Annotated in this window: 103 protein-coding genes and 1 pseudogene (1 of these 104 cut by a window edge); 41 read left to right on the top strand and 63 right to left on the bottom strand. The window is 62.8% G+C overall.

Annotated elements, in window-relative coordinates; genetic code table 11:
- The first annotated feature begins 103 nt into the window (after positions 1–103).
- Positions 104–1,117 carry a 23S rRNA pseudouridine(2604) synthase RluF gene (gene rluF, locus HB860_RS12085; protein WP_247626808.1) on the top strand — a complete coding sequence of 338 codons (1,014 nt, stop codon included), beginning with the start codon at positions 104–106 and terminating at the stop codon, positions 1,115–1,117.
- A 43-nt stretch (positions 1,118–1,160) separates the two neighbouring features.
- Here rluF and HB860_RS12080 read toward each other — a convergent pair whose 3' ends face one another.
- The gene (locus tag HB860_RS12080; RefSeq protein WP_247626807.1) at positions 1,161–2,414 is read right to left on the bottom strand and encodes a cyanate transporter; all 1,254 of its coding nucleotides are present in this window, start codon (positions 2,412–2,414) and stop codon (positions 1,161–1,163) included.
- Positions 2,407–2,910, bottom strand: a complete 504-nt coding sequence (locus tag HB860_RS12075) for a nucleoside deaminase (RefSeq protein WP_247626806.1) — start codon at positions 2,908–2,910, stop codon at positions 2,407–2,409. Before HB860_RS12075 ends, HB860_RS12080 begins: the two co-directional genes overlap by 8 nt.
- Before the next feature lie 124 nt (positions 2,911–3,034).
- On the opposite strand from HB860_RS12075, the gene HB860_RS12070 reads away from it, so the two are divergent.
- Positions 3,035–3,892: a LysR family transcriptional regulator gene (locus tag HB860_RS12070; protein WP_247626940.1), complete on the top strand. Its 858-nt coding sequence runs from the start codon at positions 3,035–3,037 to the stop codon at positions 3,890–3,892.
- 72 nt (positions 3,893–3,964) lie between these two features.
- On the opposite strand, the gene HB860_RS12065 is transcribed toward HB860_RS12070, so the two are convergent.
- The 4 genes from HB860_RS12065 to HB860_RS12050 all read right to left on the bottom strand — a co-directional run bounded on the left by HB860_RS12065 (position 3,965) and on the right by HB860_RS12050 (position 5,531).
- A complete protein-coding gene (locus HB860_RS12065; protein ID WP_247626805.1) occupies positions 3,965–4,432 on the bottom strand; it encodes a GyrI-like domain-containing protein in 468 nt (155 codons plus the stop codon).
- Positions 4,433–4,501: 69 nt separating this feature from the next.
- A complete protein-coding gene (rsmS, locus tag HB860_RS12060; RefSeq protein ID WP_139435937.1) occupies positions 4,502–4,657 on the bottom strand; it encodes a pleiotropic regulatory protein RsmS in 156 nt (51 codons plus the stop codon).
- An 86-nt stretch (positions 4,658–4,743) separates the two neighbouring features.
- Positions 4,744–5,214, bottom strand: a complete 471-nt coding sequence (locus HB860_RS12055; RefSeq protein WP_247626804.1) for an acyl-CoA thioesterase — start codon at positions 5,212–5,214, stop codon at positions 4,744–4,746.
- Between the two features lie 14 nt (positions 5,215–5,228).
- On the bottom strand, positions 5,229–5,531 hold the full coding sequence (locus HB860_RS12050) for a hypothetical protein (protein WP_247626803.1): 303 nt from the start codon (positions 5,529–5,531) through the stop codon (positions 5,229–5,231).
- A 216-nt stretch (positions 5,532–5,747) separates the two neighbouring features.
- Here HB860_RS12050 and HB860_RS12045 point away from each other — a divergent pair, with 216 nt between their 5' ends.
- Together HB860_RS12045 and HB860_RS12040 are read left to right on the top strand one after the other, a co-directional pair.
- The gene (locus tag HB860_RS12045; protein WP_247626802.1) at positions 5,748–6,401 is read left to right on the top strand and encodes a tellurite resistance TerB family protein; all 654 of its coding nucleotides are present in this window, start codon (positions 5,748–5,750) and stop codon (positions 6,399–6,401) included.
- Between the two features lie 183 nt (positions 6,402–6,584).
- Positions 6,585–7,043 carry a GNAT family N-acetyltransferase gene (locus HB860_RS12040; RefSeq protein WP_247626801.1) on the top strand — a complete coding sequence of 153 codons (459 nt, stop codon included), beginning with the start codon at positions 6,585–6,587 and terminating at the stop codon, positions 7,041–7,043.
- Between the two features lie 38 nt (positions 7,044–7,081).
- On the opposite strand, the gene HB860_RS12035 is transcribed toward HB860_RS12040, so the two are convergent.
- The gene (locus HB860_RS12035) at positions 7,082–8,524 is read right to left on the bottom strand and encodes a PLP-dependent aminotransferase family protein (protein ID WP_247626800.1); all 1,443 of its coding nucleotides are present in this window, start codon (positions 8,522–8,524) and stop codon (positions 7,082–7,084) included.
- Positions 8,525–8,644: 120 nt separating this feature from the next.
- Here HB860_RS12035 and HB860_RS12030 point away from each other — a divergent pair, with 120 nt between their 5' ends.
- From HB860_RS12030 to cydX, 3 genes are read left to right on the top strand one after another with little or no spacing between them, the layout of a single operon-like run.
- Complete coding sequence (locus HB860_RS12030) at positions 8,645–10,216, top strand: cytochrome ubiquinol oxidase subunit I (protein WP_247626799.1); 1,572 nt, start codon at positions 8,645–8,647, stop codon at positions 10,214–10,216.
- Entirely contained in the window at positions 10,216–11,343 is a 1,128-nt protein-coding gene (cydB, locus tag HB860_RS12025; protein ID WP_247626798.1) for a cytochrome d ubiquinol oxidase subunit II, read from the top strand. The genes HB860_RS12030 and cydB overlap by 1 nt, the downstream gene beginning before the upstream one ends.
- 24 nt (positions 11,344–11,367) lie before the next feature.
- Positions 11,368–11,481: a cytochrome bd-I oxidase subunit CydX gene (gene cydX / locus HB860_RS12020; RefSeq protein WP_005310033.1), complete on the top strand. Its 114-nt coding sequence runs from the start codon at positions 11,368–11,370 to the stop codon at positions 11,479–11,481.
- Positions 11,482–11,544: 63 nt separating this feature from the next.
- On the opposite strand, the gene HB860_RS12015 is transcribed toward cydX, so the two are convergent.
- The 5 genes from HB860_RS12015 to HB860_RS11995 form a co-directional block, all read right to left on the bottom strand.
- Positions 11,545–12,717, bottom strand: a complete 1,173-nt coding sequence (locus HB860_RS12015; RefSeq protein WP_247626797.1) for an MFS transporter — start codon at positions 12,715–12,717, stop codon at positions 11,545–11,547.
- A 451-nt stretch (positions 12,718–13,168) separates the two neighbouring features.
- Positions 13,169–13,972, bottom strand: coding sequence for a 2,5-didehydrogluconate reductase DkgB (gene dkgB, locus HB860_RS12010; protein WP_247626796.1), 804 nt, complete (start codon positions 13,970–13,972; stop codon positions 13,169–13,171).
- Between the two features lie 88 nt (positions 13,973–14,060).
- Entirely contained in the window at positions 14,061–14,351 is a 291-nt protein-coding gene (locus tag HB860_RS12005; RefSeq protein ID WP_247626795.1) for a putative quinol monooxygenase, read from the bottom strand.
- A gap of 171 nt (positions 14,352–14,522) precedes the next feature.
- Entirely contained in the window at positions 14,523–14,885 is a 363-nt protein-coding gene (locus HB860_RS12000) for a VOC family protein (protein WP_247626794.1), read from the bottom strand.
- 26 nt (positions 14,886–14,911) lie between these two features.
- Entirely contained in the window at positions 14,912–15,298 is a 387-nt protein-coding gene (locus HB860_RS11995) for a DUF6404 family protein (protein WP_247626793.1), read from the bottom strand.
- A gap of 169 nt (positions 15,299–15,467) precedes the next feature.
- Here HB860_RS11995 and HB860_RS11990 point away from each other — a divergent pair, with 169 nt between their 5' ends.
- Positions 15,468–16,370 carry a LysR substrate-binding domain-containing protein gene (locus HB860_RS11990; protein ID WP_247626792.1) on the top strand — a complete coding sequence of 301 codons (903 nt, stop codon included), beginning with the start codon at positions 15,468–15,470 and terminating at the stop codon, positions 16,368–16,370.
- Between the two features lie 179 nt (positions 16,371–16,549).
- Here HB860_RS11990 and glpK read toward each other — a convergent pair whose 3' ends face one another.
- Entirely contained in the window at positions 16,550–18,052 is a 1,503-nt protein-coding gene (glpK, locus tag HB860_RS11985) for a glycerol kinase GlpK (protein ID WP_139435909.1), read from the bottom strand.
- Between the two features lie 41 nt (positions 18,053–18,093).
- Positions 18,094–18,942, bottom strand: coding sequence for an MIP/aquaporin family protein (locus tag HB860_RS11980; RefSeq protein ID WP_005327692.1), 849 nt, complete (start codon positions 18,940–18,942; stop codon positions 18,094–18,096).
- A 488-nt stretch (positions 18,943–19,430) separates the two neighbouring features.
- On the opposite strand from HB860_RS11980, the gene glpT reads away from it, so the two are divergent.
- The 6 genes from glpT (at position 19,431) to tyrA (ending at position 27,442) form a co-directional block, all read left to right on the top strand.
- Positions 19,431–20,789 carry a glycerol-3-phosphate transporter gene (gene glpT / locus HB860_RS11975; RefSeq protein WP_139435903.1) on the top strand — a complete coding sequence of 453 codons (1,359 nt, stop codon included), beginning with the start codon at positions 19,431–19,433 and terminating at the stop codon, positions 20,787–20,789.
- Between the two features lie 100 nt (positions 20,790–20,889).
- Complete coding sequence (locus HB860_RS11970) at positions 20,890–21,648, top strand: DeoR/GlpR family transcriptional regulator (protein WP_005328190.1); 759 nt, start codon at positions 20,890–20,892, stop codon at positions 21,646–21,648.
- Between the two features lie 464 nt (positions 21,649–22,112).
- Positions 22,113–23,600, top strand: a complete 1,488-nt coding sequence (gene glpD / locus HB860_RS11965) for a glycerol-3-phosphate dehydrogenase (RefSeq protein WP_247626791.1) — start codon at positions 22,113–22,115, stop codon at positions 23,598–23,600.
- A 100-nt stretch (positions 23,601–23,700) separates the two neighbouring features.
- Entirely contained in the window at positions 23,701–24,780 is a 1,080-nt protein-coding gene (gene glpQ, locus HB860_RS11960) for a glycerophosphodiester phosphodiesterase (protein ID WP_247626790.1), read from the top strand.
- Between the two features lie 330 nt (positions 24,781–25,110).
- Positions 25,111–26,184, top strand: coding sequence for a 3-deoxy-7-phosphoheptulonate synthase (locus tag HB860_RS11955; protein ID WP_202046246.1), 1,074 nt, complete (start codon positions 25,111–25,113; stop codon positions 26,182–26,184).
- 118 nt (positions 26,185–26,302) lie between these two features.
- Positions 26,303–27,442, top strand: a complete 1,140-nt coding sequence (gene tyrA / locus HB860_RS11950) for a bifunctional chorismate mutase/prephenate dehydrogenase (protein WP_247626789.1) — start codon at positions 26,303–26,305, stop codon at positions 27,440–27,442.
- A gap of 66 nt (positions 27,443–27,508) precedes the next feature.
- On the opposite strand, the gene hdfR is transcribed toward tyrA, so the two are convergent.
- The 10 genes from hdfR to HB860_RS11900 form a co-directional block, all read right to left on the bottom strand.
- Complete coding sequence (gene hdfR, locus HB860_RS11945; RefSeq protein ID WP_025326467.1) at positions 27,509–28,384, bottom strand: HTH-type transcriptional regulator HdfR; 876 nt, start codon at positions 28,382–28,384, stop codon at positions 27,509–27,511.
- Positions 28,384–28,743: a DUF413 domain-containing protein gene (gene maoP, locus HB860_RS11940; RefSeq protein WP_005328181.1), complete on the bottom strand. Its 360-nt coding sequence runs from the start codon at positions 28,741–28,743 to the stop codon at positions 28,384–28,386. The genes hdfR and maoP overlap by 1 nt, the downstream gene beginning before the upstream one ends.
- Positions 28,744–29,033: 290 nt before the next feature.
- Positions 29,034–29,516, bottom strand: a complete 483-nt coding sequence (gene eco / locus HB860_RS11935) for a serine protease inhibitor ecotin (RefSeq protein ID WP_005328180.1) — start codon at positions 29,514–29,516, stop codon at positions 29,034–29,036.
- A gap of 187 nt (positions 29,517–29,703) precedes the next feature.
- Positions 29,704–30,261, bottom strand: a complete 558-nt coding sequence (locus tag HB860_RS11930) for a DUF1566 domain-containing protein (RefSeq protein ID WP_247626788.1) — start codon at positions 30,259–30,261, stop codon at positions 29,704–29,706.
- Positions 30,258–31,616 carry a DUF1566 domain-containing protein gene (locus HB860_RS11925; RefSeq protein ID WP_348773034.1) on the bottom strand — a complete coding sequence of 453 codons (1,359 nt, stop codon included), beginning with the start codon at positions 31,614–31,616 and terminating at the stop codon, positions 30,258–30,260. Before HB860_RS11925 ends, HB860_RS11930 begins: the two co-directional genes overlap by 4 nt.
- A gap of 62 nt (positions 31,617–31,678) precedes the next feature.
- Positions 31,679–34,093: a proprotein convertase P-domain-containing protein gene (locus HB860_RS11920; RefSeq protein WP_247626786.1), complete on the bottom strand. Its 2,415-nt coding sequence runs from the start codon at positions 34,091–34,093 to the stop codon at positions 31,679–31,681.
- A gap of 35 nt (positions 34,094–34,128) precedes the next feature.
- On the bottom strand, positions 34,129–36,171 hold the full coding sequence (locus HB860_RS11915) for a prolyl oligopeptidase family serine peptidase (protein WP_247626785.1): 2,043 nt from the start codon (positions 36,169–36,171) through the stop codon (positions 34,129–34,131).
- Positions 36,171–38,321 carry a TonB-dependent hemoglobin/transferrin/lactoferrin family receptor gene (locus HB860_RS11910; RefSeq protein ID WP_247626784.1) on the bottom strand — a complete coding sequence of 717 codons (2,151 nt, stop codon included), beginning with the start codon at positions 38,319–38,321 and terminating at the stop codon, positions 36,171–36,173. Before HB860_RS11910 ends, HB860_RS11915 begins: the two co-directional genes overlap by 1 nt.
- Before the next feature lie 260 nt (positions 38,322–38,581).
- The gene (locus tag HB860_RS11905) at positions 38,582–40,429 is read right to left on the bottom strand and encodes a DUF3413 domain-containing protein (RefSeq protein WP_247626783.1); all 1,848 of its coding nucleotides are present in this window, start codon (positions 40,427–40,429) and stop codon (positions 38,582–38,584) included.
- Positions 40,430–40,472: 43 nt separating this feature from the next.
- Positions 40,473–40,700 (bottom strand): DUF1414 domain-containing protein, encoded by a 228-nt coding sequence (locus HB860_RS11900; RefSeq protein WP_011705556.1) that lies wholly within the window; start codon positions 40,698–40,700, stop codon positions 40,473–40,475.
- A 73-nt stretch (positions 40,701–40,773) separates the two neighbouring features.
- On the opposite strand from HB860_RS11900, the gene yejK reads away from it, so the two are divergent.
- The 5 genes from yejK to HB860_RS11875 all read left to right on the top strand — a co-directional run bounded on the left by yejK (position 40,774) and on the right by HB860_RS11875 (position 47,234).
- Positions 40,774–41,823 carry a nucleoid-associated protein YejK gene (gene yejK, locus HB860_RS11895; RefSeq protein WP_247626782.1) on the top strand — a complete coding sequence of 350 codons (1,050 nt, stop codon included), beginning with the start codon at positions 40,774–40,776 and terminating at the stop codon, positions 41,821–41,823.
- A gap of 396 nt (positions 41,824–42,219) precedes the next feature.
- The gene (malE, locus tag HB860_RS11890; RefSeq protein WP_025326475.1) at positions 42,220–43,401 is read left to right on the top strand and encodes a maltose/maltodextrin ABC transporter substrate-binding protein MalE; all 1,182 of its coding nucleotides are present in this window, start codon (positions 42,220–42,222) and stop codon (positions 43,399–43,401) included.
- 71 nt (positions 43,402–43,472) lie between these two features.
- On the top strand, positions 43,473–45,125 hold the full coding sequence (gene malF / locus HB860_RS11885; RefSeq protein ID WP_247626781.1) for a maltose ABC transporter permease MalF: 1,653 nt from the start codon (positions 43,473–43,475) through the stop codon (positions 45,123–45,125).
- Positions 45,126–45,137: 12 nt separating this feature from the next.
- The gene (gene malG / locus HB860_RS11880; protein WP_025326477.1) at positions 45,138–46,028 is read left to right on the top strand and encodes a maltose ABC transporter permease MalG; all 891 of its coding nucleotides are present in this window, start codon (positions 45,138–45,140) and stop codon (positions 46,026–46,028) included.
- Between the two features lie 69 nt (positions 46,029–46,097).
- Positions 46,098–47,234: an ABC transporter ATP-binding protein gene (locus HB860_RS11875; protein WP_247626780.1), complete on the top strand. Its 1,137-nt coding sequence runs from the start codon at positions 46,098–46,100 to the stop codon at positions 47,232–47,234.
- A 108-nt stretch (positions 47,235–47,342) separates the two neighbouring features.
- Here HB860_RS11875 and ppk2 read toward each other — a convergent pair whose 3' ends face one another.
- A complete protein-coding gene (gene ppk2 / locus HB860_RS11870) occupies positions 47,343–48,158 on the bottom strand; it encodes a polyphosphate kinase 2 (protein WP_202046237.1) in 816 nt (271 codons plus the stop codon).
- 248 nt (positions 48,159–48,406) lie between these two features.
- On the opposite strand from ppk2, the gene HB860_RS11865 reads away from it, so the two are divergent.
- Positions 48,407–49,207 carry an alpha/beta fold hydrolase gene (locus tag HB860_RS11865; protein ID WP_247626779.1) on the top strand — a complete coding sequence of 267 codons (801 nt, stop codon included), beginning with the start codon at positions 48,407–48,409 and terminating at the stop codon, positions 49,205–49,207.
- 76 nt (positions 49,208–49,283) lie between these two features.
- Here the strand turns inward: HB860_RS11865 and HB860_RS11860 are convergent, their stop codons facing one another.
- From HB860_RS11860 to HB860_RS11850, 3 genes are all read right to left on the bottom strand, one after another.
- Positions 49,284–50,093 carry a MipA/OmpV family protein gene (locus tag HB860_RS11860; RefSeq protein ID WP_247626778.1) on the bottom strand — a complete coding sequence of 270 codons (810 nt, stop codon included), beginning with the start codon at positions 50,091–50,093 and terminating at the stop codon, positions 49,284–49,286.
- A gap of 185 nt (positions 50,094–50,278) precedes the next feature.
- Complete coding sequence (locus HB860_RS11855) at positions 50,279–51,349, bottom strand: AI-2E family transporter (RefSeq protein ID WP_139435855.1); 1,071 nt, start codon at positions 51,347–51,349, stop codon at positions 50,279–50,281.
- A gap of 63 nt (positions 51,350–51,412) precedes the next feature.
- Positions 51,413–51,643 carry a sulfurtransferase TusA family protein gene (locus HB860_RS11850; protein ID WP_106887269.1) on the bottom strand — a complete coding sequence of 77 codons (231 nt, stop codon included), beginning with the start codon at positions 51,641–51,643 and terminating at the stop codon, positions 51,413–51,415.
- 121 nt (positions 51,644–51,764) lie between these two features.
- Here HB860_RS11850 and HB860_RS11845 point away from each other — a divergent pair, with 121 nt between their 5' ends.
- The gene (locus HB860_RS11845) at positions 51,765–53,219 is read left to right on the top strand and encodes a beta-barrel assembly-enhancing protease (RefSeq protein ID WP_348773032.1); all 1,455 of its coding nucleotides are present in this window, start codon (positions 51,765–51,767) and stop codon (positions 53,217–53,219) included.
- Between the two features lie 69 nt (positions 53,220–53,288).
- Here the strand turns inward: HB860_RS11845 and HB860_RS11840 are convergent, their stop codons facing one another.
- Positions 53,289–53,783 carry a TlpA disulfide reductase family protein gene (locus HB860_RS11840; RefSeq protein WP_247626777.1) on the bottom strand — a complete coding sequence of 165 codons (495 nt, stop codon included), beginning with the start codon at positions 53,781–53,783 and terminating at the stop codon, positions 53,289–53,291.
- Between the two features lie 58 nt (positions 53,784–53,841).
- Here HB860_RS11840 and arsC point away from each other — a divergent pair, with 58 nt between their 5' ends.
- Positions 53,842–54,192, top strand: coding sequence for an arsenate reductase (glutaredoxin) (gene arsC / locus HB860_RS11835; RefSeq protein ID WP_247626776.1), 351 nt, complete (start codon positions 53,842–53,844; stop codon positions 54,190–54,192).
- Complete coding sequence (locus HB860_RS11830; RefSeq protein WP_139435845.1) at positions 54,189–54,572, top strand: DUF2069 domain-containing protein; 384 nt, start codon at positions 54,189–54,191, stop codon at positions 54,570–54,572. The genes arsC and HB860_RS11830 overlap by 4 nt, the downstream gene beginning before the upstream one ends.
- A gap of 34 nt (positions 54,573–54,606) precedes the next feature.
- Here the strand turns inward: HB860_RS11830 and HB860_RS11825 are convergent, their stop codons facing one another.
- Complete coding sequence (locus HB860_RS11825; RefSeq protein WP_247626775.1) at positions 54,607–55,227, bottom strand: ACP phosphodiesterase; 621 nt, start codon at positions 55,225–55,227, stop codon at positions 54,607–54,609.
- A 418-nt stretch (positions 55,228–55,645) separates the two neighbouring features.
- Here HB860_RS11825 and HB860_RS11820 point away from each other — a divergent pair, with 418 nt between their 5' ends.
- Together HB860_RS11820 and iadA are read left to right on the top strand one after the other, a co-directional pair.
- Positions 55,646–56,428 (top strand): ABC transporter substrate-binding protein, encoded by a 783-nt coding sequence (locus HB860_RS11820; RefSeq protein WP_247626774.1) that lies wholly within the window; start codon positions 55,646–55,648, stop codon positions 56,426–56,428.
- Positions 56,429–56,494: 66 nt separating this feature from the next.
- Entirely contained in the window at positions 56,495–57,625 is a 1,131-nt protein-coding gene (gene iadA, locus HB860_RS11815; protein WP_247626773.1) for a beta-aspartyl-peptidase, read from the top strand.
- Between the two features lie 78 nt (positions 57,626–57,703).
- Here iadA and HB860_RS11810 read toward each other — a convergent pair whose 3' ends face one another.
- Positions 57,704–58,606 carry a lysine exporter LysO family protein gene (locus HB860_RS11810; protein ID WP_139434168.1) on the bottom strand — a complete coding sequence of 301 codons (903 nt, stop codon included), beginning with the start codon at positions 58,604–58,606 and terminating at the stop codon, positions 57,704–57,706.
- 531 nt (positions 58,607–59,137) lie between these two features.
- Between HB860_RS11810 and HB860_RS11805 the strand changes: the two genes are divergently transcribed.
- The 4 genes from HB860_RS11805 to HB860_RS11790 all read left to right on the top strand — a co-directional run bounded on the left by HB860_RS11805 (position 59,138) and on the right by HB860_RS11790 (position 62,477).
- On the top strand, positions 59,138–59,908 hold the full coding sequence (locus tag HB860_RS11805) for an ABC transporter ATP-binding protein (RefSeq protein ID WP_025326493.1): 771 nt from the start codon (positions 59,138–59,140) through the stop codon (positions 59,906–59,908).
- Positions 59,909–59,973: 65 nt separating this feature from the next.
- Positions 59,974–60,747 (top strand): ABC transporter substrate-binding protein, encoded by a 774-nt coding sequence (locus tag HB860_RS11800; protein WP_139434167.1) that lies wholly within the window; start codon positions 59,974–59,976, stop codon positions 60,745–60,747.
- A gap of 203 nt (positions 60,748–60,950) precedes the next feature.
- Positions 60,951–61,691 carry an ABC transporter permease gene (locus HB860_RS11795; RefSeq protein WP_247626772.1) on the top strand — a complete coding sequence of 247 codons (741 nt, stop codon included), beginning with the start codon at positions 60,951–60,953 and terminating at the stop codon, positions 61,689–61,691.
- 93 nt (positions 61,692–61,784) lie between these two features.
- Positions 61,785–62,477 (top strand): ABC transporter permease, encoded by a 693-nt coding sequence (locus HB860_RS11790; RefSeq protein WP_139434165.1) that lies wholly within the window; start codon positions 61,785–61,787, stop codon positions 62,475–62,477.
- A 66-nt stretch (positions 62,478–62,543) separates the two neighbouring features.
- Here the strand turns inward: HB860_RS11790 and HB860_RS11785 are convergent, their stop codons facing one another.
- The 3 genes from HB860_RS11785 to HB860_RS11775 form a co-directional block, all read right to left on the bottom strand.
- Positions 62,544–63,185, bottom strand: coding sequence for an energy-coupling factor ABC transporter permease (locus HB860_RS11785; RefSeq protein WP_247626771.1), 642 nt, complete (start codon positions 63,183–63,185; stop codon positions 62,544–62,546).
- A gap of 93 nt (positions 63,186–63,278) precedes the next feature.
- Positions 63,279–64,121: a pyruvate formate lyase 1-activating protein gene (gene pflA, locus HB860_RS11780; protein ID WP_139434163.1), complete on the bottom strand. Its 843-nt coding sequence runs from the start codon at positions 64,119–64,121 to the stop codon at positions 63,279–63,281.
- A gap of 75 nt (positions 64,122–64,196) precedes the next feature.
- On the bottom strand, positions 64,197–67,136 hold the full coding sequence (locus tag HB860_RS11775; RefSeq protein WP_247626770.1) for a sensor domain-containing phosphodiesterase: 2,940 nt from the start codon (positions 67,134–67,136) through the stop codon (positions 64,197–64,199).
- 134 nt (positions 67,137–67,270) lie between these two features.
- On the opposite strand from HB860_RS11775, the gene HB860_RS11770 reads away from it, so the two are divergent.
- Complete coding sequence (locus HB860_RS11770) at positions 67,271–68,959, top strand: FAD-dependent oxidoreductase (RefSeq protein WP_247626769.1); 1,689 nt, start codon at positions 67,271–67,273, stop codon at positions 68,957–68,959.
- Between the two features lie 93 nt (positions 68,960–69,052).
- On the opposite strand, the gene HB860_RS11765 is transcribed toward HB860_RS11770, so the two are convergent.
- The 5 genes from HB860_RS11765 to HB860_RS11745 are packed head-to-tail and all read right to left on the bottom strand — an operon-like array spanning position 69,053 to position 74,215.
- Entirely contained in the window at positions 69,053–69,481 is a 429-nt protein-coding gene (locus tag HB860_RS11765) for an ion channel (protein ID WP_247626768.1), read from the bottom strand.
- 1 nt (position 69,482) lies between these two features.
- Positions 69,483–70,511, bottom strand: coding sequence for a hypothetical protein (locus tag HB860_RS11760; protein WP_247626767.1), 1,029 nt, complete (start codon positions 70,509–70,511; stop codon positions 69,483–69,485).
- An 8-nt stretch (positions 70,512–70,519) separates the two neighbouring features.
- On the bottom strand, positions 70,520–71,614 hold the full coding sequence (locus HB860_RS11755; RefSeq protein ID WP_139434158.1) for an HlyD family secretion protein: 1,095 nt from the start codon (positions 71,612–71,614) through the stop codon (positions 70,520–70,522).
- Positions 71,611–73,173 carry an efflux transporter outer membrane subunit gene (locus tag HB860_RS11750; protein ID WP_247626766.1) on the bottom strand — a complete coding sequence of 521 codons (1,563 nt, stop codon included), beginning with the start codon at positions 73,171–73,173 and terminating at the stop codon, positions 71,611–71,613. Before HB860_RS11750 ends, HB860_RS11755 begins: the two co-directional genes overlap by 4 nt.
- 4 nt (positions 73,174–73,177) lie before the next feature.
- Complete coding sequence (locus HB860_RS11745; protein WP_241672722.1) at positions 73,178–74,215, bottom strand: AI-2E family transporter; 1,038 nt, start codon at positions 74,213–74,215, stop codon at positions 73,178–73,180.
- Between the two features lie 561 nt (positions 74,216–74,776).
- Between HB860_RS11745 and HB860_RS11740 the strand changes: the two genes are divergently transcribed.
- Positions 74,777–79,630, top strand: coding sequence for an alpha-2-macroglobulin family protein (locus tag HB860_RS11740; RefSeq protein WP_247626765.1), 4,854 nt, complete (start codon positions 74,777–74,779; stop codon positions 79,628–79,630).
- Between the two features lie 52 nt (positions 79,631–79,682).
- A complete protein-coding gene (gene pbpC / locus HB860_RS11735) occupies positions 79,683–82,004 on the top strand; it encodes a penicillin-binding protein 1C (protein ID WP_247626939.1) in 2,322 nt (773 codons plus the stop codon).
- 72 nt (positions 82,005–82,076) lie between these two features.
- Here pbpC and HB860_RS11730 read toward each other — a convergent pair whose 3' ends face one another.
- Positions 82,077–83,036, bottom strand: coding sequence for a hypothetical protein (locus HB860_RS11730; RefSeq protein WP_247626764.1), 960 nt, complete (start codon positions 83,034–83,036; stop codon positions 82,077–82,079).
- A 175-nt stretch (positions 83,037–83,211) separates the two neighbouring features.
- Between HB860_RS11730 and thiI the strand changes: the two genes are divergently transcribed.
- Positions 83,212–84,660: a tRNA uracil 4-sulfurtransferase ThiI gene (gene thiI / locus HB860_RS11725; RefSeq protein WP_139434152.1), complete on the top strand. Its 1,449-nt coding sequence runs from the start codon at positions 83,212–83,214 to the stop codon at positions 84,658–84,660.
- A 74-nt stretch (positions 84,661–84,734) separates the two neighbouring features.
- Here the strand turns inward: thiI and HB860_RS11720 are convergent, their stop codons facing one another.
- Positions 84,735–85,127, bottom strand: coding sequence for a hypothetical protein (locus tag HB860_RS11720; protein ID WP_139434151.1), 393 nt, complete (start codon positions 85,125–85,127; stop codon positions 84,735–84,737).
- 101 nt (positions 85,128–85,228) lie between these two features.
- Positions 85,229–85,861, bottom strand: coding sequence for a trimeric intracellular cation channel family protein (locus tag HB860_RS11715; protein WP_168234748.1), 633 nt, complete (start codon positions 85,859–85,861; stop codon positions 85,229–85,231).
- 389 nt (positions 85,862–86,250) lie between these two features.
- On the opposite strand from HB860_RS11715, the gene HB860_RS11710 reads away from it, so the two are divergent.
- From HB860_RS11710 to HB860_RS11680, 7 genes are all read left to right on the top strand, one after another.
- Positions 86,251–87,180 (top strand): flagellin, encoded by a 930-nt coding sequence (locus HB860_RS11710; protein WP_247626763.1) that lies wholly within the window; start codon positions 86,251–86,253, stop codon positions 87,178–87,180.
- A gap of 626 nt (positions 87,181–87,806) precedes the next feature.
- On the top strand, positions 87,807–88,733 hold the full coding sequence (locus tag HB860_RS11705; RefSeq protein WP_247626762.1) for a flagellin: 927 nt from the start codon (positions 87,807–87,809) through the stop codon (positions 88,731–88,733).
- 41 nt (positions 88,734–88,774) lie between these two features.
- On the top strand, positions 88,775–89,233 hold the full coding sequence (locus tag HB860_RS11700; protein WP_247626761.1) for a flagellar protein FlaG: 459 nt from the start codon (positions 88,775–88,777) through the stop codon (positions 89,231–89,233).
- 31 nt (positions 89,234–89,264) lie between these two features.
- Positions 89,265–90,662: a flagellar filament capping protein FliD gene (fliD, locus tag HB860_RS11695; protein ID WP_247626760.1), complete on the top strand. Its 1,398-nt coding sequence runs from the start codon at positions 89,265–89,267 to the stop codon at positions 90,660–90,662.
- A 20-nt stretch (positions 90,663–90,682) separates the two neighbouring features.
- Positions 90,683–91,105, top strand: coding sequence for a flagellar export chaperone FliS (gene fliS / locus HB860_RS11690; protein WP_247626759.1), 423 nt, complete (start codon positions 90,683–90,685; stop codon positions 91,103–91,105).
- The gene (locus HB860_RS11685; RefSeq protein ID WP_247626758.1) at positions 91,102–91,428 is read left to right on the top strand and encodes a hypothetical protein; all 327 of its coding nucleotides are present in this window, start codon (positions 91,102–91,104) and stop codon (positions 91,426–91,428) included. The genes fliS and HB860_RS11685 overlap by 4 nt, the downstream gene beginning before the upstream one ends.
- Positions 91,428–93,515, top strand: a complete 2,088-nt coding sequence (locus HB860_RS11680; RefSeq protein ID WP_247626757.1) for a motility associated factor glycosyltransferase family protein — start codon at positions 91,428–91,430, stop codon at positions 93,513–93,515. The genes HB860_RS11685 and HB860_RS11680 overlap by 1 nt, the downstream gene beginning before the upstream one ends.
- Before the next feature lie 44 nt (positions 93,516–93,559).
- Here the strand turns inward: HB860_RS11680 and HB860_RS11675 are convergent, their stop codons facing one another.
- The 15 genes and pseudogenes from HB860_RS11675 to HB860_RS11610 all read right to left on the bottom strand — a co-directional run bounded on the left by HB860_RS11675 (position 93,560) and on the right by HB860_RS11610 (position 106,322).
- Entirely contained in the window at positions 93,560–94,117 is a 558-nt protein-coding gene (locus HB860_RS11675; protein ID WP_247626756.1) for a GNAT family N-acetyltransferase, read from the bottom strand.
- 39 nt (positions 94,118–94,156) lie between these two features.
- On the bottom strand, positions 94,157–95,197 hold the full coding sequence (gene pseI / locus HB860_RS11670; protein ID WP_247626755.1) for a pseudaminic acid synthase: 1,041 nt from the start codon (positions 95,195–95,197) through the stop codon (positions 94,157–94,159).
- Complete coding sequence (gene pseH, locus HB860_RS11665; RefSeq protein ID WP_247626754.1) at positions 95,194–95,757, bottom strand: UDP-4-amino-4,6-dideoxy-N-acetyl-beta-L-altrosamine N-acetyltransferase; 564 nt, start codon at positions 95,755–95,757, stop codon at positions 95,194–95,196. The genes pseI and pseH overlap by 4 nt, the downstream gene beginning before the upstream one ends.
- Positions 95,739–96,683 carry a hypothetical protein gene (locus tag HB860_RS11660; RefSeq protein WP_247626753.1) on the bottom strand — a complete coding sequence of 315 codons (945 nt, stop codon included), beginning with the start codon at positions 96,681–96,683 and terminating at the stop codon, positions 95,739–95,741. The genes pseH and HB860_RS11660 overlap by 19 nt, the downstream gene beginning before the upstream one ends.
- On the bottom strand, positions 96,684–97,973 hold the full coding sequence (locus tag HB860_RS11655) for an aminotransferase class III-fold pyridoxal phosphate-dependent enzyme (RefSeq protein WP_247626752.1): 1,290 nt from the start codon (positions 97,971–97,973) through the stop codon (positions 96,684–96,686).
- Positions 97,970–98,725, bottom strand: coding sequence for a cytidylyltransferase domain-containing protein (locus tag HB860_RS11650; protein WP_247626751.1), 756 nt, complete (start codon positions 98,723–98,725; stop codon positions 97,970–97,972). The genes HB860_RS11655 and HB860_RS11650 overlap by 4 nt, the downstream gene beginning before the upstream one ends.
- On the bottom strand, positions 98,722–99,567 hold the full coding sequence (locus HB860_RS11645) for an aldo/keto reductase (RefSeq protein WP_247626750.1): 846 nt from the start codon (positions 99,565–99,567) through the stop codon (positions 98,722–98,724). The genes HB860_RS11650 and HB860_RS11645 overlap by 4 nt, the downstream gene beginning before the upstream one ends.
- Positions 99,558–100,700, bottom strand: a complete 1,143-nt coding sequence (pseC, locus tag HB860_RS11640; protein WP_247626749.1) for a UDP-4-amino-4,6-dideoxy-N-acetyl-beta-L-altrosamine transaminase — start codon at positions 100,698–100,700, stop codon at positions 99,558–99,560. Before pseC ends, HB860_RS11645 begins: the two co-directional genes overlap by 10 nt.
- Positions 100,697–101,701, bottom strand: a complete 1,005-nt coding sequence (gene pseB / locus HB860_RS11635) for a UDP-N-acetylglucosamine 4,6-dehydratase (inverting) (RefSeq protein WP_247626748.1) — start codon at positions 101,699–101,701, stop codon at positions 100,697–100,699. Before pseB ends, pseC begins: the two co-directional genes overlap by 4 nt.
- A gap of 105 nt (positions 101,702–101,806) precedes the next feature.
- The gene (locus HB860_RS11630) at positions 101,807–102,646 is read right to left on the bottom strand and encodes a cobalamin-binding protein (protein WP_247626747.1); all 840 of its coding nucleotides are present in this window, start codon (positions 102,644–102,646) and stop codon (positions 101,807–101,809) included.
- A complete protein-coding gene (locus tag HB860_RS11625) occupies positions 102,639–103,571 on the bottom strand; it encodes a cobalamin biosynthesis protein CobD/CbiB (RefSeq protein WP_247626938.1) in 933 nt (310 codons plus the stop codon). Before HB860_RS11625 ends, HB860_RS11630 begins: the two co-directional genes overlap by 8 nt.
- Before the next feature lie 26 nt (positions 103,572–103,597).
- Positions 103,598–104,290, bottom strand: a complete 693-nt coding sequence (mtnN, locus tag HB860_RS11620; protein WP_171274041.1) for a 5'-methylthioadenosine/S-adenosylhomocysteine nucleosidase — start codon at positions 104,288–104,290, stop codon at positions 103,598–103,600.
- 109 nt (positions 104,291–104,399) lie between these two features.
- Entirely contained in the window at positions 104,400–105,158 is a 759-nt protein-coding gene (locus HB860_RS11615; RefSeq protein ID WP_247626746.1) for a substrate-binding periplasmic protein, read from the bottom strand.
- A gap of 94 nt (positions 105,159–105,252) precedes the next feature.
- A pseudogene (locus tag HB860_RS22360) lies at positions 105,253–105,353 on the bottom strand (ZIP family metal transporter); the annotation flags it as partial.
- Between the two features lie 39 nt (positions 105,354–105,392).
- On the bottom strand, positions 105,393–106,322 hold the full coding sequence (locus HB860_RS11610) for a ZIP family metal transporter (RefSeq protein ID WP_247626745.1): 930 nt from the start codon (positions 106,320–106,322) through the stop codon (positions 105,393–105,395).
- Positions 106,323–106,658: 336 nt separating this feature from the next.
- On the opposite strand from HB860_RS11610, the gene HB860_RS11605 reads away from it, so the two are divergent.
- The gene (locus HB860_RS11605; RefSeq protein ID WP_247626744.1) at positions 106,659–108,290 is read left to right on the top strand and encodes a methyl-accepting chemotaxis protein; all 1,632 of its coding nucleotides are present in this window, start codon (positions 106,659–106,661) and stop codon (positions 108,288–108,290) included.
- Between the two features lie 81 nt (positions 108,291–108,371).
- Here HB860_RS11605 and gloA read toward each other — a convergent pair whose 3' ends face one another.
- From gloA to rsxC, 6 genes are all read right to left on the bottom strand, one after another.
- A complete protein-coding gene (gene gloA / locus HB860_RS11600; RefSeq protein WP_025326535.1) occupies positions 108,372–108,779 on the bottom strand; it encodes a lactoylglutathione lyase in 408 nt (135 codons plus the stop codon).
- 193 nt (positions 108,780–108,972) lie between these two features.
- Entirely contained in the window at positions 108,973–109,614 is a 642-nt protein-coding gene (nth, locus tag HB860_RS11595) for an endonuclease III (RefSeq protein ID WP_247626743.1), read from the bottom strand.
- A gap of 30 nt (positions 109,615–109,644) precedes the next feature.
- Positions 109,645–110,403, bottom strand: a complete 759-nt coding sequence (locus tag HB860_RS11590; protein ID WP_162519109.1) for an electron transport complex subunit E — start codon at positions 110,401–110,403, stop codon at positions 109,645–109,647.
- A gap of 38 nt (positions 110,404–110,441) precedes the next feature.
- On the bottom strand, positions 110,442–111,074 hold the full coding sequence (gene rsxG, locus HB860_RS11585; RefSeq protein WP_247626742.1) for an electron transport complex subunit RsxG: 633 nt from the start codon (positions 111,072–111,074) through the stop codon (positions 110,442–110,444).
- 106 nt (positions 111,075–111,180) lie between these two features.
- A complete protein-coding gene (rsxD, locus tag HB860_RS11580; protein WP_042648615.1) occupies positions 111,181–112,233 on the bottom strand; it encodes an electron transport complex subunit RsxD in 1,053 nt (350 codons plus the stop codon).
- 3 nt (positions 112,234–112,236) lie between these two features.
- Positions 112,237–113,743 carry the 3' portion of an electron transport complex subunit RsxC gene (gene rsxC / locus HB860_RS11575; protein ID WP_247626741.1) on the bottom strand. The gene runs 1,229 nt beyond the window's last position, so only the last 1,507 of its 2,736 coding nucleotides appear in the window; its start codon lies off the right edge, out of view; its stop codon occupies positions 112,237–112,239.

Below are 113,743 nucleotides of genomic sequence, written 5' to 3'. Positions count from 1 at the left end.
TAGATTCTTTTTTGTTGATGGAACTGTATGCAGACCAACCCGACCATGACCCGGCTGACTGAGCCGACACTTCTTTTGAACTCCACTATCTGGCAGGTGACCCATGCTGGCCGATGAATCCATGCGCCTGAACAAATACATCAGCGAGAGCGGCATCTGCTCCCGTCGCGAGGCTGATCGCTTCATCGAGCAGGGCCATGTCTACATCAACGGCAAGCGGGCCGGGATCGGCGATCAGGTGTTTGCCGGGGATCTGGTCAAGGTCAACGGTCAGGTGATAGAGGCGCGGGAGGCGGACAGCCTGGTCTTCATCGTGCTGAACAAGCCGGTGGGCATCGTCTCCACCACGGAGGCGGGGGAGAAGGACAACATAGTCGACTTCGTCAACCACAGCACCCGCATCTTCCCCATAGGGCGCCTCGACAAGGACTCCCAGGGGCTCATCTTCCTCACCAACCACGGGGATCTGGTGAACAAGATACTGCGGGCGGGCAACGATCACGAGAAAGAGTACCTGGTGACCGTCGACAAGCCGGTGACCGACGAGTTTATCCGGGGCATGGGGGCCGGGGTGCCCATCCTCGGCGCCGTCACCAAGAAGTGCAAGGTGAAGAAAGAGGCGCCCTTCGTGTTTCGCATCACCCTGGTGCAGGGGCTCAATCGCCAGATCCGCCGCATGTGCGAGCACTTCGGCTTCGAGGTGACCAAGCTCGAGCGCATCCGCATCATGAACGTCAGCCTCAAGGGGCTGCCGGTGGGGGAGTGGCGCGATCTCACCGACGACGAGCTGATCGAGCTGTTCAAGCTCATTGAAGACTCCTCCTCCGAGGTGAAACCGGCCAAGGGGGAGAAACCCAAGACCCCGGCGGCGCAAACCGCCAAACCAGCCCAGGGCAAGAAGCCGCGCCGGGACGACGACCACGAGATTGGCGGGCGCCCCAATGTGCCGGGCCCGGAGGCCTTCGAGAAGAAGAGCCCCGCAGGCAAGGGCGGCGTGGGCAAGGGAGCCGCTGCTAAAGGCGCTGCTGGCAAGGGGGCCCCGGCCAAGGGGGGCAAGCCTGCCACCGCGGGCAAACCGCGCACCAACCAGGGGGGACGGCAGAAGAAGGGGCGCTAAGGCGCCCCGTCACTCGCTTTTCAACCTGCTCGATACACCGGCCCTAGGCCGGTGTATTGCTTTGTGCCGTCCGGGGCCCTTGGGTGAGGGGCGGGGCGGACTGCCCCATCACCTTGATCCCCATCGCCCGGGCGTAGTGGCGCGGATCCAGGCGCAGCACCAGCAGGCTCATCAGCGCCAGCCCCCCCAGTTGCCACTGCCAGGCGCTGGCGAAGTCGCCGCTCAGGTGATGGAGGCGGGCCGCCACCCAGGGGCCGGTGGCCGCCAGGATGAAGCCGACCCCCTGCATCAGGGCGCTGAGACTACCGGCGCGCCTGGGGTCTGGCAGGTGATCCAGCGCAATCACCATGATGAGGGAGAAGCTGCCGCCAAGGCCGGCGCCGCACAGCAGGCACCAGAGGATGGGGGCGACTTCTGGGGCGAGCCAGAGGCCGCCAAAGCCCGCCACCTGCATCACAATGGCCAGCCCCATCCAGGGGCGCCGGTCCTCCTTGCGCGCCGCCAGCAGCGGCAGACCCAGGCCGCTGGCGGTCTGGGCCAGGGCCAGCCAGGCCACCAGCTCGCCCCCCTGCTGGGGGCTCCACCCCAGCGCCAGGTAGGCGGGGGCCAGCCAGGCCACGACGATGCCGTAGCCGCTGTTGATGATGCCAAAGCAGACGATCAGCAGCCAGGCTCGGGGCAGCGCGATCAACCGCTGCTCCCCTGATAGGGGGGCGTGAGGCGCGGCGGCGGGCAGGCGCACCCGCCAGCCGAGCCAGACCAGGGCCAGCAGCACCGGCAGGCTCCACAGGGCCAGCGCCCGGGACCAGTCGAGGTGCGTGGCGAGCCTGGGGGTGAGCACGGCCCCGAGCGCCCCGCCCCCCATCATGCAGGCCGAGAAGATCCCCATCACCAGGGGCACCTTGCCCGCGAACGTCCCCTTGATGAGGCCGGGCAGTGTCCCCTGCACCAGGGCCGACCCCAGCCCGCACAGGGCGGCGCTGACGATAAGCAGGGTACCGCTCGCGAGATCGAGGCGCAGGGCGCTGCCCAGCATCAGCAGCAACAGGGCCGCACCGAGCAGGGGGCGCGGCCCGGCCTTGTCGAGCAGGGCCGGGGTGAGCAGGACGCCGACCCCAATGAGCAGCAGCGGCAGCAGGGTGACCCAGGCCAGCCTCTCCATGCCGAGACCCAGCTGGGCGTCTATCTGCCCCGCCAGGGGGCCGATGGCGGTGAGGAAGGGGCGCAGGTTGATGCCAATGAGCACCACCAGCACCAGCAGGGCGCCACTGCCGGAGGGGAGCGGGCGCTTAACCATGGGACTGGGGGCCGTAGAGGGCAGCGGCCGGGATGGGGCTCGGCAGCTTGACGAGGGGCAGAGGCGGCGGGTTGAGGGGCAGTCGCAGCCTGTGGTAACTGGCGCTGCTGTCAAAGCCGAAGGGGGCCGCGTCTTCATTGTCGAAGGCGTAGTAGACGGCGCTGATGCCGTTCATCACCAGGGCGCACAGGCACATGGGGCAGGGGTGGCCGCTGGCGTAGACCACGGCGCCCGCAAGGGGGCCCTGGCGGCTCCCCTCCCGCAGCGCCTCCAGCTCGGCATGGCGGGTGGGATCCCCCGCCTCCAGCATGCGGTTGACGGCGCTCGCCACCAGCTGGTTGTCTCGCACCAGCAGGGCTGCGAAGGGGCGGCCCCCCTGCTGGCGGTGGGTCAGGGCCAGCTGCAGGGTCTGCTCCAGCCACCCCTGATGGCTGGGGGCGGAGACGGCACTGAGGGCGTTCACTGGGCGGGCGCCGGAGTGGGGAGGCTGTGACATGGGTTCATCCTGGGAGAAGAGGGGGGTGACGGCAGCCTAACGAGCCCGCAAGTCATTTGGAAATTAAATGATAAAATGACTTTCAGTGATTTTATAAATGGAGAATCCCCCCATGGAGCGACCCTTGCTGGATCCCCACCTGCTGCAGAGCTTTGTCGCCATCGTCGAGACCGGCAGTTTCACCCGTGCCGGCGAGCGGATGCACCTGACCCAGTCCACCATCAGCCAGCAGATGCGCCGCCTCGAGCAGCAGCTCGGTTGTCCGCTGCTCGACCGATCCGGCCGCCAGGTGGTGACCACGGCCCAGGGGGAGACACTGCTGGGGCTGGCGCGCCGCATCCTGGGGCTGCTGGCCCGGGCGGGGGAGCGGGTGGGGGAGGCCAGCCATCCCCTGCGCCTCGGGGTGCCTGAGGATTTCGCCGCCGGCGCCATGACCCCTGTGCTGGCGGCCTTCGCCCGGCAATACCCCGAGGTGAGGCTGGAGGTGCAAAGCGGGCTGAGTCACGAGATCTGGCAGGCGTTCGAAGGGGGAGAGCTGGATCTGGCGCTGATCAAGCAGGGGCGCGGGCAGGGGGAGCCCATCGCCCGCTGGCGCGAGCCGCTCGCCTGGGTCGACAGCCGCGACTGGCCAGCCAGCGAGCGGGATCCTGTTCCCCTGGTGGTGTTTCCGAGCGAAGGCCTCTATCGGCGCCAGATGACCGACACCCTGGATGCCAGGGGCATTGCCTGGCGCATCGCCTACGTGAGTGCCAGCCTCGCCAGCCTGCAGGGGGCGGTGAGCGCGGGCATAGGGGTGAGCCTGCTGCCCGCCCGCTTGCTGCAGCCGGAGCAGGTGGAGCTGACACACTGGCCCGCGGTGCGTCCGGTGGAGCTGGCCCTGCACCTGGGGACGGGGGGCTCTGAGCCCCTCAGCCGGCTGTGCGAGGCCCTGATCGCGCTCTGCGACGAGGTGATGGGGGAGGAGGCAATCGTAGCGCGCTGAGAGGGACAACACGGCACCGAAGCAGTGCCGTGTTGAGACGTGCTCTGTGAAGGCCGCCCTCGTCTTGGCCCCTCAGGCCAGGGCTTGTCTGGGCACCACGGCGAGCCAGAGCTCCACCTCGCCGCTGCCGCGATCCGGGTCGAAGGCGTCGCCGTAGCGCTCAAAGTCCGGCCTGTGGGCAGAGTCGTAATCGGATTGCGCGAGCCACGCCAGCGCCTGCTGCCAGGTGTGCGGCAGGGCATCCACATGGCCCAGATGGCGAAAGACCGCATAGGTCTGGGGGCTGATGCGCATCCGGCCCAGGGTCGGAGGCAGCACTTCCAGGGCGCTCACTTCAACTGCACACATATATTCGCAGCCGCTCTCGTCGGCGCCGCAGATGACGCCGTAGGCGTGCTCCCCCAGCTGACCCGGCAGGGGGCCAAGGGCGCTGAAGTCACGCCACTGGCCACCGAAGTCGCCGTGCTGGAAGCTGTGATGGCGGCGCAGGCCGCCAAGCAGCATGGCCTTGCCGGTTTCGAAGCGAACGGGGTCTGACATGGTGCCTCCCGGGTTGTAGGAGAAGGGTTGAAGGGAAAGGGGTGAAGGGACAGCGCCGAGGTGAGCGCGTCAGTGCGCCCGGCCTTCCTCGAGCTTGCGCTCATAGTCCTGGCGGACGATGGCGAGCGCCGCCAGGGCGAGCTCCGGGGCAATCTGGTTGGTTTCCAGCAGTTCTATCAGATCCACCGCGAGTTTGACCTCGGGCGGTGCAGTTTCCAGTGACATCTTGGTTTCTCGTGGGGCAGCGGGTGCGCCATTATAGCGCCCCGGGCGGTGAAGACACGCCCCGGTTGCCCGGGGGTTGACGGGTTTCACATGTGCTGGCGCATCTCCTTGTCGAGCTCCTCGCGCAGGGCCATCAGTTTCTTGGCGTACTGCTGCAGGCTCAGCTCCTGCTCGCTCACCGGCTGCCACTGGGGCACCGGGCTCGGCTTGCCGTGCTCGTCCATGGCCACGAAGATGATGATGCAGTGGGTGGTCTTGTGGCGCTGGGGATCAGTGGGGTGGCGGCTGTAGACGTCCACCGCCAGGTGCATGCTGGTGGTGCCCGTGTGGATCACCCTGGCGTGCACCTCCACCAGCTGGCCTATCTGGATGGGGCGCAGGAAGCGGATGCCTCCCACATAGACGGTGACGGCATAGCCGCCACACCAGCCGGCGGCGCAGGCGTAGCCGGCCTGATCGATCCACTTCATCACCATGCCGCCATGGACCTTGCCACCGAAGTTGACGTCGGCGGGTTCGGCGAGAAATTGCAGGGTCAGCTCATGGGGTGGGGTCATATTGTCTCCTCGGTTCATTGCCGGTCACTCTTGCGGTAGGCCTCGGCCTGCTGGCAGGGAGGCAGGGATGACACATAGGGGCGTTCATTGCCGGTACGCTGGCCGAGGCTGGCGTACTGCTGCTGGCAGCGGGTCGTCTTGCCGCCCGCCCTGACGCAGGCGTCGATGCGCTGCTGCCTGTCTTGAATCGTCTGTTGTTGCCGGGCGTTGGCACAGGCCCGATCCAGCCCGGCCTGATGGGTGTTCCTGTCAGGGGTTGCGGCGAGCAGGCCGCCCCAGAGGGTGCCACCGAGCAGCAGTATGACCAGCTTCATCATGGGTTGTCTCCTTGCGAAGGGCGCCTCGCCATGCCCGGGGCTATGCCCCCACAATGGCCAGTGATGACAATAACAACCGCAGCGACCAGGACTCATCCAACCAGATGAACCCGCCACGAGCAGGAGCCGTCGCAACAGCCGGGGCTGGAACATCCATTCACCTTGAGTTCAGCGGCGGCGGCCCAGCATGGCATCTCATGCAAATGAGGAGGCCCCATGAAACAGATGCTGGAGCAATTGATGGGAGCTGGCAAGGGCTGGCTCAACGATGGCGGCGACACGCGCAAGGCCCAGATGAAGGGCATGGCCCAGGGGGGGCTGGCCGCCGGGGCCATGGCGCTGCTGCTTGGCAACAAGAAGATGCGCAAGTACGGCACCAAGGTGGCGGCGGTGGGCGGGGCGGCGGCCCTCGGCGGGCTGGCCTACAAGCTCTATCAGGACTGGCAGCAGAACCAGAGTGCGCCTGCTACCGGCACGCCCCATCCCCTCAACGAGCTGGCGGGCGCCGAACTGGATGCCCGCGCCAGCCTGCTGGTGCGCGCCATGGTGGCGGCGGCCCGGGCCGACGGCCACATCGACGCCGCCGAGCGCCAGAAGATCCAGGCGTACCTGACCGAGCAGGGCCAACCCGATGCCGCCCGCTGGATTGACGCCGAGCTGGCCCGTCCGCTGGATCCGCAAGCCCTGGCCCGGGAAGTGACCGACATGGAGCAGGCCACCGAGGTCTATCTCACCTCCCTGCTCGCCGTCGAGGTGGATCACTTCATGGAGCGCGGCTATCTCGACGAACTGGCCCGAGCCCTGAAACTCGATGACAACCTGAAAGCCAGCATAGAACGCCAGGTGGCCCAGCTGGGCGCACCGGGTTGAGCCCGTGCTGCCATCAGGATTGTTCACAAGGCCCCGTCATGGGGCCTTGTCGTTGGTGCCCCCGGTGAACCCCTGCCATGAAGGGATACATTCGGCGCTTCATCTTGGGGCCGACTCCTCCTATGATGGTTTTTTCCCCAGGCCGCTGGGGTGAGGTCATCAACCACAGGCAAGGAGCACCCATTGGAAATACGCAAGGCAACCGAGCAGGATCTCGACGCCATCGTCGAACTGGATCGGCAGATAGGGCAGATCCACTTCGAGCAGGCTCCCGAGGTGTTCTGCCCTCCCTCTTCCCGGCAGCGGGCGTTTCTGCTGGACGCCATCCAGAGCGAGGGGCGGCTGTTTTGTGTCGCCCTGGTGGAGGGATTGGTGGTGGGTTTTTTGAGCGCCAGGATCGACATCAATGAAACCGTCCCGTTTCTCACCACGCTGCCCGTCTGCCGCATCACGACTGTGGTGGTGGATGAACACCACAGATCCCGTGGCATAGGCAAGGCGCTGATCGCCCATTGTGATGGTTGGGCCAAGGCCCATGATGCCAGCCAGATCAAGCTGGAAGTCATGTCATTCAATGCGCGGGCCAGATCGCTCTACGAGTCTCTTGGCTTCAAGCGCCAGTCCGAGACTTACGCCAGATAAGGCTCCCCTACTGCGGCGAGCCAGTCCACAAGGCTTCGTCATGATGAGGCCTTGTCGTTGGCCTGCCGATGGGGGGCGAGCTGCTGGTGAACCAGGGCCGCCAGCCGGGTGAGGGCGGCCTCCAGCGCCGGGCTCCAGGGATGGGCGCTGTTGAGGCGCAGGCAGTGGTTGTGCTGGCCCTGGCTCGAGAACAGGGCGCCGGGGGCCAACGAGAAGCCGCTGGCCAGCGCCTGGGCATAGAGGGCCCGGCTGTCGAGGCGCGCGTCGAATGTCAGCCAGAGGAAGTAGCCGCCGTCCGGGGTCGAGATATGCACCTCGTCCTGGAAGAGGCGCAGCAGAGCCGCCCGCATCTGCTGCTGGCGCTGGGCCAGGGTGTGGCGTAGGCGGCGAAAATGGGCATCCACCCCGCCCTGGCGCAGCATGTCGGCGAGCGCCAGCTGGCTCGGCACATTGGTGGACAGCGTCGACATCAGTTGCAGCCGCTGGATGCGCTCGGCATGGGATCCGGCCACCACCCAGCCGACCCGAAAGCCCGGCGCCAGGCACTTGGTCCAGGAGCCGCACAGCAGGCTGTCGCCCCGGGCGTCCCAGCGCTTGATGGGGCTGGGGCGCTCGCGGCCAAAGTAGAGCTCGGCGTAGACGTCGTCCTCCACCAGAGGCACCTCATGGGCGTTGAGCAGCGCCATCAGTGCCTGCTTGTGGCCATCCGGCATGGTGTGACCGAGGGGATGCTGCACGTTGCCCATCAGCCAGCACGCCTTGATGGGGCGCTGGGCGAGGGCCTCGGTGAGCAGGGCGAGATCGATGCCCACCCCGGAGATCACGGGGATCTCCACCACGTTGAGCTTGAGCCGCTCTATGGCCTGCAGGGCGCCGTAGAAGGTGGGGGACTCCACCACCACCCAGTCCCCAGGCTCGGTCAGCACCTGCAGGCTTAAGGAGAGCGCCTCCATGGCGCCTGTGGTGATGATGATCTCCTGGGGGTCCACCGCCAGGCCGTCGCTGGCGTAACGCTGGGCGATGGCGCGGCGCAGCGCCTCGTTGCCGGGAGGCAGATCTGCCACCGTGCTGAAGGGATCGAGGCGGCGCATGCAGCTCGCCAGCGCCCGGCCGAGCTGGGGGTGGGGGAAGAGGGCGGGATCCGCCACCGCGAGCCCCAGCGGCACCAGCTCCCGGGATTTGCTCGCCTGCAACACCTCGAACACCAGATCGTTGATGTCCACCGAGCCGCTGTAGCGGGCCTGCTGGGCCGTGCCGGCGGGCAGCGGTGAGGTGGCGGCCTTGACGTAGTAGCCGGACTGGGGCCGCGCCAGGATGAGGCCGCGGCTCTCGAGCAGCTGATAGGCCTGCAGCACCGTCATGGGGCTCAAGTGATGGGTCTTGCAGCTCTGGCGGATGGAGGGGATGCGCTCCCCCGGCTGCCAGAGACCGCTCTCTATCTGCTGCTGCAACAAGGCAGCCAGCTGACCGTAACGGGACATGGTGCGCCCTAACTGTTATAGGTAGATTTCACTATAACTGCATCTGTTATAGGTGTCATGGCACGTGTTGTACTTAACGGGCGAAAACCTGCCTGTTAAATGCAACATAGAGAGTCATGCATGATAAGCCTGGATGATGTGGTCAGCCTCTCCCGAATACAGTTCGGCGCGACGGCGATGTTCCACTTTCTGTTTGTGCCCCTCACCCTGGGGCTGTCCTGGATCCTGGTGATCGCCGAGTCCGCCTACGTGATGACCGGCAAGGTGATCTACAAGGACATCACCCGCTTCTGGGGCAAGCTGTTCGGTATCAACTTCGTCATGGGGGTCACCACCGGCATCACCCTGGAGTTCCAGTTTGGCACCAACTGGGCCTACTACTCCCACTATGTCGGCGACATCTTCGGCACCCCGCTGGCGGTGGAGGGGCTGATGGCCTTCTTCCTGGAGTCCACCCTGGTGGGCCTCTTCTTCTTCGGCTGGGACAAGCTCTCCCGGGGTCAGCACCTGCTGGTGACCATGCTGGTGGCGCTTGGCTCCAACCTCTCCGCGCTCTGGATCCTCATTGCCAACGGCTGGATGCAGAACCCGGTGGGGGCCGAGTTCAACCCCATGACGATGCGCATGGAGCTGGTGGACGTGGCGGCGGTGATCTTCAACCCGGTGGCCCAGGTCAAGTTCGTCCACACGGTGGCGGCGGGCTATGTGGCCGCCTCCCTGTTCGTGATGGGGGTGAGCAGCTGGTATCTGCTGCGTCGCATGGAGGTGCGCTTCGCCCTGCGCTCCTTCGCCATCGCCTCGGGCTTTGGTCTGGCGGCCATCCTCTCTGTCATCGTGCTGGGGGACGAGTCGGGCTATCGCACCGGCGAGGTGCAGAAGGTGAAGCTCGCCGCCATCGAGGCGGAGTGGCACACAGAGCCGGCGCCCGCCTCCTTCACCCTGTTCGGCCTGCCGGATCAGAGCGCCGAGACCACTCACGCCGCGGTCAAGATACCCTATCTGATGGGCATCATCGCCACCCGCTCCCTGGATGAGCAGGTGACGGGTTTGAAAGATCTGAAGGCGCAGCACGAGGTGCGCATTCGCAGCGGCATGCTTGCCCACGACGCCCTGGAGGCGCTGCGCTCAGACGGTAGCAATGCCGCTGCCCGCGCCACCTTCGAGCGCCACCGCGCGGATCTCGGCTACGGCCTGCTGCTGACCCCCTACGCCGCCGATATCGGCAAGGCGGACGAGGCGGCCATCGCCCGGGCGGTCGACGACTCCATCCCCCAGGTGGCGCCGCTCTTCTGGAGCTTCCGGCTGATGGTGGGGATAGGTGTGGTGCTGCTCGGGCTCTTTGCCGCCGCCTTCCTGCAACTGTGCCGGGGCAAGCTGGTGCAATCCCCGCGCCTGCTCAAGGCGCTGTTCTGGAGCATACCGCTGCCCTGGATTGCCATCGAGGCGGGCTGGTTTGTGGCGGAGTTCGGCCGCCAGCCCTGGACCATCAGCGACGTGCTGCCGGTGTCGGCCTCCGTCTCCTTGCTGCAACCTGGGCAACTCTGGTTCAGCCTCGTCTCCATCTTCCTCATCTACAGCAGCCTGCTGGTGGTGGAGCTGTTCTTGTTGCGTCACGTGATCCGCAAAGGGCCCGCCAGCCTGCAGACGGGTCGTTATCAAGGTGAAGTATTGAAAAACGGGAGTCCCGTCTGATGGATTACGAAACCCTGAAACTCATCTGGTGGGGGCTGGTGCTCTTCCTGCTCATCGGCTTCGTGGTGATGGATGGCTTCGATCTCGGGGTCGGCATGCTGCTCCCCGTGGTGGCCAAAACCGATGAGGAGCGGCGAGTGCTGCTCAACAGCGTGGGGCCGGTGTGGGAGGGCAACCAGGTGTGGCTCATCGCCGGTGCCGGTACCCTGTTCGCCGCCTGGCCCCTGGTCTATGCCGCCTCCTTCTCGGCGCTCTACGTGCCCTTCATGTTCCTGCTGTTCGGCCTCTTCCTGCGCCCGGTGGGGTTTGACTATCGCAGCAAGCTGCCGGATCCCCTGTGGCGCCGCTGGTGGGACCGGGCCCTGGTGATGGGGGCCTTGCTGCCGACCCTGGTGTTTGGCGCGACCCTGGGCTTCTTGCTGCAAGGCTTGCCGTTTCGCTTCGACTCGGCCCTTCGCATCCACTACGGCGCCTTCGATTTCAACTGGCCGCTGCTGTTGACCTGCATGGGCACGGGGCTGGCCCTGCTGATGCTCCATGGCTGTAGCTTCCTGCAGTGCAAGACCCAGGGGGTGATAGCAGCGCGCTGCGCCCGCCAGAGCCGCTGGCTCGGCCCATTGGCGAGTATGCTCTTTGCCCTCGGTGGTTTCTGGCTCAGCCAGATGCGCGGTTACCGGATAGCGGAGATAGGGGATCTCAACAGCGCCCTGACCCCCCTGATGAAGCAGGTGACGACGGCGCCGGATGGCTGGTTTGGCAACTTCGTGGCATACCCTGTGCTCTGGGCAGTGCCTGCCCTGGGCCTCGCGCTGCCGCTCTTGAGCACGCTGGCAAGTGCCCTTGGCCGGGGGCGGCTCGCCATCCTCGCCAGTGGCGGTGCTTGCGCCGCCATGATGCTGACCGTGGCCATCGCGCTCTTCCCCTTCGTGCTGCCCTCCTCTCTGGATCCGTCGAGCAGCCTGACCCTGTGGGATGGCACCTCCAGCGAGCGGACGCTGCTTATCATGCTGGGCATAGTCGCCGTGCTGATGCCCATCAACATCGGCTATACCCTCTGGGTCTACTGGGTGGCGCGGGGCAAGATGAGTACCGAGCAGGTGCGCCAGCAGGGCCATAGCCTTTACTGACACGGGAATTGAGGAGTCTTCGATATGTGGTATTTCACCTGGATTTTGGGGCTGGGGTTTGCGCTGCTGTGCGGCCTGGTCAATCTGCTCTGGCTGGAGGCGCGCTGGGCCGCCGACGAGGATCTCAAGGAGTCTTGAGCCGCGCCATCTTGCCAATGAAAGAGGCCGACACCGGGTGTCGGCCTTGTCGTCTGTGGGAGGTTAAACCGCCAGCGCCAACTTGGCCTCGCGCCTCTCGCTGACGTGGGTCAGGCCATAGGCCAGCAGCACGATGAGGGCCCCGATCCAGGGGGTGTGCATCAGACCCAGGTGATCCACCACTAAACCACCCACCACGGATCCCAGCGCTATGCCGACGTTGAAGGCGGCGATGTTGAGTCCGGAGGCCACATCCACGGCATTGGGGGTGTGGATTTCGGCCTGTTTCACCACCAGTACCTGCAGTCCCGGCACGTTGCCGAACGCGAAGGCACCCCACACCAGCACGGTGAGCACCGCCAGCACCGGATGGGGCGCGGTGAAGGTGAGCATCAGCAGGATGAGCGCCAGACCGCCAAACATCAGCTTCAAGGCGGGCAGCGGGCCCATCTTGTCCGCGAGCTTGCCGCCCCAGATATTGCCGACGGCCACCGACACCCCGTACACCAGCAGGATCAGGCTCACCGCATTGGCACCGAAGCCGCTCACCTGCTGCAGTATGGGGGCGAGGAAGGTAAAGGCGGTGAAGGCGCCGCCGTAACCCAGGGCCGTCTTGGCATAGACCATCAGCAGGGGCTTGTGGGTCAGCACAGAAAGCTGCTCACGAATACTGGAGGCCGCGCCTTTTGGCAGGTTGCCGGGGATGAGCAGCAGGCTGCCCGCCATGGCGATGACCCCGAGTGCGCTCACCACCAGGAAGGTCTCGCGCCAGCCGAACTGCTGACCAATCCAGGTGCCGAGCGGCACGCCGGTCACCAGGGCGACCGTGAGGCCGCTGAACATGATGGCGATGGCGCTCGCCGCCTTCTCCTTGGCCACCAGCCCGGTGGCGATGGTGCTGCCCACCGAGAAGAAGACCCCGTGGGCCAGGCCGGTGAGCACGCGGGCGACGATCAGGCTCTCGTAGCCCGGTGCCTGCCAGGCCAGCAGGTTGCCGGCGGTGAAGAGCGCCATCAGGCCCACCAGCAGCCACTTGCGCGGCAGCTTGCCGGTGAGCGCCGTTAAGATCGGGGCGCCTATGGCCACCCCCAGGGCATAGAGGCTGACCAGCAGGCCCGCCGAGGGGAGCGAGACATTGAGCTGCTCGGCTATGGTGGGGATCAGCCCCACGATCACAAACTCGGTGGTGCCGATCGCAAAGGCACTCAGGGTGAGGGCAAATAACGCCAGTGGCATACAAACTCCTTGGATAGTGGCTCCCGACGGGAGAATGGCGCCAGTATGCCGATGAGCTTTGTTGGCAAAAATGACGGCAACATCAAATTACTTTTGCAAAATAAGCAGCAATGGTGCCGTGGAAGGAGGAGTGGCTGAGGCAGCAAGAGCGGCTATGCAGAGTAGCGGAAGGCAGAGACAAAGCGCGCAGCAGCAACGCGTACAGAGCGAGCCGGGAGCACAGAAGCAAGGGACAAAGGGGCAAGGGAAGGCTCTGGGGGAGCAGCACGGGCGGCAGTATGGCCGCGCAGGGCTGGATGGCGTCCAGCGCCAGATGCCTGGTGAGGGTGGGGGAGGGGAAGACGAGAAGAAGCGGGAGGCATGATGCCTCCCGCTGGGGGTCACAGACAGATCCCGGACTGCTGTTTGCTCCCTTCTCCCCTGGCGGGAGAAGGGCTGGGGATGAGGGGGATCAATCCCAGGCCGGTGCGAAGTCCGGGTTGGCGCAGCGCTCACCTCGATCCAGGGTGGCAATCTGAGCCATCTCCTCGGGGCTGAGTTTGACCTTCAGCGCAGCCAGGTTGGCGGCGAGATTCTCCCGTTTGGTGGAGCTCGGGATCACCGTCATGCCCTGGGCCAGCAGCCAGGCCAGCGATACCTGGGCCGCCGAGACGCCGTGGCGCTTGCCGATCTCCATCAGGAGCGGCTCGGCGAGCACCTTGCCATAGGCGAGCGGCATATAGGCGGTGATGGCGATGCCGTGCTCCTGGCAGAACTCAACCACCTTGCGGTTTTGCAGCAGGGGGTGGATCTCCACCTGCTGGTGGGCGATGGCACCCGGCCCCAGGATCTCGATAGCCTGCTTGAGCTGGGCCACGGTGAAGTTGGAAACCCCGATCTCCCGGGTCAGGCCCCGGGCCTTGGCCTCGGCAAGCTGCTCCAGATAGACCGCCATCGGCACCTCATCCTGGGGGGAGGGCCAGTGAATAAGCGCCAGATCCAGGTAGTCGGTGCGCAGTTTCTCCAGGCTCAGCTCCAGGCTCGGGATCACCTTGCCCGGGCCGAACTCGCTGATCCACACCTTGGTGGTCAGGTAGATATCCTGGCGGGGCACGCCGCTTTCGCTCATCAAGCGGCCCACTTCGGCCTCGTTGTCATAGATCTGGGCGGTATCGATATGGCGATAGCCGAGATCCAGACCCTGCAGCAGGGAGTCGCGCAGGGGCTGATCCTTCAGGCGAAAGGTACCAAGACCCAGGTTGGGCATCTTCATCATTATATTCCTCAAGTTATTGTTTCTACGCTCAATATTGTGTCGGCCCGTCCCCGCATCCAGGGCGGGCAGGGGCAGGCCGCAGCTGGATTCAGGCTAGTTGATAGCGGCGAACGCTGGTGCTGGCAAACCAGCCCCGGGTGCTGGCCACGAAGGCCAGAAAATGGGGCTGCTGCTGGTGGGCGCTGAGCGCCGCCTCGCTCTCCCACGCCTCGTGGATCATCCAGCCGTGGGGGCTCTCCAGGCTCTGGTGCAACTGGTAGCAAAGGCACCCGGGCTCTTGCAGGGTAGCCGCTATCAAGGGGCCCAAGGCGGCACGACACTCGGCGGCAAATTCAGGCTTGGCCTCAAGCTCGGCAATCACTGTGATGGGGGATGACATCTGCACCTCTTTGCTAATACGACGGTCAGTATGCCCCCGGCAGACTGGGGGAAACAGGGCAGCAGTCGCAAAACACTATTGAGATAAGAGCAGCAATAAATGGGCTGGGCGAGGTGTCGGCGAGGAGGCCAGGGAGGGAAAGCAACAGGGGGCGCCGGGACGCCCTCGCCATCAGGCCGCCGGTTCGGACCAGACCGCAAACTCGTTGCCGCTGGGTTCGACAAAGTGGAAGCGCCGGCCGCCGGGGAAGTCGAACAGCGGGCGGTTGATGATGCCGCCATGGTGCTGCACCTTGGCCTGGGTTGCCGCAATGTCGGCGCTGTAGAACACCAGCAGGGCGCCCCCCTGATGGCTGTGACAGCACATATCTGCGCGGTAGAAGCCGCCATCCAGCCCTTCCCCTTCGAAGGCGCAATAATCGGGACCGTAGTCGGCAAATTGCCAGCCAAAGGCGGCGGTGAAGAAGGCCTTGGTCGCGGCGAGATCCCTTGCCGCAAATTCCACATAGTTCAGTTTTTCATGGGCCTTGGTCATAAGGGTCTCCTTGTCCATGTCGGTGGTTATTTCGGTTGCCAGCGCTGTTGCGTGCGGATAGTGGAGTGGGGCAAGGCGTCCCAGGGGGTCAGCTTGAGCTGCTTGCGCCGAAACCAGAGCCAGGTCGCCATCAGCAGGCCGAACCCTATGCCGAACAGGGCGCTCTGGCGCAGGGCGAAGGCCGGGCTCACCTCATGCTGCCAGCCGAGGTACCACATCAACACCCCCCAGATGGCACCTGTTGGCAGACCAAAAGGAAGCAGGTTGACCAGAAAGCGCTCATGGTGGGGCGGTCTGAGTCGCAGGCCCAGTCTGCGCAGCAGTCTGCACAGGGGCGGATTGTAGTTGAGTTCCTGCACGCCCATGTCGGCCAGCTCCCGATGGGCTGCGGCCAGCCTGTTGTCGAATGTCATAAGATCGTCCCTGTCATGATGTGGCGCCATACGGTGCCATCTGGCGGCATTGTACTGGCAAGGGCGGAGATAAAACAGGCGGTGCGTCACGATACGAAGCGACACCTGCCTTGCCAACCTCCGGCCATTGCGCCTATAAAGCCCCATGACTCTTGCCAGGATGACAACAATGAAGACCCATTCCGATGAACTGACCCTGTTTGTGGCCGTGGTGGAGGCGGGCAGCTTTCGCCAGGCGGCGGAGAACCTCGGCATGGACAACTCGGTGGTGAGCCGCGGCATCAAGCGCCTCGAAGAGAAGCTCGCCACAGTGCTGCTCAACCGCACCACGAGGCGGGTCAGCCTGACCGAGGAGGGGAGCTGGTTCTATCAGCGGGCGGTGAAGGTGCTGACCGAGATGAGCGAGGCGGAGAGCCATCTGCTGATGCGCCGGGAACAACCCGAAGGGGTGCTGAGGGTCGATGCCGCCACCCCCTTCATCCTGCACCGGCTGGTGCCCATCATCGGCGAGTTTCGCCGCCGCTATCCCGGCATAGAGCTGCAACTGCACAGCTCAGAGGGCTTTATCAATCTGATGGAGCGGCGGGTGGACATGGCCATTCGCATCGGCGAGCTGACGGACTCCTCCCTGCGGGCCCTGCCGCTCGGGCGATCCAAGCTGCGGCTGCTCGCCTCCCCCGACTATCTTGCGAAGCGCGGCACCCCGCGCCAGCCAGCTGACTTGCTGGCGGGCCACGAGCTGCTCGGATTTTTGCACCCCGATCACCTCAACCACTGGCCCCTGCTGAGCGCCGAGCAGGGGGACAGGTTCGCCATCACCCCGACCCTGCGGGCCAGCAGTGGCGAGACCCTGCGCCAGCTGGCGCTCAGAGGGCAGGGGATCGTCTGCCTGTCGGACTTCATGACGGGGGAGGACAGGGCGAGCGGCGCCCTGGTGGAGGTGCTGGCCCGCAGCAACAGCGGCGCCTCGCGTCCCATCAACGGGGTCTTCTACTCCGATGCCCAGCGGGACATCCGGCTGCGGGTCTGGCTCGATTTCCTCAAAGAGCAGCTCGGCGCCGAGGCGTTGTAGAGGGCATGCCGACAGTGCCAAACCCCCTCCCGGCCTCCCCCTCCACGAGGGGGAGGGGTCATGTTCTCCCATCTCTCAAGGGGAGGGGGCCGAGGGGGTTTGCAGTGCCAATAAAAAGAGGCCGACATCGCTGTCGGCCTCTTTGCTTTTTTCATCTCAAGGAGGTGTCGGTTACCCGATCACTCCTCTTCGGCCCAGCGGCGTGAGCGTTCGACCGCCTTCTGCCAGCCGCTGTAACGTTTGGCGCGATCTGCCTTGTCCATCTGGGGGATGAACTCGCGATCGACGCTGAACTTGTCTTCCAGCTCGTCGGAGCTCTTCCAGAAGCCGACGGCCAGACCTGCCAGGAAGGCGGCGCCCATGGCGGTGGTCTCGATGCGGGTCGGACGCACCACAGGGGTGTGCATCATGTCGGCCTGGAACTGCATCAGGAAGTCGTTGGCCACGGCGCCACCGTCCACCTTCAGGGCTGCCAGCTTGATGCCGGAGTCCTGCTGCATGGCATCCAGCACGTCGCGGCTCTGGTAGGCGATGGATTCCAGGGCGGCGCGGATGATGTGGTTGCGGTTCGCGCCACGGGTCAGGCCGACCATGGTGCCACGAGCGTACGGATCCCAGTAGGGGGCGCCCAGACCCACGAAGGCCGGCACCAGATAGACGCCGTTGGTGTCCCCCACCTTGCTCGCGAAGTAGTCGGTATCGCGGGCATCGTGGATGATTTTGAGCTCGTCACGCAGCCACTGGATGGTGGCGCCGCCCATGAACACCGCACCCTCGAGGGCATAGTTCACTTCCCCTTTCGGGCCGATGGCGACCGTGGTCAGCAGGCCGTTGCTGGAGCGAACCGGCTCGGTGCCTGTGTTCATCAGCAGGAAGCAGCCGGTGCCATAGGTGTTCTTGGCCATGCCTTTCTCGAAGCAGAGCTGGCCGAACAGGGCGGACTGCTGGTCACCGGCGATGCCGGCGATGGGGATGCGGGAGCCGCCGCCACGGGTGGTGTAGCCATAGACCTCGGAGGAGGGCTTGACCTCGGGCAGCATGGAGGCGGGGATGCCCAGCTCGTCCAGCATCCGCTCGTCCCACTTCAGATCGCGGATGTTGTAGAGCATGGTGCGCGATGCGTTGGTCGGGTCGGTGACGTGCACCTCGCCGTTGGTCATCTTCCACACCAGCCAGGTGTCTATGGTGCCGAACAGCAGCTCGCCGTTCATCGCCTTCTCGCGGGCCCCTTCCACGTTGTCCAGGATCCACTTCACCTTGGTGCCGGAGAAGTAGGCGTCCAGCACCAGGCCGGTGTTTTCCCGCACGTACTCTTCCAGGCCGCGGGCCTTGAGTTCTTCACAGATGGCCGCGGTGCGGCGGCACTGCCAGACGATGGCGTTGTAGACGGGTTTGCCGGTGGCTTTCTCCCACACCACTGTCGTTTCACGCTGGTTGGTGATGCCGATGGCGGCGATCTGCTCGCTGTGCAGGCCGCTCTTGGCCAGCACCTCGGTGAAGACGGAGGACTGGGTCGCCCAGATCTCCATGGGGTCGTGCTCGACCCAGCCCGCTTTCGGGTAGTGCTGGGTGAATTCGCGCTGTGAGGTCGCGACTATGTTGGCGTCCTGATCGAACACGATGGCACGGGAGGAGGTGGTACCTTGATCCAGCGCGACGACAAATTTCTTTTCAGCAGACATGATGTTCTCCACGTTCTTATTTTCCACGTAAGGGACCGCTCTTAGGCGGCGGCCTCTTCTTTATTGGACAGCTTGGCGGCTTCTTCGGTCACGACACGGTTGCCCGGGACGCAGGGAGCCAGCACTTTCACATACAGGGCGGTACCCAGCTGGGCGCCGACGATGGGGCCGAGAATGGGGACCCAGAAGTAGGGGTTGTCGCGACCGCCGGTCAGGGCCACATCGCCCCAGCCTGCAAAGAAGGCGAACAGTTTGGGACCAAAGTCACGGGCCGGGTTCATGGCAAAACCGGTCAGGGGGCCGAGGGAGGCGCCGATCACCGCGATCAATATGCCGATCAGCAGGGCGGCGGCGAAGCCTTTGGGGGCGCCGTTGTTGTTGTCACCCAGCGCCATGATGCCCAGCATCAGGACGGCGGTGATCACCAGCTCGACCGCGAACGCCTGCATGTTGGAGAGCAGGGCATTGGGGTAGGTGGAGAAGATGCCGGCGGTGCCGAGGCTCTCTACGCTGCCACGCACCACGTTGTGGGTCAGTTCCCACTGGGTGAAGAGGTTGCCATAGAGGAAGTAGACCAGGGCGGCGGAGGCGAAGGCACCCGCTATCTGGGCGATGATGAAGGGCACCACCTTGCGCTTGTCGAAGCCGCAGAAGGTCATCAGCGCCAGGGTCACCGCCGGGTTCAGGTGGGCGCCAGAGATGCCGCCGGTCACATAGATGGCGATGGCGACCCCCAGGCCCCAGGTAATGGAGATTTCCCATTGCCCGAAGTTGGCGCCAGCCAGCACCAGGGCGGCCACGCAACCGACGCCGAAGAAGATCAGCAGGCCGGTGCCGATAAACTCGGCGAGGCACTCGCCGAGCAGGGTATTGGGTCTTTGTATGCTCATAGTTGTTATTCCTTATATCCACCCAGAGTAGGTTTGATGTTCCGTTTCGTTATCTTGCATTCCCATTTTTTGCGTCCGAAAACGTTTCTTCTTGTTATTTGAGCTGACGCAAACGTTATGCTCGTTTGCGCTCGTTCTTGGACGAGAGAGAAAATAAACCTTCTGTGCCAATTCACCAGACCCCCGCCACCGGAAATGTGGACAAGATCCCATTCATTGCTAAGAAAATGTGACGAAAAGCAACTGTTAGCGGTGGCATTACTCCTTAGTGGGTAGCCGCATTCCTTGCCCTGCAAGGGCTGGAGGCCGATGAGCGATCACTCATCGGGTGACATTTTTTGTAATAAAACTGCAATAATTCAGCCTTCATCACAGATTGAATGTTCACAAATGAGCACAATAGGCTCGCTTGCGAATAAGGACTCATCTGGTCGCAGGCACGATCGGGGCACCCTCAACCGCCCATAACAACAATAAGGACGCAGAACATGCTTAGTCTCTTCAGGCCTGCACCCCACATAGAGCGGCTACCGGCCGACAAGGTGGATCCCTTCTACAAACGCATGCGCTGGCAGGTGTTTTTCGGGATCTTCTTCGGGTATGCCGGCTACTACCTGGTGCGCAAGAACTTCAGTCTGGCGATGCCCTACCTCATCGAGCAGGGCTTCTCCCGCGGTGATCTGGGCCTGGCCCTGTCCGGCGTCTCCATCGCCTACGGTCTCTCCAAATTCCTGATGGGGAACGTGTCGGATCGCTCCAATGCGCGCTACTTCCTCTCCGCCGGCCTGCTGCTCTCGGCCGGCATCATGTTCATGATGGGGACAGTGCACTGGGCTACCTCCAGCATCGCCATCATGTTCGTGCTGCTGTTCCTCAACGGCTGGGTTCAGGGCATGGGCTGGCCGCCCTGCGGTCGCACCATGGTGCACTGGTGGTCACAGAAGGAGCGGGGCGAAGTGGTCGCGGTCTGGAACGTGGCCCACAACGTGGGTGGCGGCATGATAGGTCCGCTGTTCATCCTGGGGATGGGCTGGTTCAATGACTGGCGCAGTGCCTTCTATGTACCGGCTGCTGCTGCCGCCGCCATTGCGGTGATCGCCTTCTTCGTGATGCGTGATACCCCGCAATCCGTTGGTCTGCCCCCCATCGAGGAGTACAAGGACGACTACCCCAAGGATTACAACGAGAGTCACGAGCAGGAGTTTTCCGCCAAGGAGATTTTCGTCAAGTACGTGCTGCACAACAAGCTCTTGTGGTACATCGCCATTGCCAACGCCTTCGTTTATCTCATTCGTTACGGTGTGCTGGACTGGGCGCCGACCTACCTGAAAGAAGCCAAAGACTTCAGCGTGGATCACTCCTCCTGGGCCTACTTCCTCTATGAGTGGGCGGGCATCCCGGGCACCCTGCTGTGCGGCTGGATCTCGGACAAGCTGTTCCAGGGCCGCCGCGCCCCGGCCGGTATCCTGTTCATGGTGCTGGTGACCCTGGCGGTGCTGGTCTACTGGCTCAACCCGGCGGGCAACCCCACCGTCGACATGCTGGCACTGGTCGCCATCGGCTTCCTGATCTATGGCCCCGTCATGCTGATAGGTCTCTATGCGCTGGAGCTGGCGCCGAAGAAGGCGGCCGGTACCGCGGCGGGCTTCACCGGTCTGTTCGGTTATCTGGGTGGCGCCGTGGCGGCCAACGCCATGCTGGGCTACACCGTTGACCACTTCGGCTGGGACGGCGGTTTCATGGTGCTGACCGCATCTTGCGTGCTCTCCATCGTGCTGCTGGCAATGACCCTCAAGCACGAGAACATCGCCGTCGCTGCCAAGAAGGCCGCTGCCGACAAGGCATAAAACGTGATCCTGCCCTTATCAGTCCGAAAAGGGATAGGGTACACTGCCAAAGGCCCCGCAATGCCGGGGCCTTTTTTCGTCTCTCAAGCGGAGTGCAAGCGTGAAGCAAACCCAACGACATCTGGAGATCCTGGACGTTCTGACAAGGCAGGGCTTTGTCTCGACCGACGATCTGGTGACCCATTTTGACGTCAGCCCCCAGACCATTCGCCGGGATCTGAACGATCTCGCCGAGCAGAACAAGATCAGGCGCCATCACGGCGGGGCCTCATTGCATTCGAGTACCGTCAATACCGCCTACAGCGCCCGCAAGGTGATGCAGCTCAAGGAGAAGGAGCGCATCGCCCGCGAGGTGGCCGCCAACATTCCGGACGGCTCATCGCTCTTTATCGACATCGGCACTACCACCGAAGCCATCGCCCGTGCCCTGCTGGACCACAGGGAGCTGCGCGTGGTCACCAACAACCTCAACGTCGCCAGCATACTCACCGCCAAGGATGACTTCACCGTCATCATCGCCGGTGGCGAGATCCGCAACCGGGACGGCGGCATCGTCGGGGAGGCGACCCGTGACTTCATCGGCCAGTTCCGCATGGACTATGGCGTCATCGGCATCTCCGGCATCGACAACGACGGCTCCTTGCTCGATTTCGACTACCACGAGGTGAAGATAGCCCAGGCCATCATCGCCCACTCCCGCCAGGTGTTCCTGGCCGCCGACCACACCAAGTTCGGCCGCAATGCCATGGTCAACCTCGGCAACCTCAACCAGATCCACGCCCTGTTCACGGATCAGGAGCCGCCGGAGAAGCTGATGCGACTGATGTCCCAGCATCAGATCGCCTGCCACATCTGTTGAGTCTCCCCACGCCGCACTAGCATCAGGCCGCCATCAGGCGGCCGCTTTCTTGCTGCTCTCTCACGGGGCCTTCCCCATGCGGGGCGCCTTGCCCCTGCAACCTCTCTCCTTCTGTCCCTGTGGCGCCGTCTCGGCTGGTCGCTGCCTGCTTGAGCTAAAAACAACGGCTCTCCTCTCGACCCAGGTGGTTTGCCTCTGGGCAATCTCAGCTTCAGGGCCGGGCTCCTTCGGCCTCGGCCAGTCGCGCCCGCATCCGTTGCGGCAGCTTCGCCCCGGGCAGTAGGGGCTATGGCGAGGGCTTGGGGTGGCATCTTGTCACCGACCGGCAGCATTTTTAGCATTGTCAGAACAATCGCGATCACATTTCTCTCACGAAATGTTCGTTTATTGGTTTTTCATGTTCTAATATGAGCGAAATCAAACATTGCCGGCATGGCGAACACAAAATAAGAAAGTAGGTGAACATGAGCGAACATTATGATCTGGTCGTCGTCGGCGGCGGCATCAACGGGGTCGGCATTGCGGCGGATGCGGCGGGGCGGGGGCTGAAGGTGGCGCTGTTCGAGGCACAGGATCTCGCCTCGGCCACCTCGTCCAACTCCAGCAAGCTGATCCACGGCGGCTTGCGCTATCTCGAACATTACGAATTCAGGCTGGTGAAAGAGGCGCTGGCGGAGCGGGAGGTGCTGCTCGGCATGGCGCCGCACATCGCCCGTCCCATGCGCTTCCGGCTGCCGCACCGCCCGCACCTGCGCCCGGCCTGGATGATCCGTGCCGGCCTCTTCCTCTACGACAACCTGGCCAAGCGCGACAAGCTCAAGGGGAGCTGCGGCCTGCGCTTCCTGCCGCAAGATGGCCTCAATAGCGGCATCAACAAGGGGTTCGAGTACTCGGATGCCTGGGTCGACGACGCCCGCCTGGTGGTGCTCAACGCCATGATGGCCCGGGACAAGGGCGCCGATGTGCAGACCCGCACCCGCTGCGTCAAGGCGGTGCGCGGATCCAAGCACTGGACCCTGACCCTGGAGCGGGAAGGGGGCGAGCAGTTCAACGTCACCTGCCGTGGCCTGGTCAATGCGGCCGGCCCCTGGGTCAAGACCTTCTATGACGAGAGCCTGCACGAGAAATCCCCCCGTGGCATTCGTCTCATCAAGGGCAGCCACATAATCGTGCCGCGCATCCATGAGCGCGAAGAGGCCTATATCCTGCAAAACGAGGACAACCGCATCGTCTTCGTCATTCCCTACCAGCAGGACTACTCCCTCATCGGCACCACGGACGTGGAGCACCATGGCAGCCCGCGGGAGGCGAAGATCAGCGAGGCCGAAATCAGCTACCTGTGCAAGGTGGTCAACGCCCACTTCACCCGCCAGATTGCCCCCTCCGAGGTCATCTGGACCTATGCCGGGGTGCGGCCCCTGTGCGATGACGAGTCCGACTCTCCCCAGGCGGTGACCCGCGACTACACCCTTGAGCTCTCCGGCGAATCCGATGGGGCGCCGCTCTTGTCGGTGTTTGGCGGCAAGCTCACCACCTATCGCAAGCTGGCCCAGGCCGCCTGCAACAAGCTCAAACCCTGGTTCAGCCAGATGGGGGAGGACTGGACCGCCACCAGCCGTCTGCCCGGCGGCGAGTTCGACTGCTCCACCACAGAGCTGGCCCGCGCCTACATGCTCGAATTCGACTGGCTGGACGAGCGCAGCGCCCGCCGCATCGCCGAGGCCTATGGCAGTCATGCCCGTCTCTGGTTGCACGAGGAGCGCGGCCAGCACTTTGGTGCCGGACTGTATGAGTCGGAAGTGCGCTATCTGATCAGCCGCGAGTGGGCCCATTCGATGGAAGATATACTGTGGCGCCGCAGCAAGCTGGGGCTGCGCCTCTGTGATGCCGAGCAGCAGCAACTGCACGCCTGGCTGGAGCAACACCATCACGCCCTGCCCAAGGCAAGCTGATGAAGAAGCGGGCGGCCCTTGCCGCCCGCCGTTAAACTGCAATAAACCTCTGCTATAACAACTACCTACATCCAATAAACAATAACAAAGAGCCGTTCTTATGAAACAACCTCACCTCTCCCTGGTGGCCCTTGGCCTCGGGGTTGCCCTCGCATTGCCCGCCCTGGCCGCAGATGACGGCAAGATAGTGATCGCCCACCGCGGCGCCTCCGGCTACCTGCCCGAGCACACCCTGGAGTCCAAGGCGCTGGCCTATGGCATGGGGGCCGACTATCTGGAGCAGGATCTGGTGATGACCAGGGATGACCAGCTGGTGGTGATGCATGATCACTTCCTCGACGGCATCACGGATGTGGCGACGCGCTTCCCCGGCCGTGCCCGCCCGGACGGCCGCTACTATGTGGTGGACTTCACCCTGGCCGAGGTGCGCTCCCTGCGCATGACGGAGCCGTTCCAGCTGGTGGAGGGCAAGCAGGTGCCCGTCTATCCGGCCCGCTTCCCGCTGTGGAAGTCCGACTTCAAGATCCACACCTTCCAGGAAGAGATAGAGATGATCCAGGGGCTCAACAAGAGCACCGGCAAAGAGATCGGCATCTATCCGGAGATCAAGGCCCCCTGGCTGTTCCGCCACGAGGGCAAGGACATCTCCAAGGCGGTGCTGACCGTGCTCAAGGAGTACAGCTACACCGGCAAGAGCGACAAGGTCTATCTGCAGAGCTTCGACGTGGATGAGCTCAAACGCATCGACACCGAGCTGATGCCGGCCCTCGGCATGGACTTGAAGCTGGTGCAGCTGATGGCCGAGACCGACTGGAACGAGACCATGGTCTACGACGCCAAGGGCAAGGCGACCCCCTACGACTATGGCTGGATGTTCAAGCCGGGTGCCATGAAGACCATAGCCGGCTACGCCGACGGCATAGGCCCCTGGAAGCCGATGATAGTCACCGAGCCGGGCACCCCGGGCAAGCCGGTGTTCACCAATATGGTGAAGGAGGCCCACGCCGCCGGTCTCAAGGTACATCCCTATACCTTCCGCCAGGATGAGGGGCAGATCCCGGCCTATGCGAAAGACTTCACCGACTTGCTCAACATCTTCCTCTATCAGGCGGATGTGGACGGGGTGTTCAGCGACTTCCCCGACAAGGCGGTGGCTGTCATCAAGGCCCACGGCAAATAATAAAAGAAGAGCAACACGGGAACGCAAGCGGGGTCAGGTGCCCCGCTTTTTTATGGCGGCAGGCTGGCCAGGGCGTGATGAGGGTTGGGGTGTAATTATTTGTTTACGACTTTCGTGGTGCAGGGGGCCTCTCACACGCTACTTTCTGGCTGTTTTGGTCACGGTAGTGGTCATTAATCCATCTATTGATGCACTGAACCGCTAGTTTCACTTGATTGTTTGTTTTTCCTTGGTAAGGTGAGGGCGGTTGCGTAACAAAGCGCTGACTTGTGTAAATAAATAAATACACCTTGGCGCAATTGGCTTAAATACAGTAGAGAGAATGAGAAAATGCAAAGAGACCCCCTGAACAACATCCATATCCAGTCCGAACAAGTGATGATCACGCCTGCCCAGCTCAAGGAGAAGCTGCCCATCTCCGACAAGGCGCTGGCATTCGTGCAAGGGGCCCGCAATACCATAGCCGACATCATCCACCGCCGGGATCACCGCCTGCTGGTGATCTGTGGACCCTGCTCCATCCACGACATGGACGCCGCCAAAGAGTACGCAACCAGACTCAAAGCGCTGCATGATGCCTACCAGGACTCTCTCTACATTGTCATGCGGGTCTACTTTGAGAAGCCACGCACCACGGTCGGCTGGAAGGGCTTTATCAACGATCCGAACCTCGACGGCACCTTCGACGTGGAGCTGGGACTGCACCGCGCCCGGGAGCTGCTCTGCTGGCTCGCCGAGCTGGAGTTGCCGCTGGCGACCGAGGCGCTGGACCCCATCAGCCCCCAATACCTGGCGGAGCTCTTCTCCTGGTCGGCCATCGGCGCCCGTACCACAGAATCCCAGACCCACAGGGAGATGGCGTCCGGCCTCTCCATGCCGGTCGGCTTCAAGAACGGCACCGACGGCAATCTGGGTACCGCCATCAACGCGCTGCAGGCGGCCTCCAGCCCCCACGCCTTCATGGGGATCAACCAGCAGGGCCAGGTCGCCTTGTTGCAGACCCAGGGCAACCCGGATGGCCACGTGATCCTGCGCGGCGGCAAGCACCCGAACTACGATTCTGTCAATGTGTCGCTGGCGGAAGAGGCGCTGGAGAAGGCGGGCCTTCTGCCCGGCCTGGTGGTGGATTGCAGCCACGGCAACTCCAGCAAGGATCACCGTCTGCAGCCCAAGGTGGCGGACAACGTCATCCACCAGATCCAGGAGGGCAACCGCTCCATCATAGGGGTGATGCTCGAATCCAACCTGTTCGAGGGCAACCAGTCCAGCGAGCAGCCCAAGTGCGAGATGCGCTACGGCGTCTCCATCACAGATGCCTGCATCGACTGGGAGACCACGGATGCGCTGCTGGCCCGCTGCCACAGCCAGCTGGCGGCGCCGCTCAAGGGCAGAACCGCGCTGTAAGTCGTGGTATCTTGTCGTAACTGATTGAACCATAGAGGTATCACTGCCCACGCAGTGATACCTTGTTGCCTCTTGAATCACAGGGCGCCGCCGCCTGCGGCGCCGGCAGGGACTGGATATGGCTGAAGAGTTGAATGCCCTCAGGGACAAGATAGATGCGGTGGACAGGCAGCTGATTGATCTGCTGGCCGCCCGTCTGGCCCTGGTGGGGGAAGTGGGTGAAGTGAAGAGCCGCCACGGCCTGCCCATCTATGCACCGGACAGGGAGGCGAGCATGCTGGCCCGCCGCCGGGCCGAGGCCGAACTGCTGGGGGTGCCCGGGGATCTCATCGAGGATGTGCTGCGCCGGGTGATGCGCGAATCCTATATTCTGGAATCCGCCAGCGAAAAGGAGAACCACTTCAAGTGCATGAAGCCGGAGCTTGGCAAGGTGGTCATCATCGGCGGTCAGGGCCAGCTTGGCCGCCTGTTCGGCCAGATGTTCGGCCTCTCCGGCTACCGGGTCGAGACCCTGGAGCAGGGTGACTGGCCGCGCGCCGACGAGATCCTCGCCGATGCGGGGCTGGTGATGGTGGCGGTGCCCATCGACATCACCTGCCAGATCATCGACCGGCTCGGCAAGCTGCCTGCGGATTGCCTGCTGGTGGACGTCACCAGCGTGAAGGCGGCGCCGCTCGAGCACATGCTGGCGGTGCACCAGGGGCCTGTGCTGGGGCTGCACCCCATGTTCGGGCCGGATGTGGCGAGCCTCGCCAAGCAGGTGATCGTCTGCTGCCAGGGCCGCGACCCCGCCGCCAGCCAGTGGCTGCTGGATCAGATGACCATCTGGGGCGCGCGGCTGCAACAGGTGGAGGCCAAGGCTCACGACGAGGCCATGACCCTCATTCAGGCGCTGCGCCACTTCGCCACCTTCGCCTACGGCTGGCACCTCTCCCGGGAGCAGGCCAACATCGACCGCCTGCTTGCCTTGAGCTCCCCCATCTACCGGCTGGAGCTCGCCATGGTGGGGCGGCTGTTTGCCCAGGATCCCCACCTCTATGCCGACATCATCCTCTCGTCACCGCAGAACCTCGCGATGATCCGCCGCTACTACCAGAACTTCGGCGAGGCGCTGGGGCTGCTTGAGCGGGGGGACAGGGAGGGCTTCATCGAGGCCTTCTCGCAAGTTTCCAGCTTCTTCGGCGAACATGCCGACGAGTTCCTGCGCGAGAGTCGCACCCTGCTGGCCCAGGCCAACGACCGTCGTCACCATGGTTGACGGCACGCATCCATAACAAAGGGGCCGCTTGGCCCCTTTTTTCATGCTGATCAGGCTGAGGCCCGGCTACTCGGCCGATGGCAGCCGCAGATCGGCGCCATCCCACCCCAGCGGCAGGGTGAGCAGCTGATCGATGAGCTCCCGGCGATCGGATTTCTCCAGATAGGCGAGGTAGAGCGGGCGGCTCAGCGCCTGTCCCCCTTCCACCAGGTGCAGTTGTCCCTGCTCCAGGAAGGGGCTCACCATGCGCCGCGGCAGATAGGCGGCGCCCCCGTTGGCCAGCACGAACTGCAGCGCCATGCTGGCCGAGCTCGAGTGCAGCACCGGGGTCTTCTGCAGGCTCTGCAACCGGCTCGAGGGCGGCTCGAAACTGGTGCCCCAGTCGAGGTGAATATGGGGCATCTGCATCAGGCTGTCCGCATTGGCGGCCGGCTCCCGGCTCACCAGCTCGAACACCAGCTCGCCTATGGGGTGCAGGGCTATCTCGTCTATCTTGGTCGGCTCGGAGAGCAGGGCGAGATCGAGGGAGCGCTCCAGCAACTGGCGGCACAGGTGCTCGCGAGACGCCGTCTCGAGCCGCACCGCGAGACCGGGGGCCAGGGCATAGACGTGGTTGAGCCAGTCATTGAAGTCGAGCTCCCAGAACACCGCGGGTGCACCTATGGCGAGCTGCTGACTGAAACCGGGGGAGAGGGCCACGTCCTGCTTGGCGCGGCCCAGGGTATGCAAGATGGCGTCTGCGTAAGGCAGCAGACGCTCACCGGAGGCGGTCAGACGGATGTTGTTGCGATGGCGGGCAAACAGGCTGACCCCGAGTTGTTGCTCGAGCTGGCGGATCCGAAAGCTGACCGCCGACTGGGTCAGGTAGAGATTCTCGGCAGCCCGGCCAAAGTGCCGGGTCTTGCTGACCTCGATGAAGGTCCGAAGCAGCTCGGTATCCATTAATCGAGGGACTCGTCGCTGCCACCGCCGCCACCGCCCTCAAAGCTGCCGCCCGCATCCTCATTGGCGCCACCCGCGACTGTGCACAGACGGTGCACCCGCTTGGGACCAATCACCTTCAGGTACTTGAACCATACCTTGGCATGGGGGTTGCTGCCGGCTGCGCCAGACTTGACCTGCTCGATGAAGGCGCTTTCTACGTCATCGCGGGGGGCCAGGTTGCCCTGATAGAGCGCCAGCATCACTGTGCCGTACTTTTCCAGACTGTCCGCTTCGGCCACGGTGAATTCGCCACTGCGACGCAGGCCACGGGGAAAATGTTTGAAGTCGTTGAAACGCTTGTCTGATTCGAAGCTCATAGTGCTCTTGTTCTGGTTAGTTTGACCTTTGCGGGCAAGTATCATCAGGCCGTCGCAGAGTGCAAAATCAATTTTCTTACTATGTTAATAAATATCTTTTATCGAACAGCCTTTGTCTCATCCCGAGGGAGGATTTTGCGGTCCACAGCACAAAAAGCCTGAAAAATAGTGGAGTTATGTCAGGTTTTGTACAGCTGTACCCGGTCTCGGCGGGGTGAAAACAATAAAATAAAGGCGCCATACGGCGCCTCTATTTGTTCATGGATTGGCTGAACCTGAGCGTCGGGCACTCATTCAATCATGGCTGGCTGCGCCAGGTTGTCGGCACGCCACAGACGGTAGCGCACTTCATACTCCTGCGGCACATAGATGACGAACGGCAGCTTGGAGTTGTAGTTCACGAAGAAGCCCTGACCATAGATCTGGACGAAGCTCTCTTTCTTCTGGCCATCCGGGCAGGCCATCAGGGTGCTGACAGGACCCGAGACCTGGCCCAGGGTCAGGTAGTTGTAGCCCCAGCCCTTGACGCTGTGCTGTTCCAGGTTGCCGGCGAAGCGGGGCAGGTTGCAGTCCACCAGCATCTTCTTGCCCACTTGCAGCTCGACCATCATGTCGGCTTCGTTTTCGACTTCCGGCAGGCGGATCACGACACGTTCCTGGTTCACTTCGGCGGCAGGGAACATGCTGATATCAAATTTTTTCGGTTCGGCGGCGAAGGCATGGCCGCCCAGTAACAAGGCGCCCAGCAGGCTAAAACGCAATACGGTTTTCATCTGTACCTCATGGGATTGGTTCAACGCCGCTAGACTAACCGCTCTGCCCGTTTCACGCCAGCGCTCCGGCGCGCAAAACCAGCCTGAACCGGCACAGGGTGACGTAATTTGATGCTTTTTTGACGCCTTCCACCCCAAAGGGGCCATTCGGGGGAAAACCGGGCAGGGGAGTCCCCGCCCGGACTGCTCACCTTACCAGCAGCACCTGCTTTGCCCAGGAGCCGGGGGCCCGTATGCCGATGGCGCCACTGGTGATGTCCAGATAGGCGACGCCCTTGCTGGCGGGCACCGGGGTGGAGGACCAGAGGTAGACATAGCCGTCGTTCACCTCCTTGCTGTCCCCGGCCATGGCGCGGGGGAAGAGGGTCTCGTTCAATGCCGGCTTGTAGCAGGCGGACTCCAGTATGCTGATGAGCTCCTTGATGGTGGGCAGGCGCCAATCGGTGTGGCCGCCGAAACCGTGGAGGGCATGGCTCGGCTCGGTGCGGATCCGCTCTGCGGTCAGCAGGGCCTGCTGCCAGTAGAGCCGGGTCGGCTCGCCGCTGCAGCTTCCATTCTGCCAGCTTTGGCCGAGCTGGCAGCGCATCCAGGTGAGGCCGGAAGCCCGGTCGGTGACGGTGCCGTTGCCGCGATCCAGGAAGCGGGAGCTTGGGCTGGTGCGCGGCAGGCTGTCGTCGCAGATGGCGATGGCCAGTGCCAGCGGGCTGCACAGGGTGAGCAGCAGGGTCAGAAGATACTTGTTCATCGGGTTACCTCGGCCACAAGGCGCAGTTGCAGACCGTTGGCATCATCGCTGTTTTGAACTGTGGTGGCGTAGTCGGTGCCGGCGTCATCGCCGAGGAAGATATGGGCGATGGCGCTCAGGGGGGCGCTCTCGAGGCGCCGGGACGGAGTCAGGGTCTGGCTCCAGTAGTAGCCGCTGAAATCCTTGGTCGTGGTGCCGACATCGGGGAAGTAGCGCACATCCAGGCTGACCCGCTGGCCATCCTGGCGGGCGAGGGAGCCGTAGTGCTGCAGGCTCATCAACTCGCGGGAGTGGGGCAGACGCCAGCCCTGGATGCCGCACAGCTGCTGCGCATCGAGCCATTGGCGATACTGCTCGGTGGTGCAGATGGCCTCCCCCTCGGGGCAGGCGTAGTCCAGCTCCTCCTGGGTGGGCACATAATCGCCGAGGGCCCAGGCGAAGGTGCGGTGCTTGTCTCGCGGACTGTCCGGATCATCGAGCTTCTTCTCCCAGACGAGGCCGGTGTTGAGATCCTCCACGCATTCCCACTCGTCGGCATTGTCCGCCAGGGGCTGCCCCTTGCCGTCCAGCTTGCGATAGCGCAGGGGCGCCTGGCCCAGGCTCGCCTCCTGGCCCGGGTGATCCGCAGGCTCCTGGGTCAGCAGGTAATCCACCCCGTCCATGTAGGTGGTGACGCCGCCGGCGGTCACCAACGCCCGGGGTTGCTGCTGCATCAGCACGGCGGCGAGTCTGGCCTGCTGGCTCAGGAGCTCGGGGCTGGCGGCAAAGTGCCGGGCGAGCTCGGGCAGCAGGGTGACCAGCCCCTGCCAGATCTGGCGTTGGCGCTCGCCGGTGGCGAGACCGGGCAGGCTGGCGGCGTCATCCCGTGTCGCCAGGGCGAGCGCCTCCAGAGCCCTGTTGAACTCCTCCAGCTGCACCAGGGCCGCGAGTCCCTGATCCGGTTGCAGGGGCGCAAGGGCGAGCAGCAGATCGGCCAGGGCCTGGGCAGGCGGTATCCCGTCCGCGACCCGGGTCTGCAGCAGCGTGCTCAAGGGGGTGGGGGTGAGGTGCTGATCGTCCAGGCGCGCCGCCGGGTGGGTCAGGGTCAGGGCGTCCGGCTCCCGGGGGAGGAACAGCAAGGGGCTGGTGAGCAGGCCGGGGGCGCTGGCGCTCAACTGGCGCGCGCCAGCCTCGCCACTGACCACGGGCTCGCCTGGCTCGCAGTTGTCGTTCTGGTTCTGGTTGACGCACAGGGTGCCCGCTGCGGGCAGGTTGACCGTCAGACGGTAGTCCGGCGCGGTCAGGGGCGCCTCGTCGGATCCGCCACCACCACAGGCGCTGAGCAGGGGGGCCAGCAGACAGGCCAGCGGGGTCATTCTCATCTTCATTTCTTGTCCTTGGAGGGGCCTTGGCCCCTCTTTGCTTTTATGGGGATGGATCAGCCGCGACGGCAGAGGCGGCGCCAGAGGGTGAGCGGCAGCAGCCAGAGCAGGTTGACAGTGCCGCCCCCGCTGCTGTCCGCGGTGTCGAAGTGGATGATGCCGTCATCCGGCGGGGCGACGGGCTCACCACACTGGGCGCCGGTGCGCTGGCTGATGCTCCAGCCGTTGATGCGCCCCTGATGGCCCGGCTTGCTGTCCACCACCTCCAGGGTCCAGCGACCGGCCAGCGGCTCTCCCACCAGGGAGGTGAAGGGCTGCAGGGGCAGCAGCTCGGTGGGGAAGACCCCCTTGAGCCGTGGCAACGGGCTGTATCCCTTGTCCCAGATCTGGATGCGGGTGCCGGAGGGGGAGTTGAGCCAGATCTCCAGCTCATCCAGAGCCTGGTGTTGCAAGTCCAGGTTCAGCTGCAGGCGATCGCTCACCCGGGCGTCGCTCTTCTCCAGCACCAGGCTGGTTTCGCTGATGCCGCGCACCTCCTCGCTCTGGGCATCCTTGAGGGTCAGCGGCTGGCCGTTGGCCCGGCTGATGACGGGGGTGCCTATGGGCAGGGTGAGGGACTGCTGCCACTGACGCTCGGTCGGGCTGGTGCCGCTCATGGCGAGGCTCACCGGCAGGCTCACCTCGTCGCCACAGGCCAGCGGGCTGGCGGCCAGCAGTCGCACTGTTGTGGTGAGGCTGGCGCCGGCCGCCAGGGTGGTCGCTGACCAGGCCAGGGGATCGGCCTGCAGGCCGGCGGGCAGGGACAGGGTCAGGGCGTTGAGGGTCACCGGGCTGCTGCCGGCGTTGCTGAGGTCCAGCTGCACCGACTGACGCTGCCCCAGCGCAAGGGCGCTGCCCTCGGCCAGGGCGACGTTGACGGGGGCCTGCAGCAGGCCGTGCTGGCGAAACGCCTGCTCCAGATGGCGAGCATAGGATCGCGCCGGATAGAGGCGCGCCGCCGTGTCCACGGTAATGCGGGCCAGCTGCGGCATGCGGATGGCGGGCCCCAGGCCAAAGTGAGACTCGATGACGAGGCGATCGAACTCGTCCCGCGCCCCTTCCCCGTGCTCGGCCACGGACGCCAGCAGGGCCTGGAACAGCGGGGTGCCCCACAGCTGATCCCCGTTGCTGCCGTTGATGGTGCGGTGGGCCGGGTAGTTGTAGTCCGGGTGGTAGCGGGCCCGAGCATCGTCCAGCTGGCGAGGGGTGCGGTCGGTGAAGCGGGCATCCCAGTTGAACACCATGGCGGGCTCGAACTGGCGACCCGCCTCGCTGCGCTGGCGATGGCTGGCGGCCAGGAAGTCGCCGAAGCCCTCGCCGATGGCGCCCCAGTCCCCCTCTTCCCCGAGATCCGGCACTATGTGGTGCTGCACCCCGTGGCCGAACTCGTGCCAGATCACCATGGGATCCTCGGCATCGGGGACGCCGCTGCGGCCCAGCTCCAGCCTGCGCTCGAACGGATCGTAGAGAGAGTTGTCCTGATAGCCTGCGTCCGTGTCGACGTCGAGGGCGCCGGGGATGAGGTCGGTGAAGCCGAGGGCCTTGAGGTGGCGCTGGGCGAGATCCAGGTGGTAGTAGGCGTTGATGTCGGCAAAGCCCGGGTCGTCCCGGGTCAGGCGAAAGGCCTGCTGGTTGTCTGTCCCGTAGGGGGCGGTGGTGGGCTCGATGGCATCCACCACCCTGGCATGGGTGCCGCTCAGCACATAGTTCGAGCCCAGCAGGCTGACCGGCAGGGAGACCTTGTCCTGATAGGCGGCATCCGCCAGCACCAGGGCCTCGTGCCAGACCAGGCTGGCGTCTTGCAGCTGGGTGCGGGGATCGGGATCGAACACCCGCGCCAGGACACGCTGATCTCCCGCATCCGGGGTACGCTGCGCCTGGGTGCTCGCCTGATCGCCCCAGCGGCCGAGCTCGCGGTCCCCCTCGCAACTGGCAAACAGCTGGATCCGGGTGGCCTTGGCATTGCCCTCCTTGTGCTCGCTCACCCGCTGGCGCAGGGCCGGCACCAGGGTGTCGCCGTCGCGCCAGTACCAGGCTTCGACCGGCCCCAGCGGGTCTATCCGGCTGCCGTCGGCGCGCAGCTGGTCCAGCAGGGGATCCAGGCTGGTGCTGGCATCGCAGCCGGGCGCGGCGCTCTGCAAGGGGCGCAGATTGTGATAGAGGCGCCAGGGTCTGCCGGCGCCGTCTATGCTGACGGCGGCCTGGGTGGTGGCCACCGGCAGGCCGTTGACCAGCATGCGGAAGCTATGGTGATGGCCGAGCAGGCTGGCCCTGTCGTAGTCGGGGGCCAGCGTCACGCCGAGGCGCTGCTCCAGCCAAGCCTGGGGCGTGGTGGTCAGGGGGGGCTCATCGACAAACTGCAGCTCGGCCGCCAGCAGGGGCTGGGAGAGCAGGGTTGCCGCCAGCCAGAGGGCCAGGGAGGAGGGTTTCATGGGTGACTCCAAAACAGAAAAGGTGAATGCGGACATCAGTGACGGACCCCAGCCAGGGAGAGCAGGAAGGCATATTCACGGGCAGCCTTCTGCTGCGCGGTGCCCGCACTGGCGAGATGGCCGCCGTCGAGTTCGGTGTGCAGCAGATAGGGACCGGCCCCTGTGCTGTGGGCCCGCAGGCGGGCCAGCCACTTGAGCGGCTCCCAGTAGGGCACCTGGCTGTCGTGCAGCCCGGCCGTCACATAGAGGGGCGGGTAGGGGGCCGCGTGCAGGTTGTCGTAGGGGCTCAGGCGGCGCATGGCCGCATAGTCGGCCGGGATGGCCGGATTGCCCCACTCCCCGTACTCCTGGCGGGTGAGGGGCAGCTCGGGATCCTGCATGGTGCCGAGCAGGTCGACGAAGGGAACCTGCAACACGGCCCCGGCGAAGCGGGTCGGCGCCTGATTGAGGGCCGCCGCCACCAGCAGGCCGCCGGCGCTGCCCCCCATGGCGAACAGCCGGTCCGGATCGATGGCGGGATCCCGGGCCAGGCTGTCTGCCACCGCCAGGAAATCGTCCACGCTGTGTTGCTTGCGCTGGCCGCGACCCTCCTTGTACCACGCCTCCCCCAGCAGGCCCCCGCCGCGCACATGGGCGATGGCGTAGACGAAGCCGCGATCCAGCAGGCTCAGCACCTGAGGCTGGTAGTAGGGGCGCATGGGGGTGCCATAGGCGCCATAGCCGTAGAGCAGCAGCGCCTTGGGCGCCTGGATGTCCTTGCGCCACACCAGGGAGACAGGCACCTTGACGCCGTCACGGCCGACGACCCAGCGCCGTTCGCTCTGATAGAGGGGGCTCGCGACCGGTTTGTCAGCGGCTTGCCATTGACCGGAGGCGAGATCCAGCCAGCGCTGGTGCGGCGCCTCGGCCATGCCCTGGCGGCGGATCAGGATCTGCTGGCTGGCGGGATCATGGGCCCCCTGGATCCAGGCCGTGCCGGCCCCTTCGGTGAGCGCCAGGTTGTGGGTCAGCTTGCCGTCTGCGTCCAGCACATCGAGCCAGTCATCCCCTGCCTTGCGGTATTGCAGCACTGTGTGGCGGGCAAACAGGCGCCACTTCTCGAGCTCCCGGCCCTCGCCGGACCAGAGGGGCTGCCAGGGATCAGCCGCCAGGCTCGTCAGGCTGGGCGCCTGATAAAGCCCCATGGCCCCGTCCCGGTTGCTCTTGACAAGCACCCTGTCCCCCTGGGTATCCAGGTAGTATTCGAGCCCATGTTCACGGGCCCTGAGCAGGGTCGGGCCGCCCTCATCCAGAAGGTATTGCTCCGAGCTGTCGTGGTTGTTGCTCTGCAGCACCAGGTGGCGGTTGTCCGTGGTGCGATAGAGGCTGAGCAGCCAGGCGGGATCGGCCTCCTGGTGCACCAGCGCCTCCTTGCCGGCCTGCCAGGCCCACAGCTGCCAGGGGCGCAGGGTGCGGGGTTCGTTGGCAATGGTGTAGAGGGTCTTGCCATCCAGGCTCCAGAGCAGATCGCTGGCCCGGTGCGCCAGGGTGGTGAGCGTCTCGCCGCTCGCCAGATCCAGCACTGTGATGCGGTAGTCCCTGTCCCCACGGCTGTCTTCGGCCAGGGCAAGCAGGCGGCCATCCGGGTGCAGGGCCCAGGCGGCGATCTCGTAGTAGCCCTCGGCGGGCTGACGGGGGGCCAGCCGCTGGCGGGGGGCGGAGCGGGCGTCGCTGCGCTGCCACAGGCTGCCGTCCGCCTCCATGCGCCATTGGCTGCCCGCCTGAGTCAGCCACTCCTTTGGCAGGGGCTCGCCCCGCTCCCTGGCCTGCCACTCCCCTTGCAGCGTTGTTTCGAGGGGCTTTTGGGCTGCGAGTTGCTCGTCGGTCCAGCGATTCTGCTCGCGCAGCAGCGCCAGCAGCTCGGGGGCGCGGCGACTGTCGTCACGCCAGCCGCCATAGGGATCGAGGCGGGCTATCTCCCCCTTCATCAGTTGTGGACGCTCGGGGATGAGGGGCGCTGCCTCCTGGGTTGCCTCAGGAAGCGGGGCGACAGGGGCCGGGGTGGCCAGCAGGCTGGCCAGTACAAGCAGGCTGTGCATCAGATCCCCACGAAGGTGTAGCGCAGGCTGGCACTCAAGGTGCGGCCGCTCTGGGTGAAGAGGGAGGCGTCGGTACCGGCTTCCAGCCCTGCCACGTCCTGATAGCGGGTGTAGCGGGTGTCGAACAGGTTATCGAGCTTGAGGTTGACCTTGAGGGCATCGGTGATCAGCCAGTCCGCCGTCATGGCGAGACTGAACCAGCCCGCGCTCGTGAGGCAGGCATCCTGGCTCTTGGTCAGGCTGTTGCCGCAACTGGGCACCCGGCTCATGGCTGCGGCGTAGTCCGCCTGCACCCCCAGGCTCCAGTCATGGGTCTGGTAGCTCAGGCGAGTGTTGCCCTCCAGCGGGGTCAGGGTGCGCAGTGCCTCGCCCTGGCTGTCTTCCCCGTCGACCCAGCCGAGCTTGGTGGCCAGCTCCCACTCCTGGGTCAGCCAGTAGCTGGCGGCGATTTCCGCGCCCCAGGTCTCGGCCTTGGCCACGTTGCGGTACTGGCGCAGGATGACGCCGTCACTCAGGCGCAGCCCCACCTCGCGCCAGTCGATGAAGTTGTAGTAGCGGTTGTAGAAGAGGGCCGGCTTGATGCTCCAGTTCTCCCCCTCGCCGCTGAGCCCCCACTCAAGGCTGTGGCTGGTCTCCTCCTTCAGATCCGTGTTGGCGATGATCTGGAATGGCGGCAGGGCGAAGTAGTGGGGAATGTTGCCGTACACCTTGTCGTAGGAGGGGGCCCGAAAGCCGTTGGCATAGCTGAGCCAGCTGCGCCACTGCTCGTTGACGCGGTAGCTGGTGGCCAGGCTCGGGGAGAGATGCCAGCTGTGGTTCTCGCCCTGATTGCCATCTTGCGGGCGCAGCCACTGGTGATCCATGCGCAGGGTGGGGGTGAACTGCCACCGGCCCAGGGTCGCCACGTCGCCGAGCCAGACGCCGGCCCGGTCGGTGCGGGCACTGCTGAAGGGCTCGGACTGGCTGGGCTGGGGCACTCCCGCCTCCAGGCTCAGCTTCTCCACCGGCCGCTCGTGGCGGGTACGCTCCAGCTCGACGCCGTAGCTCAGCTTGTGGGCGATGGCGCCGGTGACGAGATCCCGGCGCACGTCCAGCTCGCTGCCGACCCTCTCTTCGGTGAAGGTGGAGAGCTCCCGCTCGCTGCGGTAGCGGGGATAGCCGCTCAGCAGGTCGTTTTGCAGCAGGCTGCGCTTGTTGGCGCTGTTCTTGGAGTGGTTGCCATAGAGGCTCCAGGTGAACTGATCCGCCAGCAGACTGCCGAGATCGCTCGCCTCCCAGCCAAGCTTGCCCCCCTGGGTGCGCTGGCTGCCCTGCTCGTGGTATTGGCGCACCTGCCACTTGCCGTCGGGCTGGGGCACTTCGCGCGGTCCCTGATCCCGCTCTGCATTGTCCTCGAAGTAGTCGAGCTCCAGGCGCAGCAGGTGGTGATCGCTTAACGGGAAGCGGGAGCTGGTGGAGGCGCTGAGGCCGTCCAGATCCGCCGGGATGCGGCTCTCGTCATAGTTGGCGGTCTCATGCCCCTGCCAGCCGGAGACCCGCAGCAGGTGCTCGCTATCCAGTATCCGGGCGGCGCCGGTGGCGCTCAGCTTCTGCTTGTCGCTGCTGCCGTCCTGCAGCACCTTGCTGCCGAGATAGGCATCCTGCCCCTGCAGGTAGTCCTCCGGCTGCTTGGTGGAGATGACTATGGTGCCGCCGATGGCGTCGGAGCCATGCAGGGAGGAGCCGGCCCCCTTGGCGACCTCTATCTGCTTGACGTCATCGAGATCGAAGCTGAAACGGCCCACCTTGTCGTTGAGGTCGTCGGCGCCGAAGCCGTCGCTGACCCGCACCCCATCCTTGATGATGAGCACCCGGTTGCCGCCCATGCCGCGGATGATGATGTTCTGCGGCCGACCGGCGGAGCCGGTCACCGAGACCCCGGGTTCGTTCTTGAACACGTCGGTGAGCTCGGTGGCGACCTGGCGCTCCAGATCTTCCTCCGTGATGACGGTGATGGAGCCTGAGACATCGGACAGCTTCTGCTCGATGCGCTGCCCCTTGACCACTATGGTCTCGTGGGCCCTGGGTTCGGGATCTGTCCCGGCGGGATCGCTGGCGGCCAGGGCTGTACCGGACAGCAGCATGGGCCAGTAGTGAAGCAGTGTTTTCATTGTTGATAATGATTTTTATTTAAGCCTGAAGGGCGCGGATTATTGCAGATGAATCCCTTCGCTTCAACGATTGATAATCATTATCATTTTGGTTTTATGATCTTGATCGGACTGAGTTTTTTGAGAGATGAATCAGTAGTTGCAGAGGCATACGTTTGCGAAGGGCACTGACCAGGGGAGGGGAAGGGAGCGTTCCGCCTGGATCTTGAGGCAATAAAAAGCCCGCCGAGAAGGCGGGCTGATTGGAGCCGTGCTAGCACCTAGGGAGTGCGATAGAAGCGGTTGAGCTCGTTCATCACCTGGATCATTGCCCCCATGTCCGGGGTGCCGTGCTTGATGGGGCGATAGGTGGCGCGATCCAGCAGCTCGAAGTCACCCTGCTTGTTGAACTGGGTGATGGTGTTGTCCTGATAGATGGCAAAGTCATTCTGATCGCCGGCCAGCAGCCAGTTGCGCGGGCTGGTGTCGAACAGGCTGCGCCCCGTGCTGTAGTCGCGAGGGGGATTGCGTACCCCCAGCATGCCCTTCATCAGGGTCGGCACCAGATCCAGATGGCTGCTTGCCTGCTCCTGTGGCTGGCTCTCGACGCCGGGCCAGGCGAGGACCAGGGGAACCTGCACCTGATAGGGGGAGTAGTTGCTGCCATAGCCCCAGCTGTTGCTCTGGGTTTCGTTGAACTCCTGGCCGTGATTGGAGGTGATGACGACTATGGTCTGCTCGCTCAGACCCTGCTGCTGCAGCTGGGAGAGCATCTGCTCCAGCAGCTGGTCGGTGTAGAACACCGAGTTCTTGTAGCGATTCTCCAGCTTCTGCAGGTTCTCGGGTCTGTAGGCGGTAGCCGGGTTGAACCGGGTCAGCTCGGGCTGGAAGGGGCCCTTGAGGCTGGCGGGCACCTGATAATCTCCCGGGCTCGAGAGATAGACCAGGGAGAACCAGGGCCTGTCCGCGGTGCGCGTGCCAAGCCACTGCTGCCAGTCGCCGATGAGGCGAGTGTCATCACTCTGGCGGGAGACAAACACCTGCTTGCGCAGGCCGGCGAGCAGGCTCTGCTGATATTGCTTGGCGTCTTCCAGGGCACCGAACAGGCCGAACTGGTAGTCCTGGCGCAGCATCTCGTCAAACAGCACCGGCGGGCGCTTGTCGGCACGGATGTCGCCATAGTAGTGGCCGGGCAGCCCGTAGAAGAGGCCGAACATCCCCATGGCGTCATCGTTGCCGCCACTCATATGGCGTCTGTAGTTGAGGTGCTGATCCGCATAGCGCTGCAGATTGGGCATGTTGATGTTGTTGAGCATGTCGGCCCGCAGGGAGTCGACCACCACCACCAGCAGGTTCTTGTGCTCGCTCGGGGCACTCACGCTGAGGGGGCGCAGGGGATAGAGCAGGCGATGCTCGGCGCTGCCCTGGTTCTCGGCCTTCTTCTCATACTGCTCGAGATCGAGCCAGCCATGTTTGGCCAGGAAGCTTCGGGCTGTCATGGGGTAGGAGAGCGGGAAGTTGGCGCGCTGCATGGTGATGGGCTGATACAGGGTGGCATCGGCCCAGCTGTTGACCAGGTGAGTCAGCATGAAGCAGACCAGCAGGGCCAGCCCCACCTGATTGCCGTACTGGCGGCGCTTGCGCTTGTTGATCTTGCGCCACACATAGGCCGACAGCAGCAGCTGCAGCAGGAAGATGGTGGGCACGGCGACGAAGATGATGCTCCAGATAGAGCCCTCTTCGGTCTGGGCCTGATCCAGCAGCAGTTGCCACACCTGGCCATTCAAGTGGAACTTGAATAGCTGGAACACCTGGGTGTCGATGAGCAGCAGCACCTGCGCCAGGGTGGCGATGATGGCCGAAATGAAGCGCAGTGGCTTCTCCCTGGGCAGCACGAAACTCAAGGGGAAGACAGTCAGCAGATAGGTGACGAAGCTCAGGAACGAGAAATGGCCTATCCAGCTGACGATGAGATAGGTGACCCCGAGCGTGGTCGATGGCCAGCTGATGGAACCCAGATAGCGGGTCGCGATCAGCATGGCCAGGATGATGTTGAAGAAGGAGAACCAATGCCCCCAGGTGATCAGGCGAGAAACGTTATCACGATAGGGGTTGCCGGTTTCGACCATAATGATCCATCTGCTTGAAAAACATCAAAGAATGCGAAGAAACTCAGTGAGCATCGTGGCGATGATCCACCGAGGCGGTGAGCGCCTGGATGTACTTCTCGGTGATCGCCTGACGTTGGGCCGGGGCCATACCGTTGATGATGTTGGTGGTCAGGTTGCCAAGCACCATGAGACTGAGATCCACCGGCGCCTTGTGTTTCTCCAGGGCGGTGATCAGGTCGTTCATCAGGGCGTCAAACTGCTCGTTATTGTACTTTGATACGATGGGCATAATCTTGGGTTCATCTCGGTTCAAAGCGCCTTATAATACTTCACCCTTTCGGCTAACACTATGGCTTTGTGACATGAGTCTCGATATCGACAAGATCATTCTTCACTCCCTGCGCGCCGGCAATGACGGTCAGCCTCACGCCGATACCCGCAGTCAGACTCTGCCTGCCGACGAGGCGGTGCAAGGGCTGATGGCAGAACTGCATCGCATCTACAACGGCAAGGGTGGCAAGGGCTTCGGTTTCTTTGCAGACCCCGAAGCCGACGTTGCCGAGCTGGCAGAAGGTGAAGAGGCTCCCAAACAGCCGTCTCCGGCCTTTCGCATCGCCCTCGAACAGCTGCTGGGCGAGCAGACCGAATTCGTCCCCTTCTCTATTACCCTGACCCAGATGCTGGTCAAGCAGCTGGTGGAGCACGCCCTCGATGAGCAGGGGGTGCTGCTGATTGCCAAATACAACTATGTGGGGGTCGATTATCTGATGATCGCCCTGCTGGAGGGCAAGGAGAGCGTCACCGTCAGCGAGGCGCTGGAGCTGCGTCACATTCATTATCTGGATATCGGCAAACTCAACCTGGTGGCCCGCATCGATCTGACCGAGTGGAAAACCCAGCCGGACTCTCGCCGTTATATCACCTTCAGCAAGGGGCGGGTCGGCCGCAAGCTGGGGGACTTTTTCATGGACTTGCTGGGTGCCCGCGAGGGCATGGATGCCAAGGTACAAAATAAAGGCTTGCTGCAGGCGGTGGACGATTACTGCGACAGCTGCCAGCTCGAACCCGCCGAGCGCAATGATTACAAGAAGCAGGTCTTCAAATATTGCACCGAGCAGGCGAGCGCCGGTGAAGAGATCGAAATCAAGGAGCTCTCGGCAGAATTGCCGGGGGACGGCGATCTCGATTTTTACAGCTTCATCGGTCAGGAATATGAGCTGGAAGATCGCTTCCCGGCAGATCGCTCCACCCTGCGCGGTCTGACCAAGTTTGTCGGCTCAGGTGGCGGTCTGACGCTGAGCTTCGAGCAGAAATTGCTGAACAGCCGGGTCTTCTACGATCCCCAGACCGACACCCTGACCATCCGTGGCGTGCCGCCCAACCTCAAGGATCAGCTGCTGCGCCAGTCATAATGTGATCCAGTCACCATTTCTGGCAAAAAGGCACCGGAGTCCGCTCCGGTGCCTTTTTATTTAAGGGGGAGATGAGTCTGGAATCCGGCTTGGTACTTTTGTTAACACATTAAACAAAATAATGGAGTTGAAAGGGTTTTCAATGGGGTGAAACCCCTTTCAATGGTGTAAATTTATTTCTTTTCGGTAATTAATTTTCCATGCAAGGCCAAAAATATGGCGATAAATCCCGATAAGTCGCTGAAATAAGAAAATGTTTTCATAACTTTCTGGAAGAAAATACGTAATTGCATTTCAAAAATGCGAGGCGTGTCATGTGAGGCGTTGCAGGCTTGGGATAATATTCATCTCGCACACAATGCTCTTACAGCGCGGAACTAATACAAGGAAAGGCTCATGAAAAAGAAATTGCTGTCATCCCTGATCGGTCTGGCTACCCTGGGTGTGGCTTGCTCAGCCACTGCTGCGATTGACGAAGGTCAGCTGACCATCTGGATCAACGGTGACAAGGGCTACAACGGCCTGGCCGAAGTAGGCAAGAAGTTTGAAGCCGAGACCGGCATCAAGGTGACCGTCGCGCACCCGGACCAGGTAGAAGTGAAGTTCCAGCAAGCCGCCGCCACCGGCAACGGCCCGGACATCTTCTTCTGGGCTCACGACCGTTACGGTGAGTGGGTCAAGGCCGGTCTGCTGGTGCCAGTGACTCCGAACGCCGCCACCAAGGCCAAGTTCGAGCAGTTCGCCTGGGACGCCATGACTGTCGATGGCAAGACCTATGGCTACCCGGTCGCGGTGGAAGCCGTCAGCCTGATTTACAACAAGGATCTGTTGCCCAATCCGCCCAAGACCTTCGAAGAGATCGCCAAGATCGACGAAGACCTGAAGAAAAATGGCAAGCGCGCCATCATGTGGGCCTATGACACCCCCTACTTCAGCTATCCCCTGGTGGCTGCCAACGGTGGTTATGCCTTCAAGAAGACCGCCACCGGTTATGACGTGAAAGACACCGGCGTGGCCAACGCGGGTGCCAAGGCCGGCGTCGGCTACATCTCCGAGATGATCAAGTCCGGTCACCTGGAGAAGGGCATCGACTACGGTGTCATGGATGCCAAGTTCAACAAGGGCGAAGTGGCCATGATGATCAACGGTCCCTGGGCCTGGAGCAACCTGGACAAGAGCGGCATCAAGTACGGCGTAGCGCCGCTGCCGACCCTGAAGGGTAATCCGGCCAAGGCCTTCGTCGGCGTGCTGGGTGCCACCATCAACGCCGCCAGCCCGAACAAGGATCTGGCCATCGAGTTCCTGGAAAACTACCTGCTGACCGATGCCGGTCTGGCGCCGGTGAACGCCGACAAGCCGCTGGGTGCCGTGGCGCTGAAGTCCTTCCAGAAGACCCTGGAAACCGACCCCAACATCAAGGCCACCATGCAGAACGCCCAGAATGGCGAGCCGATGCCGTCCGTGCCTGAGATGAGCCGTTTCTGGTCTTCCTTCGAAACAGCCCTCAAGAACGTCACCTCTGGCCGTCAGAGCGTTGACGAAGCCCTGGATACCGCTGCCAAGCGCATCGTCCAGTAAGCTAGCACCAGGGAGGCCTTCGGGCCTCCCACTCTCTCCAATCTCTCTTGGCGCAATAAAGGTTAATTGGCATGGAAGTTGTACCTTCTATCGAATCCTATGCCGGTCCGAAGAAAGACAAGTACGTCTGGCTGAAGTGGACCATGGCGGCACTGATTGCAGTGCTTAATGGTTATGCGGCCGTGATGATGTATGCCAGCGGCGAGTGGGTGTTTGCCCTGCTCGATCTGGTGGTCGTTTCCGTCGGTCTCTATGTCTTCATGAACAAGAAGACCTATGCCCACCGCTATATCTTCCCCGGTGTGGCAGGCATGGTTGTTTTTATCATCTTCCCTCTTGCCTACACGATCGGCATCGCCTTCACCAACTATTCGGGGTCCAACTTGCTCTCTCTCGAGCAGGCACGGGATTTCCATCTGAAAAAAATCTATAAGGTGACCGGCGGTGAATTCGATTTCACCCTCCTGGGTGGTGAGAACAATCAGTTTCAGCTGCTGCTGCAACAGGACGACCAATCCTTTATCAGTCAACCCCTTACCCTGCTGAACAACAAGGCGCGTGAACTGACTGTCCGTGAGGGCAGAGTCCGTGACGAGCCACAGGTTGTTCAGCTGCAACCCCTGAACGGGGAAGCGGTCGACCAGGCGGCACCCATACGTGCCATCGTCGATCACCGTACTCACCTGAGCGCCCTGGATCTGGTGCTGCCCGATGGCACCATCCACCTGACCCTGAGCAGCCTGCGCAAGTTTGCGGCGCAAAAGCCCCTCTATACCCAGCTGGTTGACGGGGCCGTGCTCAAGTCCGGTGTCGTTATCAAGGACGGCAACCTGCTGCGGGACAACCAGAGCGGCGAGCTGATGCTGCCCAACGGTGACACCGGCTTCTATCAGTACATAGATGCTGATGGCCACTTCGTCGGCAAGGGCATTGCCCCTGGCTTCGTGGTGAGCGTGGGCTGGAAGAACTTCGTCCGCATCATGACAGACCCGGGTATCCAGGGTCCCTTCATGCAGATCTTCGTCTGGACGGTGATCTTCTCCGCCTGCTCGGTGGCCTTCACCCTGGCCATCGGCATGGTGATGGCGTGTCTGGTGCAGTGGGAGCAGCTCAGGGGGCGCGGTTTCTACCGGGTCATGCTGATCCTGCCCTATGCGATACCGGCGTTCATCTCGATCCTGGTGTTCAAGGGCTTGTTCAACCAGAACTTCGGCGAGATCAACCTGTTCCTGGAAGCGGCGTTCGGCATCAAGCCGGACTGGTACACCACCCCCTTCCTGGCCAAGGTGATGATCCTCATCGTCAACACCTGGCTTGGCTACCCCTACATGATGATCCTCTGCATGGGGCTGCTCAAGGCCATCCCGGAAGATCTCTATGAGGCGTCCGCCATGGACGGTGCGGGTCCGGTACAGAACTTCTTCAAGATCACCGTACCGCTGCTGATGAAGCCGCTGACTCCCCTGTTGATTGCATCCTTTGCCTTCAACTTCAACAACTTCGTGCTTATCCAGTTGTTGACGAACGGGGCGCCGGACATCATAGGGGCCAGTACCCCGGCCGGGACCACGGATCTCTTGGTGAACTACACCTACCGGATCGCGTTCCAGGGCTCGGGTGGTCAGGACTACGGTCTGGCCAGTGCCATCGCCACCGCCATCTTCCTCATCGTCGGCGCGCTTGCACTGCTCAACCTGAAATTGTCCAAAGCGGACAAGCTGTAAGGAGGCTTCTCAATGGCTATCGTACAACCCAAATCAGTGAAATACCGGGTGTGGGCAACCCACCTGGTCATGTGGGGCTTCCTGGCGCTGATCATCTTCCCGGTGATCATGGTCATCGCCATCTCGTTCCGTAACGGCAACTTCTCGGTGGGGGAGATAATCCCCTCCAATCCGACCCTGGATCACTGGAAGCTGGCGCTCGGCATGTCCATCACCAACGCCGATGGCAGCATCACGCCGCCACCCTTCCCGGTGCTGACCTGGCTGTGGAACTCCATCAAGATCGCGGGCATCACGGCCCTGATGATAGTGGTGCTATCCACCACCTGCGCCTATGCGTTTGCCCGTCTGCGGTTCCGTGGCAAGCAGACCATATTGCAGGGGATGCTGATCTTCCAGATGTTCCCGGCGGTGCTGGCACTGGTGGCCATCTATGCGCTGTTCAACAAGATTGGCGACTACATCCCCTGGCTGGGTCTGAACACCCACGGCGGCCTGATCCTGGCCTACATGGGCGGCATAGCGCTGCACGTCTGGACCATCAAGGGCTACTTCGAGACCATAGACTCTTCCCTGGAAGAGGCGGCGGCCATCGATGGTGCGACCCCCTGGCAGGCATTCAGGTTGATCCTGCTGCCCCTGTCGGTGCCCATCCTGGCGGTGGTCTTCATTCTGGCCTTCATCGGCTCCATCACCGAGGTGCCCGTGGCCTCCATCCTGCTGCAGGATGTGAACAACCTGACCCTGGCGGTCGGTGCCCAGCAATACCTCTATCCGCAGAACTATCTGTGGGGTGACTTCGCCGCCGCCGCCGTGCTGTCCGGCCTGCCCATCACTGTCGTCTTCCTCATGGCGCAGCGCTGGCTGGTGGGTGGCCTCACCGCGGGTGGGGTGAAAGGTTAAGGTTTTAATGGCCGGGGGAGTGCTCCCCCGACTATCACGATTTGCACAGATTTCAGAGCGGAGCTCGTCATGGCTGAAGTAGTACTCAACAACGTTCGCAAAAACTACGATCCGGCTGTCCACAAGGACACGCTGCGCAACATCAACCTGGCCATCAAGGAAGGGGAGTTCATCGTCTTCGTCGGCCCGTCCGGCTGTGGCAAGTCCACTTTGCTGCGGATGATCGCGGGGCTGGAGGACATCACCAGCGGTGAGCTGACCATAGGCGGTCGTTACATGAACGACGTGCCGCCGGTGGAGCGCAACGTGGGCATGGTGTTCCAGTCCTACGCCCTCTACCCCCACATGAACATCTACGAGAACATGGCCTTCGGCCTCAAGCTCAAGAAGATGGACAAGGAGAACATCCACAAGCGGGTGATGCGTGCCGCCGAGATCCTGGGGCTCGAGCCCCTGCTGGACAGAAAGCCCAAGGCGCTCTCCGGCGGTCAGCGCCAGCGGGTCGCCATCGGCCGCAGCATAGTGCAGCAACCCCAGGTGTTCCTGTTTGACGAACCCCTGTCAAACCTGGACGCCGCCCTGCGGGTGAAGATGCGCATCGAGATCGCCAAGCTGCACAAGGAGCTCAACTCCACCATCATCTACGTGACCCACGATCAGGTGGAGGCCATGACCTTGGCCAACCGCATCGTGGTGCTGAGCCCCCTCAAGGGCGAGGCGACCACCAACCTGGAGCAGTTCGGCACGCCGCTCGAGCTCTATCACAACCCGGACAACAAGTTCGTGGCGGGCTTTATCGGCTCTCCCAAGATGAACTTCCTGGCAGGCGAGTTGCTGGAAATCGGCGAGCAGGAGTGCGTGGTCAAGCTGACCTCCGGCGATACCGTGCGTGCCCGGGTCGATGCCCGCAGCGGCGCCGTCGGTGACAAGGTGGAGCTGGGCATTCGCCCCGAGCATCTGGTGCCGCTGGATCATGCCCATGCCGACAGCCGGGTGAGCGGGGTGGTGCAGGTGGCTGAACACCTGGGGGCCGAGTCCTTCGTCTACATGGACGTGGATGGTCACGACTTCACCGTCAAGGCCAGCTCGGACGTGGACGTGGCCACCGGCGAGCAGTACAGCGTCGGCATTCCGGCCGAGGCCTGCTACCTGTTCGATGCCAAGGAGCAGGCGTTCCCCCGTACCGCCAGATATATCCGCACCTGATGGTGTTGTTGTGCAGGTTTCCGTAGTATTCAATGCCTTTTTGCCGGTCGAATGACCGGCTTTTTATTGCCTGCCGTGCGGGCAACCGGGCAGGCAGGGTGACGGGGATCAGGTATCGAGCGCGGCGGTGATGTCGGGCACGAAGGTCTGGCTGGTCAGGGGCGGGCGCTCATACCCCTCGGTCTTGATGGGGGGCAGCTTGATGGGCTCGTAGTGGATCGCCTCGTAGGGCACCTTGCCGAGCAGGTGGGCGATGCAGTTGAGGCGGGCGCGGCGCTTGTCGTCGGCCTCCACCACGAACCAGGGACAGTCCTCGGTATCCGTGTAGGTGAACATGTCATCCTTGGCGCGGGAGTACTCCACCCAGCGGGAGCGGGACTGCAAGTCCATGGGACTGAACTTCCAGCGCTTGATGGGGGTGTTGATGCGCTCCTTGAAGCGCTTCTCCTGCTCCTCGTCGCTGACCGAGAACCAGTACTTGATGAGGGTGATGCCGGAGCGAGTCAGCATCCGCTCGAACTCGGGGCAGGCACGCAGAAACTCGCGGTATTCGGCGTCGGTGCAAAAGCCCATCACCCGCTCCACCCCGGCCCTGTTGTACCAGGAGCGATCGAACAGCACCATCTCGCCCGCCGACGGCAGGTGGGCGGCATAGCGCTGGAAGTACCACTGGGTGCGCTCCCTGTCCGAGGGTGCGGGCAGGGCGGTGACCCGGCAGACCCGGGGATTGAGGGGCTCGGTGATCGCCTTGATGACGCCCCCCTTGCCGGCGGCGTCGCGCCCCTCGAACAGCACCACTACCTTGAGCCCCTCCTGCTTGACCCACTCCTGCAGCTTGACCAGCTCCTCCTGCAGCTGGGCCAGGTGGTGTTCATAGGTTTTCTTGTCCAGGCGCGGGCGTTTCTTGCTCTTTTCCTTCGGCATGATCTTCTCCTGTTCGAGTCCTTTTTGTGGGCCACCCCAGCTTGCACCAGGGAGGCGCCACTGCCAAGGGGGCGTGTTACACTGCCGCCCCGTCGCTGCCAGCAGAACAGAAGAAAACATGAAGCCATTGTATGGGTATGGCGATTGATACTGCCGCCTCATCAACCGCTGGCAATAGAAAAAATGAAGCCATTTATGGCGATTTTGCACGGCTGTCTCATCAGCAGCCGCTGGCAACAGGAGATAACATGAAGCATTTTATGGAGATAGCGGGCCGCCGCATGGCCTATCTGGACGAGGGGCAGGGCCCTGTGCTGCTCTTTGGCCACAGCTATTTGTGGGACAGTGCCATGTGGGCGCCACAAGTCGAGGCGCTCAAGGGCAGCTATCGCTGCATCGTCCCCGAGCTCTGGGGCCACGGTGATTCCGACGTGCTCCCTGACGGTGGCTGCACCCTGGCAACCCTGGCCCGGGATCACCTGGCACTGCTCGATGCCCTCGGCATCGAGCAGTGCGTGCTGGTGGGGCTGTCGATTGGTGGCATGTGGGGCGTGGAGCTCGCCAGGATGGCCCCGGCGCGGCTCAAGGGGCTGGTGCTGATGGATACCTTCGTTGGCTGGGAGCCCCAGATCCCCTGCGAGCGCTACCTCGGCATGCTGGCCATGATAGAGCAGCTGGGGACCCTTCCTGCCCCCGTCATCGAGCAGGTGGCTCCGCTCTTCTTTGCCCATGAGCCGGATCCCGCCCTGATGAGCGGCTTCAAGGCGCGGCTCGCCCAGTGGCCAGAGGACCAGGTGGCGAGTCTGGTGGCGGTGGGGCGCAGCTTCGTGACCCGGGAGGATCGCATCGAGTGGCTCGAAGAGATGGCGATGCCGAGCCTGGTGATGACAGGCTGCGAGGACAAGGCGCGCCCGGTGCTGGAGGGGTATCTGATGGCCGAGGCGCTGGCCTGCCCCTTCAGGGAGATACCGGGGGCGGGCCACATCTCGACCCTGGAGAACCCCGAGTTCGTCAACCGGGCCCTGGCCGAGTTCCTGGCCACCCTGTGATGGCCGCATGATGGCTGCGAGTCACATCAAACAAGAAGGGAGCCCATGGCTCCCTTCTTGCTGGTTGGCGGTTGGGTTACCAGATATAGCCCACGGCGAAGCCGGCGTAGAGCTCCCCCTTGTGCTGGACTATGGGACTGTTGGCGATGTCGTCGTCGTAGCGCTCGTAGTTGGCGGCAAACATGCCGATCCAGTGGGGGCTGAAACGGTAGCTGGTGATGATGGCCGCCATGGGGGAGAGGGTGGTGCCCGTGTCCCAAGCCGGGCGCAGCCCCGTGGCCTCGCCCCCCGAGACGCCGCCAAAGTAGTAGTTCGCCATCTTGTCGCTGCGGATCATCATCCCCATGCCGGGCATGATGAGCAGCCTGTCCCGCAGTATGGGGAAGTCGGCCCACAGCAGCAGCTCCTGGCCGTTGCTGCGCCCGGTCACGTCCGTGCTGAGGCGGGTGCTGAGCAGGGCATAGGGGGTGATGAGGCTGGCGCCTATGCCCCCTTCCAGCTGCCACTTGCGCTGCTCCATGCCGGCCAGCTCGGGGGCATCGTCGGGATCCAGGTTGCCAAAGCGCATCCTGCCGTAACCGTAGGCGGCGAAGCTGTCATCCTTGTGAAAGTAGTAGCGGGCCCTGTCCCCGAGGAACATGAACTGCTCGCCGAAGTAGATGAAACCCGGTATCGCGAGGGCCGTGTCATCCTGGCCCTGATAGCGGGCATCGCCACCGATGACGGCGCCACCCAGTACCAGTCCCTTGGGCACCGGGCTGGTGGGGCTGTCCTGCACGAAGATATCGAGGGAGCCGAGATCGACCTCGGCCCGGGCCTGGGTCGCGAACAGCAGGGTCAGGAGTGCGCCAAGCGCGGCGCTGTGCAGGGGACGGACAGGGGGCATGGCGTGATCCTTCATGGGTCGGGGCTGGCAGAGCATACTGCCGACAACCTTGTCAGTGAAGCCTGTTTTTATTTCAAATTCAAGTTGATAGCATCATTGTGCCGCACCTGGATTCAGGCGGGAACCGAGTCCGGGGACCATGAGTTCGCGGGAATAAAAAAGAGAGGCGAAAGCCTCTCTTCTCATCAGGGGGCGGGGCGGGGCGCCTCGTCCCGCTTGGGCCAGGCGTTGAGCACGGCTTTCACCAGGGTCGCCAGGGGAATGGCGAAGAATACCCCCCAGAAGCCCCAGAGCCCGCCGAACACCAGCACGGCAACGATGATGGCCACAGGGTGCAGGTTGACCGCCTCGGAGAAGAGCAGGGGCACCAGCAGGTTGCCGTCGAGGGCCTGAATGACCAGATAGGCCACCATCAGCCAGGCGAAGTCCGGGGTCAGTCCCCACTGGAACAGGGCCACCATGGCGACGGGCACGGTCACCGCCACCGCCCCTATGTAGGGGATGAGCACGGAGAAGCCGACCGCCACCGCCAGCAGCACCGAGTAGCGCAGCCCCATCAGGGCGAAGGGGATGTAGGTCGCCACCCCGACGATGAGGATCTCGATCACCTTGCCGCGGATGTAGTTGATGATCTGGTCGTTCATCTCCACCCAGACCCGGTTGACCAGGGTGCGGTTGCGGGGCAGGAAGCGGCGCAGGCCGCTCATCAGCACCTGCTTGTCCTTGAGCATGAAGAACACCATCAGGGGCACCAGGATGGCGTAGATGAGGATGGCCACCACGTTGATGAGGGAGCTGAGGGAGGCGCTCACCAGCTGCTCCCCCCCGGCCAGAATGCGCTGGCGAATGTTGTCTATGATAGTCTCGACCAGGCTGACGTCGATGATCTCGGGGTACTTTTCCGGCAGGGTGCGCACCGCGTCCTGGGCATGGGCCAGCATGGAGGGCGCCTCCTTGGCGAGGTTGACCCCCTGGCTCACCAGTGTGGGGATGAGCCCCAGCAGCATCATGGTGGTCACAGAGAGAAACAGCAGCAGCACCAGGCTGGTGGCCAGGGGGCGGGAGAGCCCGGTGCGTTGCAGGCGGCTGACCGGCCACTCCAGCAGATAGGCCATCACCACGGCCACCAGCAGGGGGGCCAGCAGATCGCCGAACAGCCAGAGCACGGCGAAGCAGAACACCAGCAGCAGGAACAGGGTAACGGCATCGGGGTCGGAAAAACGGGTCTGATACCAGCGCTTCAATACATCTAACATCGAGGCTTCCTTGGTTTTACCTTGTCATCAGGATGGAAAGGGGCAGCCCGGAGTCTGGCGACATCATGATGGCCGGCTCCCGACCACGAGCAGCAGGGAGAGGCGGGCGGCGGACTCCTCCAGGGGGCGGACGCTGTGACCCAGGCGCTGCAGGTAGGCCGGAATGTCCTGCCGGGAGCCTGCATCCCCCAGTATGAGGTGCAGGGATTGGCCGGGTCTTGCCTGGCGCAACCAGAGCTTGAGCCGGATCAGCGGCTCGGGACAACGCCAGGGTGTCAGGTCGAGCTGTTCCATGAGGATTCCATCGCGTGCGTGGTGGCTATTATGGCCGTGATACCAGTATGAAACAACGCTTGTGGGCCTTGATGGGCAAGGGTATTCTGCCCGAGCCCCTTCTGATGGAGATAGAAATACTGTGGCCCGTTTTTCCCCCTTGATGGCATCGCTTCCCCTGCTGGCATCCCTGATGAGCGCGACCTTTCAGGCTCAGGCGAACAACCAGCTGCCCGACATCGGCACCGCCGGGGTTGCCGCCCTGCCCATCGAGCAGGAGGTGCGTTATGGCAATGCCTTCATGCGGTTTGCCCGGGCGGGCTTGCCCATCATCGATGATCCCGTGCTGAACGAATACATCGACGATCTGGGTCAGCGCCTGCTCACCAATGCCGACGGGGTGCGTTTCCCCTTTACCTTCTTCCTCATCAACGATCCCAGCATCAACGCGGCCGCCTTCCTCGGCGGGCGGGTCAAGGTGCACACCGGCCTCTTCCTCTACGCCGACGACGAGAGCGAGCTGGCCTCGGTGCTGGCTCACGAAATCACCCACGTGACCCAGCGCCACATCGCCCGTTACATGGAGGCGCAGGCGAGCAGCTCGGCCATGACCCTGGCCGGTCTGGTGGGCTCCATTGCGCTGGCGGTGATCAACCCCACTGCCGGCATAGCCGCGCTGCAGACTACCCTCGGGCTCTCCATGCAGTCGGCCATCAACTATACCCGTGACAACGAGTACGAAGCGGACCGCATCGGCATGAAGACGCTCTATGATGCCGGTTTCGATCCCATGGGCATGGCCAGCTTCTTCCAGAAACTGGCGGCGGAGTACCGCTACGCCAGCAAGCCGCCCGAGATGCTGCTCACTCACCCCCTGCCGGAGACCCGGATCAGCGAAGCCCGCGCCCGCGCCAACAGCTATGGCCGCCGTGCCTTGCCCCCCAGCCTCGACTTCTGGCTGGCCAAGGTGCGCATCCAGGTGCGTTATGGCACCGAGAGCCCCCAGGCGCTGCTCACCTATTTCGACAGCCGCCTGCAGAAGGGAGACTACCCCCTCAAAGACGCCGCCACCTATGGCAAGGCGCTGGCCCTGCTGCAGCTCAAGCGCACCGACGAGGCCGATACCCTGATGCAGAGTCTGGCCGCCCGCCATCCGGAGGATCTCTTCGTGGTGGATGCCCTGACCGACATCGATCTCGCCAAGGGGCGCAGCGCCCAGGCCATCGCCCGGCTGGAGCGCTTCCGCACCCGGATGCCGGACAACGAGGTGGTGGTGGTCAACCTCGGCAACGCCTATCTGGAGGCGGGCAACTACAAGAAGTCCATCGCCCTGCTGGATCCTTACGCCCGTGAGCACGACGAGAACAGCCTGGCCTGGAGCCTGCTGTCGGATGCCTATCGCAAGGCGGGACGGATGACGGATCTGCACATGGCGCGGGCGGAGACCCTCTCCCTGCGCGGTGACTACCAGGCGGCCATCGACGAGCTGATCGTGGCCCGTGGCACCACCAGCGACAAGCTGACCCTGGCCCGCATCGAGGCGCGCATCACTCAGCTGGAGCGGGCGAAGAAGGATCTGGACAGCCTGAAGGGCTAGTCCGGCTCACCGCGCCTGCATGCAACGGGGTGCACCAGAGATGGTGCACCCCGTGTCGTCATGGGGCCATCAGGGCCGTGCCGAGGAGACTTGTGTGGCGGCCCAGGCCCGGATGGCGGCGAGCTTGTGCTCATCGAGCTCCCCCACCAGGGTCTGCTGCAACTGCCCCTTGCCGTCGAGCAGGTAGCTGGTGGGCAGCGCGCCAGGCCTTGGGAAGGGGAGGCTGGCCTCATCGAGGGGGATCATCAGGGGCACGGCTATCTGATGGCGCCGGGCCAGCTCGGCCAGCTCGCCGGGGGAGGCGGGATCATAGTTGATGGCTATGACCCCTATCTGTCCCTCCCGGTGCAGCGCCGCGAGCAGGGGCATCTCCCGCAGGCAGGGGGCGCACCAGGGGGCGAAGTAGTTGACCAGCAGCGGCTTGCCCGCCAGGGCGCTCAGGCTGATGTTGTTGCCCGTCCCGTCGGTGAGCTGGGGCGCCGGGCTGCAGGCTCCCAGCAGGGCGGCCACAATCAGCCAACAGATTCGTTTCATTTCCATATCCTTCCCGCTTACCCTGCCCATCTGTTTCCCCTACAATAGCGCCATTTGTTGTCCCATCTTGCAATATCAGGGAGTTACCATGAGCGAGACCCAAATCTATCACAACCCGCGCTGCTCCAAGAGCCGTGAAACCCTGGCCTTGCTGGAACAGCAGGGGATAGCCCCCGAGGTGGTGCTCTATCTGGAACAGGCGCCGAGCGAGGATGATATTCGCATCCTGCTGGGTCAGCTCGGGTTCGCCGATCCGCGCCAGCTGATGCGCACCAAGGAGGATCTCTACAAGGAGCTGGGGCTCAGCGAAGTGAACGGCGATGCCCTGATCGCCGCCATGCACCAGCATCCCAAGCTCATCGAGCGCCCCATCGTCATCAGGAATGGTCAGGCCCGCATCGGCCGTCCGCCCGAGCAGGTGCTGGAGATCCTCAAGTGAGCACCCGCTTCGCCCGTCTGCTGACCCTGGTCGGTTTCTTCGGCCTGCTGGCCTGGGTCATCCTCTGGCATCTGTGGCTCTCTCCCCACCCGGATCTTAACCCCTGGTTGCTGCCGGTGATCTGGACTGTGCCGCTGCTCTTCCCACTCAAGGGCATAGTGCAGGGCAACCCCTACACCCATGCCTGGGGCAACTTCGTGCTGATGCCCTACTTCCTCCACGCCCTCACCCTGATCACCACGGATGAGGGGGAGCGGTGGCTGGCGGTGGTGGAGCTGGTGTTCACCACCCTGGCCTTCGTCGGCACCATCTATTACGCCCGTCTGCGCGGCCGCGAGCTGGGTCTGAGCATTCGCAAGAAGAAGGATGAAGCCCGCTAATAGCGCCCTCTCAACGCCCCGCTCGGGGCGTTTTTCATTGTGTTGATCCTGCCTCGTCCTGGCCCCTGCGGTAGTGGGTGAGTTGCCGCTCACTAAAGCGCATCACCTCGGGGTAGAAGCGCAGAAACCCCCGTTCGCAGTCGCGCCAGCGGCCCTCATCCAGGGTATGGAGCGCCTCCCCCAGCAGTAGGGGGCGACGCAGGCGCCGGCCTATGCCGTTGAGGGCCTGACTCAGCCCCTCCCGATGCCGGTACGAGGCGATCCAGTCCTGCTCGGCCATCCGCCTGAGGGCCATTGGCAGGCCATCCGGCAGGCGGGCGTGATCCGCCAGCAGCTGGCCATAGCTCTGCCGCAGGAAGCGGGGCAGGGGATCCGGGCAAAATTGTTGCCAATGGCGGCTCAGCCAGTGGTCGTAGAGCATGTCCACCAGGATGCCGCCAAAGCGGCGCCAGGGTGCCTCGAAGCAGGCGACCGCCGCCCTGTGCTCGGGGTGGGCATCGGTGAAGGCATCTATCTTGCGGTGCAGCCAGATCCCCTCGTCGAAATGGGCCGCGAGGCCTGTGGGCAGGGGCCCCTTGACGAAGTCCCCCAGCAGGTTGCCGGTGAGGGAGCTTCGGGTGTGGGCCGCCAGATGGAGGTGCGCCAGGTAATTCATGGGATCAGGGTCGTGTGCGGGTCCATGGCAAGGTGCTCAGAGCCTAGAGGATCCTGGTTCTGTTGACCATGGCCAGGATGTGGCGTTGGCCCCACAAGCCCCTCTTGCAGGGCAAATTTGAGGCGTGCTAAGGTGGCTCTCATCTTTGTCACAGGACGCGACAGACCATCATGATGCGCAAAGCCAGAGGTTTCTTTCTGGCCTTCTACTTCAAGCCTTTCTACCTCTCCGAGTGGTTCGACGAATAGATCGAGGCCCCGGAGCAGCTCATTGACGCCCACCGATCATTGATATCTGTCGATCATTGATACCCACGGGGGCGTGATCTCGCTCATCCGCGTTTTGCCGCTTGTTGGCCATCGCCTGCCCACGCTTGCGATGCCTTGACCGCGCCTGTGCGCTTTGTAATGGAGTACTCATGATGAATACCAAACTGACCCTGTCAGCCCTGTTTGCTGCCTGCCTGCTCACCACCCCCGTCACGGCCAAGGAGTGGAAAACCGTGCGCTTCGGTGTGGAAGGCGCCTATCCCCCCTTCTCCTGGACCGATGCGTCGGGGGAGATCAAGGGCTTTGACATCGATCTCGCCCATGCCCTGTGCCAGCAGATGGCCGTCAAGTGCGAGCTGGTGGCGCAGGATTGGGATGGCATGATCCCGGCCCTGCTGTCGCGCAAATACGATGCGATCATCGCCGCCATGTCGATCACCGACGAGCGGCGCAAGAAGGTGGATTTCACCGAGAAATATGCCCATATCCCCAACCGCTTCGTGGCGGCCAAGGGCACCGAGCTGGCGCTGACCCCGGCGGGGATAGCAGGCAAGCGCATCGGTGTGCAGCGCGCCACCACCCACGACAAGTACCTGACGGACAACTTTGGCTCCGATGTCACCATAGTGCGTTACGGCAATGCCGACGAGGCCTATCTCGATCTGAAGGCGGGCCGGGTGCTGGCCTTGCTGGCCGATGCCTCGGCCATCGATCAGGGGCTGCTCGGCAAGGCAGGCGGGGACAAGTTCGAGTATGTGGGGCCGGCCCTGACCGATCGCCAGTGGTTTGGTGACGGCATGGGGATTGCGGTGCGCAAGGGCGATCAGGATCTCAAGGCCAAACTGGACGAGGCGATCAAGACCCTGCGGGCCAATGGCAAGTATCAGGAGATCAACCAGAAGTACTTCAAGTACGATATCTATGGTGGCTGATGGGGGGAGGGAGCTTGCTCCCTCTCTTTTTTCGCGGCAAGTGGTGATGAAGCAAGGAGATGACCCATGTTGACCCTGATCGAGGGTGCGGAAATTCATAGCCCGGCCCCGCTCGGCCAGCAGGATCTGCTGGTGGCCGACGGCCGCATCGCCTGGCTGGGCAAGGGGCTGACGGTCCCCCCTGACTGGCCGCTGGTGCGCGTCGACGCTCGTGGCCGCTATCTGGTGCCCGGGCTGGTGGATCCCCTGGCCCACATCACGGGGGGCGGTGGGGAGGGGGGGGTTGCCTTCCGTACCCCTGAACTCGCGGCGGGGGAGGCCCTCAAGGCCGGGGTCACCACGCTGGTGGCGGCGCTCGGCACCGACAGCCTGACCCGCACCCCGGCCCAGGTACTCGGCAAGGTGCGCGAGTTTCGCGCCGCCGGGGTGAGCGCTTACATGTATACCGGCTCCTATCACCTGCCGGTCAAGACCCTCACCGGCAGAGTGGAGTCGGACATCATGCTGATCCCCGAGGTGCTGGGGGTGGGGGAGCTGGCCATCAGCGATCACAGATCCAGTGCGCCGACTCATGACGAGCTGGCGCGGCTGGTGAGCGAGGCGCGGGTGGCCGGGCTGCTCGCGGGCAAGAGCGGGATCAGCTTCTTCCACGTCGGGGATGGCCGCGGGGCCCTGGCACCCCTGCGGGCCCTGCGCGATGGCACCGACATCCCCCTGCGCCAGCTCTACCCCACCCACTGCAACCGCAACCCCTGGCTCTTTGCCGAGGCCATCGACTGGGGCCGGGCGGGGGGCTGGATCGATCTCACCACCTCGAGCTTCCCCGAGCTGCTGGACGACGGGGAGCAACTGGCGGCAGAGGCGCTGGTGGCGCTGCTGGCGGCCGGGGTGCCTGCCGATCGCATCAGCTTCAGCTCGGATGCCAACGCCAGCCTGCCGCGCTTTGACGGCGAGGGGCGCCTTGTGGAGATGCGCTGCGGCCAGATTGCCAGCCTGTGGCAGGAGTGCGTCCGTGCCTGCGCCCTCGGGGTGTCGCTCGAGGTCGCCCTCGGGGTGGTCACGGCCAATCCGGCGCGGGCCCTGGGGCTGGCGGGCAAGGGGGTGATCGGAGTGGGGCAGGATGCGGATCTGCTGCTGATAGCACCGGAGCACCTCGCCATCGAGAGGGTGATGAGCGGCGGCCAGTGGCGAACCTGAGCCAGTGTGCGCCCGTCAGTAAACGAAAAGCCCGGCACTGCTGCCGGGCTTTTGTTCGCCTGGGGGCTTTCTCCAGACTCAGATAGCGAGGAAGCCCAGGATCAGGATGGGGCCGAGCAGGCTCAGGATAAAGCCCGAGACGATGGCCACAGGAACCACCTGGATGCCGCCGGATTTCTGGATGACCGGCAGGGTGAAGTCCAGCGCGGTGGCACCGCCGTAACCGATGGCGGCGGAGGGGTGGCGACGCATCAGCACCGGAATGATCAGGATGGCGATGAGCTCGCGCCCCAGATCGTTGATGAAGGCGGCGGAGCCGAGCACAGGCCCCAGCTTGTCGGCCACCAGGATGCCGGAGAGCGAATACCAGCCGAAGCTGGAGCTCATCGCCAGACCATGGGCAAAGGGCATGCCCAGCAGTTGTGAGGCCAGCAGGCTGCCGAGCCAGCTGCTGAGGATGACGGTGGCGGCTATCTTCATGCCCCAGGGGTTGAGCAGGATCTGGCGCAGCCGCATGCCGGAGTTGCGCATCTGGATGCCGATGAGCAGCAGCAACAGCATCAGGGCCCACTCGCTCCACTTGTCGATGGGCAGGGCGCGCAAGTCCACCAGCAGCCCCAGCAGCACGCCGCCGAGCACCACGAAGCAGAGCTGGAGCGACTCCCACAGCAGATGCAGCTTGCTCGGCATCCTGGCGTCGCTCGACTCGTGGGTGGGGGGACTGCGTCTGTCCAGCCACCAGAGCGCCAGCAGGTTGCAGGCGGTGATGGCGGCCAGCATCACCCCGGCCACCTTGAAGATCACCGCCAGGTTGCTGCCGAGGTTCTCCACATAGGCCAGCCCCAGCCCCATCAGGAACAGGATGAGATAGACCATCTTGCCGAGGGATTGATTGATCAGCTTGATGAGCCGGGTGGAGGAGAGGGGGACAAGATAGCCGACACCTAACGGCAGCAGGATCAGCAACACATTCAGCAACATTGGGGCCTCGGTCACAAAACTGGGAAAACGACACATTACCACTACTTATTGGCCAAGAGTCATAAATCCACGAGTTTGTATGCCTCATTCGACCCTTTTTTTATCGGTTTGTTACTTTCCCATGGCGAGACCGCCTTCCCGGAGCCCTCTGATCTCGGGCCGTCATCGCCAATAAAATCAATTCCATTCAGAAAAAAGTGCGTTTTGTTCAGCCGAAGCGGGGTGAATAAAGTGACTCTGAACGGCTTCTGACTGAAATGGCTGAATCTTCTTGCTACTGGTGCGTTCCGGGTATAAAAAGGCGGTATCCCGGAGGTGGTGCAAAGCGGATTTTATGCAGACAAAGTGCTGAAAAATACCGCCAAGGCCAATAAAAATACAGATAAACCACTAAATACCTCGGTTCTGTATTGTTTTTTAACTACCTGAATGATATTTTCGCTGAAGGTTGCCATCGGTTAACTTTTTGTTAAATTCACGATGGTGGAGTCACGCCGTAGCGGCGTCTAGGGACAGACAAGGTTGTAATGGATGAGCGACGTTGCCGCACTGGAAGTTCGTGAACTGCACAAGTATTTTGGCACCCACGAAGTGCTCAAGGGCATCGATATGACGGCCCGCAAGGGGGATGTGATCTCCCTGATCGGCTCCTCGGGTTCGGGGAAGTCGACCTTTCTACGCTGTATCAATCTGCTGGAAACCCCCTCTTCCGGCACGGTCTCACTCCATGGCGAGCTGATCCGCATGAAGAGCAATCGGGCCGGCGAACGCCTGCCTGAGGACATGCGTCAGGTGGAGCGCATTCGCAGCCGCCTGGCCATGGTGTTTCAAAGCTTCAACCTCTGGTCCCACATGACCATCATGCAGAACATCATCGAAGTCCCGATCCAGGTGCTCAAGGTGCCCCGTGCCGAGGCCATCGCCAAGGCGGAGCAGCTGCTCAACCGGGTAGGGCTGTGGGAGCGGCGCGACTACTACCCAGGCCACCTCTCCGGCGGCCAGCAGCAGCGGGCGGCCATCGCCCGTGCCTTGGCGGTCGAGCCCGAGGTGATGCTGTTCGACGAGCCCACCTCGGCGCTCGATCCCGAGCTGGTGGGGGAGGTACTCGGCCTGATGCGCGAGCTGGCGGAAGAGGGGCGCACCATGCTGGTGGTGACCCACGAGATGTCGTTCGCCCGTGACGTCTCCAACAAGGTGATGTTCCTGCACCAGGGACGGGTGGAGGAGGAGGGCAATCCCAAGGAGATCTTCGCCCATCCCAAGTCTGAGCGGTTCAAGCAATTCATCTCTTCCATCTATTGATGGAGGAGCGGTATTTTCAATATTCTGCGTTTTCAACGATCGACGTGTTTATCAAGGAGAGATACATGAACAAGCTGATGCTGGCGACTGCCGTGATGACGGCCCTGTGTTCCGGTAGCCTGATGGCCAAGGAGTGGAAAGAGGTACGGATCGGGGTGGAAGGTGCCTATCCCCCCTTCTCCTGGACCGAGCCGAGCGGCGAGGTGAAAGGCTTTGACATCGACATCGCCAACGCCCTGTGTGAAGAGATGAAGGTGAAGTGCACCCTGATCAAGCAGGATTGGGATGGCATCATTCCGGCGCTGCTGTCACGCAAGTATGACGCCATCATCGCCACCATGGACATCACCGAAGAGCGCAAGAAGAAGGTGGACTTCACCCAGAAGTACCAGCACATTCCGGCCCGCTTCGCCGCCAAGAAAGGCACCGAGGTGCAGCTCGACAAGGCCTTCATGGATGGCAAGACCATCGCCGTGCAGCGTGCCACCTCCATGGACACCTACATCACAGACAACTTCCCCAATGCCACCATCAAGCGCTACGGCACCGCGGACGAGGCCTATCTCGATCTGAAATCCGGCCGGGTTGACTATGTGATGGCCGACTCCGCCGCCATCAGCGACGGCCTGCTGAAGAAAGAGGGCGGCGACGCCTTCGAGTTCGTAGGGCCCAAGCTGACCGATCCCAAGTGGTTTGGCGAGGGTGCCGGCATCGCGGTGCGCAAGGCTGACAAGGATCTGAAAGAGAAATTCAATGCCGCCATCCTGGCCCTGCGCGCCAACGGCAAGTACAAGGAAATCAACGACAAGTACTTCGACTTCGACGTGTACGGCGAGTAACTCCCAGGCGCGCTACTCTGGTAGCCGCCGAAGGGATTGCGGCGGATCATCACGACAGGTTGACCCTCGTCTGTCCTCATCGGGCCCGTTGTCTCTCGCAAGGGAGCGATGGGCCCGCTTAGTTGCAATGGAGCTGCATGTGTTTGGTTTGAAAGGATATTGGGACGGGCAAGCCCGCTCAATGCGTTGCAATGGAGCCGCATATGTTTGATTTGAAAGGATACGAAACCTCCCTGCTGGAGGGGGCCTGGGTCACCCTGGAGGTGGCGCTGGCCTCTCTGCTGCTGGCGCTGGTGCTCGGCATGCTGGGGGCGCTGGCCAAGCTCTCCCCCTACAAGTGGGCGCGCGGCATCGCGACCGCCTACACCACCGTCATTCGCGGCATCCCGGATCTGGTGCTGATGATGTTGCTGTTCTTCGGCGGCCAGGTGCTGATCAACGGGATCTGCACCTGGGTCAACGAGGCCTACAACAACTACCTGCTGGAGAGCAACCCGAGCCAGGAGTGGGTCTCCCTGCTGCCGGATTACATCGACATCAGCCCCTTTGCGGCCGGGGTCGCCACCATAGGCTTCATCTTCGGCGCCTACATGACCGAGACCTTCCGTGGCGCCATCCTGGCGGTGGACAAGGGGGAGCTCGAGGCGGCGCGCGCCTTTGGCATGCGGGCGACCCAGGTGTTTGTGCGGATCCTCTTCCCCCAGATGATGCGCCACGCCCTGCCTGGCTTTGGCAACAACTGGCTGGTATTGCTCAAAACCACGGCCCTGGTCTCCATCATCGGGCTCGATGACATGGTGCGAAAGGCGTCCCTGGCGGCGGGCTCGACCCAGCAACCCTTTACCTTCTACATGGCGGTGGCGTTGATCTTCCTGATCTTCACCGCAGTCTCGACCTCGGCGCTCAAGTGGGCCGAGCGTCACTACGCCATCAAGACGAGGTAAGCCATGCCGTATTCAATGCAGTCATTCGTTTATTGTGATCGTCGCGGTGTCAGTGCCGAGCGTATCTCCATCACGATCAAGACGAGGTAAGCCATGGATTTCTCCATCATTCTCACGGAGTGGCCCACCTACTGGGAGGGCTTCTATACCACCATCTGGCTGGTGGCGGCCTCCCTCATGCTCGGCCTCATGCTGGCGGTGCCGATGGGCATTCTGCGCAACAGCCGCAACTGGCTGATCAAGGGGCCGATCTGGGCCTATATCTACTTCTTCCGCGGCACCCCGCTGCTGGTGCAGCTGTTCATCATCTACTACGGCGCCGCCCAGTGGGAGTGGCTCAAGAACGGCCCTGCCTGGGTGCTCTTCTCCGAGGCCTGGTTCTGCGCCCTGCTGGCGTTCACCCTCAACACAGGTGCCTATACCGCCGAGATAGTGCGCGGCGCCGTGCTGAACATGCCAAAGGGGCAGATTGAGGCGGCCAGTGCCTTCGGCATGAGCCGCTGGCAGACCCTCACCCGCATCATACTGCCCAACTCGTTTCGCCGTGCGCTGCCCGCCTACAGCAACGAGGTGATCTTCATGCTGCAGGGCTCGGCGGTGGCGGGCATCATCACCATAGTCGACCTGACAGGTGCGGCGCGGATCATCAACTCCCGCTACTACAGCCCGTTCGAGGCCTTCCTGACCGCAGGTCTGCTCTACATGCTGCTCACCTTCGCCATCGTCTGGCTGTTCAAGAAGTGGGAGGCCCGCTGGCACGCCCACCTGCGCCCCCGCAGCGTGTGACCTGATACAAAAGCCAGAGACAAAAAAGCCCGCAGTCGCGGGCTTTTTTTGGATCACGGGGCAGACTCAGCGCCCCAGATACTCCCTGTCGAAGAAGGTATTGACCCAGTGGGGTCGGTAGACGGCGAGCAGTGTCATGGCCATTCCGTTGAGCAGGGCCTCGGGGAAGAGCAGCAGCGGCCAGATGGAGAGGTAGTCGGCAGTGATGGTGTGCCAGGGGTAGGCGCCGCTCATCCCCATCAGCAGGGCACTGGCGAGGATCTTGACCGAGATGCTGAGCGCCCCCCCAAGAAAGGCGGCCACGAACAGGTAGACGAAGAGGTGGCGGGGCAGCCAGGCCCAGCTTGCGAGAAACAGCAGCCAGCTGGTGGCCACCGGCAGGGCGACGCCGATGAGCGCCTGCCAGCCGAACTGCGCCAGATCGGTGACACCAAAGGCCCCGAGGATCAGCAGGGTGAGGCAGGGGGCGAGCAGGGCGAGGCGCCAGCCCAGCAGCAGGGTCAGGGTGGTGAGGCCGAGAAAGTGGATCTCCAGCCCCTCATGGAGGCCGGCCCGCAGGGTCCAGAGCGGCACCAGGACGATGGCGCTCCCCAGACAGAGGTGCTGATAGAGGGGGTTGCCGTGGAGGGTGCGCAGCAGGGAGGCGCGCAGGCTGAAGGCGAGCAGCACCAGCCAGAGCAGGAGGGCGGCGACTTGTCCTTCACTCATGGCCTGTTCCCCCGGATCTCACTGCCCGGTGATGAGCCCGGGCGCTGGCGGCGCAATAAAAAGAGGCCGCCCAGTCCCGGGCGGCCTCCTGTCTCAATACTTCACGTTGGGATGGTACTTGCCGAGGATGCCCTGGACCCTGTCCATGGTCTCCTTGCTGGGGGGCTTGATCCCGGTCAGATCGTAAGTGTCTCCCAGCACGTCCCACTTGTGCTTGCCGAGTTCGTGGTAGGGCAGCAGCTCCACCTTCTCGACGCACTCCCCCAGCTCGGCGATGAACTGGCCGAGCCCTTCGGCGCTCTCGTCATCGTCGGACCAGGTAGGCACCACCACGTAGCGGATCCACATGGTCTGGCCGCGGGATGCCAGGTAGCGGGCAAACTCCAGGGTGTACTTGTTGCTGACATGGGTGAGGGGGATGTGCTTCTCGTCGTTGATCTGCTTGATGTCGAGCAGCACCAGGTCGGTGTTGTCGAGCACCCGATCGAGCAGCTCGTCGTAGTGACGCACGAAGCCGTTGGTATCCAGGCAGGTGTGGATCCCTTGCGCCTTGCAGGCGGCAAACAGCTCGGCGATGAACTCTTGCTGCAGCATGGCTTCCCCACCGGAGGCGGTGACGCCGCCGCCCGAGGCATTCATGAAGTGGCGGTAGCTGGTGAGATCCTGCATCAACTCGGGCACCGTGACCTCGCGGCCGCCCTGGGTGTCCCAGGTGTCCCGGTTGTGGCAATACTTGCAGCGCATCAGGCAGCCCTGCATGAACACGATGAAGCGGATGCCGGGGCCGTCGACTGTGCCGCAGGTCTCGACGGAATGGATCCGGCCAATGATGTCGGGATTGCTGGTGTCGCTAACGGTGGCGGCAGGGATCCGCTGAGTGCCCTGATCGGCAGGGCCGCTGGTTTCAACGGCAGGGATCCGGTTAATGACTGACATAGACGACTCCAATTGTTCGGACAGGGTTCGAGCGGTCGTTATTTTATGACATAAAGCCCTATAAATCCTACCAGTTTAGCCCGCCGAGGTGGCACCCAGCAGACTCTCCAGTGCCTTGACGGGGAGCGGGCGGCTGGTCAGGAAGCCTTGGTAGTGCTGGCATCCCAGGGCCTTGAGCACGGCCAGCTGCTCCTCGTCCTCCACCCCTTCGGCTGTCACTGTGAAGCGAAATACCTTGGCGAGATCCAGGATGGCCTTGACGATGGCCTTGTCCTGCTCGCTGTGCACCAGCGTCTGAATGAAGCTCCTATCCAGTTTGACCTCATCGGCGGGCAGATCGCGCAGATAGGCGAGAGAAGAGTAGCCGGTACCGAAGTCATCGATGGAGATGAGGATGCCCAGCGCCTTGAGCTGGCGGATCTTGGCGATGCTGTCCAGCCGGTTCTCCAGCACCACGGACTCGGTGACCTCCAGCAGCAGGCGCGACGGCGGCACCCCGGTATCGCGCAGCACGTACTCCACCTGCTGCACGAAGCCGGCGGTGTGGAACTGGCGGGCGCTGACGTTGACCGACAGGTGGGGGATGGCGAGGCCGTTGTTGAGCCAGAAACTGTACTGGGCGCAGGCGGTCTTCATCACCCAGTAGCCTATCTCCTGGATCAGGGTGGTCTCTTCGGCGATGGGAATGAAGTCCCCGGGGGGGATCATGGTGCCGTCCATCTTCTGCCAGCGCAGCAGGGCCTCCACGCCCGAGAGGCTGCCGTTGTCGACCCTGTACTGGGGCTGGTAGTGCAGCACCAGCTCGTTGTTGCGCAGGGCATCGCGCAGCTGGTTGCTCAGGGAGAGCTTGCTCTTCTCCTTCTCCGCCATGGCCTCGCTGAAGAAGATGTGGTTGCCCTGGCCGGCCCGTTTGGCCATGTGGACGGCAGTGTCGGCCTGCTGCATCAGGATCAGGTGATCCTTGTCATCGTCGCTGAACAGGCTGATCCCCACGGAGGCGCTGCAGTGCAGCTTGTGATCGCCGATGTCGAAGGGGAGCCGGAAAATCCCCATCAGCTCCCGGGCGAAGTGCTCCGCCAGTATCTTGGCGGTGACATAACCCTGGCCCAGCGCGGTGAACAGCAGGGCGAACTCGTCCCCCGAGGTGCGGGCCAGCACCAGGTTCTCCTGGGGCAGGGACTTGAGTCGCACCACCACGGCCTGGAGCAGCAGATCACCGCAGGCGTGGCCGAGGGAGTCGTTGATCGACTTGAAGTTGTCGAGATCCAGCAGCAGCAATGCCCCCCACTGCCCGTTCGGGCTCTGCAGGGTACGCTGCATGATGTCGTTCAGGCTGCGCCTGTTGTAGAGGTCGCACAGATCGTCGTAATAGGCGAGCCGCTCGATGTGGCGGGCCGTCTCCTTCTCCTGGGTGATGTCGTGGAAGCTGCAGACGAAGTGGCTGATCTCGTCATCCTCATCCTTGACGCCGCTCACCATCAGCCGCACCGGGAAGAGATGGCCGTCCCTGTGCAGGCACTGCTCCTCGCCGAGCCAGTACCCCTGCTTGTCGACGGCGGCGATCACCTCCTGCTTGAGGCTGTCGCCATAGTAGGTGGGCCTCAGGGCCTCGATATGCTGACCCAGCATCTCCTCGCTGGCAAAGCCGGTGATGCGGCTGAAGGAGTCGTTGACCTTGAGGATGATGCCGCCGTGATCCATCACCAGCAGACCGTCGTGGGTGTTGAAGGCCACTTCCGCGAGGCGCAGGGCATCGTCGTTGGCGAGGCGCTGCAGCTCGATGGCGGCCCGCTCGCGCTGCTCATGGAGGGCATCGAGCAGGGGAATGGGGTCGGCCAGCGGCCCGTCGAGCAGCAGGGTGATCTGACCCAGGGGAACGCCGCCCTGGCCCTGGAGGGGGATGCCGATGTAGGCCTTGGCGTCGAGGGCCAGCAACTGGGTGGCCTGGGGATAGCGCAGGGGCAGGTCTTCCACGTAGAGGCTCTGGCCGTGCTGGAAGATCTCCCGGCCCGGGCCTATCTCCATCCGCATGGGCTTGACCGCGGAGAAGGTCTCTCCTTCCAGCACGCAGCGGGGAATGAGCCAGAGATCCTGGCCGCGCAGCTGAAACTCCCCGAGCCAGCCGATGCGGGCGCCGCTCGCCGTCATGGCCCAGCGCACCAGGGCGCGGCAATACTCATTGCCGGTCTTGCAACTGAGCCCGCCTGGCAGGGTGAAGGGGGAGGCCTCGACCACCTCGGGTTCGGGCTGCCAGTGACCCAGCAACTGGGCGCAGTGGCGCACCAGCTGCAGCGTCTCTTCGCCTATCAGGGTCGTCTCGGCGTACTCGAGGCTGAGCACGCCGATGAGCTTCTCCTGCTCCAGCAGGGCGCCGTCCAGGCGGGAGCTGACATTGGCATTGGCCAGATAATAGTGCTGGCTCAGCATGGGCTGATGGGCGGCCTCCGAGAAGCTCAGGGCGCCCCGGGTGCGCAAGGCCCGGATGTAGCGGCTGTCACCGCGAATGGCGCCGACAGAATCCGCATTCAGGGTGAAGACAGGGGTCAGCTGCTCGCTACCGAGGGGGCCGTTGGCCTGGTAGTGCCAGAGGATGAGGCGATCGGCCCCCAGGCACTCCCTGAGGCTCTCCAGCATGGGAGCGTACTGCTGCTGGCTGGCCATCTGGCTCAGGCGCGGCAGTTGCAGCGACAAGTTGGCCGCACTCTCCTGGGGCTGGGTCTGCAGGCAGATGAGCCAGAAGGCGTCCTGTTCATGGGAGAGGGAGATATGCCACTGCTGGGCGGCAAAGCGCAGCAGCAGCTTGCCCCCCTTGCCGCTGGCGAGCCGCTGCTCTATGGGCTGGCGCAGGGCATCCGGCAACTGGGCCGGCCAGGCGCTGCGGGGCTCATCGAGCCAGTGGAGCGGGGTCTGCATCACATCGGTCAGGGCGACCAGCCGTTGACTACGGGTATCCAGGCGAAAGAACAGGGGGGCCTGGCTGGCGGTCGGGAGATGACTGAGCGCGGTAGACGACATGAACTGGCACTATCCTGTTGAGCAATTGTCGGAGGGCAAGAATACTGCAAATCCACGGCAAACAAAATTTCATTGAAACCTAAATTAGATAGGTCTAATTTATTGGTCATTTCCTGTTGAGTGGAGTCTTGCAGATGAAACGGATCCTGATTGTGGGTGGCGTCGCCGGGGGCGCGTCGGCGGCGGCCCGCGCCCGTCGGTTGAGCGAAGAGGCAGAGATAGTGATGTTCGAGCGGGGGGAGTTTGTCAGCTTCGCCAACTGCGGTCTGCCCTATCATATCGGGGGGGATATCCCCAGTCGGGATGCCCTGCTGCTGCAGACGCCCCAGAGTTTCAAGCGCCGTTTCAATGTCGATGTGCGGGTCTTCCACGATGTGATCGAGATAGACAAGGCGGGCAAGAGCCTGCTGGTGCGCAACCTGCAAACCGGCGAGGAGCGGCGCGAGCCTTACGACGTGCTGCTGCTGAGCCCGGGGGCGGCGCCGATCCGTCCTCCCTTCCCCGGCATCGACAGCCCTGGCGTGTACACCCTGCGCAATATCCCGGACATGGATCGCATCCTGGCGGCCCTGCACCACGACAAGCCGCGCCACGTCACCGTGGTGGGCGGCGGCTTTATCGGGCTGGAGATGATGGAGGCGCTGCACCAGCGCCAGCTGGCGGTCACCCTGCTGGAGCTCTCCGATCAGGTGATGGCGCCGGTGGACAAGGAGATGGCCAACATGCTCCACGCCCGCATCCGGGAAGAGGGGATCGATCTGCGTCTGCGCACCGGCCTATCGGCTATCGAGAGTCTGGATCTGCCCGCCGAGATGACGGCGGCCGTGCCCACCGCCAACAGCGGCGGCCTGCGCCTGACCCTGAGCGACGGCACTCACCTCGACACCGGCCTGCTGATCCTCGCCATCGGCGTCAAACCGGAGACCCTGCTCGCCGCCAAGGCGGGGCTGACGCTGGGCCCCCGTGGCGGCATCAAGGTGGATGCCGGGATGCGCACCTCGGATCCCTTTATCTTTGCGGTGGGGGATGCGGTGGAGGAGACCGACTTCGTCACCGGCGAAGCTGTGCTGATCCCGCTGGCGGGCCCGGCCAACCGGCAGGGGCGCATCGCCGCCGACAACATGCTGGGCCGAAGCGAAACCTACAAGAAGACGCAAGGGACCGCCATCTGCAAGCTGTTCGACTTGGCGGTGGCCAGCACTGGGCTCAACGAGAAGCGATTGGTGCAGCTGGGTCTGCCGTTCGAGAAGGTCTATGTCCACCCGGGCAGCCACGCCGGCTACTACCCCGGCGCCCATCCGGTCAGCCTCAAGCTGCTGTTTGCCCCGGATGGCAAGATTTACGGCGCCCAGGCCATCGGCAAGGATGGCATCGACAAGCGCATCGACGTGCTGGCGGTGGCCCAGCGCGCCGGTCTCACCGTTTTTGACCTGCAGGATCTGGAGCTCACCTATGCACCGCCCTTCGGCTCGGCCAAGGATGTGATCAACATGGCGGGCTTCGTGGCGAGCAACCACTTGAAGGGGGACACCATCCTCTGCCACGCGGCAGAGGTGCAGGCCCGTCACCCTCACCAGCAGGTGGTGGATGTGCGAAACAGCCCCGAGCTCGACAAGCTGGGGCGCATCCCGGGGGCGATGCACATTCCCCTCGACGAGCTGCGCGGCCGCCTCGATGAGTTGCCAAGAGACAAGGAGCTGCTCATCAGCTGCCAGGTGGGCTTGCGCGGTCACGTGGCCTGCCGCCTGCTGAGCCAGCACGGCTTTCGGGTGAAGAACCTCTCCGGCGGCTTCAAGACCTGGCAGCTGGCCTTCGCCGAATAGTGCTGCTCGGCCGACATGGCCCGATTCCCTGCCGTGCATGAAAAAGGGCCACTCCATGGAGTTGCCCTTTTCTACACCATGAGCACAGCCCGCTCAGGGGGTTCCGTCATTGAGCTGCTTGCGAATGTGATGCTGCAAGACCGCCAGCATGGAGGCGCCGGAGAGGCCTATCATCAGGGCGCCGTTGACCGCCTCCAGTGGCCCGAGCAGCTTCCACTGCGGGCTCATGACGATGTCGCCATAGCCCAGGGTGGCGAAGTTGACCCCGGAGTGGTAGACGGCCTCCTGCAGGGTGTCGAACTCCCCGAGCCACAGGAAGAGCCCTCCCCAGACGCCGATCTGGGCCAGGTTGCCCAGCATCACCAGGGTGATGATGCCAAACAGCGCCAGCATGCCGGCCAGGGCCCCTTCGCGGCGATGGAACCGCCTGACATAGAAGCGGATGCACCAGACGGAGACCAGGGATTGCAGCAGCATGTTGACCAGGATCACCGGGATACCGACCAGAAAAATCGTAAACATATCAATCTCCTAACTGGGATTCCGTCAGCGGGCGGCCGACCGGCCACCACTGCTCGAGCAGCAAGATACACAGCCAGCCATAGCCGGCCACCACCAGATAGAGGCCGCAACGCATGGCGGCCGCCAACCACACATCCTTGCCGGTGGCGCTGTCCTCGATGGCCGGGCCAAACAGGATGAGCGCCGTGATCCAGGCGTTGCTCCAGAATGAGGGCGGGAAGCGCCCCGCCACCAGCCGGATCAGACGCCGCGCCAGCCACAGGGTCATCAGGGAGAGCATCAGCACCAGCATCAGGAGCGAGGGCCAGAGGCTGAGTCCCATCCAGAGTGCGAATGCCAGCAGGGCGCCCGCCAGGGTCGAGAGCACCAGCTCCTGGCCCGCCTGTCTGGCGTTGAGGGAGGTGCTCTGCTGGGCCAGCGCCACCGTCTTCATCACCGCCGGAATGTAGAACGCCGGGTTGCCGAGGGCCAGCAGCCACACCGGCAGCACGATGGCGACGGCGCGCAGCGCCAGCCGCTCGGGATGTTCGGGAGGCAATGGCACCGGCCTTGCCGCCGCCCCTGCCACCGGCAGGGGGGGGAAGAGCGCGTGGGCCATGCGGTTGACCAGGGTGCCTATCAGGATCCCCAGCCCCATCATCTGGGCGATGGCGATGGCAAGGGACTGCTCGATGAGCCCGGCCACCGGGATCACCGTAATGGCCATGATGAGCAGCATGGCGGCGGCCCCCTTGCCGGCCATCGACTGCTGCATCAGCAGGTAGAGCAGCAGGGCGATGAGCAGCACGGCCGCCAGGGCATAGTGGGTCAGCAGGGGGACCAGTAGCACCCCGGCGGCCATGATCCCCAGCAGCAGTAGCCCCCCTGCCAGCCCCTTCTTCAGGCCAAGGGCCTCCCCGGGTCGGCACAGCACCACCCAGGCCATGATGACGCCGAGGTGGGGCATGGGCAGGGCCAGGCCGTAACAGATCCCCGCCGCGAGCCCGATGCCGGTGCCAATGCGCAGTACAGCCCTGTCGGCGTTATGCATATGGCGCCTCAATAGAGGAAGGAGAAGAGGCTCATCAGCCGGATATAGAGCGCCCCCAGGAAGTGCATCACCCCGCTCTCGCCGGTGTAGACCAGCACATCGGCCTGGCCGCCGACCCGCAGCGCCTCGACCGGCGGAAAGTCGTCACTCTGGAAGGCGACCTTGACCGGGAAACGCTGTGCCTGACGCAGCCAGTCGCGGTTGTTGTCCACCGTGGGCAGGGCCCCGGCGGGCTGGCTCTTGCCATCGCCCACCCCGTAGCCGACGCTGCGGATCTCCCCCTTGAACAGCTGTCCGGGCAGGCTGTCGAGCAGGATGGCGACCTTGTCCCCTGGCCGAATGTTGCCGAGGTTGTTCTCCGTCAGATCCGCCGACACCCAGACGTCGTGGATGGCGATCAGTGTCATGGCCGGTGCGCCGGCCCCGATGAACTGGCCTGCATCTGTGCTCAAGTCGGTGATGAGCCCCCGACCCGGTGCCACCACGCGGGTGTTCTGGCGATCCAGCTGCGCCTTGTGGACCGCCGAGCGGGCGCTGAGCAGCTGGGAGTTGTCATCGCCGCTCGCTCCGGCGGCCTCGATGGCGCGGCGGACGTCGGCCTCCGCTGCCGCCACCTGGCTTTTGGCCGTCTCGCGACTGGCCTGGGCCACCTCGAGGCGACGCACCGAGATGGCGCCCGGATCCTCGCGATAGAGCCGCTCCTGGCGCTCCGCATCCTTGGCCGCGTTGTCATAGGCGGCGCGCATGGCCATCAGGGAGGCCTCGGCCGCCTTGACCCCTTCGGTGTTCGCCTTGACGCCGCTCAAGACCGTCTGGTAGTCGGATCTGGCCTTGGCCAGGGCGATGTCATAGGGCTCGGGATCGATGTCGAACAGGGGGGAGCCTGCCTCCACGTCCTGGTTGTCGTGAACATAGACCCGCTTGATCTGGCCGGACACCTCGGCGGCGACGGGGACCACGAAGGCCTGCACCCGGGCCTGGGAGCTGTATGGCGTCAGCCGGTCCGCCAGCAGATACCAGATGAGCAGGAGGAGGATGGCAGCCAGCAGCCCTAGGGTGGCGCGGCGGCTGGCCTGGCCGGGAGATGCAGTGCTGTCAGTCATGGGAGCTTGCCTTCTGTGTCATGGGAGAGTGAGTTGCGTCGAGCAGGGGCGCCCAGTCGGCGCGCGTGCGCAGCTGGGCCTCCACCGTCGAGCAGGGGCGCCCAGTCGGCGCGCGTGCGCAGCTGGGCCTCCACCTCGGGGGTCACCAGGGGACGTTCGCGCCCCTGTTCCCAACCGCCACCCAGTGCCTTGTAGAGTGTGATGAGATCCCGCATCCGGGCGCCACGGCTGTTGACCAGGCGCTCCTGCTGGTTGAACAGGGCGCGCTGGGAGTCGAGCACCCGCTGGAAGTCCGCCATCCCCTCGCGATACTGGGTGTTGGCTATCTCGAGGGAGCGACGGGCGGCCTCGCCGGTCTGGGTCAGCAGGACGATCTCGTCCTGGCCGTTGGCGTAGGCCACGGCCGCGTCATCCACCTCGCGGGCCGCCTTGAACACGCTGTCACGATAGCGCTCGTGCAGTTGCTGGAAGCGGGCGTCCTGCACCAGGATCTGGTTGCCGAGCCGTCCCTGATCGAGCAGGTTCCAGCTGAGCGAGGGACCGACGGCCCAGGAGAAGGTGCCGCTCTCCCCATTGGTGGCGTTGATGCCCAGGGTGCCAAGCAGGGTGATGGAGGGGTAGAGCTCGCTCTCGGCCACGCCGATCAGGGCCGACTGGGCGGCCAGTTGCCGCTCCGCGACCCGCACGTCGGGACGCCGGCGCAGCAGATCGGCCGGCATCTCGGTGACCAGGGCCAGCTCGCCCTGAGGGATCTTGCCGGTGTTGGTGGCCATCTCGGGCAGGGGGCCCGGGGGCCTGGCAATCAGGGTCGAGAGGGCATTCTGGCTCTGGCGCAGGCTGGTCTCGAGTTGCGGAATGCCGGACAGGGTGCCGAGGTACTGGGTCTTGGCCTGCTGCACGTCCAGCTCGGCGCTGTTGCCGCTCTTGAACAGCCGCTCGGTGATCTCCAGGCTGCGCTGCTGGAGGCGGGCATTCTCCCGGGCTATGTAGAGGCGAGCCTCCAGGGTGCGGATGCTCACATAGAGCTGGGCCACCTGGGCGGCCATCAGCACCTGGATGTCATCATACTGGGCCAGGGTGGCGAAGTAGTTGGCATCCGCCGCTTCGATGCCGCGTTCGAACTTGCCCCAGAAGTCGAGCTCCCAGCCGAGGTTGAATCCGGCGCCATAGCTGCTGCCGGCGCTGCTGTGGCCGCCCCGGGTCTGCCCGGCTTGCAGGAACTCGCCCGTGCCCACGGTAGCCTGGGGGCCGAGCAGGCTCTCGGCGATGCCGAGCTGGGCCTGGGCCTCGAGGATCCGCAAGCCGGCGATCCGCACATCCGGGTTCTTGCGCAGCGACTCCTCGACCAGGGCACTCAGCACGGGGTCGTTGAGGCGGTTCCACCATTGGCGATAGTCGGCGGTTGCACTCGCCTGCTGACCCTCGCTGGCGCTGTGCCAGCCGGCCATCTCCTCGACTCTGGGGGCCTGATAGTCGGGGCCCAGCACTGTGCAGGCACTCAATAACAGGCATGTGCCCCCCGTGAACAGGGGGCGCATGGTGTGACGTTGGACGGCCATGGGGTTATTTATCCGCAGATGCCAGACCTTCGTTGACCCAGGCCATGAAGATGCGATAGCCGATGGAGAGCAGGGTGGCGCCGATGAACATGCCGAGGATGCCACTGGTCGCCATGCCGCCAAGGGCGCCCAGCAGCACCACCGGCATGGGGGCATCGACACCGCGACCCAGCAGCAGCGGCTTGAGCACGTTGTCGGCCATGCCCGCGACGATCAGCAGGACGCTGTAGATGATGTTCACCGCAGTGCCGTGATCACCCGTGCTCCACATGTAGGCGATGGCGGGAGCCGTCACCAGGATCACGGGCACCTGGGCGATGCCGAGGATCAGCGCCAGGACGAAGAAGATGCCGACAGCCGGGATCCCCGCCAGCATCATGACGATCCCCGCCAGCAGCGCCTGGATGAAGGCGACCCCGATGACCCCTTGAGCGACGGCACGTATGGTGCTGGTGCACAGCTTGGTCAGCGCCAGCCCCTTGCGTTCATCCGTGATGCGCATGGCGATGCGATCGGCGCTCACCGCACCCGGTGCGCCCCAGGCCATGATGATGCCGGCCACGATGAAGGAGAAGACGAAGCCGAGCAGACCGCCTCCCATGCTGGCCAGGATACCGACGACCTTCTTGGCGAGGTCCCCGAGCTGCGGCTGGTAGCTGATGATGAGGCTGGGCAGGTCCACCGAGGCCTTCAGCCAGACGGCATGGAGCTTGGCGCCCACCAGCGGGATGTCGGCGATCTCGGCGGAGGGGGCCGGGATCACCAGGGTGTTGTTCTCCACCTTGTCGACCAGAGCGCTGACGCTGTCACCCAGGGAGCTGATCATGACCACGGTAGGGGCCACGATGAGCAGGATGCCGAGCAGCACCAGCAGGGTGGAGGCCCGCCCCTGCTTGCCGCCCAGGCGTGCGGCAAAGCGCTGGTGGAGGGGATAGAGGGTGACGGCCAGGATCAGCGCCCACAGCATCATGTTCATGAAGGGAGAGAACACGGTGAAGCAGAAAGAGCCCAGTGCCAGGATAAGGCCAAACTTGATGAACATATCCAGGAATCTGGCAACCAACCTTTTTTCGACTATGGACAGATCGTTATTTTCCATTCTGGTATGACTCCGACGGGGGATGAGCACACAACCATGCTGGCCCGACATAGATGTCGGGCCAGCAGGCATGGGTTGTGCAGTAATAAATAACACTGAGTTCAGCGCGTGGGGGGCACGCTGACCTTGCCTGCATTTAATGTATGGCATAGGAACTCAATGTTTAAAAAAATATTTAACCGATTGATATTAGGTTGATTGCTTCTACAACTTCAGCGGGGCCAGAGAATAAAGAGTCCCCTCGTGCCGCACAAGCGAACAGTTGTTCCCAGTTTGGCTTGGGTTCAGAAAACGGGGAAAGTTTTCCCATATAAAATAGCCGCCCAAAAAAGAGCTTCGAATGGGGAATATTATTGTTTGCTCATAAATAGCTATTTCTGCTGCCAGCAACGGCATGCCGTGGATGATGTGTCCGCCGCACTGAGTTTTGTGTTAATGGGGGGGACGTTTTATCCTATTGGCTCCTGCGCTGCGCTGGCGGCGACTCAACCCGGGATAAAATCTATGCGTCTCCTCAAGCCCTCTCCTGTGTCTCGCGTCCCTCGTCTGCTGGCCTCGTTACTGGTGGGCGTAGGTGCTCTGCTGCTGGCTGGCTGCGGCCCGGACACCCCGGCCCCCGCATCCTCCCCAACCGAGGTGCAGCAGGAGGCCGGGGCACCGACCTCAGTGGTGCAGGCCAATGCCCGCCAGTATAGAGACGCCCCGGCGCTGGCGCTGGTCTTCTCCGGCCCCTTGGCGCCCAAGGCAAACTGGCAGAGCTGGCTCACGGTCAGCGAAGGGGGCAAGCAGGTGCAGGGGGAGTGGATCCTGGCCGACGATGGCCGTACCCTCTATTTCCCGAACGTCCAGCCTGACAAAAGCTATGAGGTGAGTCTCAAGGCGGGGCTGGGCCCAGCCCCCCAGAGCTGGACTCTCAAGACCCGGCCGCTGGAGGCGGGGGCCTCGTTTACCGCCAGCGGCATGGTGTTGCCCCTGCGCGACGAGCTGCGCCTGCCCATCAGCGCGGTGAACGTGGACGAGGTCAATATCGACTTCTTCCGGGTCGATGCCGAGTATCTGCCTCGTTTTCTGGCCGAGTATCGCCCCGGTGCCGGCATGGGCAACTGGGATCTGGAGCAGGTCACCCGGCGAGCCAAGCGGGTGTTCAGCGGTCGTTATGCGCTGGAACTCGATGCCAACCGGCGCGAGACCCGCCTCATCAATGTGAAGGAGCCGCAGCTGGCCGAGGCCGGGGTCTACTTTGCGGTGATGTCTCCCCTTGGCAACTACGACTGGCGTAAAGAAACCACCTATTTCGCGGTGAGCGACATGGGGCTCAGCGCCCGCCGCTACCGGGATCAGCTGGAGGTATTCGTCAGCTCCCTGGCCAGCGCCGACCCGCTCAAGGAGGTGCAGCTCTCCCTGCTCGACGAGAAGGGCAACCGGCTGCAGGTGCAAAATACCGATCCCCAGGGCCATCGCCGCTTCGATCAGGTGCAGGGGGCCCGGCTGCTGCTGGCCGAGCAGGGCAAGCATCTGGCGGTGCTGCGTCTCGATGGGGCGGCCCTCGATCTCTCCACCTTCGATCTCGGCACCCAGCCCTGGCAGGCACAGCAGCTTTATCTGTTCAGTGGGCGGGATCTCTACCGCCCCGGCGAGCGGCTCGACAGCGAGATCCTGCTCAAGGGGCAGGATGGCCAGCTGCTGCCCGGCATGGCGGTGGAGCTGGAGGTGAAACAGCCGGACGGCCAGCTGCTCGAGCAGAAACGGCTGCTGCCGGACAACCTGGGCGCCGCCCATTACGGCCTGCGGTTGCCGGACGATGCGCCGCTCGGGCGCTGGACCATCACCCTCAAGACATCGGCAGGCAGCCGTTTCGAGTGGCCCTTCCTGGTGGAGGAGTTTCTGCCGGAGCGGCTGAAACTGCAGCTCGGCAAGGGGCCGGAGGGGGAATTGCAGAGCCCTGACGCCGCGCTCACCCTGCCGCTGCAGGGGGACTACCTCTACGGCGCCCCGGCGAGCGCCACCAAGGCGAAGGCGGAGGTGAAGATAAGCCGCGCCGCCATGCCCTTTACCCAGTGGCAGGAGTTCACCCTGGGGGACGTGCTGCTCGCCGAGCAGGCCAAAGAGCCGGAGCCTCTCAATATCACCCTCAATGAACAGGGGCAGGGGACTTTCTCGCTGGCGGATGAGCTCGATGGGGTGCGCGCCCTCGGGCCGCTGGCCGTGGCCTATCGGGTGTCGCTCGCCGAGCCCGGTGGCCGCGCCGTCAATCGCAGCCGCACCCAGTATGGCTGGCCAGCGGGCAGCCAGTGGCCTGCCCTCAAGGCCGATTTCGTGGCTGATCGGGTGGAAGGGGGCAAGCCGCTGCCCTTCCAGATCCTCAACCTCGACGACAAGGGGCAGCCAGTGGCGGGCGAGGTGAAGGTGCGCCTCATCAACGAGTACCGCGACTACTACTGGCACTACGCCGACGGCGAGGGGTGGAAGTACGAGTTCAACAGCCAGCCCTATCTGGAGCAGGAGCAGACCCTGCAGCTGGACGGCAAGGGGCCGACCCCGCTCACGCTGCAACTGGCGGCGGGCTGGTATCGGTTGGAGGTGGAGAACAGTCAGGGCCATCAATCCAGCCTGCGGCTGGAGATAGGCAGTTACGCCTGGGGCGGCGGTGGCGAGCAGGCGCGGCCCGACAAGATTGCCATCACCCTCGACAAGCGCGCCTATCAGGCGGGGGACAAGGCCAAAGTGACCCTGGTGGCACCGCGCCCCGGCAAGGGCTTGCTGATGGTGGAGGATGGCGACGGCCTGCGCTGGTGGCAGCGCATCGAGCTGAACGCCGAAGGTGCAGGGCAAGGGGAGGGGCGCGGCGAGTTCGAGATTCCGGTCAGCCCCGAGTGGCAGCGTCATGATCTCCATATCTCGGCCCAGATCGCCGTCCCTGACAGTGAGTCGAGGCCGGCGAGCAGCAAGGGAATACCGAGCCTGCGCTCGGTCGGCCTGGTGCCGCTCACCCTGGATCGGGAAGCGCGCCGTCTGCCGCTCACCCTGAGCGCGCCGGACAAGGCGGTACCGCTGACCCGACTGGAGGTGACGGCGACCTCCACCCCCAACAGTCAGGGCCGAGTGGTGCTGGCGGCGGTGGATCGGGGCGTGCTCAACATCAGCGACTACCAGCCGCTAGACCCGTTCGAGATTTTCTTCGGTCGCAAGCGCTTCGCGCAAGATTTGTTCGACAACTACGGTCAGGTGATCCCGCCTCAGGATGGCAAGCAGGCTCGCCTCAACTACGGGGGGGACCGGGCGCCGCTGAAAAAGGGCGGCGCGCTGGAGAGCCGGGTCGAAGTAGCCGCGCTCTGGAGCGGCGAGGTGAGTTTTGACGAGCAGGGCAAGGCGGTGATCCCGTTGGACCTGCCCAACTTCAACGGCGAGCTGGCACTGATGGCGCTGGCCTGGAACGAACGGCAGGTGGGCCAGGCCGATCGCGCCGTCAAGGTGGTGGCGCCCCTGGTGGCCGAGATCGGCTGGCCGCGCTTTGGCGCCAGAGGGGATGAGACCCGGGCCCTGGTGCAACTGCGCAACATGAGCGGTGAGGATCAAACCCTCTCCCTGGCTTGGACCCTCAATGGCGGGCTCAAGGCAAATGGCGAGCTGCCCGGCACGCTGTCCCTGAAAAACGGCGAGGAGCAGTGGCTGACTCTGCCGCTCACAGTGACTGGGGCTAGCGGCGTGGCAAGCCTGCAACTGGCGGCCAGCGGCAAGGATTTTGCCATCAGCCGCGACTGGTCGCTGCCGCTTCGCTCCCCCTGGCCTGCCCAGACTCGCCAGCGCTACCAGATGCTGCCCCCCGGCCAACAGATGAGCTTTGCGCCAGCTGAGCTGGCCGGGCTGGATCGCGCCAACCTGCAGGGGCTGCTCAGCCTCTCCGGCACTCCGCCCTGGGATCCGGCAGCCCAGTGGCAGGCGCTGGCCGACTACCTCTACGCCTGTCTGGAGCAGACCCTGTCCCGTGCCTGGCCTTACTTGCTGACCACGGCGGATGAGCGCACCACCTGGAGCAAACCCGCAGAGGGCAAAAAACCGGCGAGCGAGGCAGATGTGCAGCGCGCCCTGCTGCAACGGCTGCAGCGGTTGCAACTGCCAAGCGGCGGCTTTGGCCTCTGGGATGGTCGCTCCGACGAGGAGCAGTGGCTCACCGCCTATGCAGCCGACTACCTGCTGGCGCGCAAGGAGGCGGGCGATACGGTGCCGGAGGCCATGCTCAGTCAGGCCCTGAACCGGTTGCAAAGCTATCTCACCGACAGCCAATACGGCGAGCGCTGGAGCAGTGCCCCCGAGCACAGCCGACTGGCCTATCAGGCCTACAGCGCCTATGTGCTGGCCCGGGTGGGCAAGGCGCCGCTCGCCACCCTGCGCCTCATCTGGGAGCAGCAGGCGGATCACGCCCGCTCGGGCTTGCCGCTCTTGCACCTCTCCCTGGCCCTCTCGGCCATGGGGGATGAGCAGAACGCCGCCAAAGCCCTTGCCCGGGCGCTGGCGACCGAGCGCGGTGAGGACTATCTCGGGGATTACGGCTCGCCCCTGCGCGATCAGGCCCTCGAGCTCTCCCTGCTGCGCCAGCACAAGCTGGCCGAGGAGCGCTGGCCTGATCTCAGCGCCAAGGTGGCCGACACCCTGGCCCACCGTCAGTGGCTCAGCACCCAGGAGCGGCTAGCATTGCTGCGGCTGGCGCAAGTTGATCCTGCCGCCGACTGGCAGGCCAGGGTCGACTCACCCCTTGGCAGTGAATCCCTGACCGGTTCGGCCGCCTTGCTGCTGGGCGCCCCCGAGGCGCTGGCAGTCAGCGGGGTCACCAACGAGGGCAAGGGATCCCTCTATGTGCAGCGCACTGTGATCGGCTACCCCGAACAGGCTCCTGCCCGGTTGAGTCAGGGGATAAGCGTCACCCGCAGCTGGTTCGACAGCGACGGCAAGCAACTTGATCCGGCCAAGGTACGGGTCGGCGATCTGGTGGTGGTGCGGCTCAATGTGAGCAGCGAGCAGGCGGTGCCCGATGCCCTGCTGGTGGAGATGGTGCCCGCCGGCTTCGAGCTGGAGAACCCGGCCCTTGGCAACAGCATCAAGCTCGAAGAGCTCTCCATTGAGGGGAAACCGGCGTGGCAGAGCGAGTGGAACGACTACCTCAAGCATCAGGAGTTTCGTGACGACCGCTACACGGCGGCGCTGGATCTGAGTGCGGGGGGCAACCAGCAGCTGGTCTACCTGATGCGGGCGGTGACGCCGGGCCGTTATCAGGTACCACCGACCCAGGTGGAGGACATGTACCGGCCTGAGCTGCGGGCAGTGGGTGAGGATATCCACGAGGTGATCATCTCTGAGTAATCTTCCCTCCCTCGAGCGGGTTCGCCCGCTCACTTTCTGGCAGCGTGGCTGGCTGAAATTGAGTCGCAGTGGCCGCGCTTGCTGGCGCTGGCTTGACCGTCTGCCACCCTGGCTGCGCTGCTCGGTGCTGGGGGTTGTAGCCCTGTTTCTGGCGCTGCTGGCGCTCGATCGCATTTTCCCGCCGCCGCCACTCGACCCAGCCTATGCGCGGGTGGTGCTCGACATGAAGGGGAGGCCGCTGCGGGCCTTTGCCGACACCAGCGGCGTGTGGCGCTACCCCGTGACCCTGGAGCAGGTCTCCCCCCGCTATATAGAGGCGCTGTTGGGCTACGAGGATCGCCATTTCTGGCGCCATCCCGGGGTCAATCCGGTGGCCATGGTGCGCGGGGTTTGGCAGTGGTTGCGCCATGGGCGCGCCGTGTCGGGGGGCTCGACCCTCACCATGCAGGTGGCCCGCCTCATCGAGCCCTACCACAGGAGCGTGCCCGGCAAGCTGCGCCAGATGGCGCGGGCGCTGCAGCTGGAGTGGCATTATGACAAGCGCACCCTGCTCACCGTCTACCTCAACCGGGCGCCATTTGGCGGCAACCTGGAGGGGGTGCAGGCGGCAAGTTTTGCTTATCTCGGCAAGAGCGCCGCCAAGCTGACCCATGCCGAGGCTGCGCTACTGGCAGTGCTGCCGCAGGCTCCCAGCCGCAACCGGCCGGACCGACATCCCGAGCGGGCCCGCGCCGCCCGGGACAAGGTGATGCAGCGACTGGTGGCGCAGGGTGCCTGGCCCGAGCAGGCGTGGCAGGAGGGGCGCATCGAGCCTGTGCTGGCCCGCGGTCACTTCACGCCGATGGAGGCGCCGCTCTTTGCCCGTCTCGCCGCCGATAATCAGGCCGGGGCGCTGGTGCACACCACCATAGACGGGGATCTGCAGCGCTGGCTGGAGGGGCGGGTGGCGAGCTATATCCGCCGCTTCCCCGAGCAGACCTCCGCCGCCCTGCTGCTGGTAGACAACAGCACCATGGCGGTGCGCGCCTATGTGGGCAGCGCCGAGTATGGCAATTTGCGCCGCCACGGTTATCTCGACATGGTGCAGGCGATCCGTTCTCCCGGCTCTACGCTGAAGCCCTTTATCTACGGTCTGGCGATGGACGAGGGGTTGGTGCACTCCGCCTCCCTGCTCTCCGATGCGCCGAGGGTGGGCTCGGATTACAGACCCGCCAACTTCTCCGGCGCCTTTCAGGGGCCGGTGACTCTGGCTCAGGCGCTGCAGCAATCCCTCAACGTGCCAGCGGTACAGGTGCTGGAGGCGCTTGGGGCCGACAAGCTGGTCAGCCGCCTCGACAACGCCGGGGTGCGGCTCGCGCTTTCGGACAAACCCAACCCGGCCATTGCGCTGGGGGCGGCAGGCATTCGGCTCGAGCAGCTGGTGGCGCTCTACAGCGCGCTGACCCGGCAGGGGCAGGTGGCCATGCCGGTCTGGCTGGCGGGGCAGCAGGCGGTGTCACGCCCCTTGCTGAGCCCGGGGGCGGCCTGGATCATCTGGCAAATATTGAGCGCCCAGGGACGGGCGGATCAGCCCTTTGCCAGCGAGGCGACCGGCCGGGTCAACCGACTGGCCTGGAAGACCGGCACCAGTTATGGCTATCGCGACAGCTGGGCCATGGGGGTCTCCGGTCGCTGGACCATAGGCGTCTGGCTGGGACGCCCCGACGGCACCCCCATGCCCGGTTTTTACGGCCAGAGCGCGGCGGTGCCGCTGCTGCTCTCGGTCTACTCGCGGCTCTCGGACAACAGCCCTCTGCCGGTGCAGCCCAATACGGTGAGCGAGGTGGAGATCTGCTGGCCGCTGGGGCGCCAGGCGAGCGCGACCCTGCCAGAGGCCTGTCTGCAGCGTCAGAGCGCCTGGTTGCTGGAAGGGAGCGATCCGCCCACCTTGCCGGATCCCATGGACTGGCCCTCGCCGCTGCGGCAAGTGGCGTTGACCAAGGAGGGCAAGCCGACTCTGACCCGCTGCCAGGATGCGGCGCAATCCGGCGTTCGGGCGCTCTGGCCGCTGTCGCTGGAGCCGTGGCGTACACCCGGCGAGCGGCGCCAGGCGCTGCTGGCAAGCGGTTGTGCGGGGGAGGGGCGAAGCGCCGAGCTGCAGGCCCCCATTCGCATCCTGGCACTGGGGGAGGGCAACCTTATTCGCAGTCAGCGTTACCGGTTGCAACCCAAGGTGTTGGGCGGTGTCGGCAAGCCGGCCTGGTTTCTCAACGGACAGCGGCTGCGCTGGGACGGGGATCAGGTGCTGAGCGAGGCAGGGCGCTACCAGCTGGTGGTGGTGGACGAGGCGGGCAACAGCGATCGCATCGAGTTTCGATTGGAGAACCCCTCCTGAGAGGGGCGAGTCAAAGGGGCTACCCGTTCAGAGCGACAATATTTTGACGGCAGCCTCTGTGCCTAAGCGGGCTCAGGGTTTGACCTGACCCAGCCGGGTGAAGAAGTGCTGGCTCTTGCGCTGGTGGAAGTGGCTCTTCTTGATGGGATGGAAGACCAGAGTGCTGTCGGGATGACTCTCCTTGAGCCTGTGGATCATCGCCATGGCGGGCAATGAGCAGCTGACCAAGGTGGTGAGTGGCAGGCTGCGGGTCTGCGGGCCCAGCAGCTGGTTGAGCCCCTGCTGCGCCTGCTCGAAGCGGGCCAGTATCGCAGGGTCGGCGTAGCCGCTGCCAAGCATGGCGAGCAGGGCATCCAGAGCCTGGTGGAAGGCCGCCAGCTGCTGGCGAAAACCGCTGCGCCCGCGCAGGGCAATCAGCTCCGCAAAGGAGATCTCGGCGAGGTGAGTGGGCACTTGCAACGGGATCTCGAGGTGGAAGCAGTCCTGGCCGCCCCGATTGTGGTAGCGGGATTCGAGCAGGTGAAGCAGCCGGTCCAGGTAGTCGTGATCCGTGATGAGGGCCCCCTCATTGGCGAGCGCCCACTCACGGGCGAGGCGCATGGAGAGCAGGTTGGCAAAGCGCCGCGCCATTCTTATCCCCCCATCATCCTGGGTCGCAAAGCCTTGGCTCAGGCAGAAACCGTGCAGCCGCTCCAGACCCGGCTGGGCGGGGCAGAAGCAGTCGTGGTTGGCACGCTGGCGCCAGCGCGTGATCAGCTCCTTGTTGCCAAACACCTTGTGACGGACGAAGTCGGGGGCGACAAGGCCGGCAATCTGGCTCTCGACCTGGGGCGTGATGGCGGCAAAGAAGGCGGGCTCGGGCGGTTCGGTCAGCAGGTCGCTCTGCTGGCGCAGGGTATCGAGCAGGGCGGTGAGGCCGCTCTTCTCGCTGACGGTGAAGACGAAGGCGAGCCGCTCCAGATAGATAAGAGCAAACTTGAGCCAGAGTTCATCCCGTACTTCCATGCCGGGGTAGTAGATATAGGTCTTCATCGGATCGTCAGGGTTCAAGCCGGTGGCCAAGGCGCAGGCTCGGGAATATACGCAAGATTGCCGCCTTGCGGCAAACATTGCGTGGGAAAATATGCCGTTGCCTGGCCAGTAGGCGCTGGCGCCAAACTTCTGATATAATTCGCGCCCTTAAATCAAGGCCACCCGAGTCAACACCATGAAGTTCATTATCAAGCTGTTCCCCGAAATCACCATCAAGAGCAAGTCAGTGCGTCAGCGTTTCACCAAGATGCTGCAGGGCAACATCCGTAACGTGTTGCGCCGCTTTGACGAAGACGCCCGTGTGCGGATGGACTGGGACAAGCTGGTAGTGAGCTCCCGCAACGATCAGTTCCACGCCCAGTATCTCGAGACCCTGGCCTGTATCCCTGGCATCCAGTACTTCCTCGAAGTGAAGCTGAGCAACTTTACCGATCTGCACGACATCTTCGAGCAGACCCGCGCCGTCTGGGGCGATCGCCTGAAAGGCAAGACCTTCTGCGTGCGCGCCCGTCGCGTCGGCAAGCACGACTTCAGCTCCCTGGAGCTGGAGCGCTATGTGGGTGGCGGCCTCAACCAGCACTGTGAAACCGCCGGTGTGCGCCTTAAAAAACCCGATATCCAGGTCAACCTGGAAGTGGAAAACGACGAGCTCTACATCATAAGTGCGGTCCACCACGGCATGGGGGGCTTCCCCATGGCGACCCAGGAGGACGTACTGAGCCTGCTCTCCGGTGGCTTCGACTCCGGCGTGGCCTCCTACCAGTTCATCAAGCGCGGCTGCCGTGTGCACTACTGCTTCTTCAACCTGGGGGGCGCCGCCCACGAGATCGGTGTCAAGCAGGTCGCCTATTACCTGTGGAACAAGTTCGGTGCCTCCCACAAGGTGCGTTTCACCGCCATCGACTTCGAGCCCGTGGTGGCCGAGATCCTCGAGAAGATCGACAACGGTCAGATGGGGGTGGTGCTCAAACGGATGATGATGCGCGCCGCCGGCCAGGTGGCGGACACCTTCCAGATCCCGGCCCTGGTGACCGGCGAGTGCGTGGGCCAGGTTTCCAGCCAGACCCTGACCAACCTGAACGTCATCGATCGGGTGACCGACAAGGTGATCCTGCGCCCGCTCATCACCTGGGACAAGCCGGACATCATCAGCGAAGCCCGTCGCATCGGCACCCTGGAGTTCGCCGAGACCATGCCGGAGTATTGCGGCGTCATCTCCAAGAAGCCGACCGTGAAGGCCGAGCTCTCCCGCATCGAGGCGGAAGAGGCCAACTTCGACTTCGCCATCCTGGACAAGGTGGTGAGCGAAGCCCGCTATCTCGACATCCGTCGCATCGGTGAAGAGACTGCCGCCCAGGTGCAGGAGGTGGAGACCACCCAGGTGCTGGCCGCCAACGAAGTCATCCTGGACATCCGCTCCAGTGATGAGCGCGACGAGAAGCCGCTGGTGGTGGAAGGGCGCGACGTACTGCACATCCCCTTCTTCAAGCTGGCAACCGCCTTTGGCGATCTGCCGAAAGAGCAGACCTACCTGCTCTATTGCGATCGCGGCGTGATGAGCAAGCTGCAGGCGCTCTATCTGAAAGAGCAGGGCTTTGACAACGTCAAGGTGTACCGCCCCTGATAGCGGTGCCCATGCGCCCATAAAAAAATCCGGCCAAGGTGCCGGATTTTTTTATTTCACATGTTCGGTGATGATCAGGGGCAGGGGACGGGAGTAAAGGTCTCCTGGCCATGGCAGCGCCAGCCCATCTCTGCCTGACGCATCTGCCACAGGTTGTTGCTGCGAAACAGGGTCAGGATGTAGATCATGTCGCTCTTCTGGCCATCGAGGGCCACCGAGAGCACCAGATCGTTGTCCAGCTGCTGGGCATGGATGCGGGTGGGCACGTCTTCATGACCCACGAAGCGGCGGGCCACTTCGCGATAGTCGTTGACCCAGCCCTGCTGACTGCTGCTCGCCTGACGGATCTGCTGGTTGAACTGCTGCACCGGGGTGGATGCCAGGCGCCCGAACAGGGCCTGTGCCCCCGCATGAGCCGCTGCCACCATCATCAGAATCAGCGTGGTAATGAGCCCAAGTTTTTGCATGAGGTAATCCGGCTTGAAACGACCACTCTATGACAACAGAAAAGCGGGCTTGGTTCAATCTTGCCCCTGCAAGGGTGGGATCTCGCCCACCCAGCCCAGGTTCAGTTGCGCTGCAACGAGAAGGTCGGCAGGGAGAGGTGCCAGTAGATGGCCGCCACGCGCAGGCCAAAAACGGTCGTCATGCAGATGAGCATGGCGGTGACCCTGTCCATGTTGACCTCCAGCGCCAGGGTATAGAGGATGCCCCCCAGGATGCAGGCGGTGGCATAGATCTCCTTTTGCAGCACCATGGGCACTTCCCGGGCCAGCACGTCCCGGATCATGCCGCCAGCAACCCCTGTCATGGTGCCCATGAGCACCGCAATCAGCCCTGAGGTGCCGAAGTTGAGCGCCTTCTGGGCGCCTATCACGGTAAAGAGCGCCAGCCCGAAGGCGTCGGCCACCGGCAGCACATACCAGGGCATGCGGCGGGGCAACTTGACCATCCACATGCCGATGAGGGCCGTGGCGATCACCACCCAGATGTAGAGGGGGTCGCGTACCCAGAATACCGGGGTGGCGCCCAGGATCATGTCACGTATGGTGCCACCACCGATGGCGGTCACCGCGGCCAGCACCATGACGCCGAAGCCGTCCATTCGAAGGCGCCCTGCCACCAATACTCCCGAAAACGCGAATACCGCAGTACCAAACATGTCGCTGATGTAAACAATCTGCTCAACCAGTGTCTGCATGGAGAACAACTCACGTCCAATAAATGATGGGGCGGCGATTTTAGGGGCAAGGGGCGCGTGTGAGCAATGCCGGCATGCAAAAGTGGGAGCCAGAGCGGGTTTCTGGGGGGCAGGGGAGGACGGGTGACTGGCAGCACAGACCCAGCGGGTGCGGGATCTGGCCACCTATCTGCGGGTCGGTTGGGGATCTGCGACAAAAATTCTGATTTTTTTCTCAAGGCTGGGAAATAGAGGCCGATATATAGGTTAGGCGGCGATTACTGCCAAAAAGGCAGAAAAAAGAAATTAAAGTCTTACCAAACAGCGCCGTTAACTAAACATATCAGGCACAAAACAAAATAAAGCCTGAGTGAATTAAAGATAAAATTTAATAGCTTAGGAGAAAAATTATGAGTCTGTATATCAATACCAACGTTTCATCGCTCAACGCTCAGCGTAACATGATGAACAGCACCAAATCTCTGGACAGCTCCTACACTCGTCTGGCCTCCGGCCTGCGCATCAACAGCGCCAAGGACGATGCGGCAGGTCTGCAGATCTCCAACCGTCTGACCTCCCAGATCAACGGTCTGGATCAGGGCAACCGCAACGCCAACGACGGCATCTCCCTAGCACAAACTGCTGAAGGGGCCATGGACGAAGTGACCAGTATGCTGCAGCGTATGCGTACCCTGGCCCAGCAATCGGCCAACGGTTCTAACTCCACGAGCGATCGGGTTGCACTGCAAAAAGAGGTGGATCAGTTGAGTGCAGAGATCAATCGTATCTCCACCGCGACGACTTTCGCAGGCACCAAGCTGCTAGATGGGACTTTTAAAGGCAAATTTCAGGTCGGAGCCGATGCCGATCAAACTATCGGTTTTAATCTGAATCAGACTGGTGGCTTTAGTATTTCAGGGATTGCGGCAGCTGCGTCGACCGCTTCAGGCACTGTGAGTGTTGCGGCTGGCCCAAATGGTTCCGTGCAGTCTGCCCATAAGATAAGCAGTATTTTCGGTGGTGGTGCTGCTGGTTCTATCAACATTGGCACCCAGTCTACCGCACAGCGAGTACTGGCGGCTGCGGATGCTATGTTAAAGGTGGTCGATGGCAAGCGTGCCGAGTTGGGGGCGGTGCAGAACCGGTTAGATTCGACTATTCGCAACCAGTCCAATATTTCGGAAAACGTCAGTGCCGCGCGCTCTCGTATCCGCGATGCGGACTTTGCGACCGAGACTGCCAATATGACCAAGCAGAACATCCTGCAGCAGGCAGCGTCCAGCATCCTGGCGCAGGCCAACCAGCGTCCGCAGTCTGCACTCTCCCTGCTGCAGAGCTAAGGTCCTGATGCCGAGAAAAAGAAAAGGGCGGTTGTTCAGGCCGCCCTGGTAAACAAGATGGAACAATGGGGTGTTCGGATTTACGCCTTGTCCTATCAAAAGAGAAGTTCTTTATTGGTATACCCCTCGAGTGTTGCGCAGATCGTTCACTCTGTCACCCTCGAGGTTGTTCTCCTGAGCGTAAGCTCTTCTTTGGCCGACATTGTCGGCCTTTTTTATGGGCGTCGGAAAATCGACGACACATAAATTTCAGCACAAACCATGCCAATTTCTCTCTGGGATGGTGCGTCGGTTGCAAATCCCCTTCTCTAAATTCGTTTACGACTTAACGACGATGTCCCATTGCCAGCAACGCTTATTCTGGGCGGAGAGGCTTTGCCTCTTTGTTGATGAGGGCGGCAATAAATTTCCTAAAGCTTCCGATGGGGCTGCCGCTACAGAGTGTGAAGCAAATTGAAGGGTGTTCGGAAAACCAACATTTGCGCGACTGCGGGTCCTGTGTCCGTTCAAACAAAGGGCCCGCCAGATGGCACAGACCGTTCAATCTGTCCATCTGAACGGTGGGACCCTGGCTGCATAGATGCAAACAGAGCCTGCAGTTTCTTGTTCATCAGGAGAAATCTTTTATGGCCATGTTTATCAATACCAACACTTCATCATTGAACGCGCAGCGCAACTTGATGAATACCAGCAAATCAATGGATACCTCTTATACTCGCCTGGCGTCCGGCTTACGTATCAACAGCGCCAAGGACGATGCGGCGGGTCTGCAGATTTCCAACCGCCTGACCTCCCAGATCAACGGTCTGGATCAGGGCAACCGCAATGCCAACGACGGTATCTCCTTGGCACAGACCGCAGAAGGGGCGATGGACGAAGTGACTGGCATGCTGCAACGCATGCGTACCTTGGCCCAGCAATCCGCCAACGGCTCCAATTCCGCTAATGATCGCGTGGCGCTGCAAAAAGAGGTGGATCAACTGGGGGCGGAAATTAACCGCATCTCCAAAGATACCACTTTCGCCGGTACTAAGTTGCTGGATGGCAACTATAAGGGAAAATTCCAAGTTGGTGCCGATGCCGATCAAACTATCGGTTTTAACCTGAATCAGACTGGTGGTTTTAGTATTTCAGGGATTGCAGCAGCTGCATCGACCGCTTCAGGCACTGTTAGTGTTGCGGCTGGCCCAAATGGTTCTGTGCAGTCTGCCCATAAGATAAGCAGTATTTTCGGTGGTGGTGCTGCTGGTTCTATCAACATTGGCACCCAGTCTACCGCACAGCGAGTACTGGCGGCTGCGGATGCTATGTTAAAGGTGGTCGATGGCAAGCGTGCCGAGTTGGGGGCGGTGCAGAACCGGTTAGATTCGACTATTCGCAACCAGTCCAATATTTCGGAAAACGTCAGTGCCGCGCGCTCTCGTATCCGCGATGCGGACTTTGCGACCGAGACTGCCAATATGACCAAGCAGAACATCCTGCAGCAGGCAGCGTCCAGCATCCTGGCGCAGGCCAACCAGCGTCCGCAGTCTGCACTGCAACTGCTGGGTTAAGCGGGCCGTAACGTCAACATCATTGATATGAGGAGCAGCAGATGGCCAATGAATCGATAGCCATGCCTTCTGTTTCTTCGACGCTGACTCAACATGGCGGCCCTCAGGCCGCCATGTCTGCTTCTTCATCCGTTGCGGGTGGACATGATGTGGCCGAACAGAAAGGCGTCGAGTCGGCAACCAAGGCATCGCAGGAGCCGCCGACGCACATCAAGGCAGTCAAGCCGAGCATTGACAAGGCCTATATAGAAAAACAGGCCCAAGAATTGCAAGAACGCTTGGACAACTTGAGCAAGATGAAGGGATGGACGATCAACTTCAGTCTGGTTCCCGAGCTGGAGCAGCCGGTCATCAAGGTCATTGATGTGGATACCAAACAAGTTATCCGACAGATCCCGAGTGAAGAAATGCTCTTGATAAGCAAGAGGTTGCAATCCCTGGAACAGGCGAATGGCAATGGTTCCGGTCTCTCTGGACTGCTGTTCGATGGCCAGGTGTGACCTGATATTTTAAGTCGATAGACAGGAGGATGTGATGGCAATTACTTCAGCAGGGGCGGGGTCCGGGCTTCAGCTTGAGAACGTGATCGCGGCAAGTGTGGAGGCCAAAAAAGCTCAGTTGCAGCAACCGATCATCACCAAGCAAAACAGCACCCAGATCACCTTGTCTGGCATAGGTCAGCTGAAATCCTCCATCTCTGCCTTTACCGACATTCTTGATAAATTGAGTGCGCCAGGTGCGTTCAACAAACGTGCAATCAACATCACCCAGAGTAAAGATGACCCCATTTTGAAGGTGGAGAGCAAGTCTGGCGCCTCCAATGGGCAATACAACATCATCGTCAATAAGTTGGCACAAACGAGCCGTCAGGAGGGGATCTTCGACAGTTCGACCACTCCTCTGGCGACTCAGGATGGGCAACTGACCTTCAAGGCGGGTGACAAGACGTTCAAGGTTGATGTTAAGGCTGGGGACACCCTGCAAGATATCCGTAAAAGCATCAACAGCAATGGCGACAACTTCGGCCTCAGCGCCAACATAGTGAACACGGCGGATGGCAAGGCCAAGCTGGTGATCGACTCCGGCATCTCGGGCGATGGCAAAGATTTGACCATCACCGGGAATACCGCCGAGCTTGCCATCTTCGAGGCGGGTGGCGGTGTCATGAACCAGACTCGTGCGGCCAGCAGTGCCGAGATCTCCGTGGATGGCAATGTCCTCAAGAGTGACACCAACACCTTTGATGATTCAATTCAGGACCTCAAGGTGACGGTGCTGCGCGTGTCGGATAAAGACAGTGCGGGGGATCTCAAGGCAAACAAGGTCGATATCACGACCGACAAGACCTCTATTCAGGAGCTTGTCCAGCAGTTCGTGGATGGTTACAACACCCTGCAAGACAAGATGAATACCCTGGGCAAACGCAACACCTTCGTGGGTGGCGTGAAGCAGGATGATGGCGGCGCCCTGGCCGGTGACTCAACCACAAGAGCCATCGAGTCATTCATGAGCAATCTGCTGGTCAGCCCTTCCCAGAACAGCGGTACCTACTCCACCATCTTCGAGGTCGGTATCAAGATGGACAACAAGGGCAAGCTCTCTCTCGACAAGACGAAGTTTGGCGAAGCCGTCGACAAGAACTTCGATCAGGTGGTGGCACTGTTTGGTGGCGAGAAGGGGCTGGCGGGCACCTTGAATACCGGCTTGAAAGAATATACCAAGAGCGGCGGCATGCTGGCGCAACGAGAAGATGTCTTGAACTCTGACTTGCGTGCGCTGACCCAGAAAACGGCGACGGCCAATGCCCAGTTGGCGAAGTATGAAGCGGCATTGCGCGCCCAGTACGGCAGTCTGGATGCCTTGCTGGTCAAGATGAACAGTTCTGCTTCTGCATTGGCAACATTGCAGACGAGTTATCAGAATTCTTGATAGATCGAGAGTATTGAAATATGTACAAGCGCAATATCAAAGCCTATACCGCAGGCAACCTCGCAGCCGATCTGGCCACGGCGGATCCTCACCGTGTCATTCAACTGATGATGCAGGGCTGCCTGGAACGTCTGGCACAAGCCAAGGGGGCCATCGAGCGCCAGGACATGGAAGCAAAATCGGTAGCCATTTCCAAGGCGCAAGGGTTGCTGCATGGTTTGCAGGATGCCCTGGATATGAGCCAGGGGGCCATGGCAGAAGACCTTTATGGGCTTTACGCCTATATGGACGAACGTATCTGGGATGCCAGTCTGGCGCGCGATATCACCCCCCTGGAAGAGGTCATGGGACTGATGCTGACCATCAAATCCGGTTGGGATCAATTGCCCGAGGCTGAAAAACAGCAGGGTTATCAGATGAGACAGCAGTTGGGTGAGCTGTGAGAGCCATTCTCACCGAGCTCGATGACGCACTGCGGGAAAATACCCGCTTGATGGACGCCCTATTGCAACAGCAGCAATATGATGAGGTCCTGTCGTGCATGGATGAGCGGTTGGTGCTGATAGGTCGTCTGGTGCAGCTTGCTCAAGATGAACCTGAGCAACAACAGGCTGTTGCGGCCCTGGCTGGCGAGCTGTCACTTCAAGAAGAGAGCACGAAAGCCCTGGTAGCAGCTCATCATCATGCCATTTTCGAACAGTTGACCCTGTTCGGGAGAGCCAACAAGGCCGGTCAGGCCTATCGTGTGAACAGCAAGGAGTTCTGATGTCGCTCAATGTCGATTCCGCCCTGATGCAAGCTGAGCAGGATGCACAGCGACTCCAGCAGCAGGCGGAACAGGAAGCCGCAATGGCAGTGGCGTTGCCGCTGAGATTTGAACAGAATATGTCGGCGTTTCGCCAATATATCCCCCACATCGCCAAGATGTATGAGGCCTATCAACCGGTACGCCCATTCCGGATCTTCTGCAACGAAAATGGCCAGCCGAATCTGACTTGGCTGGACGATGACGTCGCCGTCTACGGCAAGGAGCCTTATCTCATCTGCGAGACGTTGGTGAATGAATTTATGGAGAAGAGGACATTGTCAAGATTCTCCTTTAGTAAGGAGAGCAACCCTCTTAGCTTTATACATGTGGAATATCTCAACAAGCTCAACACTTATCTCGATGACATAGCCTCGCGGAAAGAGATGCTGACCAAGATGCCTCATGAAGCACCGAGTGCTCTGATTTTTGGGGTAGGGCTGGGTTACCATCTCGGTTATCTCTATGAGAAATGTAAGATCGGTACTCTTTTTTTGTTTGAGCCCGACCTGGATTTATTTTATGCATCCTTGTTTTGCTTCGATTGGGCACCGCTATTGGATTATTTGCATCGAGAGAATTTGGGGTTGCATATCTTGCTGGGGCAGGATGAAGAAAGCATCGTAAAAGACTTTGCAATGGCTATTCAGGAACGGGGTTCTTTCCTGAGTGCAAAAGCTTTTATTATGTGGGGGTATCAGAATGAAAAAATAAAAAAATTGATGGAGAAGGTGCAGCAAGAATATTATCTGCTAGCAATGGGGTGGGGTTTTTTTGACGATAACTTAATTGCTTTGTCTCACACTATCAATAATATCGAGAGGGCTGTTCCTTTTTTGAAAAGAGACCGAAAAATCTCATCAAAATATCAGCGAATGCCTGTGTTTATCGTCGCAAATGGACCTTCTTTGGATGAGTCTATTGAGATTGTCAAGAAAAATAAAGATAAGGCCATAATTATATCCTGTGGTAGTGCCATTTCGGCATTGCATAGAGTTGGTATCAGGCCAGATATTCATGTTACGGTAGAGCGAACCAAAATTGTTTATGATTTTCTGATTGGTTTGAATGACCCTGAGTATCTTCGCGATATTTTACTGTTCACCACGGACGTTACTCATCCTGATTGTTCTAAATTATTTGATAAATCTGTATTTGTATTCAAACCTGCTGAGCCAGGAGTTGAACTTTGTCAAGCATATTTCCCTGACTTGCAACACTCTCTTACGCTCAATGGTGTTAATCCGTTGGTTGGCAATATAGGTGTCAGTGTCCCCATACATCTGGGTTTCAAAGAAATTTATTTATTTGGCCTAGATAATGGTTATAAAAACAAAGGTTATCACCATTCAAAGTTCAGTTCCTATTATAATAATCAGGAAAATGCCAAGATTCTAGGCGATCTAATGTTTGGCAATAATCAGTGGCAGAGAGATGGCAATTTTGGTGGCATGGTTATCAGCAATGCTATGTTTGATACTTCTCGTCGCATTATAGAGAAAGTACTAGCTGCAAATGATGATGTTCGTTGCTTTAATTGTAGTGATGGTGTCAAAATAGAGAATGCTAGGGCCTTACCCAGTATGGAGATTAACCTTTCTTTGACGATTGATAAGTCCGCTTTTCTTGAGGAGATAGAGGCACTATGTGCCCCAATTCCCTTATCGAAGCAAGATTTTGTCCCGTTGCTGGACATCGAATTCTTCAATGTTTTAATCGACAAAATGATGGTCGAATGGCAACAGATATTTATGTCTCGTAATGAATTGAATCAGTTAATGTTACGCAATCTAGGTTATATAAATCAAATAGCTGCCACTCGCCACAGACATATCTCTCAAATAATGGTCGGCTCAATGAATTATATGTTTACCTTGCTAAGTACAATTTTATATTCATTTGAAGGTGAAGAAGAAACTTTGGCATTGATGAAGCCGGCGATTGATATCTGGCTTGAATTTTTAGCAAAAACGAAAGAGATGTATCCAAAAGCTTTTGACAGTATAGATATGGTCGATAATGAGGTTATGAATTTATTTAGGGTATGAGTTCATAAAATAAAATGCCGACACGAGTTCGGCATTTTATAAAATTAGCTTATATTCTTATTTATCTTTCCCATTAAGATGACGGAGGTCCAACCAGATGGGGTCAAACAGTGATCTTTTCTTTCCCCTTCAATTGTAAAACCATTCTTCTGAAAAGCTTTGATAGATGAGATATTTTCTGCATAAGCACCAGCAGTCACTTTATGAAGTTCAAGGATAGTAAAGCAATAGTCAGTAACCATTTTTATTGCAGCTGTTGCAATACCTTTCCCCCAATAATTTCGGTCACCAATGATAATTCCTAACTCTGCTCTTTTATGTATTTTTTCGATAGATGAAATTTTTATATTTCCAATGTGCAAGTTATGTTCACTATCTACAATGGCTAACATTAATTCTGTTTTGTTTTTTTCATGAAAGTATTTCCTTAGAGAAGGTAGATTCCAATTGATAAATCTAGATTCAAGATATTTGTTTACATCAGGTTCATTAAGCCAGTTACAATAGGTTTGGTTAATATCAGCAATTGTTAAATTTCGAATAATAATTGACGAATTATTGCTCGTGACATTTTGTACTAAGTAAATTAAATCAGAAGTCATATATCAACCCTATTAATAGCAATATTGATTATGTCAAGGTTAGATAAGTAGATCCCAAGTTAATGGTGTTCCTAGTGGAATGTATTTTTTTGCTTTACGTCCTAGAACGTTAGGTAGTTCAATAGGTGGTAGACCATCATCTGGTCGAACAGAACGGACATTTTTTGTGGTTAATGTTTCACCAGCTTTAATGTCGCAGCAAACAAATAGAGAACGTGCAAATTTTCTGCTTGCAATAGTTTTTTCTGTCATCGTATAACTTACAGACCCTAACGCAGCTTCCGCTTGCCGCACTCCTTCCACCATTAACTTAAATTCATTTGGTGTTAATGAAAACGAGGCGTCAGGTCCACCGAGCGCACGATCTATAATAAAATGTTTCTCAATTACTGTTGCACCTAATGCAACTGCAGCAATTGCAACCACATAGCCGAGGGTGTGATCCGACAACCCGGCCTTGACCCCGAAGGTCTGCGCCAGGTTGGGAATGGTGAGCAGGTTGGCCTCCTCTACCGGGGCGGGGTAGGAGGAGGTGCACTTGAGCAGGGTAATATCCTGATTGCCCATGCGGCGGCAGGCCTGCACGGCGGCATCGATATCGGCCAGGGTCGCGATGCCGGTCGAGATGATCATCGGCTTGCCCTTGCTGGCCGCGTATTCGATCAGGGGAATGTCGGTGATTTCGAACGAGGCGATCTTGTAGAGGGGGACATCGAGGTCTTCCAGAAAATCGACTGCTGTGACATCAAAGGGGGTGGAGAAGAAGACCAGCCCCTCTTTGTGCGCCTCGGCCTGGATGGCGGCATGCCACTCCCAGGGGGTATAGGCCTCCTGGTAGAGCTTGTAGAGCGTGGTGCCATCCCAGATGGTGCCCTGATTGATCTGGAAATACTCGTTGTCGCAATCCAGGGTGATGGTGTCGGCCGTGTAGGTCTGGATCTTGATGGCATCGGCGCCGCACGCCTTGGCCGCCCGTACCGTCGCCAGCGCCGTCTCCAGGGAGTGGCCGTGGTTGGCAGACAGCTCGGCGATGATGAAACACCGATCCGGATTGATGGCACTCGCCATGGTTTGGGTCATGAATGTGTCCACTCCTGTTCAGTGATCCCCATCAGCACGAGATCCACATGGTTTGTTGTATGGGGGCGATAGACGGCCTCCCGCCAGGTGCCTTCATGGCGAAAGCCTGCTCTCAGATAGGCTTGAATGGCTCTTTCATTGTCTGCGGCGACCTCCAGCTTGAGAGTGTGCAGGTGGGCGATCTCGAAGGCGAGCCGGTTGACGGCGGTCAGCAGGCGCGCGCCCAGCCGTTTCTCGCTGCGCCAGGGATTGCGATAGATCCCGAGCCAGGCCAGGCGATTGTGCCAGTCAAGCCGGTGCAGGGAGATGACGCCGACAGGACCCGCGTTGTCCTGGCAGAGATAGTTGATGTTGCGGGTGTCCTGATGCTGGCGAGCCATGAAGGTGCGATGTGATTCCAGGCTGATGTCGCCGCCACTGTTCATCCAGTGCGCAATGTCTGGATGTGTGCGCATCTGCCAGACCGCCACTACCTGCTGCTCGTCCAGCATGGCGAAAGGGATGAGGGTGACACCGGCCAGCTCGAAGCGGCGCTGCAGGTTTATCTCTGGTTGAGCCATGAGAGGGCCTCCAGGGTGCCGTTTCCTGCCATCAGCGCTTGCAGCTTGTGTGCTCGTCTAATGCGTTCGTCCGGATCCGCCAGTCTTGCCAGCCCTTGTTCCAGCCGGGAGAGCAAGTCGACATCATGCCACCAGCCGCCCAGGAGGAAGGCGTCCGGGCCGCACCAGCCAGCCAGCTGACTGGCCTGGTTGTCGGCAACGCCGACAAGGATGCCCGGCAGACCACAGCGCGCCAGCTCATAGGTCACCTGTCCGGCACTGCTGATGGCCAGATCACAGCGACACATGAGAGCGGCCATCTGGCTGGCATTGAGGCGGTGATGTTGCCTGCATCCCGACAGCCGCGGGTCATGCTCCCGGATGACGACGTCCAGCTCCACCTCCGGACAGTGCTGGCTTAGCCAGGTGACCAACCCGGGAGTGAGATCGCGCACGTCGGTTCCCCCCATGATGATCAGGATGCGCTCGATGCGCTCGGGAACCCGGGTTCGGGCGGGAAGGGACCAGAACGGGGGGCGCAGGGGTTGCCAGCCGGGCCCCCACTGCCATAGCGCGGGGCCGGACTTGTTGCCAGGTGCGCCCGGACTGGCGTGGATCACCAACCCCTCTGGATAGTCCAGGCGCTCGGTGTCATCGAGATAAATCACCCGCAGGAAACCGGCTGCGATGCTCTCAAGCGTGGCCAGGCTGGCCGAGTAGGAGTCGACGATGGCGACCGCCTGCCGTGGGGAGATGGGGTGTTGCTGCCAGTTTTCCCAACTGACGGGCTCCTCCTTGAGCAGGGCGCTGGCAAGATCATCGCCCTCGACCACCCAGTGGACAGCGCCCCCCTGTTGTCGCCAGGCCTGCGCATAGGCGCTGCAACGGCTGAGGTGCCCCAGGCCCCGGACTCTGTCCCCTTCACTGAAGATCCACAGTGGCAACACTCAACGCACCTTGAACACCGGCTGGATGGGTTCGCCATCCAGGGCCTGATGAATGGCCTTGTCTGCATCCAGCCGGATAAGCGCCGGCAGGATATCGGCATAGCCGGCCAGAAGAGTGTGAACGTCCTGTTCGCTGTGGGCGAGATTGAGGTTGTGGCTGCCGAGGCTGAGAATGCCGCGCTTGCACAACTCCTGGATGAAGTAGCTTTTCAGCAGCCAGCTGGAGTGGTTGGCCGAGTCGCCGATGAGCAGGAAGCTCCAGCTCGGGTGGCCGGCGCTTTGCAGCCAGCTCGGGGCGTTCAACTGCTGGAGCAGGGTATCGAGTCCGCTCAGCAGTTGCTGGCCCCGCTCGGCCAGTCTGGCGGGCACGTCGAGCCGGCGCATCTTCCTGATGACGGCGTTGGCCGCCGCCAGGGCGATGGCATCGCCGCCGAAGGTGCCGGAGAAGAAGATATCCTCCATGCGGCCCATGTACTGGCGGCGACCCACCACGGCGGAGATGGGGAAGCCGTTGGCCATGCCCTTGCCAAAGGCGGCCAGATCCGGAGTGACCCCGAACAGGGTCTGGGCGCCGCCGAGGTGGAAGCGAAAGCCGGTGATGGTCTCATCGAAGATGAGCAGGGCGCCGTGTTCGTCGCAGAGCTGGCGCAGACCGGGCAGGAAGTCCGGGGCGGGCCAGGCGACGTTCATGGGCTCCAGGATCACGGCGGCAAACTCGCCGGGATGGGCTTCCAGCTGGGCCCTGAGGGAGCCCAGATCGTTGTAGTCGAAGCGGTGGGTCAGATCGCGTACGCACTCGGGCACCCCCAGATGGCGGGTGGTGGAGCCGATGTACCAGTCTTGCCAGCCGTGGTAGCCGCAGACGGCGACCCGCTCCCGACCGGTGACGGCACGGGAGAGACGGATGCAGGCGGAGGTGGCGTCGGTGCCGTTCTTGCCAAAGCGAACCATCTCGGCGCAGGGGATAAGCTCGATCAGCTGCTCCGCGACCTCGGTTTCCAGCCGATGGGGAAGGGAGAAGATGGAGCCCAGATTGAGCTGCTCCAGCACGGCCTGGTTCACATCCGGGTCGCAGTAACCCAGGCTGATGGCCAGCAGGCCGCTGGCAAAGTCCAGATACTCGTTGCCATCCACATCCCATACCCTGGCGCCCTGGCCACGCTCGATAAAGAGCGGGGCGGCGCCATAGGGGAAGCAGAGGCGGCTCTTGGAGAAGGTCTGGGAGCCTAAAGGAATGCTCTGCTCGGCCCGGGCGGAGAGCGCCAGTGAATGCTGATAACGTGAGGTCATGAGTGGTTCTCCTTGGCCAGCGAGCTTGCCAGCCCCTCATTGCGTTGATGTTGAGTGTTCAGGGTCGCAAGCGCCGGCTCCCGCGCCAGCAAGGCGAGAATGTCGCTGGTGGCAAATGCCGGGTTTGCCGGATAAAGCCGCTGATAAATCTGTTCGACCAGGGTGAAGTCGGCGGGCTCGTCCACCGTCCAGCGCAGGTGGGCCAGGCTGGGGATACGGCTCAATGTCCCTATCTTGAACTGATCCTCATGCTGGCGGATGTAGTAGGTCACGTGCTCGCGCTGGGCCGGTGTCTGTGCGCGCTCGGCGAGCAAGTCCAGGGTGGCGGCACTTAAGATCTCGGCGTCCAGGCCGTCCGGGTAGCTGGGATCCCAGCAGTTGCTGCTGTAGTCGTAACCGCCGGTCAGATGCAGCGCGATAAGCTCGTCGATGAGAGCGGGATCCGCGAGGGGGCAATCCCCGGTGAGCCGCACTATCTGGCTGGCCCCGAAGGGTTGTGCGGCCAGATGAAAACGCTGCAACACATCGTCAAGCGGACCGCGGAAACAGGGTACCCCCAGCTGGGTGCAGAGCGCTGCAATGGCCTCATCCTCGCGCTGGTCGCTGGTGGCGACCATCAGCTGATCCAGCTTGGTCGAACGCTTGAGCCGTTCAATCTGGCGGGCGAGCATGGGCTCGCCGAGCAGGGGCTTGAGCACCTTGCCAGGCAGTCGGCTAGAGCTGGCTCTGGCCTGCAGGATCCCGAGGATCATGATGTTCTCCACAAGGCTGGGTTGATGAGGGTCGGCTCGTCGCAGGTGAGGGAGGCCAGGTCGTCGTCATGGCACGGATGCAGATGGGCATAAGCCGAGGCGATGGCAGCCAGCTCGTGGGCATGACAGACCCCCACCACGAAGCGGCTGACCTGGGGCAGGGCCGGGATCAGGGCGAGCGCCTTGTGGAGGGGGGAGAGGTGGGGATGCCAACCATCCAGCCGCGCGAGCGGTTCACTGAAGGCGTCGAAATAAGCGGGACGAAGGGCTGGCTGCATCAGCAGCAGGCCTTGCAGGAAGAGGGATCGCACATGGATTTCACACCCCATGGCCTGCAACCGGTCGAGCCAGCCCGAGCGCAGGAAGCGTTGATCGAGCAGGTTGGCGGGGAGCTGCACCAGCTCCAGGGAATAACCCTGATCCAGCCACAGTGCCAGCTCCTCGGGGGAGTAGACGGAGACCCCCACCTTGCCCACCTTGCCCTGATGCTGAAAATCCGCCAACTGCTCGAACAGGGCAGGGCTGGCGTCCTGGCTGCGGTGCAGCAGCAGGCCCTCGACGCTGGCTCGGGCCAGTCGTTGCAGACTGGACCCCAAAGAGGAGGCTAGGTTCGCGGCATCTATGTTCGGTGACAGCTTGGTGATGACTTGAAAGTCGGCGGTGTTGCAAAGCCCTAGCCTTGTCTCGGCCTTGCCGTAGGCCTGGGCTGTGTCCAGGGTATCCATTCCCAGCTTGCGGGCCAGAGTCAGGATGGCGTCTAGCTCGGCATCAGCAACCTCGCCAGTGTGGTTGCTGATGCCGTAATCGAGGCCGAACTGGACAGTGCCGAGGGCTAGGCGCATAGCACCGACTCCAGGGCTTCGACGACCTTGTCCTGCTCGGCCGATGAGAGGGCAGGGAACAGGGGGAGGCTGATGGCTTGCCGGTAATAGGTCTGGGCACCGGGATAATCGGCGGGGTCATGGCCGAGATCACGGTAATAGGGCTGGGCCGGAATGGGCATGTAGTGGACGTTGACGCCGATGCCGGCCTCCCTCAGTTGTGCAAACACCCGGTCCCGGTCGTGAACCCGGACCACATAGAGGTGATAGCCACTGCTGCAGTCATCCATCTGGCGCAGGGGCTGCACCGGCAGTCGGGTCAGCAGCTCGTCGTAGCGGGCGGCCAACTGCCGACGCCTGTCGATGAACTGCGGCAGTCGAGCGAGCTGGCTTAACCCCAGCGCCGCCTGGATGTCGGTCAGGCGGTAGTTGAAGCCGAGCACCTGCTGCTCGTAGTACCAGCCACCCGGACTGGCGACGCTCAGTTGCTCTGGGGCCCGGGTGATGCCATGGCTGCGATAGAGGCGAAGCCTGGCGGCCAGCTCGGCACTGCGGGTGGTCACCGCGCCCCCTTCCCCCGTGGTGATGGGCTTCACGGGGTGGAAGCTGAAGACGGTCATGTCGCTGTGGGCACAGCTGCCGATGGGGTCCCCCTGATAGCTGGCCCCCAGGGCATGGCAGGCATCCTCGATGAGGTGAACGCCATATTGCCGGCACAGGGCGCCAATCTCGGCAAGATCGCAGGGCTGGCCTGCCAGGTGCACGGCGACCAGGGCCCTGGGCTGACGAGGGCTGCTCTGAACGCCTTGCAGCTTCTCGCGCAGCGCCGCCACGCAGAGGTTGCCGGTATCGGGTTCCACATCGACGAAGTCCACCTGGGCGCCGCAATAGCGGGCACAGTTGGCGGAGGCGACGAAACTGATGGCCGAGACCCAGACCCAGTCATCCGCTCCCAGTTCCAGCGCGGCACAGGCGAGATGCAGGGCCGTGGTGCCGTTGCTGCAGGCGATCACATGGGGGGCATGGCAATAGTCGGCCAGCCCCTGTTCAAAGGCGGGGACCGCCTCGCCCTGTGTCAGATAGTCCGACTTCAGGACGGCAACGACGGCGTCGATATCTTCATCTGTGATGGATTGGCGTCCATAGGGGATCATTCGGCTAGCACCTGCTGGTTCATCGTTTTCAATTCCTCTATCGACAGGAAATGGCGATTATTGAGGGAATTGTATTCGAAGCCGGGCTCGACCAGGGTCGCCTGTTCCCCCAGGGTATTGATCGCGAAGTCATTATTGCGACTCGTGAAGGTGATGCTGGGGGCTATGACGTAATAGTCATTGAACTCATAGGTATGGTAGGAGTCATCGGCCGGGCACATCACTTCGTGCAGCTTCTCGCCCGGGCGTATGCCGATGATCTCCTGGGGCAGTTCGGGGGCCATGGCGCTGGCGAGATCCGTGATGCGCACGGACGGGATCTTGGGAACGAACACTTCCCCCCCCTTCATGCGGACAAAGTTGGTCAGCACGAACTCCACACCCTGCTGCAGGGTGAGCCAGAAGCGGGTCATCTCGGCATGGGTGATGGGCAGGCGGCTGGCCCTTTCCTTGATCAGCCGATCGAAGAAGGGCACCACAGAGCCGCGGGAACCCACCACGTTGCCGTAGCGCACTACGGAGAAGATGGTCGGGTGCCTGCCCGCCATATTATTGGCGGCCACGAACAGCTTGTCGGAGCAGAGCTTGGTGGCACCATAGAGGTTGACCGGGTTGGCGGCCTTGTCGGTGGAGAGGGCGATTACCTTCTCGACCCCGTTGTTGAGGGCCGCCTTGATGACATTTTCCGCCCCATAGATATTGGTCTTGATGCACTCCATGGGGTTGTACTCGGCGGCCGGCACCTGCTTGAGGGCGGCGGCATGGACCACGAAGTCCACGCCGTGCATGGCCATGTTGAGCCGCTCGGCATCGCGCACATCGCCGATGAAGTAGCGCATGCAGGGATGGTTGAAGCGCTGCTGCATCTCGAATTGCTTGAGTTCATCACGGGAATAGACGATCAAACGGCTCGGCGTGTACAGGGAGAGGACCGTCTCGATGAATTTCTTGCCAAAGGAGCCGGTACCCCCGGTGATCAGGATCGTTTTTCCGTTGAACATGTCATAGTCCCGTTATGGAGTGAGTATCTGTCAGAGTGGAAAGCATATTCTATGCCATATCTTGTCGCGAGCCATCGGAGGACCAACCCGCTGCGACGCCCGGGATCAGGCCGATGGCGGGCTGCTGCCGGCGATCGCCTCGCATACCTGCTCCACCGCGTTGAGGGCACGCGGGGTGAAACGGTGCAGCTCATCCGGGTTGATGAGAACGAGCCGCTGCTGCTTGACGGCATCCAGCATGGACCACTGGCGCCAGTGGGCCAGCACGGCGGGATCCCGGCTGCCGGCCAGGATAAGCCCGGGGTTGGCCTTGATCACCTGCTCCAGCCCGACCTGGGGGTAGGGGGAGCTGGCATCCGCCATGATATTGCGGCCACCGCAGAGCCTGATGGCGTGGCCCGGCCAGGTCGAGTCGTTGACGCTGGTGAGCGGTGGATACCAGAGCTGATAGAAGACCGAGACCGGCTTGGGCTTGCCGTAGCGCTGTTTCAGGGCATCGAGTCTGGCCAGATAGGCGTCGGCCTGCTGGTCGGCCTTCAGCCGGGTGCCGAGCAGGCGCCCCAGGCTGCGCATCTCGTCGGCCAGGGAGGCAAAGTCGGTGGGCTCCGAGTAGAAGACGGGGATGCCGAGCTTCTCGACGGGGGCCAGCATGCGGGACTGGGCCGAGCGCCAGGCCACCACCAGATCCGGCTTCTGGGCCAGCAGTGCCTCCAGGTTGATGCTGCGATAGTTGGCAACCCGTGGCAGGGGCGCCACTTCGGGGGGGAAATCGGAGGCATCGTCGGTGGCGACTATGCGATCCCCGGCCCCTATGTCGTACAGCAGCTCGGTCAGGTGGGGGGTGAGGCTGATGATGCGCTGCGGGGTGGCCGCCGCGCCTGACAGGGGCAAGCCGAGCAGGCACAGCAGCAGGCAGAGGGTGCGAAGGGGGAAGCGGTCAGCCATGAGTCAGTGCCATCAGGGTCAGGATCAGCGAGAGCCCGAGCCAGCCCCAGCCGATCAGCAGCAGGCGATGGAGCAGGCGCCGGGGCAGGGTGGCGTCGGGCTCGCTCCCATCGCCCAGCACCGGGAGGCGCACCAGCTGGCCCTGATAGTAGCGGGGGCCCCCGAGGCGGCTGCCCGTGCTCTGTGCCAGCAGGCCGAGCAGGGCGCCCATGGCCGGATAGGGCCAGCGCAGGGCAAGGCGCAGCTTGCCCCCAAGCTGGCGCAACCGGGTCAGCGCGAGGGGGAGCGCCAGCAGCAGTATGGCGGGGGCGCAGAGCCCCTGATAGAGCGCACTGGCGGCGCGGCCGAAGTGGACGAACTCCGCCTGTTTCGGGCTCCAGGCCTGATTCATCAGCTGGGCGAGGCGCCAGAGCAGGGCCCCTTGCACCCCGGCCAGGGCAAAGCCCAGCAGGGGGCCGGCCCACTGGCCCACGAGACGCAGCACGCAGGTCTCGCTCACCGCCTTGTTCAATCCCATCACCGAGAGCTTGCCGGTCTCCCGCTTGAGCCAGGGGGCGACCTGCAACCTCGCCACGACTAGCGTCTCCTGGGTCGCCAGGGCGCGGCTCCCCTGGGCGAGCTCCCGCAGGGGGCGCGACTCCAGCATCAGCAGCAGGAACAGCAGGTCGAACAGGGGCTCGGAGAGGGAGAGGTTGCGTACCGCCCAGAGGCCGGCGGCGCAGGGCACCCAGACCACCAGCAGGGCCAGCAGCCCCGCCTGGCGTTGCTGACCGGGCGAACCGTCCGGGCGATACACCTTGTGGCCGAGGCGGGCCAGCAGCGGCACAGTGGCGCCGGGCCTGAAACGCGCGGGCCAGGGCAGCAGGGCTTCCAGCAGGGCGGCACCCACCATGATGGCCGCCGTCGTCGAGGCGAGGGCGCTCATCAGGGCGTCCCAGGGGAGGGTGTCGATCACAGCTTGCCGAGCAGCGCCATGATCACCTCGGCGGAGTGTTGACCCGCCACCTCGATGAAGGCATCGAAGGATTCCACCTGCTCCTTGCCGGCGATGTCGGACATGGCGCGCACCACCAGATAGGGCACCTTGAACATGTGGCATACCTGGCCGATGGCGGCCCCTTCCATCTCGACTGCCAGCATCTGCGGGAAGTCGGCGCGGGCCTTGGCGATGGCGTCCGGCTTGCACATGAACTGATCACCGGTGCAGATGAGGCCGACCTTGGTCTGGTGCTTGCCTTGCTCGGCGATGCAGGCCTGGGCCAGGGCGATGAGCCTGTCATCGCAGGGGAAGGCGGCGGGCTGCTGGGCCATCTGACCCATCTCGTAACCGAAGGCGGTCACGTCCACGTCGTGGAAACGCATCTCGCTGGCGATGACCACGTCCCCGATGTGCAAGTCCTGGGCGAAGCCGCCGGCGGAGCCGGTGTTGATGACGCAGTCGGGGGCAAATTTCTCCAGCAGCAGGCTGGTGGCGACGCTGGCGGCAACCTTGCCGATGCCGGAGCGGGTCAGGATCACCTCTTTACCGGCCAGACGGCCCTGATAGAACTCGCAGCCGCCCAGTTGCAGGGTGGTGGGTTCACTGAGCTGGCTGCGCAGCAGGGCCACTTCCTGCTCCATGGCGCCGATAATACCTACTTTCATCATCTACCTCGTCTCTGTGGCCGCTGGGCCGGAAAAGTTGGCGGGGATGATAACAAAACTTGGCGGTGACGCCGAGCATTCCTGTGGGGTTGCCGGGGCATCACCTGCGTCAGCGGTAGCGCTCGACCAGGGCGGCCAGTTCGCCACTTGTCGCGAGCCGTTGCAGGGTGTTGGCAAACAGGGTCAGTCGCTCGGGGGCACTGTGGCGGTGGAACAGTATGTAGAAGGGGGTCTCTTCCATCACTGTGGGGAGAATGCGGATCCGCTCCCCCAGCCCATGCTCGCGCAGATCGGATTCAAACCCCGGGGAGCGGTAGTAGACGAAGCGCGCCCGCTTCATCAACAGCTTGTCGTAGTTGGCCCTGCTGCCTATTCCGCCGCTGTCGATGAGGAGGCCGCCAATGGCCTGGAGCCGCGCGATGGCGCCGCTGCCGTGATTGATGAGGATGATCCCCTGCTGACCGAGTGCCCTGACGTCCTCCCAGCCCCGGATCTCGACCGGATCGTCGCTGCGCACCGCCAGGTGGTAGCGCACCGTGAAGATGGCGGGTTGCAGGTAGACGAACTGGCTGCGGCGCTCCGGGCTGTCCCCCACGCCGCAGATGAAATCCAGCTGGCCGTGCCGCACCTTCTTCTCCAGGCGCTTGAGGGGCAGGGAGGCCTGATCTCCCGCGATGCGCAGGGTCGGCTCCCGTGCCTCCATGCGCCGAAACAGATCGACGCAGATCCCGCCGATCTTCCCTCCCGCCAGGGTCAGGTATTTGGGGGCCGAGTCGGCTTGTGCCGCCGTGTGGTAAACCTCGGTGGCACCGATGGCCCCACGGGCTGGGGCAAGCAGGCAAAGCAGCAGAGCCATCCGGAAGATCATCTCATACAGGGTCTCGATAGGGGCGACGCTAACCCATTATCAGCCGGATCAGGAACGCAAGGAACTAGACATTAGGCTATTTATCAGCGTGTTATCAACCCAAGGCCGTATCTTGCGTCATCATCAGGGCAAGCCGGCCATCAGCCCCGGGTGGAGATGGGTCTGATGGCCGTTGCGGTGGGTCTCGGGGGTCACCAGAAGGTTTGCATCCTGCCCCGGCCTCTTGCACCCATATCAACCCAAGGCCGTATCCAGCGTCATCATCAGGGCAAAGCCGGCCATCAGGCCAAGGGTGGCGTGGGTCTGGTGGCCGTTGCGGTGGGTCTCGGGGATCACCTCGTGGGAGACCACGAACAACATGGCGCCAGCCGCGAGCCCGAGACCTATGGGGTAGGCGATGGCCATGCCGCTGGCGAGCCCGACCCCGAGCAGGGCGCCGAGCGGTTCCAGCAGGCCGCTGCCGATGGCCACCATGACGGCGACCGAGGGACGAAAGCCGGCGGCGCACATGGCGAGCGCCACCGCCAGCCCCTCGGGGATGTCCTGCAGGGCGATGGCGGTAGTGAGCGGCAGCCCCACCGCCATGTCCCCTTGGGAGAAGCTGACCCCGATGGCCATGCCTTCCGGCAGGTTGTGCAGGGCGATGGCAAACACGAACAGCCAGACCCGGGAGCAGCTCTCGTGGCCGGGGCCGCAGGGGCCTGTCTTGTCGTGCTCGTGGGGGGTGAATTGATCCAGCCCCAGCATCAGCAAGACCCCGAGGGTCATGCCGGCCACCACCACGGCAGCGGCGAGAAAGCCGTCACCTGTGATCCCCTCGGCCGCCTCCAGCCCCGGCAGCAGCAGGGAGAAGGCGCTGGCCGCCAGCATCATGCCGGCGGCAAAGCCCAGCATGGCGTCTTCCACCCGCTGAGGAACAGATCGCAGGAACAGGGCGGGCAGGGCACCCAGCGCCGTGGCGGCAAACCCGGCGACGCCGCCGATGAGGCCATAACGCACCCCGGGGCTGATGTCACCGGCCGCCAGCAGGATGAGGCTCTGCAACAGGAGCAGCAGCACGGCGGCCAGGGCGAGCAGCAGTCCCAGGGCGATGAGGGGGCGCTCCGCTATCTGCTCGCGCAGTTGGACTGACCAGGAGGGGCTGAGGGTCGACGCGTTATCCATGGGGCCTCGGGGGATTGTGGTTGGGAGAGACGAGAGGGCCATTACATAACCTGGCCTCCCGTTTGTCCATGATGGCGGGACGATTGGGGCAATCGGCTCAAGTTTGTGGTCATCCGGTCGCTCTTGTATCCCGGGCACATGCCAAACGACATGGCCCTGTACAACACGAGAGGGATGAGCGAGGGCGGCAGCTGTGATAGGGTGCGCGCCTGCGAACGCTCTTCCCCGCTTGTTCGTGTTGTTTCATTTTCCCGTCAGGAGTCTCGGGTCACCGTTTACACGGATGTGATCGCCACAGTGCACCTGCTTATCAGCAGTCGAGGATCACCAGTCAACATGTCTTACAAGAACCTCTCCATCGGCAAGAAGATTGCCGTGGTCTTTGCGGTTATCGCCGCCATCAACGTGATATTCGGTCTTTTTCTCGCCAGCGAACTGCGCGGAGTACGGGATCGGGTACTCAATTTCACCGATTCCACCCTGCCGAGCGTGATCTCGGTAGAGAACCTGCTCTATGACGTCTCCTATGTGCGCCGCGCCCAGTTTGCCCTGCTGATGGTCGAGGACGCCGCCGATGTGCAGGCCCGTCGCGGCCGCATCCAGGAGAGCGTGGCCAAGGTGGAGCGCGCCCTTAGCGCCTATGAGGCCACCGTCGGGGCCGAGCATGAGCGCCAGGTGTTCAACCGGGCCAAGCAGCAGTGGCTGCACTACCTGAGCGCGGTCAATCGGGTCGACAGCCTGCTGGTGCAGGGGCTCAAGGAGCAGGCCAGGGACGCGCTGTTCCAGTCCAACGGGAGCTACACCGAGCTGGAGCAGGGGGTCAACGCCCTGGTGGACGTGAACCTCGGCTTCGTCAAGGAGAACCGCGGCAGCCTGCTTGGCAGCGTCAACATGGTGACGACCTTCGCCACTGTGAGCATCGGCGCCCTGCTGCTGTTCATGGGGGTGATGACCTGGTTCCTCACGCGCCAGATCTGCCTGCCGTTGCAGGCCGTGGTCGCCCAGGCCAATGCCATCGCGCAGGGGAACTTGACCCACAGGCTGGATCGCCAGCACATAGGGCAGGATGAGCTGGGCATGCTGGCCAGTGCCTCCCTCAAGATGCAGGACAACCTGCGCGGTCTCATCGAAGAGGTGGTCGCCGCCGTGACCCAGCTGGGGGCCGCCATCGAGGAGGTGAGCGCCGTCTCCGAGCAGTCGGCCCAGGGGATCCAGAGCCAGCAGCAGGAGATCTCCCTGGTGGCGACCGCCATGGCCCAGATGAAGGCGACGGTGGCCGATGTGGCGGGCAACACCGAGGTCGCCTCGGAGTCCGCCAGCTCGGCCAATGCCCTGGCCCGTCGCGGCAATCAGGATGTGCAGGGCGCCCTGGTGGCCATCACCCGGGTTGCCGAGGAGATGGAGCAGGCGGGCACCCTGGTGGCGGAGCTGGAGCGCGAATCGGCCCAGATCAACCTGGTGGTGGACGTCATTCGCGGCATCGCCGATCAGACCAACCTGCTGGCGCTCAATGCCGCCATAGAGGCGGCCCGCGCCGGCGAGCAGGGGCGCGGTTTTGCGGTGGTGGCCGATGAGGTGCGCACCCTGGCGGGCCGTACCCAGGCCTCGACCGGCGAGATCGTCGCCATCATCGAAACCCTGCAGGCCCGTGCCAACCAGGCGAAGGCGGTGACCAGCCAGAGCTGCGAGATGATCCGCCAGTGCGTGAGCCAGAGCGAGCAGACCAGCTCGGGGATCCAGCAGATCGAGGAGGCGGTCGGCCAGATTGCCGACATGGCGATCCAGATCGCCAGCGCCTGCGGCGAGCAGGATGCGGTCTCCGACGAGCTGGGCCGCAACGTGGAGCGGATCAACGAGTCTTCCAACGAGGTGGCGACCGGTGCCGATCACACTGCCCGCGCCTGTCTGGAGCTGAGCCAGCTGGCGGCGAGCCTGCGCCAGACCATAGGTCGCTTCCGCCTCGCCTGATGGTGGCGGCTGGCAGAGTAGTAACAAAAACGGGGCCCCAGGGCCCCGTTTGCTATGTCACCACCAGGGTGCCGGTCTGGCTCAGACGCCGAGGCCGGTTCCGGTGTCTTTCTTGGCGATCAGCTCAATCTTGTAACCGTCCGGGTCTTCCACGAAGGCGATGACAGTGGTGCCACCCTTGACCGGGCCCGGCTCGCGGGTGATCTTTGCGCCGGCGGCGCGCAGGGCGTCGCAGGTGCCATAGATGTCGTCCGCTTCCAGGGCGATGTGGCCGTAGGCGGAGCCCAGCTCGTACTCGCTCACGCCCCAGTTGTAGGTGAGCTCGATGACGGCCTCGTCCTTCTCGTCACCGTAACCGACGAAGGCCAGGGTGTACTTGTATTCGCTGTTCTCGCTCTTGCGCAGCAGTGTCATGCCCAGCACGCGGGTGTAGAAGTCGATGGAGCGTTGCAGGTCGCCGACGCGCAGCATGGTATGCAGAATTCTCATTGCTCAATTCTCCGGGTTGGTGATTGGTACTGCTTTCAATCTAGGTCTTGAGGTCGGGCAGTGAACGGACAGGAGGTCGTTCAGCTCTGCGGGTAGACCTTTTCTTTGTATTCGCACAACTGTTCGATGATACAGGCGCCACGGCCGTAGACGTGTGCGAGCCAGACGGGTGGCTGTGGCGGCACCCCATTGCTCAGCTCTCCGGGTAGACTTTTTCTTTGTACTCGCACAGGTCTTCGATGATACAGGAGCCGCAGCGTGGCTTGCGCGCCAGACAGGTGTAGCGCCCGTGCAGGATGAGCCAGTGGTGCACATCCAGCTTGAACTCGGCGGGCACCACCTTCAGCAGCTTCTCCTCCACCTGATCCACGTTCTTGCCCACCGCGAAGCCGGTGCGATTCGACACCCGGAAGATATGGGTATCGACCGCTATGGTGGACCAGCCGAAGGCGGTGTTGAGCACCACGTTGGCGGTCTTTCGGCCCACCCCCGGCAGGGCTTCCAGTGCCTCGCGGTTTTCCGGCACCTCGCCGCCGTGGCGCTCCAGCAGGATGGCGCAGGTCTTGATGACGTTCTCGGCCTTGGTGTTGAACAAGCCTATGGTCTTGATGTACTCCTTCACGCCGTCCACTCCGAGCGCCAGCATGGCGGCCGGGGTATTGGCCACCGGATAGAGCTTGTCGGTGGCCTTGTTGACGCTGACATCGGTCGCCTGGGCCGACAGCAGCACGGCGATCAGCAGCTCGAACGGCGAGCTGAAGTTGAGTTCTGTGGTGGGGTGCGGGTTGTTCTCCCGCAGCCGTTCCAGTATCTCTCTGCGTTTTTGGTTATTCATCGCGTCTCATGTCTGTCTTGGTGCCAGCCCTCAGAGCTGGGTGGTGCGGGCACCGGCTGCGGGCAGGCTGCAGTGGGCCTTGTCGGCACGCTGCTTGCGGCCCATCCAGTCGTTGATGGCGTTCTTGCCGGCGATGAGCAGCCCCAGGCCGATGAAGCCCCCCGGCGGCAAAATGGCCAGCAGCAGGCTGGCATCGGCGTGGAACAACTCGATGCGCAGGGATCTGGCCCACTCCCCCAGCAGCAGATCGGCGCCGTCGAACAGGGTGCCCATGCCGATGATCTCACGCAGGCCCCCCAGCAACAGCAGCACCAGGGTGAAGCCCAGCCCCATCATGAAGCCGTCGATGGCCGCCAGCAGGGGCGGGTTCTTGGAGGCATAGGCCTCGGCCCGGCCTATGATGACGCAGTTGGTGACGATGAGGGCGATGAAGATGCCGAGCGCCTGATAGAGGCCATAGGTGTAGGCGTTCATCAACAGCTGCACGCTGGTCACCAGGGCCGCGATGATCATCACGTAGACCGGGATGCGAATGTCCTTGGGCACCCAGTTGCGCACCAGGGAGACGGCCAGGTTGGAGCAGACCAGCACCACCATGGTCGCAAGACCCAGCCCCAGGGCATTGGTAAAGGTGGAGGAGACTGCCAGGGTCGGGCAGAGCCCCAGCACCTGCACCAGGGAGGGGTTGTTCTTCCACAGCCCCTGCAGCATCAGCTCCTTGAGCTCTTCGCGGCGGCTGTTGCCCTCATCGGCCGGGCTCTGGCCGTCAATCACATCAACTTGTTCCATTGCTTGTTCCGTTGTATGCGCCATACGGGGCTCCGGTGTCAGGGGGTGGCGTCACAGGAGGGGGCCTGTTGCAGCAGCTCAGGGTGCTCCTGTTGCAGCAGCAGCAGATTCTTCACCGCCTTGACCACGGCGCGGGGGGTGATGGTGGCGCCGGTGAAGGCGTCAAATTCGCCGCCATCCTTCTTCACCGCCCAGCTCGCCGCGTTCTCCTTGGTGAGGAACTTGCCGACGAAGCTCTCTATCCAGCTCGATTTTTTCAGCTCGATCTTGTCGCCAAGACCCGGGGTCTCCTTGTGGGCCAGCACCCGCACCGAGCTGATGGCGCCGCTGGCGTCTGTGCCGATCACCATGCGAATGGCCCCACTGTAGCCGTCGGGGGCCACGGTTTCCAGCGCATAGCCGGTGTGCTCCCCCTTGAGGGTCGCGGTGTAGAGCGGCATGGGCTGATCGCTGCCCAGGTACTCGCGGCTGGTGACCAGCCTGCAGCTGGCCACCAGATCGTTGTCATAGCTCCCCGCCGGCAGCAGGGCCTCCAGGGTGCGCAGCTTCTCCAGCTGTTGCTGGTGGGCGATGCGATCCCGGGTCAGCTCGTTGGTCAGCACCACCATGGCGGTGCAGCCGAGGGCGAACAGGGCCAGGGTGACGCCGTTTTTGCGCATGCTCTTTAACATGGGAAGGCTCCTGAGAGTGAGATGTGCGCGATGATCATTTGCGGCGATCCCCACAGACCTTGGGACGAGTCAGGCTGTCGATGGGAGTGGCTACGCAGAGGCTGGCTCATTTGCGGCGATCCCCATAGACCTTGGGACGGGTCAGGCTGTCGATGAGCGGCACGCAGAGGTTGGCCAGCAACACGGCGAAGGCGAAGGCGTCCGGGTAGCCGCCGAAGCGACGGATGAGATAGACCAGCACGCCGATCAGCACGCCGTAGATGAGGCGCCCCCTGGCCGTGGTGCTGGCGCTCACCGGATCGGTGGCGATGAAGAAGGCCCCCAGCATGGTGGCGCCGCTGAACAGGTGCAGCATGGGGGTGGCGGTGGCGTCCGGCGTGGCCAGATAACCCAGGGTGGCAGAGAGCAGCAGGGCCCCCAGCACGGCGGTGGGAATGCGCCAGTTGATCACCTTCTGCTGCAGCAGGAAGAGGCCACCCAGCAGGTAGCCGAGGTTGACCCAGCTCCAGCCAATCCCGCCCCAACCCTCGAACACGGCGTGAGTCATCACTTCGCTGGCGGTGAGCCCCTGGGTCAGGCCCGTCTTCAGGGTGTCGAGGGGAGTGGCCATGGTCAGGCCATCCACCCCCTGCTTGAGCTGCGCCAGGCTGTAGCCATCCAGGCTGAAGCCGGTGAAGATCACCGAGACGGCATCCCCAAAGTCGACCCCGTAGGCAGCGATGCTGGAGGGGGGCAGCCAGCTGGTCATCTGGACCGGGAAGGAGACCAGCAGCAGCACATAGGCCACCATGGCCGGGTTGAACAGGTTCTGACCGAGCCCGCCATAGAGGTGCTTGGCGATGATGATGGCAAAGGCGGTGCCCAGCACCAGCATCCACCAGGGCAGCAGGGGGGGCAGGGAGAGGCCGATCAGCACGGCGGTGAGGGCCGCGCTGCCGTCCAGCAGGGCCGGTTTGACAGGGCGGCCGCGCAGGCGCAGGACCAGGGCCTCGCAGCCCAGGGCCGTCACCAGGGCCAGCAGGATCTGGATCAGGGTCCCCCAGCCGAAGAACCAGGTCTGGGCCAGGAAGCCGGGCAGACAGGCCAGGATCACCAGCAGCATCAGGGTCTGGGTCTGTCTGCGGTTATGGGCGAAGGGCGCACTCGCGAGATTGAACATGGATCAGTGGCTCTTGTCGGTCGAAGGGGAAGGGGTGTGCGCCGCGGCGTCGGCCGCCAGCTTCCTGGCCTTGGCACGGGCGATGGCAGCGGCGATGGCCGCCTTCTTGGGGTCGACCTCGGGGGCTGGCTCGGCCACCGGCTCCCCCGGGGCGGCCAGCGTGTCGCTCACGGCGTCACTTGAGGGGACGGGTGCCTCGGGCGCGACCTCGGCAGCGGCCGCCAGCTTCTTGGCCTTGGCGCGGGCGATGGCGGCGGCGATGGCCGCCTTCTTGGGATCGACCTCGGCAGCGGGCTCGGCCACCGGCTCACTCGGAGCGGCAGCCGTGTTGCTGGCTTCGTCACCGGCAGCCTGGACAGCCTTTTTGGCCTTGGCGCGGGCGATGGCAGCGGCGATGGCCGCCTTCTTGGGGTCGACCTCGGGGGCTGGCTCAGCCACCGGCTCGCCCGAGGCGGCAGCAGTGTTGCTGGCCTCGTCACCGGCAGCCTTCTTGGCCTTGGCACGGGCGATGGCGGCGGCGATGGCCGCCTTCTTGGGGTCGACCTCGGGGGCTGGCTCAGCCACCGGCTCGCCCGGGGCGGCAGCCGTGTTGCTGGCCTCGTCACCGGCAGCCTTCTTGGCCTTGGCGCGGGCGATGGCCGCGGCGATGGCCGCCTTCTTGGGATCGACCTCGGCAGCGGGCTCGGCCACCGGCTCACCCGGAGCGGCAGCCGTGTTGCTGGCCTCGTCACCGGCAGCCTTCTTGGCCTTGGCGCGGGCGATGGCAGCCGCAATGGCCGCCTTCTTGGGATCGGCCTCGGCAGCGGGCTCAGTCACCGGCTCGCTCGGGGCGGCAGCCGTGTTGCTGGTCTCGTCACCGGCAGCCTGGGCAGCCTTCTTGGCCTTGGCGCGGGCCAGGGCGGCGGCGATGGCCGCCTTCTTGGGATCGGTCTCGGCAGCGGGCTCGGCCACCGGCTCGCCCGGGGCGGCAGCCGTGTTGCTGGCCTCGTCACCGGCAGCCTGGGCAGCCTTCTTGGCCTTGGCGCGAGCCAGGGCGGCGGCGATGGCGGCCTTCTTGGGATCTGCTTCGGCAACGACAGCCGTGCCGGCATCATCCGGCTGTGCGGTCTCGACCGCCTTGGCGGCGCGGCGCGCCAGCGCCTCCTGCTTGCGCGCCTCGCGGGCGGCCATCATGGCGGCGTTGTCCGGCTGAGGCTCTGCGCTGGCGGCCTCCTGCTTGGCCTTGAGGCGGGCCAGGGCGGCGGCGACGGGATCATCCCCCCCGGCCGCGGCCATGGCCTGGCGACGCTGGGCGGCGGCCTCGGCGTGGCGAGCCTCCCGCGCGGCCTTGTCCCGCTCGAAGCGGGCCTGCTTGGCCTCGAAGCGCTGCTTGGCGCGCTCCGCCTTCTCGTGCTCGGCACGGACCTCGCGGATGTCATCCTTGGCAATCTTGTAGTACTGCACCAGGGGGATCTCGCTCGGGCAGACCCAGGCACAGGCCCCGCACTCTATGCAGTCGAACAGGTTGAGC

It is taken from the genome of Aeromonas genomosp. paramedia, from assembly GCF_023093515.1.
Taxonomy (GTDB): Bacteria; Pseudomonadota; Gammaproteobacteria; order Enterobacterales; family Aeromonadaceae; genus Aeromonas.
This window is presented reverse-complemented; position numbering and strand designations above follow the sequence as displayed.

Bases quoted from the DNA above. Each gene is read 5' to 3' on its own strand.
- HB860_RS11825 (WP_247626775.1), bottom strand. From the start codon at position 55,227: ATGAATTACCTGGCGCACCTCCATCTGGCGGCCCACACCCGAAGCTCC.
- HB860_RS11760 (WP_247626767.1), bottom strand. From the start codon at position 70,511: ATGCATAACGCCGACAGGGCTGTACTGCGCATTGGCACCGGCATCGGG.
- HB860_RS11865 (WP_247626779.1), top strand. From the start codon at position 48,407: ATGAAGCATTTTATGGAGATAGCGGGCCGCCGCATGGCCTATCTGGAC.
- glpK (WP_139435909.1), bottom strand. From the start codon at position 18,052: ATGTCTGCTGAAAAGAAATTTGTCGTCGCGCTGGATCAAGGTACCACC.
- HB860_RS11920 (WP_247626786.1), bottom strand. From the start codon at position 34,093: ATGAAACCCTCCTCCCTGGCCCTCTGGCTGGCGGCAACCCTGCTCTCC.
- pflA (WP_139434163.1), bottom strand. From the start codon at position 64,121: ATGTCAGTCATTAACCGGATCCCTGCCGTTGAAACCAGCGGCCCTGCC.
- HB860_RS12005 (WP_247626795.1), bottom strand. From the start codon at position 14,351: ATGTCATCCCCCATCACAGTGATTGCCGAGCTTGAGGCCAAGCCTGAA.
- HB860_RS11625 (WP_247626938.1), bottom strand. From the start codon at position 103,571: ATGAGCGCCCTCGCCTCGACGACGGCGGCCATCATGGTGGGTGCCGCC.
- mtnN (WP_171274041.1), bottom strand. From the start codon at position 104,290: ATGAAAGTAGGTATTATCGGCGCCATGGAGCAGGAAGTGGCCCTGCTG.
- HB860_RS11730 (WP_247626764.1), bottom strand. From the start codon at position 83,036: ATGAAGACCTATATCTACTACCCCGGCATGGAAGTACGGGATGAACTC.
- ppk2 (WP_202046237.1), bottom strand. From the start codon at position 48,158: ATGCCGAAGGAAAAGAGCAAGAAACGCCCGCGCCTGGACAAGAAAACC.
- HB860_RS11650 (WP_247626751.1), bottom strand. From the start codon at position 98,725: ATGATCCTCGGGATCCTGCAGGCCAGAGCCAGCTCTAGCCGACTGCCT.
- HB860_RS11655 (WP_247626752.1), bottom strand. From the start codon at position 97,973: ATGACCTCACGTTATCAGCATTCACTGGCGCTCTCCGCCCGGGCCGAG.
- HB860_RS11590 (WP_162519109.1), bottom strand. From the start codon at position 110,403: ATGGAACAAGTTGATGTGATTGACGGCCAGAGCCCGGCCGATGAGGGC.
- HB860_RS11755 (WP_139434158.1), bottom strand. From the start codon at position 71,614: ATGACTGACAGCACTGCATCTCCCGGCCAGGCCAGCCGCCGCGCCACC.
- pseH (WP_247626754.1), bottom strand. From the start codon at position 95,757: ATGGCTCAACCAGAGATAAACCTGCAGCGCCGCTTCGAGCTGGCCGGT.
- HB860_RS11855 (WP_139435855.1), bottom strand. From the start codon at position 51,349: ATGTTAGATGTATTGAAGCGCTGGTATCAGACCCGTTTTTCCGACCCC.
- rluF (WP_247626808.1), top strand. From the start codon at position 104: ATGCTGGCCGATGAATCCATGCGCCTGAACAAATACATCAGCGAGAGC.
- HB860_RS11675 (WP_247626756.1), bottom strand. From the start codon at position 94,117: ATGACTTCTGATTTAATTTACTTAGTACAAAATGTCACGAGCAATAAT.
- HB860_RS12080 (WP_247626807.1), bottom strand. From the start codon at position 2,414: ATGGTTAAGCGCCCGCTCCCCTCCGGCAGTGGCGCCCTGCTGGTGCTG.
- HB860_RS11875 (WP_247626780.1), top strand. From the start codon at position 46,098: ATGGCTGAAGTAGTACTCAACAACGTTCGCAAAAACTACGATCCGGCT.
- thiI (WP_139434152.1), top strand. From the start codon at position 83,212: ATGAAGTTCATTATCAAGCTGTTCCCCGAAATCACCATCAAGAGCAAG.
- HB860_RS12015 (WP_247626797.1), bottom strand. From the start codon at position 12,717: ATGCCACTGGCGTTATTTGCCCTCACCCTGAGTGCCTTTGCGATCGGC.
- HB860_RS11770 (WP_247626769.1), top strand. From the start codon at position 67,271: ATGAAACGGATCCTGATTGTGGGTGGCGTCGCCGGGGGCGCGTCGGCG.
- HB860_RS11705 (WP_247626762.1), top strand. From the start codon at position 87,807: ATGGCCATGTTTATCAATACCAACACTTCATCATTGAACGCGCAGCGC.
- HB860_RS11915 (WP_247626785.1), bottom strand. From the start codon at position 36,171: ATGCACAGCCTGCTTGTACTGGCCAGCCTGCTGGCCACCCCGGCCCCT.
- HB860_RS11710 (WP_247626763.1), top strand. From the start codon at position 86,251: ATGAGTCTGTATATCAATACCAACGTTTCATCGCTCAACGCTCAGCGT.
- HB860_RS11765 (WP_247626768.1), bottom strand. From the start codon at position 69,481: ATGTTTACGATTTTTCTGGTCGGTATCCCGGTGATCCTGGTCAACATG.
- rsxD (WP_042648615.1), bottom strand. From the start codon at position 112,233: ATGTTCAATCTCGCGAGTGCGCCCTTCGCCCATAACCGCAGACAGACC.
- HB860_RS11795 (WP_247626772.1), top strand. From the start codon at position 60,951: ATGTTTGATTTGAAAGGATACGAAACCTCCCTGCTGGAGGGGGCCTGG.
- HB860_RS11930 (WP_247626788.1), bottom strand. From the start codon at position 30,261: ATGAACAAGTATCTTCTGACCCTGCTGCTCACCCTGTGCAGCCCGCTG.
- HB860_RS11800 (WP_139434167.1), top strand. From the start codon at position 59,974: ATGAACAAGCTGATGCTGGCGACTGCCGTGATGACGGCCCTGTGTTCC.
- HB860_RS12000 (WP_247626794.1), bottom strand. From the start codon at position 14,885: ATGACCAAGGCCCATGAAAAACTGAACTATGTGGAATTTGCGGCAAGG.
- glpQ (WP_247626790.1), top strand. From the start codon at position 23,701: ATGAAACAACCTCACCTCTCCCTGGTGGCCCTTGGCCTCGGGGTTGCC.
- HB860_RS12065 (WP_247626805.1), bottom strand. From the start codon at position 4,432: ATGTCAGACCCCGTTCGCTTCGAAACCGGCAAGGCCATGCTGCTTGGC.
- maoP (WP_005328181.1), bottom strand. From the start codon at position 28,743: ATGAGCTTCGAATCAGACAAGCGTTTCAACGACTTCAAACATTTTCCC.
- malG (WP_025326477.1), top strand. From the start codon at position 45,138: ATGGCTATCGTACAACCCAAATCAGTGAAATACCGGGTGTGGGCAACC.
- HB860_RS11805 (WP_025326493.1), top strand. From the start codon at position 59,138: ATGAGCGACGTTGCCGCACTGGAAGTTCGTGAACTGCACAAGTATTTT.
- tyrA (WP_247626789.1), top strand. From the start codon at position 26,303: ATGGCTGAAGAGTTGAATGCCCTCAGGGACAAGATAGATGCGGTGGAC.
- HB860_RS11775 (WP_247626770.1), bottom strand. From the start codon at position 67,136: ATGTCGTCTACCGCGCTCAGTCATCTCCCGACCGCCAGCCAGGCCCCC.
- HB860_RS11700 (WP_247626761.1), top strand. From the start codon at position 88,775: ATGGCCAATGAATCGATAGCCATGCCTTCTGTTTCTTCGACGCTGACT.
- HB860_RS11630 (WP_247626747.1), bottom strand. From the start codon at position 102,646: ATGGCTGACCGCTTCCCCCTTCGCACCCTCTGCCTGCTGCTGTGCCTG.
- pseB (WP_247626748.1), bottom strand. From the start codon at position 101,701: ATGTTCAACGGAAAAACGATCCTGATCACCGGGGGTACCGGCTCCTTT.
- pseC (WP_247626749.1), bottom strand. From the start codon at position 100,700: ATGATCCCCTATGGACGCCAATCCATCACAGATGAAGATATCGACGCC.
- HB860_RS11900 (WP_011705556.1), bottom strand. From the start codon at position 40,700: ATGCCCATCGTATCAAAGTACAATAACGAGCAGTTTGACGCCCTGATG.
- HB860_RS11820 (WP_247626774.1), top strand. From the start codon at position 55,646: ATGATGAATACCAAACTGACCCTGTCAGCCCTGTTTGCTGCCTGCCTG.
- HB860_RS11715 (WP_168234748.1), bottom strand. From the start codon at position 85,861: ATGCAGACACTGGTTGAGCAGATTGTTTACATCAGCGACATGTTTGGT.
- HB860_RS11790 (WP_139434165.1), top strand. From the start codon at position 61,785: ATGGATTTCTCCATCATTCTCACGGAGTGGCCCACCTACTGGGAGGGC.
- hdfR (WP_025326467.1), bottom strand. From the start codon at position 28,384: ATGGATACCGAGCTGCTTCGGACCTTCATCGAGGTCAGCAAGACCCGG.
- cydB (WP_247626798.1), top strand. From the start codon at position 10,216: ATGGATTACGAAACCCTGAAACTCATCTGGTGGGGGCTGGTGCTCTTC.
- HB860_RS11610 (WP_247626745.1), bottom strand. From the start codon at position 106,322: ATGGATAACGCGTCGACCCTCAGCCCCTCCTGGTCAGTCCAACTGCGC.
- nth (WP_247626743.1), bottom strand. From the start codon at position 109,614: ATGAATAACCAAAAACGCAGAGAGATACTGGAACGGCTGCGGGAGAAC.
- HB860_RS11980 (WP_005327692.1), bottom strand. From the start codon at position 18,942: ATGAGCATACAAAGACCCAATACCCTGCTCGGCGAGTGCCTCGCCGAG.
- HB860_RS11720 (WP_139434151.1), bottom strand. From the start codon at position 85,127: ATGCAAAAACTTGGGCTCATTACCACGCTGATTCTGATGATGGTGGCA.
- fliS (WP_247626759.1), top strand. From the start codon at position 90,683: ATGTACAAGCGCAATATCAAAGCCTATACCGCAGGCAACCTCGCAGCC.
- HB860_RS11955 (WP_202046246.1), top strand. From the start codon at position 25,111: ATGCAAAGAGACCCCCTGAACAACATCCATATCCAGTCCGAACAAGTG.
- HB860_RS11750 (WP_247626766.1), bottom strand. From the start codon at position 73,173: ATGGCCGTCCAACGTCACACCATGCGCCCCCTGTTCACGGGGGGCACA.
- HB860_RS11740 (WP_247626765.1), top strand. From the start codon at position 74,777: ATGCGTCTCCTCAAGCCCTCTCCTGTGTCTCGCGTCCCTCGTCTGCTG.
- eco (WP_005328180.1), bottom strand. From the start codon at position 29,516: ATGAAAACCGTATTGCGTTTTAGCCTGCTGGGCGCCTTGTTACTGGGC.
- pseI (WP_247626755.1), bottom strand. From the start codon at position 95,197: ATGACCCAAACCATGGCGAGTGCCATCAATCCGGATCGGTGTTTCATC.
- glpT (WP_139435903.1), top strand. From the start codon at position 19,431: ATGCTTAGTCTCTTCAGGCCTGCACCCCACATAGAGCGGCTACCGGCC.
- HB860_RS11810 (WP_139434168.1), bottom strand. From the start codon at position 58,606: ATGTTGCTGAATGTGTTGCTGATCCTGCTGCCGTTAGGTGTCGGCTAT.
- HB860_RS11680 (WP_247626757.1), top strand. From the start codon at position 91,428: ATGTCGCTCAATGTCGATTCCGCCCTGATGCAAGCTGAGCAGGATGCA.
- HB860_RS11925 (WP_348773034.1), bottom strand. From the start codon at position 31,616: ATGACCCCGCTGGCCTGTCTGCTGGCCCCCCTGCTCAGCGCCTGTGGT.
- glpD (WP_247626791.1), top strand. From the start codon at position 22,113: ATGAGCGAACATTATGATCTGGTCGTCGTCGGCGGCGGCATCAACGGG.
- rsmS (WP_139435937.1), bottom strand. From the start codon at position 4,657: ATGTCACTGGAAACTGCACCGCCCGAGGTCAAACTCGCGGTGGATCTG.
- malE (WP_025326475.1), top strand. From the start codon at position 42,220: ATGAAAAAGAAATTGCTGTCATCCCTGATCGGTCTGGCTACCCTGGGT.
- cydX (WP_005310033.1), top strand. From the start codon at position 11,368: ATGTGGTATTTCACCTGGATTTTGGGGCTGGGGTTTGCGCTGCTGTGC.
- HB860_RS11860 (WP_247626778.1), bottom strand. From the start codon at position 50,093: ATGCCCCCTGTCCGTCCCCTGCACAGCGCCGCGCTTGGCGCACTCCTG.
- malF (WP_247626781.1), top strand. From the start codon at position 43,473: ATGGAAGTTGTACCTTCTATCGAATCCTATGCCGGTCCGAAGAAAGAC.
- arsC (WP_247626776.1), top strand. From the start codon at position 53,842: ATGAGCGAGACCCAAATCTATCACAACCCGCGCTGCTCCAAGAGCCGT.
- HB860_RS12075 (WP_247626806.1), bottom strand. From the start codon at position 2,910: ATGTCACAGCCTCCCCACTCCGGCGCCCGCCCAGTGAACGCCCTCAGT.
- HB860_RS11995 (WP_247626793.1), bottom strand. From the start codon at position 15,298: ATGACATTCGACAACAGGCTGGCCGCAGCCCATCGGGAGCTGGCCGAC.
- HB860_RS11990 (WP_247626792.1), top strand. From the start codon at position 15,468: ATGAAGACCCATTCCGATGAACTGACCCTGTTTGTGGCCGTGGTGGAG.
- HB860_RS11910 (WP_247626784.1), bottom strand. From the start codon at position 38,321: ATGAAAACACTGCTTCACTACTGGCCCATGCTGCTGTCCGGTACAGCC.
- dkgB (WP_247626796.1), bottom strand. From the start codon at position 13,972: ATGATGAAGATGCCCAACCTGGGTCTTGGTACCTTTCGCCTGAAGGAT.
- HB860_RS11645 (WP_247626750.1), bottom strand. From the start codon at position 99,567: ATGCGCCTAGCCCTCGGCACTGTCCAGTTCGGCCTCGATTACGGCATC.
- HB860_RS11785 (WP_247626771.1), bottom strand. From the start codon at position 63,185: ATGAGTGAAGGACAAGTCGCCGCCCTCCTGCTCTGGCTGGTGCTGCTC.
- HB860_RS11745 (WP_241672722.1), bottom strand. From the start codon at position 74,215: ATGTTCATCAAGTTTGGCCTTATCCTGGCACTGGGCTCTTTCTGCTTC.
- gloA (WP_025326535.1), bottom strand. From the start codon at position 108,779: ATGAGAATTCTGCATACCATGCTGCGCGTCGGCGACCTGCAACGCTCC.
- iadA (WP_247626773.1), top strand. From the start codon at position 56,495: ATGTTGACCCTGATCGAGGGTGCGGAAATTCATAGCCCGGCCCCGCTC.
- HB860_RS12055 (WP_247626804.1), bottom strand. From the start codon at position 5,214: ATGACCCCACCCCATGAGCTGACCCTGCAATTTCTCGCCGAACCCGCC.
- HB860_RS11905 (WP_247626783.1), bottom strand. From the start codon at position 40,429: ATGGTCGAAACCGGCAACCCCTATCGTGATAACGTTTCTCGCCTGATC.
- HB860_RS11850 (WP_106887269.1), bottom strand. From the start codon at position 51,643: ATGGAACAGCTCGACCTGACACCCTGGCGTTGTCCCGAGCCGCTGATC.
- HB860_RS12050 (WP_247626803.1), bottom strand. From the start codon at position 5,531: ATGATGAAGCTGGTCATACTGCTGCTCGGTGGCACCCTCTGGGGCGGC.
- HB860_RS12030 (WP_247626799.1), top strand. From the start codon at position 8,645: ATGATAAGCCTGGATGATGTGGTCAGCCTCTCCCGAATACAGTTCGGC.
- HB860_RS12045 (WP_247626802.1), top strand. From the start codon at position 5,748: ATGAAACAGATGCTGGAGCAATTGATGGGAGCTGGCAAGGGCTGGCTC.
- yejK (WP_247626782.1), top strand. From the start codon at position 40,774: ATGAGTCTCGATATCGACAAGATCATTCTTCACTCCCTGCGCGCCGGC.
- HB860_RS12035 (WP_247626800.1), bottom strand. From the start codon at position 8,524: ATGTCCCGTTACGGTCAGCTGGCTGCCTTGTTGCAGCAGCAGATAGAG.
- HB860_RS11615 (WP_247626746.1), bottom strand. From the start codon at position 105,158: ATGATCTTCCGGATGGCTCTGCTGCTTTGCCTGCTTGCCCCAGCCCGT.
- HB860_RS11840 (WP_247626777.1), bottom strand. From the start codon at position 53,783: ATGGGCAGGGTAAGCGGGAAGGATATGGAAATGAAACGAATCTGTTGG.
- rsxG (WP_247626742.1), bottom strand. From the start codon at position 111,074: ATGTTAAAGAGCATGCGCAAAAACGGCGTCACCCTGGCCCTGTTCGCC.
- HB860_RS11605 (WP_247626744.1), top strand. From the start codon at position 106,659: ATGTCTTACAAGAACCTCTCCATCGGCAAGAAGATTGCCGTGGTCTTT.